We start from the raw sequence: 115,343 nt of genomic DNA on the forward strand, positions 1-115,343 counted from the left end.
CGAGCTGTCGGAATACCGTGCTGCTGCATGAACTGCTTCGCGAACGCCTTGGAGGCTTCCAACTGGGCAGCAGCCTGTGATGGACCGAAGACTGGAATCTCTTGCTCTCGGATACGATCTGCAAGGCCCTCGCTCAGCGGCTGCTCCGGTCCGATGACGACCAAGCGAATGCGCTCTAGAGCGCAGTAACGAGCGATCTCCCGCTGCTCCGAAAGTGGGATTTCTACCGGATCAGCAAGCCCCCACATGCCGGGATTACCTGGTAGCACGAAGAGCTGAGGCCGATCCGGTGACTGTGCCAGTGCCCACGTCAGCACGTGCTCGCGTGCACCACTACCGACGACCAGTACCCGCATCCTTCCGCGCCTGCCCTAACCCCTCATGCGACGCTAAAAAGATGTGGCGGCTTGCCCAGGAGGACCAAGCCGCCACTCACCCCACAAGCCCACTCGCTCAGCGCGAGTAGAACTCTACCACCATCGGCACTTCGCAGATGACCGGAATCTCCTCCCGCGGTGGAACGTACAGTAGGCGTGCTGAGAAGTCTGCTTTGGAGACTTCCAAGTACGGTGGGGCTTGCGGTGCCAGTCGAACGGCTTCTTGGATGTCCGGAATCCTGCGGCTCTTCTCTCGGATCCGGACTGTATCGCCGACATTGACCTGGTAGGACGGAATCGTGACCCGCTGTCCGTTGACCTCTACATGCCCATGCCGGACATACTGGCGAGCAGCGTAGATGGTACGGGCAAGTCCAGCCCGCAGTACGATTGCATCTAGCCGTCGCTCCAAGAGCTGGATGAGATTATCAGCCGTATTGCCCGGCATTCGGGAGGCGAGCTGGAAGTAGCGTCGCAGTTGCCGCTCGTGGACATTGTACTGAAACCGCAACCGCTGCTTCTCCAGCAACTGCCTACCGTAGTCAGAGAGCTTCGCTCGGCGCTTCTCTGGACCATGTTGCCCTGGAGGATAGGGCTTCCGCTCCATGTACTTCTGCGCCTTCGGCGTCAGCGCAATCCCTAGCTTCCGCGACAGCTTCACCTTTGGGCCTGTGTACTTCATAGCGCTCGCACATTGAATTGCAAACTACGGCTCGCAAAAATAGGGAGCCCTGCAGAATCGCTATGGAGGCTGCTTCAACGCTCACTTCCGCAGCCTCGCTAAAGCGTCTCTGAGGAGCTCTTCCACCGCCTGCTGCCTGGCCGCGGGCTGATGCAGTACTTCCGGAACCACGCGCTCCACCTCACTTCGTGAGAATCCCAACGCTACAAGCGCGGCGGTGAGCTCTTGGCGGATTGCCGCAGGCACTACGTCGCCTACCTCATCGGCAATCTCTACGATGCGCTCCCGCAGCTCTACTACTAGGCGCTCTGCCATCTTCCGGCCCACCCCGGGGAGCCGCCGTAGCACAGCTACGTCCCCCTGAAGGATGCTCTGCCGAAGTTCCGCAACAGAAGCCGCAGAGAGAATGTTCAGTGCCGTCTTCGCCCCAACACCAGGGACAGCTCGCAGGGACTGGAACAACTGGCTCTCATCGCGAGTAGCGAAACCGTAGAGCTGGAACTCTCCACGGCCTCCTGGTTCTTGGTAGAACTCCAGCACCGTCCACAACCGCACGCGTTGCCCCACCTCCGGAAGCCGTTGTGCGGTGGTGCTCGGCACCGTTATCCGAAGGCCAATGCCACCACAGTTGACAATGACCGCATTTTGCTCTCGCTGGACCACTTCGCCCTCAACGAAAGCAAGCATTGCAGTAGATACGCTCCGGCTCTCGCAATCCGCGCTGGCAGTAGACGAAAGCCAACGCCTCAGCGTACACTACAACTGTTGCAACAGCTTGCGGGCCCGCGGGGCAAATTCACTCGCCGGAAAGCGCTGGACCAACGTCTGCAAGAGCTGCCGTGCCCTCTCGCGCTCTCCCTGCTTAAGGTAGCTCTCCGCCAGCAGGGCATGAGCTGCCGCAGCCTTCGGAGCCGAGGGGACTTGGAGAAGCTGCTGGAGCTCCGAGATCGCCATACTGTAGTTGCCCTGCCGAAAGGCGATATCCCCGCGCCAATATCGGGCATTGCTCACCATCGCAGGATCTTTTGCCTCTTTAAAGGACAGACTCCAACAGGTTCCGCACCTCCGTGTACTCGCGACGCGCAAGATGCTGGAGAGCCTTCGCGTAGCGCTGCACCACATCTCCGGAAATAGCCGTAGAGGCTGCTACCGCCGAAGCCGTGGCTGCACCTGCTGCCCGGTCCGGTAAGGAATGCTGGGCTGCTCTTCGGGAGCTCGTCCGCTGGCGACGTGCTCTCGGCCGGCGCGGGGAGTCTGGTTGGACTACTTCTGTCCTCTGCTCTCCAGCCAGCGCACGAGCCAGCTCCGTAAGCTCCGCCAGCAGGAGCCCCATACGCTGAATATCCTGCTGGACCTCCTCCAGCGTCTCCCGTAAGGACACCTGCTCCGCCGCCAGTCGCTCCATGGACTCCCGAATGGTCGGGAGCCGCCGCACCGATACCCCAGCAACTGCAGTATCGGGCTCATGGATGGAGGAAGAGCCCTCGCTGTTCGTACTGGGCCTGGGCTCAGGCTGCAGACGTCGCTCTAACACCAACAGCGGTGGCACTGTGCGCTGTACCGGCTGTACCTGGCAGCCAAGAAGCCCAATGCTCACTCCGAGAATATACCACCACATTGCCCCCATGGCTTCTACAATCCCTGTGCCACCTCTAAAGTTGAGTTGTGCCCCTCGCACCTTCCGAGTAGGCGAAATCCACCATAGCACATCTCACAGACCAAGGCTCCCCTGCAGTACCATCCCCCAACGTCTCTGAGCAAGCTCCCCAACGCCTCGGCAAATATCCAGCCGCAGCACCAGAATATCCGTAATTGGCACTGGGATGCGCCCAATGCCCAGCCCCAGCTCCCCGTACCACCGTTGCCCTGTTGCTTGATACGGCAACCCCTCAGCCTGCCATACCCTGGCCGCAGCCGCCGTGACGATCAGCTCTATGCCACGGCCCCGAAATGTCGGCAGCCCCAGGGCACGCCACCACAAGTCGGTAAAGTTATGCTCGGCGGCGACTGCAATAAGACGCCGTCCGCCGTAGACTCCTAGAGGCGCCGTCACTAAATGCCCTAACCGTCCCAAGAGAGCGGTGGTGCTACGCAGCCGAAAAGCATAGGGGACTGGGAGCCCTTCGCCTACTCCCAGTTCGGTCCGCAGGCGCAATTTCATCGGGACATAGCCACCCGTCGAGATGGTAGGGAGCTCCACTTCCACGTCTGCCAGCAGTGCCCACAGGCGCTGCCAGGAAGCGGCAGTTGTATCCAGCCGAAATCCCCCAAGCACCCCCTGTAGGTTTCCTCTCAGCTCGAATCCCTTGCTCAGCGCTCCAGCCAGCGGTCCTCCCACTGTCTCGCCCCATGATAGAGCTACCCCACCCACCCGATACTGAGCCGCCTCAGCCACCGGATTATTCCGGAAGGGCTTCGCCACAAACAGAGACCTCCGTACGCGGGCTGGCAACCCCACGGTACGGAACAGCTCCCAAGAAGCCACAAGCCGACCCCAGCGACCTAGTCCTACCCCGGTCTCTACCTCCACACCCTCGCGGTAGACCCAGTCGTAGTAGTCCTGGTGGAAGAGCGCAGCGTTCAGGGAGTTGAGCACCTCCGGGTATGTCCGATCCCAGCCTATTGGAGCTGTCCAAGCGAAGGCTTGCGCAGAGAGCCACACCGGAAGCCGTGGGAGCTTCACCTTCACCTGTCCCCACCCTTCCCACCGCGAGCGCGCCAGAGCATACGTCAACGCAGCCCCTGGCTCAACGATTCCCCACGTCCACCGATACTGCACCCCGAGCTGTACGCCGTTGACGCGGTTGAAGCGGAAGAACAGCGGGAAGTTGGCCAAAGAGAGCGCTAGTCCGCGTGGGTCTACTTCCCCACGGAGCTGCGCGAGACTGTCCATGCGCCGGTAGATCGCTAGCTCGCGTGGCGTTAGCTCCACAAGCGCGTGGCGCCGCCAGAACTCCGCTTGTGCGGAGTCAGCCAGCGGAGCAACGCGAATCCGCTGCCCCTCAGCAAACACGCTATCGGGCAGAGGGCCATTGAGCCGCACCTCCGTAGTAATACTCGTCAGCACGAACTCTCCGCCGAACTCCAACAGACCCCGCAGAGGAGCAACGGCAAAGGCACCCGAGAGCTCTGCGAAGGTCGGGAACCAGAGATCACCTGGGAAATGCTCGCAGCGCTCAACGAAACGGAGCCGCCGCAGGAAGGGAAGTGCGGTCGTTCCCGAGGGCCGAAGATCCGCCTGGACAAGAGCAAAGGTGCTGTCTACAATCACGATCTCGCCCTCAAACGCGGGGTAAAGGCGCGAGCGGGGCTCCACCTCCAGAACATACGCCAATCGATGCCCACCCCACGGCCGGCGCTCACGTACACGGAAACGGTACCGCTCCAGCGCCTCGGGTCCGATTGGGGAAGGGATGGAGACCGTGATGACCTCAACTTGCTCCTGGTAGAGGCTGCCTATGCTGCCGAAGACGAGCATATTGGCCTCTGGCGGGACATTTCGAGTCTGCCGTCGCTGGAGAATAATGGCACGCCGCCCTCGCTCGGCATCGTAGTAGAGGCGGGCAAAGGTCTCCAGAATCGCAAACGCCGTGTCGCCAGCGGAACCAACAGACATCGCTTGCCCTTGCTCAGATACGCTGATGCTAGCCTCCAAACCGCCCGTCTGTGCTGTCCCTAAGACCAGCTTCGAGTACACCAAAGCCTCCGCCGTACGAATACGGCGCCAGTTCTGTAGACGTCGCCGCTGCGCGTTCAGAACCACTTCCTCAGCCGTCAGCTCGGCCACAACGGGCACGGCAGCCATCTCTATAGGGACAGGGGGGAGGCTCAATCGCAGAGAGCCTTGCTCAGCGCGGACTGGGAAGTATCGCTCCTCATACCCTAGCGAGCGCACCCTCAGGGTGTCAGCCTCCTGCGGCAGGACGAGGCGAAAGAATCCTCGGACAGAGGTATAGGTCCCCCGCTGCGCCCGCACTGCGAAGACAGAGGCACCGGCTACTGGTCCACCTGTCTGTGCGTCCACAACGGTCCCCTCCACTACGAAGCCTGTTTGCGCTACTAGGACGGTCGCTCCACTCAGCAAGAGCGCAAGCCACTGCATCCCTGCTCTATCGCCAGTCTACCACCCCTCGGAGCTTAGGCCACATTCCTCTGCCTCGCTGGGAAATGCTTGCAGCGCCGAATAGAACGGAGCTGCTGCGGGCAGGGATTCCAGCATTACCCCTTCACTGGCTCCCGTACGGCTTCTCCATGTAGCGACGGGCTTCTGCGTGCGAGTTCTGGACATCGCGCCAGGAGAGGACCTTCCGGTACTGCATGAGGGCCAAATCCCGCTTGCCCTGCAGGTCGTAGATGTTGCCGATTTTCAGGTTGACCTTGACCATGAAGCCCGAAGGGTCTTCGTCCAGGACACGGCTCATCTCGTCGCACTTGTAGAAGTAGCGCAATGCTTCCTCGTACTGACCACGCTGCATGAGGGCAAGCCCAACGTAGTAGAGCGCTTCGCGGGCCGTCAGCTCTTCGTAGCCGTTCCACTTCTCGATGGAGCGGCGCAGAATCTCACGCCACACCTCCTCCATCTTATCCAAGTAGCCCATGCGGACGTAGCAGCGCCCCAAGTAACGGTGGAAGTAAGGGTTTCGCGGGTACTGCTGGAAGAGCTCCTCAGCAACAGTCAGCGCCTCTGGGATGTTGTGCTCGAAGTCGTAGAGAATTTGCAGGAGCACGACCTTCGCTTCTGTAGCAGCGTAGCGAGCATTGCGAGCCGAGGCACGCAATTGGGCAATCCCAAGCTCTTTGTCCCCCGGTGGCAGGAAGAGGAGGAGGGGCCGCAAAATGGGGTACATCTCCGGGAGCTTGACGGCGTAGTAGTTGTAGACCCCAGTCCCCAAGAGCACGTCGTAGTTGGTTGGCGCCAAGCGCTGGACGCGCGTGAGGATTTCGAAGCCCTCCCGCCCGTCGTTAGCAGCCCGGATCCAGCTCTCGCGCATGGCATAGAACCGCCCCCGATAGCCCAAGGCCCCACCCTTGAAGAAGAGACCAACGATGTCGTAGGGATTCCGCTCGAGGATCGGCTCGCAGACATCCAGTACCCGCTGGATCTTGGCGAGGAATTCCTCATCGTAAGCCCGGGATCGCCGGTTGGTGAGAATCTTCCACCAGGACACCATCGCGTCCATGAAGTATCCAGCAGGATGCTCCGGGTACCGGCGGATGAGCTCGCGGAAGTAGTGCTCGGCAGTGTCGAACTGCATGTTGTAGATGTAGAAGATGCCCTGCTGGACCAGACTATCGGCATCCTCTCGCATCAATACCCATTGCGCAGAAACAACCGCCGCCCCGGTTAGCCCCGCTACAACAGTGCTCCGCCACAGGCGCTGCATCATCCTCACACTACCATGCCCTACTATCGCGCCGGCTCCAAAGACGAACGACGCACGATGCTTTTGCACAGGCGTTGCCAACACGCTCGACACCCTCCAACGGCCCCAGCCGCCGAAACGCAGTCCTCATCCAACAGCTTAGACCCTATGGCCTCTCTGTGTGCTCTCTAGGGGGCTGTTCTCCTCTCCCCTGCTGTGCAATCCGCCATGCCACTCGGGCTACCAGCAGCGCCACACGAGAGAGCTTGTCCGGGTTGATCTTCTCAGCATGGTCGCTCGGCCGATGGTAGTCCTCGTGGAGGCCCGTGTGGAAGAAGGCCACCGGGATGCCTCGTGCAGCAAAGGAGGCGTGGTCACTGCGTCCAAACAGGTCCTCTGCTTCTCGCCCAATCAAGAACGGGGTGGGAAGACGACGGTTCTCCTGCTCTATGAGCCTCAGCAACCACTCTCCGCGTACCCCGACGGAGAGCGAATCCGGATGGTTGCGCCCAATCATGTCCATGTTGAGCATCGCAAGACAACCATCCAACGGCAGAGGTGGCTGACGTACGAAGGCCCGTGAGCCGAGCAAGCCCTTCTCCTCACCGCTGAAGGCAACGAAGACAATCGTCCGCTCCGGGCTCCGCTGCATGCGGCTCAAGGCCCGGGCAACGAGCATGAGTCCTGCTGTACCGGAAGCGTTGTCATCAGCACCGTTGTAGATGGAGTCTGCAGAACCTGGCGTCGCCATGACGCCGACGTGGTCGTAATGGGCCCCAATGAGCACGTACTCCTGTGGCCGCATCCGACCACGGAGCATTCCGACAACGTTTGGGACTCGAACGCGCTCCACTTCCCGAAAGGCCACCGCAATGTCCACCGAAACCCCCGGTAACGGCTCTATTAGAGCCTGACCAAGGCTATCTGCAGCACGAACACGCTGTCGGAAGACCTCCTCAGCACCGAAGAGAGCCTCTAGGACCTCGCTGCCGACACTGTAGATGACCGGCACCTCTGAATCCTCTGTCGGCAGTTGTAGCGGAGGCCCGTAGCGAGAGAAGGCTGGATTCAGCGCTGGCCAAGGATAGCGCTGCGGACGGAGCTTCCGTTGTCCCTCTGGGTAGTTGACCACCAGCATCCCAACGACCCCATATCGATGGAGCAATCGGCCGAAGGCCATGAGAGGGGGCTGGGAGGCAGTATGCTCTCGCTCGGCTGTATCGCGGCTGCCAGACACAGCACGCACGAAGAGGACCACCGAGCCACGAAGCTTCTGGGCTGCCTGCGCCACTACTACAGAGTCAGGAACCCCAGGACCGACGAGCACGAGTGGAGCCTGGGAGTAGCACCCTGCAGCCGTCGTGGGGTGCGGCACTGCGTGCTCTGGGATTTGAGCTTCCCAAACTGCGGAACCCCGCTGAATACGCAGCTGCAGACTGTCACGGTCGACATCGCGGCGCACCAACTCGTAGTAGTGCCAGTAGCTATCCCCGATAGGCTGGAGTCCCCAACGTTGGAAGGCCGCTGCCAGATACTCTGCTGCTCGCAGTAATCCAGGGCTCGGTGTATTCCGCCCCTCGAGCTCATCGGAGGCCAGGAACTCAACGTACTGCCGGGCACTGTCAGGGATGAACTCACGGGAAGCCCACCTCGGTAGCTCGCTACCCGGAACGCAGCCACATAGCCCAACTACCAACAGCGCCAAACTGCTGACACCGGGAGCGGTAACTCGACATCCACAAAGCCGCCCCACCCCCCTGCTTGCTCGAAACGCCTTCTTCATCGTGGGGCCTCAAGCGAAGCTCTATTGCTTGCGCGTGGAGATCCGCAGCGGGAGGTACATGGGGCAGACCCCAACGAGGCTCGTCAACAGGAGCACCACAGCAGCAATCCCCAGCACGATCGGCCAAGGGCTGGGCAAGTTCCCGACGAAAGCAGCGATCGCCAAGACCACAGCAACGATTGAGCGGATCAGCCGGTCGGCTGTTCCCATGTTCCTAGCGAGTGCCATGATCCCTCCTCCATCCGCACTCCTACGTGCCACAGAGCTACCGGTCAGCGCGGCACAGCGCGTGTGCCAGTCGCGGAGCAAAGATACTCTTTCCTCGGAACGCAGGGGACTACTCAATCCACAGCCCAATCCTCGCCTCCGGAACTGCTTGCGCCAGAACCCGGTAGCCTTCAGCGGAGAGCTCCACTCCAAGGTGAGGGATCACATACGCACGCACAGGCAACTGCTGGTGGCAGAGGTAGAGCAACACTGGACACCCCCCAGCTCCCTGCCGTTGGAGCTGGTGGAGGCGGTGAACGGTCTCTACAGTCTGCTCTGCGACGGGTAGCTCTATCCGGAATCCTCGGGCTATGCGGCGGAGGCCACGGTCTAGCGGCTCCGCAGTGTTGACGATCAGCCGCGGAACCGGTTGACGAGCCTCCACGCGTCCGCCAAGGAGCAGCAGTGCCCCATCACGCAGGTATGGCTCAATAGAGCTGAAGACCTCGCTCCAGAAGACGGCTTCGGCTTGGCCGCTCCAGTCCTCGATTGTTGCAAAGGCGATAGGACGCTGCTGCCGATCGCGACGGCGCTCCACTGCTACCACCACTCCTGCAACTCGGAGCACCTCGCCATTCCCCGATGTCTGGCGAGCAAGCTGAGACAGCGGTGTAACAACCCCCTGCAACAGCGGCTCGTACTCCTGAAGTGGGTGGGCACTCAAGTAAAGCCCTAAGACCTCTCGCTCACGACGTAGCTGCTCAGCCAAACTCCAGGGAGGGACTTCCGGCAGAGTAGGCTCGGAAAGTCCTATTTCGGGTGTCCCAAAGAGGCTCTCCATCGGCCCAGAGGTAGCAGCAGCACGAGCATACTCTAGCGCTGTGTCAAGCGCTGCTGTGAGCTGGGCACGATGCCCCTGGCGGAGGCTATCCAACGCTCCAGCAGCAATAAGAGCCTCCAACGCTCGGCGATTGAGCACTCTGGAATCCGTTCGCCGAACTAGGTCGAAGAGAGACCGGAAGGGTCCCTGCCGTCGAGCGCGGAGTAGCTCCTCTACAGCCGCCATCCCAACATTTTTAATGCCCGCCAGGCCGAAGACGATAGAATGCCCGTCCAGAGCTCGGAACGTCGCCTCAGAACGGTTCACATCCGGTGGGAGCACTGTGATGCCGAACGCCCGTGCCTCGCGGAGAAACTCTGCGAGCTTGTCGTGGTGGTTGATCTCGGCTGTCATGTTCGCAGCGAAGAACTCTGCTGGAAAGTGCGCCTTCAAGTACGCAGTCTGGTACGCCAGGTAGGCGTACGCGAGAGCGTGCGACTTGTTGAAGCCATAAGAGGCAAAGCGCTCAATGAGGGCGAAGATCTCCTCCGCCAGCTCCCGAGCTATCCCGTTCTGAACAGCTCCAGCGATGAAATCATCACGCTGCTGCTGCATCAGCTTCTGATCCTTCTTCCCCATAGCCCGGCGCATGAGATCGGCCTGCGCGAGCGAGAAGCCCGCAATCGCCTGAGCCAACTGCATGACCTGCTCTTGGTAGATGATGATGCCGTAGGTCATCCGCAGGATTGGCTCCATGCTGGGGTGGAGGTACTCTATCGGCTTGCGGCCATGCTTGCGGGCAATGAACTCTGGGATGTACTCCATGGGACCGGGACGATTGAGCGCATTGAGCGCCACCAAGTCCTCAAGCGAAGCAGGCTTCAGCTCCCGGAGTGCCTCCTGCATGGTATCGGCCTCAAACTGGAAGATGCCCAACGTGCGCCCTGAGCTGAGAAGCTCGTAGGTCTTCGTGTCGTGGAGGTCCACCGAGTCAATCCCAACGTCTATACCCCGCGTCTGACGTACCATCGCCACCGTGTTCTCGATGATGGAGAGGGTCCGCAGCCCCAGGAAGTCCATCTTCAGGAGCCCTGCATACTCCAGGTCTCGCATGGAGTACTGAGTAACCACTTCCCCGCTTGGGGCCCGGCAGAGTGGCACATAATCGCTCACTGGCCCCGGAGTGATCACTACTCCAGCAGCGTGGACGGAGATGTTGCGGCAAAAGCCCTCCAAGGTAAGCGCGAACTCCACCAACTGGCGTAGCTTCGGATCATCGCTCTCTCGTAGCCACCGCAGGTCCGGAAGCTGTAGCGCCTCCTCCAACGGTGTGACTTTCCCCAGCACCACTGGGATGCGCTCCGTGATGGAGTTCAACACCGATGCGGGAATTCCCAGCACCCGGCCCACATCCTTGATGACCGCACGGCTTGAGAGCGTCCCAAACGTGATGATCTGGGCAACGGAGTCCTGCCCGTACTTGTGGCGGACGTAGTCAATGACCAGGTCCCGCTTGTCGTCGCTAAAGTCCACGTCGATATCGGGCATGGAGACGCGCTCTGGATTGAGGAAGCGCTCGAAGAGGAGGCCGTACGGGAGCGGGTCTATGCTCGTAATCCCCAAGGCGTAGGCTACGAGGCTCCCGACGACAGACCCACGACCAGGCCCAACTCGCACGCCCATGCGACGGGCAGCAGCAATGAAGTCCTGCACTATCAGGAAGTAGCTCGCAAAGCCCATCCGATTGATGGTCTCCAGCTCGTAACGAGCTCGTCCCTGAACCTCGGCAGGGATAGGGTCACCGTAGCGCTCCCGCAGGCCCTGGTAGACCAATCTCTCCAAGTACTCCTCTGGGCTCTCCGTCCCAGCATCAGGGGGAATAGGGAAGCTCGGCATAGAGAGCGTCGACTGCAGCTCTAGTGTGCACTTCTCAGCAATCTCCAGCGTTCGCTCCAAGGCATCCAAGTGGTCGGGAAAGAGTTGCGCCATCTCGGCAGCTGTCTTTACGTACATCTCAGGCTGCCGATAACGGAGCTGGTAGATGTCTATCGGTTTCCGCTGAGTGGATGCCTCGTGGATGTGGAGTAGCACGTTGTGCGCTAGCGCATGTTCTTTGCGGATGTAGTGGCAGTCGTTCGTCACCACCAACGGAATGCCGAGTTCACGGGCAATCTTCGGGACATAGGTCAGCACAACCTCGTCCTCAGGCAGATTGTGCCGCTGGAGCTCCAGGTAGAAGTCTTCTCCAAAGAGCTCGCGGTACTGTGCCGCTGCACGGTAGGCGGCCTGGTAGTTGCCGTCCAGTAGGTGGGCATTGACTACGCCAATGAGACAGCCTGAGAGAGCAATGAGCCCTTCGTGGTACCGCTCCAAGAGCTCCCAGTCTATCCGAGGGCGATGGTAGAACCCCTCCAGATGGGCCAGCGTCACCAGCTTGATGAGGTTGCGGTATCCTCGCTCATTCTTCGCCAACAGCACCAGGTGATAGTACTTCCGCTGCTTCGGGGTCGGGCGCTCGAAGCGGCTGCCGACAGCCACATACACCTCACAGCCCAAAATCGGGCGTAGTCCGGCGGCCTTTGCCTCTCGGTAGAATTCCAAGCAGCCGAACATCACGCCGTGGTCAGTAATGGCCACGGCAGGCTGGTCATCGGCTGCGGCGGCCTGAACCAATTGCTGTGGCGTACAGGCGCCGTCCAGGATGGAGTAGTGCGTGTGGTTGTGGAGGTGGACGAAGGGGACACGGGTAGCCATAGTCAACGCGACACTGGGGAGAGTATACGACGCAATTCTGCATCAGGCTCTTGCTGTGCGCAGGCAACACGCAAGCGCTCTCTCCATGGGGTTGCTCGTTGCTGCGATATTGCAATGTAGGCTACCTGTCTAAGCTCTGCTGGCTGCTGCAGAAGGAGCTGAGCAACACGCCGGACTGGAGTGGTCGTATCCAGTCCAACCGCCAGCCACCCCAAGCTCCTACGCCACTTCGGAGGCAGAGGAAGGTTCCAGAGCTCCTTCAGGAGTGAGGTCGGCAGTGAGCCGTACTGCAGTGCCCCCAAAACGGCGCTGGACCGCACGACGTAGAAGGAATCTTGCAACACCTGGAGCCAAAGCTCACGCGGTTGTCTCGGCCACAGCCGCATGAGAGCAAAGGCGGCCCGAGCACGCACCATTGGATGGGCATCATTAAGAGACCGGCGCAGCAGCCGCTGTACCGATGTATCGCCGATCTCCCCTAGGCGGAGTGCAGCCATTGCTCGTATGTACCATCGGCTGTCTTCGAGCAGCTCCGCAAGCGCCGGCAGGGCTGCCTTGAGGCGTAGCTTCCCCGCCACCATTCCCATCAGCGCTAGGGTACGCTCGTTCTTCGAGCGGAGGGAGTCCACGATGAGCCGGCGTAGCGCAACGCTGTCCTGCTGGTCAATCCTCGGCAGGATATCCTCCAACGCAATTCGCTCCCGCACAGACTCCGTCGCAAACTTCGTGGCCAGATATGGCAGGGCGGCCGCACCGAGCTTGGCAATTTTCTCCCGTGCCGGCTGGATGATGTACTGAAAGCGGAGATGGGCTGCTGAGGCCTGTGCGAAGAGGCTGTCTATACTCTCCGCTAGCGGCATGCGGAGCGAGTCTGGCACATCGATGCCCGGCCGTGGTGGTGGAGGAAGAGATGGTAGCAACTCGGCGTCCAGCAACGCACCGTACGTTGAACCAATTCGGGAGCGCCTGTTGAGGACCGTATCAGCGTACCAGTCCGTCCCTTCTGCATCCGCGAAGACACCAATGCTACCGTACTGCCGGCGGAAGTCGCCGTAGCCCATCGTATTCTCGCGTCGAGCAACGTAGGTGTCGCGCCCGTGGAGGTCTAGTAGTAGCGCCAGCCCATTGGCATTCGCTGCACCCTGCGAGAGGCTCTCGCACGCATACGTGTCATCACCAGCAGCATCGTAGAGCGCGCCAAGGGCAATGTCATGCCCACACCCTTGCGAGACACCGAACGAGAGATACACGTCAGAGCCAGCCGCGTCCCACAGCAGCCCAAAGGCCAGATGGACTCCTGCCCCTTGCGCGTACTGATGCGCAACATAGCGGTCGTCGCCCTGCCAATCCAGCAGAGCCCCTATCGCATACCAGTAGGCCGTCCCTTGTCCATAGATGTCGCTGACGTAGGTATCGTTGCCAGCACTATCGAGCAGGATGCCGATTCCCCCAGAAGCCAATGGCCGGTAGCCGAGCGCAGCTCCCTGAGTGAAAGTGAGGAACCGCTGCTCGTAGCGGAGCGCGTCTACGTAGGGGCTTTGAGCGATGTAGGAGTCATTGCCTGAACGGTCCACGAGTGCCCCATAACCGCGAACGAACCCGAATCCCTGCCCCTGGGCAAAACACCGGTAGAGATCGTTACCCCCGCGGTCCATGAGAAGCCCAACGCCAAAGGCAGCGGCCCCCTGTCCATGGATGCCGCATACATAGAGATCAGCCCCGCCACCATCCCATAGGAATCCCAAGCCCGCTAGGGCCGCGCCTTGGGAGAAATGTCGGCTCCGATAGGTGTCGTTGCCCTGGAGGTCTATGAGGAACCCACACCCAAAGAACCCGGCACCGAGGGTGTAGTCCCCACCATCGTAAGAGTCATCCCCTGCCAAGTCCACCACAATCCGCACCGGGCGCTCCAACGCCGCCGACTTCGACAGCGCCGGAAACACGTATCGGTCGTTCCCGCCGACCTCCAGGATGAGGGTAAAATCCCCTACATAGGTGTCCTCGCCCGGACCCCCGACAGCAATGCGCCCATACGGAGTCTCCAGAATGGTCGTCCAGACGCTATCCCGGTAGCGGTCTAAAGGAGGGCTATTCCGTTCCACCGTGGCCCAAATTGCCCGCCAGAGCGACAGCATCGGAGCAAGCAATCGATGCCATGGGACTTCAGCCGCCACTTGGAAATATTCACGCACCCGCTGCAGCCCCCAAAGCTCTCGCTGGCGAAGCTCAAAGAGCGAGGCTCGGGGCTCATCCTCCGACAGCATCAGCAACGAATCCAAGAGCTCCGCTAGGAGCGGGAAGGAACGAAACGAGCTCCGCACCTGGCTGATCTCCCACCACGCTAGCACGAGCGGCACCAGATACTGTCGGAGCGACGTTGCCGCAATGAGGCCCAGGCGCCTTTCCAATTCCACTCCAAGGAGGCTGTCGACTTGGTGTGCCGACAGCTGTTGCTCATAGTACCGCGGCGTATACTCCCCAAACGCCAAGAGTTCGCTCCACTGTCGCGCTGTCGCATCCAGCGTAGCCGGACGCAATGTCAAGAGCTGCTCGGCTTGGCGTGTGGCGAATTCAAAGCTGCTGAAGGGCTCCCGAAAGAGCGCGCGGACAGCCGGGAGGCGGTGCTGATCTACTTCCCCGATATCACCCGGCAACCACCAGTCCCACCGAGATACGCCCAACAGAGCAAGGGCTGAGTCAACTGCACGCAAGGCTTCCGGTGATAGCTTCGGTACTTGCGCTTGCAGTAGTGCAGCACTGCCCAGCACAGCTACTACGACGGCACACGCTGCTCGCATTGGTCCGGCTCGCCCTGTTGCTCCCCGACCCCACTACTATGCACGATTGGTTCCTTGAGGGCAATGATGTGGAGGTCATTGCCACTCCGCATGACGGCCTGAATGTGAACAGGCCACACCTGTTCTAACGTCTCCACCGCCCACTGCTCGAACGGATGGCGACCGGCTCCAAAGACCTTCGGGGCAATGAAAACATGGAGCTCATCCAGGAGACGATGCCGGAGGCATGAAGAGAGCAGCACGGCTCCCCCTTCCACCAGCACCGAGGCGATGTTGAAATGCTCCGACAGCAGACGGAAGAGCGCTGGGAGCTGCAATCGGCCATCCTCTCCGATGGGAGCTGCCATCAGTTGGATGCCGCTTCTGCGGAACGTCTCCGCCTTACGAGTCTGTAGTGCTTGTGGAGAGCAGCAGACGATAGTGCGCTCACGGTACTCGTCGGTAAACACAAAGCTCATCAGCGGAAGTTGGAGCCCCGTATCCAGAACGACTCGCCAAGGTTGGCGTCCTGGAACATCTCTGACAGTCAGCCGCGGGTTGTCTCGGAAGACTGTGTTCTTGCCTACCATCACAGCATCCAGCTCTGCCCGAAGGGCATGGACGCGACGGCGGCTCTCCTCACCTGTAATCCAGCGCGACTCCCCTGTCGGCAGAGCAATGCATCCGTCTAGTGACTGTGCAATCTTGCCAACGACATACGGCATGCCGGTGGTGATGTGCTTGGCAAAGAAGCGATTGATCCAGCGGCACTCTGGCTCCAACACTCCCACTCGAACCTCAATGCCTGCCTGGCGCAGTTGCTCGTATCCCCTCCCCGCAACGAGCGGATTAGGGTCAAGCATCCCTATCACGACGCGGGCGATTCCGGCAGCAATGATCTGAGACACACACGGCGGAGTCTTGCCATAGTGGACGCACGGCTCAAGAGTCACCACCATCGTTGCCCCACGGACCTCCTCAGTCGCATTCTGCAGTGCCATAACCTCAGCATGCGGGGCCCCGTAAGCAGCATGCCATCCCTCTCCAATGATCCGTCCCTCCTTGAGGATGACGCAACCTACCCGCGGATTCGGACTCACTCGCCCCGTCCCACGGAGCGCAAGTTCTATAGCTCGCCGCATCGCCCGTTCGTCGGTCATCGCTGCGGTCCCCACTCCAGCGGAACCGTCACACTGTACTCATGGGGACGCGCTGGCAAAACGAGCCGTAGGCTGTATCGCCCCGGTGGAAGGCGCTCCCCCGTAGGTAGGTGGCCATCCCAGCGGTATTCGTAGACGCTCTCAGCCCCGACTGTCTCCGGCTCAACGACCCCGATGACCTGCAGGAAGGCCATTCCCTCAGCAGAGCTCCATATGCGCTTGATGCCGCGGTAAAGTTCCAGCCGTAAGCGTTCCGACGTAGGGAAGTACTCCCTATCAATGGCCTCCAACCGACGCACCCGTAGCCGCACCACAAGACCAGAATCTAACGCGGTAACCTCCGGCATCAGCAGTAGCGCCCCGTCCCGATGCAAGCGCTGAAGTCTTTGCCGTCCGCGTTCTATCCTTGCACCGCTTCGGAGCTCATACTCCAGCAGTACCTCTGAAGGGATTTCGTTAGGGCGGCTCCGTAGGGTCGACCGTCCCTCCAGTAGCAGTGACACTTGCTCACCCGCACCCGTTGTCATGCCACTGAGCATCGGCACGAGTTCGCTCCGTTCCAGTAGGCGCCCTTCTGGCCCATACAGCGACAGTTGGATGGCCTCAATTGAGCGCAGCCACTGTACCTCCTCCTGTCGCGATGCTCCAGCCCGTACAACCACAACTGCAGCAGTATCCGTCGTCTCCAACCGCCACTCTAGCGACACCTTCTTCATCCCTACGAGTCCCCCTCGGCAGGAGAGAATGCCAGCAGCCCAGATGAGTAGGATGACCACTGGAGTCCTCATCGCGCTACGAGCTGCAGGCTATCATCTGTTCAATCCGTTCGGCTATCCGAACCGCCTCCACTGCCTGCTCCAACCCCTGCTGCCAATCAGCCCGACCTTGAAGTGCTTGCAGAAAGGCACGCTGCTCTTCCCACAGTGGATCGCCCGCCGCAAGCTGGAGGCGGTGCCGGATGATGCAACGCCGTACCCCATCGTGAGGCACCCATTCAGCCAACAATTCCTCAGGCTCGGAGGGCATGTACTCGCCCACGTGGAGGATCACTTGCTCTACGGATTGCTCGGCAAAATCCAGTGCCACGTAGCTGTACGGCTGGAAGAGGCGCATTTTGCGGAGGAACTTAGCTGAAATCCGGGAGGCCGTCAGATTCGCGATGCAGCCATTGGAGAAGACCAGCCGAGCATTCGCGATGTCAGCCTTCTCCGTCACTACCGCTACCCCATGAGCCTCCAGCCGCTCTACCGGGGAGTGGAGCAGAGCCAGCAGGAGGTCGATGTCATGGATCATGATGTCGAAGACCACCGAGACATCCACGGCCCTGGGGCGGAAAGGATGGAGACGGTGCCCCTCCACGAAGCGCGGTTTGGCACCTTGACTCTGGAGCCAGACGAAGGCTGGATTGTAGCGTTCGATGTGTCCAGCCATGAGCACCAACCCCTTGCGGTATGCCGCTTCTAATAGCTGCTCGGCATCGGCAGCCCGGGTCGCTAGCGGTTTCTCCACCAAGCAATGGCAACCCGCTCTGAGAGCCTCCAGTGCTAACCCTCCATGCGTCCAGCTCGGGGTAGCGATCGTCACCGCATCAGCGACAGCCAAGGCCTCCCGCCAATCTTCGAAGGCTCGGACACCAAACGCAGCCGCACTCTCATGCAGCCGCTGTGGGTCGCTATCGTAGATGCCCACTACCTCCACCTCGGGATGCTGACGCCACTTCTGGAGGTGCAGGCTCCCCATGTGCCCAACGCCGAGAATGGTCAAGCGAATCACAGCTCCTCCCCTGCTCTGGGATGCGCCTGACGGTAGACACGCTTCAGATGCTCAACCGAGACATGCGTGTACTTCTGGGTCGTCGCCAGCGATGCATGTCCCAACAGCTCGCCGACGGCCCTCAGATCCGCCCCTCGCTCCAAGAGATGGGTAGCGCAGGTATGGCGAAGGACGTGGGGTCCACGCTGCTGACCAGAGGGCACTCCTTCCAGCATCGAGCGCACCCACCGGTAGACTACGCTCTGGCTCAGTTGCCCTCCTCGAAGGCCAACGAAGAGCCAATCCCCACGAGGAGAAAAGGCATGCCGTGTCTCGAGGTAAGCGCGGAGAGCTTCTGCTGCCTTCCCGCTGAACGGGACCAAGCGCTCGCGCCGCCCTTTCCCTCGAACGTGTAGAAGTCCGCGATCCCAGCTCACGTCCTGCAACCGGAGAGCTGTAAGCTCGCCGACTCGCAAACCACAGCCGTAGAGCAGCTCCAGCACGGCTGCCCGAAGCCGCTCTGCTGGCGTCCGCCGCGGTAAGCGATCCAGAATCTCCTGGAGTCGCTGCTGCGGTACGACACTAACCAAAGGCTTCTCAGCCCGTGGCATCGGGAGCCACCGGGCAGGATTCCGATAAACCCAGCCCTGGCGACGAGCAAAGCCGAAGAATGCTCTCACTGCCGCGACCTTGAGCTGGATAGAGCGCCGATGGAGCCCTCGGTTGTGGAGCCACCCAAGGAACTGCCGCAAGTGGCTCAGTCCTATCTCCTCCACTGGCAGCTCCCTACCCCAGACTTCCTGCAGGTACTCCCGGAACTGCTGTAGCGCAGTACGGTAAGCCCGCACAGTCTGCAGACTGTAGCCCTGATGCTGGAGCGATGCTATAAATCGCTCTACTTGCTCGCCAAGCCCCATCCCCATGGCCCTGAGGACAAGGGCAAAAATACGCCTCTCTCCCTACTGCTATCGGACGGCATCTGAGCTGACCCCCCTCTCAGTATAGCTGAGCCGATAGAGCGCCAAGCAGCCATAGAATCCTCGAGGCAATCGCTCTGGCGGCCACGTGTAGAGCCGAACAAACCGTATCCCAGCCCGTTCCACACTATCCGTCCCCAGAGCGAGGACCTCTGCCAAGAAGCTCCGCCGCAGAAACGGTCGCCGCCAGACAGCCTCGTTGGCAATCCAATACTGCGGACGGTACCGCCACAGAAAGGCAGCAAGGTCCCCACTATCAAGGTACGGGGCCACTTTCCCGTCTATCACACCGTCCAGGCTGAGAACGCGCAGCTCCGGTTTCAACCACCAGCGGATTTGCACTTCATATACCAGTACAGTTGCGCCAGGCTCCGCAATGGTATTGAGCACCTCAGCGCATTCGCGCTCCGTAACCCGCTCGAACTCATAACCCCGGCGCCGGTCATCCAGCGTACGAGCAGCGAGATTCAGTACCAATAGGAGCAGGAAACCGCTCATTACCCAAGACCTTATCGGGCCGAGCCTTTCCAGCCCCCACAGCGCCATACTGCCAGCACTGAAGGCCACCGGTGCTAGGTAGCGAACGGCGTTGACCGGCGCGACCAGGGTGAAAAACAGAGCATAGGCAATGAAACTCAGGATCATAAACTGCCATTGGGGAGCCTGCCACTGCGCCCGGCGAAACCACCCTCCTACGACCGCTCCAGCCGCAACGAACAGCAACCCGCTCCGGAGCAGCTCCATAAGTAGCCCAAGATGGAACGAAAAACCCCAGACGCGAAGCTCCGCCATTTCCCGCAGCGCAAACGACCGGCAATAACTGGAGGCAGAGAAGCTCCCAGTAGCAAGGTGCATCCACCCGTAGTATAGCAGCCCTATTATCCCCCCAACTAACAACCACGGTAATAGAGGGCACCGGCGCCGAAAGAGCATAACGAGTGCATATACCCCAACCAAAATCGCCATTTCTGGACGGACCAGTGGAGTTAGCGCTGCCATAAGGCCTACCCACGGCCTCTGCTTGGCAACGGTATCTTCCGGAGGGATCAGCCCCGCCCACGCAATACTCACCAGCGCCGCCAGCGGTGTTTCATACCCCAGAAATCCCGCAGGAGCAACGCAGTAAGCAACCACCGCAGCAGGCAACAACGCCTCCCACACGGACATTCCTATCCGGAGAGCCTGTCCGTATGCGGCGAGCACCGCTAAAAGTACCATAATGCCACCTGCGACCTTGAGTCCCATCACTCCGAACAACCCATACCATGGCAGAAGCCACAGTAGCCAGAGCGGACTCGTCGCCCCCGACGACATCTCCCCAAGGTTGAACTCCATCCAGCGTCCCCGTTCCCATAATGAGCGGACATATGGCAGGTAAATCGCCGCATCTCCATGCCATACAGGAAGATAGATTATCCCAACCCCCGTAAGCCCAATAAGCAAAAGAAAGGCAGCGCGGTGTGCAGTGTGTGTCCGTATGATCCTCCCCAGTCCCGCTCCCTTGCATAGTTACTGACTTGCTAAATTATTGTTTTGGGACGCGGCTTTCCCTACCTTTGCTGGTCGAGCACATATCGGCCTGCCTGTTGCGGCTTCGTCTCCTATATTTGTTCTACCTTGGTCTTACCGCGTGGGAAATCGCGTGTCCATGTGTGGTATTGTGGGGTACATCGGCCATCGCAGAGCTCTCCCCCTCCTCCTCAATGGCCTTAAGCGGCTGGAGTACCGGGGGTATGACTCCGCTGGTATCGCTGTGCCCCACAATGGTAGCCTCTTCATCGCGAAGCGAGCTGGAACGGTCGCTCAGTTAGAAGCCTTGCTGAACGGCGTAGACCTACCAGCCACTGTCGGCATCGGGCACACGCGCTGGGCAACTCACGGTGAGCCAGTAGACCGAAATGCGCACCCTCACACCGATGCTTCAGGACGGATCGCCATCGTCCACAACGGCATCATAGAGAACCACGCTACGCTAAAGGCCAAGCTGCAAGCAGACGGCTATACCTTTCGCTCCGAGACCGACACAGAAGTATTGGCGGTCTTCATCGGAGCCCTCTACGAACAGTCCGGCGACCTGGAGTTAGCGGTTCGGGCGGCCCTCTCCGAAGTCCAAGGGACCTTTGGCCTCGTTGTGCTCTCAGCCGACCACCCAGAGATGCTCATCGCCGCGCGCCGCGGCAGTCCAATCGTCATTGGAGTCGGTGACGGGGAGTACATCGTCGCTTCCGATGCTACCGCGATTGTCGAGTACACTCGATCCGTGCTCTACCTCACCGATGACGAGACGGCCATCCTCACCCGCTCCGGCTACCAGACGAAGACAATCGAGAACCTTCCCACCACCCCCGAGCTCTTAGAGCTGGAGTTTGACCTGGAGCGGATCGAAAAAGGCGGCTTCCCGCACTTCATGCTGAAGGAAATCCATGAGCAGCCGGAGACTTTCCGCGATGCCTTCCGCGGCCGCCTTCTGGTCAGTGAAGGCAACGTCAAGTTGGGCGGACTGCGCAGTGTAGAAACTCAGCTCCGCCAGGCACGGCGTATCATCTTCACCGCCTGCGGGACGTCATGGCACGCCGCTTTGGTCGGTGAATACTGGATTGAAGAACTCGCCCGCCTGCCCGTTGAGGTGGAGTATGCCTCCGAGTTTCGCTATCGCAATCCTGTCCTCTACCCCGACGACGTGGTCATTGCCATTTCCCAGAGCGGGGAGACAGCCGATACTCTAGCGGCTGTCCGTGAGGCAAAACTGCGCGGAGCGACGGTCTTAGGAATTGTGAACGTCGTTGGTAGTTCAATTGCCCGGGAAACCCACGCAGGGGTCTACATCCACGCCGGCCCAGAGATTGGGGTTGCCTCTACGAAGGCCTTTACCTCCCAGTTGGCAGTTCTCATGCTCCTGGCCCTCTACCTCGGAAGGATGCGCCATCTCTCAGCCACACGGGCCCAAGAGATTGCCCAAGAGATGCTCCACATCCCAGGCAAGATTCAGGCCATCCTCAACAATGCCTCCTCCATTCAGCAAATAGCCCAGCTCTACGCTGGTGCACAGAACTTCCTCTACTTGGGGCGCGGCGTCAACTTCCCTGTAGCGCTGGAAGGAGCTCTGAAGATGAAGGAGATCGCCTACATCCATGCCGAAGGGTATCCAGCTGCCGAGATGAAGCACGGTCCGATCGCCCTCATTGATGAGAACATGCCCGTCGTCGCTATCGCCCCGAAAGATGAGCTCTACGACAAGGTGCTCTCCAACATTGAAGAAATCCGAGCCCGCCGTGGAAAAGTCATCGCTATCACCGATGGGAGTGATCCTCGACTCGCAGAAGTGGCCAATCACCTTATACTCATCCCCGAAACATTGCCTATCCTGACCCCCATCCTCGCCGTCATCCCGCTACAACTGCTGGCGTACTACACTGCCGTAGAGCGGGGGTGCAACGTAGACATGCCCCGTAACTTGGCGAAGAGCGTCACTGTTGAGTAGGCCTACCGCCACCGGAGGGAAAGCACTACAGCCACTACTCCAGGCTGCGACAGCGGAGCGACACTTAGACGATCGCTGACATCAAAGCCCATGAGATTCGCGCCCACGTAGGCATCCACCGCCGCCAGCAAGTATGCTGCAACCCAGATAGCCAAGGCAATGTCACGGCGATCCGCGTAGAGCGTACGATACGCCCGCAGAGCTGCTAAGTCCTCCGCTGGCCTCCTTCCAGCAAGTACATCTTCCACCTGACGCTGGTAGCGCACATACAAGCGGTGATTGCTCAGCGTCGCATAGGTGCTGAGCACGTTCACCAGGAAGAAGACAGGAGCCTTCCAGTAGGCGCCGATGTACAACTGCCCCCACCCCGGGACCACCAGAGACCGCCACAGAGCGCCCATGGGAGTCTTTACTGTCGCAGAACTCTTCGCGGGGGAAAGACTATCGGCTTGAGCAGCTAATTCTGAGGCATGAGAGGAGTCACACGCACCCGCCGCACTACCTGTAGCTACCCCAAGGAGAGCAAACGTCAGCCACGGTACAATCCACATACCGCCCTGGGAACACCGGTCAGGAAACTCAGATGCCCTCGTGGTGCCCGGCGCAGGACTCGAACCTGCACGCCCTTGCGGGCACTACACCCTGAATGTAGCGCGTCTGCCAATTCCGCCAGCCGGGCAGTTGCGGAGAGGGTGGGATTCGAACCCACGGTGCCCCGTAAGGAGCACAACGGTTTTCGAGACCGCCCCGTTCAACCACTCCGGCACCTCTCCCCTCAGCACAAAATTACGGCTTCCCGTTGAGGCATAGACTTAGTGTTGGTGTTCATGGGGTAGCTCGCGCTGCTTTGCGGGTCGTGGAGGACGGCCTACCCGACAGTCTACCTGTTGCCATCCTGCTTGGGCAAAGCGCAGTCGCAGCCGTAATGTGTCCCCTGGCCGCAGCGCCTGCTGTAGGTCGTACAGCATGATATGCAGCCCGCCAGGGCGCAGTACCACGGAATCTCGCGCTGGGATGACGATGCGCTCAATCTTACGCATCTGCATCCGCCCCGTGGCATCTTGGACCGTCTCATGGAGTTCGGTTCGGCCTGCCTGTATAGTTGCAGCCTCCAACAACGTATCTGCCCTGGTACCCGTGTTGACGATCACCCCGTACGCTGCGCTGGGAATCGCTTTCCCCGCTGGACGAGCCCAGAAGTCCTTCGGTATGATCTGACCCGCTCGCAGCTGCACACTGACCAAAACAGCGCATAGAGACAATACCCAAGGGAACCAGAACCTCATAGCTCCTCCCGCAACTGTTGCACATCACGGACAACCTCCGCTATCGGAGCTTCTGTCCCGGAGTATTGCTTCCGAATCCGCCCAGCTCCATCCACCAGGAAGAGCACATCTGAATGGCTGAAGAAGTAAATCGGTGTGCCATCGGTGAACTCTGTAGGGGTCTTCTGCACCACTACCCCGAAGAGCTGCACTAATGCTTCTACTACTTCAGGCCTACCACTGGCTAAAACGAACCCGGGCTGCGGGAGCTGATGGGCTTCCGCAAACTCCCGTAGTCGTTCCGGAGTATCGCGCGCTGGATCGAAGGAGATCATTACGGCCCGCACCCCCGTTGTCTCCGGCAGTGCTTCCCAGATTTGCCGCATTCTCTCAGCGATCATGGGACAGATGTCAGGGCACTGGACGTAGAAGAAAGCCACCAACAGCACCTCTCCCCGGAAGTCCCTCGGAAAGTCCACTGTTCTTCCATCCTGCGTCCACAGTGGGTGCTGACCAAGGATGGGCTCTTCACGTCGGCATCCGCTGAGCGCTATCAGCAGTAGTGCTCCAACACCCACCAACGCCCATCTGGAATAGGTCATCGTTGGCAAGCATTCCCTGCTCGAGATTATTGCGATGGCTCTTCAAGCTGACCCTGCTGTTGCCGGAGTTCTCGTAACTGCTTTTCTGGCACGTTGTACTCCGGAAGATACGCCGGAGCGGGCTTGAAGCTGCTACGCATGACGTCGTAGAGCACCGGGGTATACGAGAGCACGATCAGCACGACTGCTGCCGCAACCCATGGCGCCAACCGGTTCAGTGCCCACACAGGCTCATCGTGGTAAGCCTCCGCCACAGGGAACGTCAGCGTCGCTTCCTGCTCTCGCCGGGCAAAGAGCGTCACGAAGAAGGCAATGAAGTAGAGCAGGATTGCCACAAACATGATGATGCCGCCTACCATTGCAATCTCTGCATACGGCGCCCAATCAGCCCGATACAACGGGGTTCCCTGTAGATCAGGGTTGAGTGAACCAGCTCCTAAGTACGTTCGCCGTGGCATTCCCAGGAGGCCGCCACGCATCATCCCCCAGGAAAAGATCAACACCCCCACGAGCCACAGGTAGGGGAAAGCCACGACCAAACTCTTCAGCCGCACCGCTTTCCCGCTGAGCTGCGCCACCATGTGGAGGCTCATCCCTAGGATCGCTAGCAGCACAGGACTTCCAACGGTTAGATGGAAGTGCCCGGGGATCCAGGATGTGTTGTGGACAGCCAGGTTCAGGTTGTACGAAGCATTGACAATGCCCGAAAGACCGCCGAAGATGAAGATGATAAGCCCCGCGATCCAGTAACTGAACAGCCAGCGCTCACGGTCAAAGTATGGCAGCCGGAACATCCACCCGAAGAGGCCACGTCCACCGTTCTGGCGTCCCGCATATTCTAACGAAGCAGCAATCGTAAAGGCCGTGATCAAGCTGGGGAGGGCCACTGCGTACGTCAGGAATGTATGCACCAACTTCCACTGCGTGCCAATCCCCGGATCTGAGAACTGGTGGTGCGCCCCGACCGGGATGGAGAAGAGGATGAACATGATGAAGACTAGTCGGCCCGCAGCATCACTGAAGAGTTTGCCACCAGCGACCTTTGGCAGCATCGTATAGTACATCACGTACGCTGGCAGTAGCCAAAAGTACACCAGCGGATGGCCGAAGAACCAGAAGAGTGCTCGAGCTAACGGTACATCCACGCTCTCCGTCCAGCCCAGGGACCAGGGCAGCAAGAGGAAGAGCACCTCTACAGCCACCGAAAGGGTCGCGATGAACCAGATGATAAACGTTGCAAACATCCCCATGACGGCCAGCGGAATCTTTTCCCCAGGATGCTCCTGCCGCCAGCGCCGGTACAGCGGTATCCAGTTCGCCCCACCTATCCACGAGCCCACAATGAGGAGAGCCGCACCTAAGTAGAAGGTCGGGTGGGCCTTGAGCGGCGGATAGAACGTGTACAGCACCGATGCCTGCCCTGTGAACATCGCGTATGCCGCCAGCCCTACCCCGATGAGCATCACGATCGCCGATAGCCAGCCAATCCGTGTGTTCAGGGGCTGCTTGAGGAAGTACGGCACTACTGCATTCCCAAAAGCCACCGCGAAGAAAGTCGTCAACACAATAGCGTTGATGACGCCATGGAGTGTCAGGCCCCAGTAGTACATGATGGAGCTCTGCCAGTCAATGTTCTTGAGGGCCTCGACCCCCAGCAGAGTTCCCACAGTGTCAATGAGCAGTCGGAGGAGGGGATCGTAGTGCAGCACTCCTGCTCGGAAGAGTACCTGCATTAGTCCCCCATACGTGCCAATAATCAGAAGCACCATCGGCACTATCAACTCCACGCGCAGCAGATTACGATATGAGCGTGTCAGCTCCATCGCTCCCTCCACAGTTATTGGACAATCCTGATCACACCAACCATCTGCTGATGGCCAATGCCGCAGTATTCATGGCAGATGATCGGGTAGTCCCCCGGTTCCTTGAAGCGTACCCGCGCATACGCAACTGTCCCTGGGATCGCCATCAGGTTCACGTTCGTCCGATCAATGTGGAAACCGTGAAGCACATCGCCTGAACTCAAGTAGAGATCCACTTCAGAGCCAGCGGGCAGCTCCACTGGAGGCATCTGATAGGCCCACATACGGGCAACCACGTGAAGCTCATAACGCCCATCGGCCCGCTGGAAGAGCGTGTCCCGCTCAAATGGCTTCATCTCTGTAATGCAGCCAGGGACGTCCACACCGAATCCCGCTGCCAACACCACCACCGCCACGAAGAAGACCGCCATCACCACCCCTCCAATCCACAGCATGACGCGTTCTGTACGTTCCATCGCTATCCTCGTCTCAAGACTTCAACATACACGGAAAACCATGCAATGCCGTAGAAGAGCAGCATGAGCAGGAAGAAAGCGATTGCTCCGCGAGGCTTGAAAGATTCGTGCTGCGCCATTGGTGACGCCCTCTTGTGGAACCACTAACGGCAAAAATACAACAACGCCTCTCTACGGTTCCGCTGTCAGTCCGCATGAAAAAGCATGACGTGCGTCATGCCCTCGTAACGTGCCGCCTTTCTTCCACTGCCACATACCACCGTTGGAAAGAAAGTAGTACTTGTTCGTCATCTGGAACAAACAAACTTGTAAGGTGCATCAGTAGAATGCTAATCCCTGGTGAGCTCCTCCGCAAGAAACGAGATGGTGGTGAGCTGTCGGATACCGAGATCCGATGGTTCGTCGAGCAAAGTCTCCTCGGGACAATCTCGGAAGCTCAGATTGCTGCCTTCCTCATGGCGGCATGCATTCGAGGGTTGAGCCGGCAGGAGACTGCGGCGCTTACGCTAGCAATGCGGGATTCTGGCGTCCGCTTCCATTGGCGTCAGCTTGGTCTTCCGTGCGTGGACAAGCACTCCACAGGTGGCGTTGGAGACAAGCTTTCCCTCCTCTTAGTCCCGATTGTAGCCGGGTGTGGCGTGCTCGTGCCGATGATCTCCGGACGTGCCCTGGGGCATACGGGCGGCACGGTAGACAAGTGGGAATCCATCCAAGGGCTTCGGACTGCCCTTCCAGAGTCTGAGCTGGAGCACCTCCTCCGCAGCGTCGGAGGATTTATCATTGGGCAATCGGAGGATGTAGCCCCAGCAGATCGGCTCTTCTACCGCCTGCGTGACGTGACAGGGACTGTGGAGTCTATCGGGCTCATCACGGCCTCCATCCTCAGCAAGAAGCTCGTGGAGGACCTGGATGGGCTCGTCATGGACGTCAAGGTTGGCCCTGGCGGCTTCCTGCCAACTCGCGAGTCGGCAGATGAGCTGGCGGAAATGTTGCGAGCTGTTGCTAGCCATGTAGGTTTACCCCTCCGCATTGTCTTCTCGCGCATGGACACCCCATTGGGGTATGCTGTTGGGAACTGGTGGGAGGTCGCAGAGGCAGAGCAAGCCCTCCGCGATTACAGCTCCGCTCCACCGGACGTGCGCGAGCTTACCGAACGTCTTGCAGCAGAGATGCTCCTCATCGTCGGCCACGCCACCTCTTTAGAGGATGCCCTCTCCAAGGTTCGCTCAGTCTGGCAGAGCGGAGCAGCATGGGAACGCTTCCATGCACTCGTGCGTGCGCAGGGCGGGCAGTGGGAAGAGTCTGTGAAAGCCTATGCCTGCATCTCACCCACACTAGTCTTGGCGCAGAAGGAAGGCTACATTACGGCCATAGAAGCCCGGACTGTAGGACTCTCCGCTCTCTTGCTGGGTGCGGGACGGCGCACTCAATACGACACCGTAGACCCTGCAGCAGGCATCCTCCTCCGCAAAAAGCCAGGTGATTATGTCCTTCCGGCGAACCTCTGGCTGAACTCTACACCAGCCATCCCTCTGCCATCCCAGAAGCCCAGGAACTCCTTCAGCAGGCTTACGAGTTCGGGGATGCGCCACCAGCGCCCACTCCTCTCATTCTGGAGGTGCGGTAGCTGCTGGCTCAGCCTTTGGGTGGAGAGGACTCCAGTTGGCGCCGCAGAATGTCCACCGTTTCTCCAGATAGTGCCTGCGAAGCTATCCTCTTCTTCTCGAGCGAAGTCCCCTCGTTGTTTGAACGCTTCACGGCCTTGAGCTCCACGATGCCTTGAGACCTACACGAAGGGCAATACCAGAGGCTCAGCTCACCGTATGCGGCTTGTGACCACACCGACTCTGAACGGAGAGCCATGTGGACTGTCACAGAGCTGAAGTCCCCTGCCTGGATCGCGTGAAGAAGCTCAGGAACCGCTTCCCGCAGATATTGGCGAGTGAGCTCCTCCATGTACGTCTCGCACATCTCGCAAAACGGCTCCTTGTGAGCAGATAGTGCAATAGATGTTGCAAACGCTGCGACTCCTCCAAGGCCCAGCCGTACAGCATCAGCCAAGGAGTCCAAAACTTCCGCCCCCACGGTTCCGTGAGTAAGCCACACGTACGTCCCAAGCATGGCCATACAGCCCAGCATTCCGGCCAGCCGCAGTCGGCTAAGGTTTCGATGCCGTAGCGCAACCGCTCCAACCCGGACTCCTATCCCTACCACCAACCCGCCGAGGAACACGAGCACGACAAAGAGGCCCATCTCGCCAACGAACGCGCGCCCGCCCCGCGGCCGTGCTGGCGGCTTGTCAGCAACGGGATTCCCCAGAAACTCCCGTATCCATTCCCAGCTCCCAAAGTAGAGCCAGTGGAGGAGCAGGCCCAACCCCATACCTAAGCCGAGCGCAATTGCCAGCACCCCCAACTGGGCCCCAAGCGTAGCCCTCCCGCTGGGACGATAGGCCGACGGGACTTCCTGGAGGGCCTTCCACCATGCTTCAGTAGAAGCCGATGCTCCCTCTGCCTCTGCCAAGGGCCCATTCGTAGCCCGCAATTCCGTGATAGGTAGAGTTCCCTGCTCCGCGATACCCTCCGCAGAGAGCACCGCGCCACAGTGTGGACACTGCTTTGCCAGCTGTAACACGGAGCGATTACAGACAGGACAGACCCGCACTGCCATCTCTCTGCTGTATATCTGTGGCACATGACCCTACATGCGCTTATAGCGCGCAGGAAAGCCTGGCTAGATTGGAAGCCGCATCCACGGGGCTCCAGACGATTGTCGTGCGAGCAGTTCCCCTGAACTGCTCACCATAGCCCAGCAACTACGTGAGATCCTCGCGCGCCTCTTCACGGTACGTCTACTCCCTGCTGAACCCTGCTGTCGTCACAGAGGCTTACACGCTGGAAGCTGCCGCGAAGGATGGAACGCGCACCGATCACTGAGCGCTCTACCAGCACCGCTTCTAGGTAAGCTCCAGCGTTCACGATGGAATCTCGGATGATACAGTGGCGAACGACTGCCCCATCAGCGATCGCAGCATACGGGCCAATTACGGCGTATTCTATCCGTGCCGTCGGGGCAACGTAGACCGGAGGGATCACAGCACAGCGAGGTAACGCAGGATTGTTGGCTCGACGGTGCAGCAAGTGGCGGTTCGTCTCCAGCAGTGTCTCTACCTTGCCGCAATCGTACCAGGTCTGCACCCGCAGAGGGTGGAACTGAGAGCCGCTCTGCCGCATGAGCTCTAAGGCATCGGTCAACTGGTACTCCCCGCGGGTGCGAAGGTCGCGCCGTACGAGCTCTTCAAGCGCTTCGCGCAAGCGGAGCGTATCCCGGATCAGATAGAGCCCCACCAGGGCCAAATCCGAGGGCGGACTTTCGGGCTTCTCCACGAAACCAGTCACAACACCATCCTGTACCACAATGACGCCGAAGCGGCGTGGGTCCTCCACCTCCTTGACTCCAACAGCATTCTGGGGCAATCTCAGGAACTCCTCCCAGTCCAGCTCTACGAGCGTATCACCGAGCACAATCACCATTGGCCTTCCATCCAAGTAGTCACGAGCACACCAGACAGCATGCCCCAATCCCTGAGCCTCTGTCTGGACGACCCAATGCAGCTTCAGCGTGGGGTATGCATTGCGCACGTACTCCACCAGTTGGTCGCCCTTGTAGCCGACGATCAGCACGACCTCCTCGATCCCAGCACTCTGTAAGCTATCCAAGATGTGCCCCACGATCGGCTTGTCAGCAACGGTCAAGAGCGATTTCGGCACGGCGTATGTCAATGGGCGCAGTCGCGTTCCTGCCCCCGCAACGGGAATAAGAGCTCGCAGCGACATTTCACAGACTCCACGGATTCACATCTGACCAGACCCCCAAAACCACCAACAGGAAGGCCGTGACGGGCGAACGCAGGTCAGCCTTCCGGAACATCGCCGGATGGAAGATCTGCTCGCGCCAAAAGCGTGACTCCTGTAGGCGATGCTGCCAATTGACCCGCTGAAGCCACTCCCTCAAAGGAAGACTGAAGCCCTTCTTTGGCCGATAGACCAACTCCGCTGGCAGCTCTCGAGCCAAGAGGCGTTTGGCAAGCCACTTCCCGCCGTGGAGCGGGTGCCACAGCAAATCAACCGGCAGCCGGCATGCCCACTCCACCAGCCGGTGGTCGACCAACGGAACCCGCACTTCCAGCCCATACGCCATGGAGGCCCGATCTACCTTCGTCAGCATCTTCTCTGGTAACCACGTCTGCAACTCCAGTAGGAGGCGCTGTCGTACGGCCGGAACCCCCTGTCGCCGGAACTGGCGCAAGAACCAGAGCTCATCGTAGTCCGACGGCAAGAGGGTTGCAACAGCGGGGGCAAATATCCGCCGTTTCTGGCCAAACTCCATCCACACGGAGCTCCTCAGGATATACTCCGCCGGGGGCAAGAGCCGCCGCAGCCACTGTTCTCCTCGATGACTCGGTAACCACCGGAGCAACCCCGTCACCCATCGTGATGGCAGTACTGGGTAATTCGTTTCCCCAACATCCGCTCGACTCCGGATGTAGCCCCCGAAGAGCTCATCTCCACCGTCGCCAGAGAGGACAGCCTTGAGCTCTGCGCGCGCTGCCCGAGAGATCGCCATCACAGCAATGCCGGAGGCATCACCGAAGGGCTCGCCGTAGACCTGCACGAACTGCTCCACTGAGGGGAAGAAATCCTCCGCCGATAGCCGAATGAGCCGATGCGCGAGCCCCCAGTGGCGGGCTACTGCTTCGGCGTACTGTCGCTCGCTCTTGGCCGCAACGTCAAAGTCTACGGTAAAGGCCCGCAGTGGCTGATGTCGGCGAGCATAGGCCAAAACGAGCGAAGAATCTACCCCACCGCTCAGGAACGCCCCCACTGGTACATCGGCAACCAAGTGCTCAGCAACGACGGAATCCAACAAGGCATCCAGCTCTGCCATCGCCTGCTCCGCCGTGCAGGGCTCCTCAGCCACCTCTGGCAGCGTCCAATATCGTTGTCGTGAGACTACCCCGCGCTGCACATCCACGCAGAGCCAAGTTCCCGCCTCCAGCTTTTGAACGTGCTGGTAGATAGTCTTCGGCGGCGGGATGTAGTGGTAGGTCAGGAAGTCCCAGAGGGCTGTAACGTCCAACCGGTCGGGAAAAGTCCGAAGGCATTGCAGTGCCCTCAGCTCTGAAGCGAAAGCACAGCAGGTACCGTCCCAGGCATAGTAGAGCGGCTTAATCCCCAAGCGATCCCGCACTAACCACAACCGCTGCTCCTCTTCATCCCACAAGGCAAAAGCGAACATGCCTCGGAGGCGATGAACGCACGAGATTCCCTGTTGCTCGTAGAGCGCCAAGATCACTTCGGTATCGCTCTCGGAGCGGAAACGCCAACCACTTCGGCAAGCCTGTTGACGGAGCTCGCGATAGTTGTAGATCTCGCCATTGAAGACGATACAACTCCGCCCCGTTGGGCTCTGCATCGGCTGTGCCCCAGCTGCTGAGAGGTCTATGATCGCCAAGCGTCGGTGTGCAAACCCGAGACGCCGTGAAGGATGGAGCCAGACACTGCCACCGTCAGGCCCGCGGTGGTGTAGAGCAGCGCAGAGGGAATGTAGCTCCGCAAGGTCCACCGGCCCCTCGCGCCGCCATAGTCCAGCTATCCCACACATGTGCTGTGGCTATCCATCGTGATCCGTACGTTCCATACCCTCCTTAGCCGGCGCAAGTGGAGAGGTAGTGCTAGCTCTCCCTGCAAACGCCACAACGCCTAGTATCGCCGGTCGCCGTGCTCCAGTCACTGAAGGCAGGTTTGCCGGCTCGCCTCCCAACGTCCGGTACGCCAAGTAAGCAAAGCAGAGTGCTTCTTTCGCCTGGGCTGGAATACCATAGACCTCGCTGCGCTCAACCCGCACCGAAGGGAGCTCCTCCTGGAGGAGCTCCAGCAGGAAATCGTTGTGAGCACCACCGCCAGAAACGATGATGCGCGTGCTGTTGCCAGCAAATAGCCGGAGATTCTCCGCAATGCTCCATGCCGTAAACCGTGTCAACGTGTGGACGACATCCTCCGCTGGGACATGTGGTGGGACAACCTCCTGCAGAAGCTGACGCAGCCGTTGCCGTGAAAAGAGCTCCCGTCCTGTGGTCTTCGGAGGTGGCTGCCGGACGAAGGCTATCTGCTGGAGTGCCTCCCAGAGCGGGAGCACCAGTCGTCCAGCACGGGCAATCTGTCCCGCCGTATCATACCGCTTGCCGAAGAAGAGCTCAACAGCAGCATCAATCCAGAGGTTGCCCGGCCCTGTGTCCCACGCCCGTACATGCTCCGGCGGACACTTCGGCGGCAAGACCGTCACGTTAGCAATCCCACCGATGTTGAGAGCAACCACCGCGTCGTCGGGTGAACGTAAGAAAGCCCAGTCGAAGATAGCCACCAGCGGTGCTCCTTGACCACCAAGGGCCATGTCCGCACTCCGGAAATCCCCAACGACTGTTGTCCCTAGCCACTGCGCAACAGCAGCGATATTCCCTACCTGAAGTCCTACCCCATACCCTCCGTACCGCATCGACTCAGGATCATGGAAGACCGTCTGCCCGTGCATTCCAACGGCATCCAACTCTTCCGGAGCAATCCCAAGTCCAGCACACGCTCGCCGAACGCTCTCGGCGGTGATAGATGCCATTTCCCAGTGGAACGCTGCCACCTCCCGGATGGAGACAGACTCTTCGCAGAGGTGCTGGAGTCGCGATCGGAACACAGGCGGAAGCTCCATGTGGTGCCAGTGCAGTAGCTGGAAGCGGTCGCTGGAAGGTGTATGCTGGAACTCTGCAATAACGGCATCAATGCCGTCCCCAGAAGTACCAGACATAACGCCCGCTACGCGGCGAGGCCTCGCGTGCCACTCCAGCGTTCGCTGCAGAGCCATTCCTCACTCGTTGCCCTGTGCCGAAGACGCTACTATGTCTGGCTTTCGTCTATGTTCATGTGCTTGTGCTGCGTTGTGAGAGGTGCCGTATTTTTGCGCCTGCAAGGCCTGGAGAGGTGGCCGAGTGGCTGAAGGCGGCGGTTTGCTAAACCGCTGTAGCGCTGAAAGGCGCTACCGTGGGTTCGAATCCCACCCTCTCCGCCCCCACAAGTGTGCTGGTCTCTGCGATGCAGCGCGTTAACAACGTAGTGGTGGAGCGGCTCAAGCAAACCGAAGACTCCTTCCGGCGTGATCTGGCCAGCGCTCGCCGCCAGCAGGTCCTGGAAGGCGAATGGGTGTTAGGTGACGGAGCTCCGCAGTTCCGTGCCTTCATCACCTACGAAGGCGGGAAGACGACCTTCGAGATGGACAACCCTACCTTCATGGGCGGCGACGGTGCCCTTCCTGGGCCAATGCACTACTGTTTCTCCGGCTTGGCTGCCTGTTACACCTCCACCTTTGCTATTGTCGCGGCTGAGAAGGGCATCCCGCTCCGACGGCTCCGAGTGCGGGTGGAGGCAACAGTGAACTTCTCCCGCGTCTTCGGGCTTGCCGATGCTCCCGTGATGGAGGAAGTCCACGTGCAGCTCGAAATCGATAGCCCTGCCACCGACGCCGAACTCCAAGAAGTGGAGGAGCTGGCGCTGCAGCGTTGCCCTGTAGTGTGGACCCTAACGCACTCGGTGCCACTCCGCAGCAGTTGGCGGCGGTATGCTGCAGCCGAAGCCGCCTAAGAGGGCATGGCCAATATCCCCCAGCGCCGAAAGCAGCGACCAATCGCTACTAACCGCAAAGCCCGCCACGAGTACGAAATCCTGGAGACTCTGGAAGCGGGGATTGTGCTGACCGGTACCGAGGTCAAGGCCCTGCGGGAAGGGCGCTGCAACATAGAGGATAGCTACGCTGTCTTCTTGGACCCGCACAGCCACGAGCTGTGGCTCCTCAACCTCCACATTGGCCCCTATAGCCACGCTGCCCCGCATGCCAACCATCAGCCGAAACGCCCGCGCAAGCTCTTACTCCATAAACGGCAGGCCATCCGACTCCGGAGCAAGGTTCAGGAGAAGGGGCTGACACTGATCCCCCTCTCCCTCTACTTTTCCGGGCCGTACGTGAAGGTAGAGCTGGCGCTGGTTCGTGGCAAGAAGCTCCATGACCGGCGTGAAGACATCCGCCGCCGTGACATGGAGCGGGAAATGCAGCGCAGTCTGAAGCAGCTTCCGTAGAGCTACCAATGCTCCCGGCTGCTGAGCAGTTCCGCATCCTAGCCGACAGCACAGCAGAGATTGTGCCTGAGGGAGAGCTGATAGTGAAGCTGGAGAATTCCGTCCGCTCTGGACGGCCGCTGACAGTAAAACTAGGCTGCGATCCCAGCCGCCCTGACCTCCATTTAGGACACGCCGTCGTGCTGTACAAGCTCCGCCAATTCCAGGAGCTGGGACACAACGCCGTGTTGATCATTGGGGACTTCACGGCAACGATTGGCGACCCCTCTGGACGCACGAAGGCCCGTCCTCACCTGAGCTTAGAGGAGACGCGCCAGAATGCGCAGACATACGTCGAGCAGGCCATGAAGGTCCTGCTCCCCGAGCGACTCTCTATCCGCTTCAACTCTGAGTGGCTGGAACAACTCACCTTCCGTGAGCTCATCACTGTGGCAGCCCAGTGCACTGTCGCCCAAATGCTGGAGCGGGAAGACTTCACACGCCGCTACGAGCGCGGCGATCCGATTGGGCTACACGAGTTCCTCTACCCATTAGCACAAGCACTCGATTCCGTGGCAATCAGAGCCGACGTAGAGCTGGGCGGGACTGACCAGCGCTTCAATTTGCTGATGGGGCGACACATCCAGCGGTTCTACGGACAGGAAGCCCAGTGCCTGGTACTGATGCCCTTGCTGGAAGGCACCGACGGGGTGGAGAAGATGAGCAAGAGCCTGGGCAACTACATTGCCCTCACCGATCCTCCGACGGAGATGTTCGGCAAACTCATGTCTATCCCGGACTCGCTCATCGTTCGGTACTATCGCTTAGCCGCGTTCGCCTCGGCCGAGGAGGCACGGAAGTTGGAAGAAGGGCTCCGCTCAGGGAGCTGGCATCCTCGCGATGCCAAGGCCTTCGTTGCCCGCCGCATTGTGGCCTTCTACTACGGTGAAGAGGCCGCGCAACATGCCGCTGAGGAGTTCGACCGGGTCTTCAAGTACCACGAGTTCCCGAAGGATATGCCCGAGGTCGTGCTACCGGTCCCCGCACTGCCAGTTGTAGACCTCCTCGTCCGTGCGGGTCTGGTGCCCTCTCGTAGCGAAGCCCGGCGGCAGATTCAGCAGGGAGCCGTGCGCATTGATGGAGAGCGAGTCACAGACTGGGGGAGCGTGGTGGAACTCTCGCGCGAGCGGATCGTTGCTGTCGGGAAACGCCGATTCGTCCGTGTGCGCCATGGCACTGCAGAAGCTCCTGGCTACACCTGAACTGCTGGCCCTCTTCGGCGAGCCCGTAGAGTGCCGTTCCGACGGAGCCTGCCCACCACGAGACAACATGCAGCAAGACTGGGAGCGCCTCTTAGCATGCGCCTCCTCCTGTGATACTCCCCCTCTCCTACGGTTCTACGCATGGCAGCCGTGGGCTATCTCGTTGGGTCTCCACCAGCCAGACCAGATCGCAGACAAAGAGCGCTGCCGAGAACGAGGGATTGAGATTGTCCGTCGCCCCACGGGTGGGCGAGCTATCCTCCACGCGGAAGAAGTGACTTATGCCGTTGTCGTCCGGCTCTCATCCCAGCGGACACCGCAGTACATCTACCGCATCGTCCACGAACGGATTGCTACAGCACTACAGCAACTTACGGGAAAGCCCATCCAGCTTGCTCCAGCGAGCGCTGACTTCCGCCGGCTCTGGAGCCGACCTTCTGGAGTAGCCTGCTTCAACAGCTCCGCCCGCTGGGAGCTCAGCTACGCTGGACGCAAGCTCGTTGGCAGCGCTCAGCGAATTGTCAACGGTGTCCTACTCCAGCATGGCTCCATTCTGCTTGGGCCAGCGCATCTCTCGATAGCGGAGCTCCTACGCTTCAACTCCGAAGCTGACCGTGAAGCATTCCGGCAAGCACTGGCAGCCCACAGCATCTCGCTCCAGCAACTCTGCGGACACCACTTGCCGTACGATAGCGTAGTAGCAGTCCTGTGGGAAAGCTTCTGTGGGGCTCCCTACGAAGAGCCCTAAGGCCAGCACTACTCGGCAGCCGCCTCCACTACAGGTTCGGGCTCCAACTCCAACTCGGGGTAGATTGGGAAACGGCGGCAGAGCTCGCTGACCTCCCGGCGAACGGCGGCAATGACGTCCTCGTTCCCGATGTTGCTGAGGACACGGTCTATGAGCTCAGCGATGAGCTCCATCTCTGCCACCCCCATACCGCGAGTGGTCACCGCCGGTGTTCCCAGCCGAATTCCTGAGGTGATCAGCGGCGGCTGCGGGTCGTCTGGCACTGCATTCTTATTGCACGTAATCCCCGCCGCATCTAGTGCCTGTTCCGCCTGCTTGCCGGTAATGCCACGATTGCGGAGGTCCACGAGCATCAGGTGGTTGTCCGTTCCGCCACTGACAATCTCGTAGCCTCGAGCCATTAGAGCTTGAGCAAGGGCCTGAGCGTTCCGAATGACGGCTTTAGCATACTCGCGAAACTCTTCGGTGAGTGCCTCCCCGAAGGCAACTGCCTTCGCAGCAATGACGTGCATGAGTGGCCCACCCTGGAGACCAGGCATGACAGCACTGTCAATGACTTCGCCAATCGTCTTCCGACGCCCTGTCTTCGGAGCCACGATGCCAAAGGGGTTCTCGTAGTTCTCCCCAACGAGAATCAAGCCACCCCGAGGTCCGCGAAGAGTCTTGTGCGTTGTACTGGTCACAACGTGGCAGTACGGCAGAGGATTCGTCAGCAGCCCAGCAGCAATGAGCCCAGCCGGGTGGGCAATGTCAGCCATCAAGAACGCTCCGACAGCGTCAGCGATGGTGCGGAAGGCCGCGTAGTCTATGTCACGCGAGTATGCCGATGCTCCAACGACGAGGAGCCGGGGACGATGCTGGCGGGCTAGATGTTCTACCTGGTCGTAGTCTATCCGTCCCGTCCGCGGGTCTACCCCATACGAGACGACGCGGTAGAGTTGGCCAGAGAAGTTCACAGGGGCCCCGTGGGTCAGATGCCCACCATGGGCTAAACTCATGCCCATGAGGGTATCGCCCGGCCTCAAGAAGGTAAGGTACACCGCCATGTTGGCATTGCTGCCGCTATGCGGCTGCACGTTTGCATATGCCGCACCAAACAGGCGCCGTGCACGGTCAATTGCCAACTCTTCAGCTACGTCCACCCACTCACACCCGCCGTAGTAGCGGCGTCCTGGATAGCCTTCAGCATACTTGTTCGTCAGCACGGAGCCCAACGCTTCCAAGACCGCAAGGGAGGCGAAGTTCTCGCTGGCAATGAGCTCCAACTTCTGCTGCTGGCGCCGAAGCTCTCCTCGCAGTGCCCGGTAGACCTCTGGATCTTGGCGTGCGACACGCTCGTATACCATCAGCGCTCTCACGGCGCTACGACAACAACCGGTACCCGCAGCCAGCGGACCCCATCACTGAGACGGAGGTAGTAAAGCCCAGGAGGAAGCGGAAGCAGGAGGCACTTACGGCAATCCCCTGGAACCCACTCCCATTCCTGAACTCGCCGTCCCAGCAAATCTTCCAACCATCCCCAGCGAACAACCCCACACCACGGCTGTGGCAGCTCCACTTCTACCCAACCGCGTGCTGGCTGCGGGAATAGACGAACTCCTGTAGCAGCAGGCTCCCGTACGTCCACCGTTCGGATGCACTCTGTCTGCGGCTGTCCCCCTGCCTTCCAAGCTGTGCAGGTCATGTTGGTGCTGGGGTCCTGAGGAGAGCCTAAGAAGATCATTGTCCAGACGGGCAATGCCATCGGGAGCCAAGGCATCACGTTTACCGTCAGGATCACTGCATCTGGCAAGCTGTCTGGATAACGCTGCCGAAAGTCGGCATATGTCTGGTTTCCACTGAGCACCAGTACCAGTGAGTCGCTGTCCATCCACGACACAGGTAGCGGCTGCTGGACCGGCAGCGGGATCGGTGGTAGGGGAAAAACTTGAAACCCTGCGACGGGAACCCTAATGACGGCATACCACACTGTCGTGTCCCTCTGTGCTGAGCGTATGCCGTACGTCCAGAGGTTTGCTCTACCGGTCTGTAGGTCAAAACGTGGGACCACAGGGGCACTCACTGGTAGATCTCCGGCATAGACTGCTGCAGCAAGACTAGCATCGGTGAAGCCATCCCGGCGTGCCCGGTCCAAGGCCGCCGTTGCACCTTGTCGTGCCGTGAAGGGCTCAAGCTGCTGCGCTTGACTATAGGAAACAGCAAGCAAGAGAACCGCGACGATCCACCTGTACATCACCGCTGCTCCCTTCTGTGGTACTGCCACAAAATTAGTACCTACGCTCGCTCAGCCCGTACACGCTCAAGTGCCCACTCGAAGAGTTGGAGGTACTGCTCAGCAGAACGCCGCGTTGAGAAGTCGCACGCCATGGCATTCCGCCGCATCCGTTCCCAGTGAGGCTCAACCCTGTAGAAGCCTAGGGCATACTCCACCGCACCCCAGAGAGCTTCGGGCGTGTAGTCTCCGAAGAGGAAACCCCAGCCTTCGCCAGTCGCCGGATCGTATTGGCGGACCGTATCACGCAGACCACCGACTGCTCGCACGATTGGGATCGTCCCATACCGCAGTGCGTACATCTGCGTCAGGCCACAGGGCTCATAGCGCGAGGGCATCAGGAGATAGTCCGCTGCCGCGATGATCTTATGGGCCAGAGCTTCGTTGTAGCCAAACTGCACGAAGACCTGCCGGCTGTATCGGCTGGCCAGATACCGGAAGAAGTCCTCGTACCGGTTGGCACCACTCCCGAGGAGCGCAAACCGGACCCCGAAATGCGCCAAGATCCCCTCCAGAGAGTGGCAGAGCAAGTCGATACCCTTCTGGTCTGTCAGCCGAGATACCATCCCGAGTAGCGGGACTTCCCGGTGCAGCTCTGGTTCACTCATCCCAGCCCACTCATTCAGTAGGCGCCGCTTGTTGAGCTGCTTCCCAGCTAAGAACTCCGCCGAGTACGGCACGTAGATGTGGCGGTCATGCCCAGGGTCCCACTCCGCGTAGTCTACCCCATTGAGAATGCCCACAAGGTCGGCACCACGGAAGTTCAATACTCCCTGCAATCCCTCACCCAAAGGTGTCGTGCGAATCTCCCAGGCATAGCTTGGGCTGACGGTAGAAATCTTGTCGGCGTAGAGGATGCCGACCTTGAGCATGTTCACGCTCCCGAAGTACTCCCACGGCGAGCCAGGATAGAATTCCTCCCACGGTATGCCGAGCAGCGGCAACACCCGAGATGGCTCGCTGAGTCCTTGGAATGCAATGTTGTGGATGGTCAGTACCCCGGCTGTCTTGTAGAACCGCGGCTGCCAGCGGTAGACAAGCTTCAGCAGCGGCATCGCCAGGGCTGTATGGTAGTCGTGCGCATGGATGACGTCGGGAGAGAAACCCAGCGCAGAGGCTACCTCAAAGAGTGCGCGGCTCAGGAAGATGAAGCGGCGGTCGTTATCGGCGTAGCCTTCAGGGTTTCCGTAGATGCCTTCGCGGTCGTAGTAATCAGCGTTCTCCAAGAAGCAGACCCGCGCTGTACTCTGTGGCAGCACCCCCAGCCAGAGCCGAGCGTATTCCGTCCACCATCCAAGTGGGACCCCCACAATGTGCTCCGTCGGTCGCAAACCATGTGCGGCAACATCAATAGCCCGGTACTTTGGAAGCACCACCAGCACTCGATGTCCCAGCAAACTCCACTGCCGCGCTAACGCTGCTACTGCATCCGCCAATCCCCCCACCTTCGCGAACGGAGCAAGCTCCGCTGTCCCAACGAGGATGTTCATGGCACGCACGAGTACATCCGACACACGTAGGCCCTTACGACAGCACTGTCCTCGTACTGCCTCGCCGCTGCCTGTGCAGTAGTCTCGGTCTCGAAGATACCAAAGACCGCCGAGCCACTTCCAGTGACGCCTGCGTAGAAAGCCCCCGACTGCAAGAGATAGTAGCGCAGTTCTCGGAGCTTCGGGTAGTGGGCGAAGAGGAGTGGCTCGAAGTCGTTGGCAAAATACCGCTGGAACAGACCCGGTTCTCGAGACAATGCCGAAAGGACATAGTCCCACGGAACCTCTGGCTCCGACTGCCACCGTTCAGACCTCTGCAGTTGAGCATAGGCCCATGCTGTAGAGATGCTGAAACCGGGATACAGTACCACGAATGTGTACGGTAGCGATAGCAACACCGGTTGCACTCGCTCCCCCCGACCTCGTACAAGCGCTGGCTGCTGGTACAAGAAGAAAGGAACGTCACTCCCTAGCCGCTGCGCAAGGTGAAGGAGCTGTTCTCGCGATAGCCCTATCTTCCACAAGCGGGTCAGTAGACGGAGCGCAGCTGCTGCATCGGAGCTTCCGCCTCCTAGCCCAGCACCAACGGGAATCCGCTTGCGGACGAGTATTTTTGCGCCGCTCGGAAGCCCCCACTCTTTCCGTAATAGCTCCGCAGCCATTCGCACCAAATCGGGTGCGAACTCTTGTGGTGGCTCATACTCTACGCAGATCTCGGGGGCTTCCTCAGCTACCAGATGGTCGCCAAAATCGAGAGGCAGCATGAGGCTCAGCAGCTCGTGATACCCATCGGGGCGCCGTCCAAGGACCCATAGTCCCAAGTTCAACTTCGCCGGAGCAAACTCCGTCAGTGTCATGTGGCAGAGGGGAACACGATGCACCACGCAGACGACATCCCATTCCAGAGCGAGCTGGTACGGAAGGCAATCCACCTCCTCTCGCTCTCTATCCCGGTTGGGTACATCTTCGTCTCGCAGCGGACCGCATTGACGATTCTGCTACCCCTTATGGTGGCGTTCGTCGTGGTAGACATCCTTATGCACACTATCCCGGCAATTCGACAGCTCTTCCTTCAGCTCTTTGGCTTCCTGCTCCGACCGCATGAGCTAGAGACCCAGCGCCTTCTCTTGAATGGGGCCTCGTACGTGATGATCTCCGCCTGCATCTGTATTGCTCTCTTCCCCAAAGTGATCGCCGTTACGGCTTTCGCCATCCTCATCCTCTCAGACATTGCCTCGGCACTAGTAGGGAAGGCATGGGGACGTCGTCGGTTCTTGGACAAGACGGCCGAGGGTTCTGCAGCCTTCCTCGTGATGGGATGGGTGGTCGTCACCGTTCTTGGCATCACCTTCGGGGCTCCGTGGACCTACTATGTAGCCGGCTTCCTCGGAGCTGCGGTCGGAACCCTCGCAGAGGCAGCCTCCATCCGACTCCGAATGGATGACAACCTTGCAATCCCCTTGAGCATTGGCGCCACTATGTGGCTCCTGGGCTGGCTAGCAGGGCTGTGGGGCTGGAACTCGTTCCTACAGCTCCTACTGTGAAACCGTCAAGGCTTCTTCTGGCAGCAATCCCTCTACAAACGCAGCCGGGACGAACGGAACCAAGTCCTGCAAGCCTTCACCGACCCCCAAGTACCGAATAGGTAAGTTGCAGGTGGATGAAACTGCCAACGCCATCCCACCACGGGCGCTTCCATCCACCTTCGTCAGCACGACACCCGTCAAGGGCAAGTGGCGAAGGAACTCTTGGGCTTGGAGGACAGCGTTGTGTCCGATGGAAGCATCCAGCACCAAGAAGGTTTCGTGAGGTGCCGTAGGGTCGACCTTGCGCAGCACTCGGACTAGCTTCTCAAGCTCTGCCATCAGTGGCTCTTTGGTGTGGAGCCGCCCGGCGGTGTCAACGATGACGACATCGGCGCCTCGAGCTCGAGCTGCCTGGAGGGCATCATATGCTACGGCCGCTGGATCAGCTCCGTAGCGATGGCGGATACATGCAACCCCTATGCGCTCAGCCCATTGCTGGAGTTGCTCAATTGCAGCACTACGGTACGTGTCCGCTGCTGCAAGCACAATGCTGTGACCCTGCTGCTGCCAGCGGTAGGCCAACTTCGCGACCGTTGTTGTCTTCCCGAAGCCATTGACACCAACCACAAGCACGACCGTTGGTGACCCGGGGAAACGCTCGGGAAGCGGCTCCACAAGCAGGGCATGCATCTCTTCCCGGAGGATCTGGCGGATGTGTTCTACCGCCCCCTGCTGTCGCAAGCGCTCTCGAACACGGCGGACTATTCGCTCTGTTACCTCCACGCCAACATCTGCCTGCAGGAGCGCCTCCTCTATCGCTGCCAGAACAGCCGACTCCTCGCGGCCTTGAAACCACGCTCTGTGAAGCGCATCAGCGATCCGTTGGCGTGTTCGCGCCAAGGCCTCCGAAATGGCAGTCAAAAAGCTCATGCGTCAGTCAAGCTCGATCAGGAAGAGCGGCTGGTTGTACTCCACGGGCTGCCCGTTCTCTACCAGGATTTTCGCCACTACTCCGGATACGTCGCTCTGAATCTCGTTCATCAGCTTCATCGCCTCGATGATGCACAGCGTCGTCCCCGGAGTGACTCGGCTACCAACCTGTACAAACGGCTCAGCGTCAGGAGCTGGAGCCCTGTAGAAGGTCCCGACAATCGGGGAGCGGATCTCGTGAAGCCGCTTTTCAGTCTCCTTCTGCTCCTCCACCGGCGCTGCAGGGGCTTGCGGAGCCGCTTCCACCGTAGTTGTAGGCGCCACCGGCTGAGAGCCAACTGCCGCCTGGCCCCCACCCATCGGAGCGTATCCCGGCATCGCCACAGGCAAGACAATAGGCGACGTTCCCGCCGCCTCTGGATGAGCATTCGGACGCTGCTTGACGATGTGTACTTTCGTGCCCTCTTCCTCTATGACCAGCTCCGTTGCAGAGCTCTCGTCGAAGATTTGCAGCAGCCTGCGTAGGTACTTTAAGTCCATGCCCTCCCCGTAGCTGTGGCTCAGGCTTCCTTGACCCGCTCGATGTATTCGCCTGTGCGGGTGTCTACCCGCACAATATCCCCTTCGTCAACGAAGAGCGGGACTTGTATTGTAGCTCCCGTTTCCAAAACCGCTGGCTTCAGGGCTGTCGTCACCGTATTCCCTCGCACAGCTGGCTCCGTCTTCGCTACACGGAGGTTGACATGGGACGGGAGCTCCACCGTGACAACCCGATCTTCGTGGAAGACTAGGTTCACCGTCTGACCCTCTGCCAGGAAGCGAGCGCTGTCGCCAACGACGTGCTCATCAACGGGGATTTGCTCGTAGGTCTCCATGTCCATGAACATGAAGACCGAGCCATCTCGGTAGAGATACTGGTGAGGACGGTAGTCCAGACGGGCAAACTCAATCGGCGTTCCGGAGAGGAACTTGTTCTCCAACAAGCGACCCGTCTGGAGATTGCGCATCTTGACTTGGTAGAAGCCGGGCTTGTTACCCGGCGTTCGGTGCTCCACTTCCAGCACAACGTAGAGCTCGCCTTCATATCGGACGATAGCTCCAACGCGCAGATCGGATGTCGTCCCAACCATGTGCCCGTGCTTGGAATATCCTTTCCCCCTGAGGTCCCGGGCGGATTCGAACCGCCGTACGAGGTTTTGCAGACCTCTGCCTGACCACTAGGCTACGGGACCTTCTCACAGCTGGGCAAAATTACGGGGAGGCCTGCGGATACTGGACAGCCTCCGAGGACTTCGATTGTCCAGACTCGCTTGGACGAAAGAGCCAGAAGAGTGTAGACCAGAGCGAAACATGCTCCTGCCGCCACTCGGCGGCCGCTTTCCAATCCTGTGGAGCGAGTCCCATCCACAGCGTCCAGAAGCGCCGCTCTGCAGCCTCAAAGCGATGCCGATCCCCGGCGTCATACGCTGCTAGGACGGCCTCAGCGGCCTGTCCCAATTCCCGGAGTGCAGGGCTCGACTGAGTCTGAGCCCACCGGATGAAGCGATTCGCCAGCCGCCGCTGTTGTGCGTCTATGCTTGGAAGTTCCCGAGGCATAGCACTCTCCGAGGAGCACGTACAGTAGCAGCTTAGGAAACCACCTACAGCGTACGGAGCCTGCCTGTCATCGCACTCTGCCGCACACCATCCACCAAGGAAGCTCTGTGCGCGCCCGACCGACCCTTCAGTGCGCCAGTATACCTGGTTATCTCGCTGACTCCATCCCTCTACCACAAGCGGCAAGGCCTCCGACGACGCTACCGCGAAGAGTGCAGCGCCGAGCCCAACCGCAGATGCTACCGCCGCGAGCACTATTGCCCCTATGACTACTACCCCCACCACCGCCAAGACCAGCAGCACAACCGGTAGCGCCAGGAGCAATACCGCGGCCCCAACTATTACGCCCACTGCGTCTGCGAGGAATTCTACCATCGTCAACACCCCTCTGTTTGTGGCACAGTGTGCCGCAAACTTGGCGAACTCAGTACACCCTCCGGCTACCGCAACCTACCGCCGCTCGATGAATGGCGGAGAGACCAAGGGTGGCTTGGGAACGCTGCCTTCACGCGGGCGTATCTCAACCTCTTCCAGAACGATGTCAGGCGTGATGATACTCACCGGCAGATACGGTACCTCGCTGCCGGCAGCCGCAGCCGGGGCAAGGTAGTTGTAAGGCGTCTGCTCTCGCGATACTGCCAGAATATCCCGCAGCGACCGCACAGTGAGCCCTACGGCGTCACAGGGCTGCAAGAGCTCCTCTCGCCCATCGGGGTAGACCCGGAACGCTGCTACTATCGGTAGGCTCCCCTCTCGCGCAAAGCTTGGATACTTCCCCAAACTCGCCCGGGCCAGCACCGTCTGCGCGATGTTGAGGTTCATCACAGAGCGGACTAGGATGCCGTATGGGAGTTCCCTCTGGCGCAGTAGCTGAAGGAAGTACTGCCGTAGCTGCTGACGCTCCAGAACCGAGCCACCCCCCTCGCCTGGTACAAGCTCCAGCACACCTACCATAGGAGCCCCGGCACGGTTATGCCCGTTGGAGCGAGCCAACCACCGCGTTGGCACTCGGGTACTGAGAAGCTGTCGCAGTACGCCCTTCTCTACGACCTGTACCGTATCCGCCCTCACCCCCTCATCGTCCACGCAGTAGGACCCTACGAGGGGAGTCTGCCGAAACCATCGCTGGCAGGGGGCTGCTCGCAGCGAGAGGAACTCCGGAAGGATGCGACTACCGATACGACGGGCCAACCCTTGAGCCCTCGTCGTAAAGACTGGTGCGTCCGACAGGGGCTCCCGATGGAGGAGGAGTTGCGGAACGAGTACCTGAGCAACGAGCTCGCCTGCAGCCCGCCCCTCGAAGAGTACGGGACCAACGTACGTCTCTTCCAATGCTGATGCCGCTCGCTGAGCCCGAAGGCGCTGTGCCACCTCAGTTACAGCCCGCCGTAGGGAGTCCAACGAAGGCAGCTCCGCTGGTGTTCGAGCATAGGCGGAGTAGTACTGCGCTAGGAGTGTCCCATCGTTCGCTTGGGCGTAGGCAACGACTTCCAGGCCTGTGAAGAGCTCGGTCTTCACTGCCCTCCGCCCCTCGGTGTTGGCGTACCAGGTCTGGGTAGGCAGGTACTCGAAACTGACAGCCGACGCTGTAAACTCCGGGTACTGCCGGAAGATTGCCGAGAGCTCACGACAGAGGCGCTCCGCCAGCGCTCTGGAGAAGGTGGGGACAGCGAGTGTATCGAACAACTCCTCCCCGGGTAGCAAGCGGAAATCGGGGGTAGTATCCCGCCGCAGTTGACTGCGCAAGATGTTCAGCTTCCGCCCATACTGCTCGACGGCATCCTTGTAGGCTGCATCCGTAGCCAGCCATAGTTCGCGCCGCAGCAGAGTATCGCTCAGCTCTATCGGGACGGCCCGCTGCCGATAGGTCTCGCGAGGCGAAGCGCCACCGAAGAGCAGGAAGCTTGGGGCTGCCAGATTCGTGTTGTCAAGCTCCGGAGTTCCTACCCGCACGGCAACCGTCAATGTCGCTCGCTGACTCTCGTTCGACTCCACAAGCTCACCCAGCACCGCTCGTGCTACCAAAGCCGCCCGGTATTGGAGCCGATACTCAATGTAGTACGGGGCGGGAGCACCCTCAGAGCGCAAGTTCTGCTGTGCTCGCCGGAGTTCTTGTTCCATCGCCCGAAAGACCACCTCCGTCCGCGGCGGCTGCCACACTTGCGCCGCGCAGACCGAGAGCACACCACACAGCAAGAGCAAGTATCTCATAGCGCCACTACGGAGACTGAACCGACGGTGGAGGCAGAATGGGCAGGCGTTCGTCGGACTTCGCCTTCTTCTGGACCTCGATGCGGCTGACCAGTAAGCTAGGCGAGCTCGCCGAGACGGGGATGTTCCCTGACTCCGCCCCGCAGAGCCCATTGAAGACTCCAATGTCCGAGCCAGCTGCAATAATGTTGGCGAAGGTTGTCAGCGGGGTCCCGATGAGGTCAACTCCACGCACTAGCTCATCCGGTCGCCCATCGACGTAGACTCGGTAGACTACCAGCGGCATGACGTTGAATGCATTTGGGATGGTGCGCGTCGTGAACGTGAAACCGCCTTCCACGACCTTGAAGAGAAGGCCAAACTCCTTGCCTTGGCGTCGGCATTCCTCGCGCAAACGCTCGCGCAACTCCTGCGGCGAAAGGCTCTGATGGGCTACCACCAGCAAATTGGACTGTCGCGCCACGACCTGAGTTCCGGGCTGCCGCCGCCCATGCCCATTCGAACGCCGAAACTCTGCAATCGGGGTCCGATTCATCAGGAAGTTACGCAGTATCCCACGCTCTACGACTACGACCCGTTGCGCCGGTACCCCCTCGTCGTCGAACTCGTAACTGCCAGCTAGCGGTATTCCATCGCGATACCGACGGGTCGGGTCGAAGACGACGTCCAGAAACGGCGGTAAGATCTGCTTGCCCAACAGATCGCGGAGCATCTGAGCCGACTGCGGGTCTTTCTGCCGATGTCCCTCCACCCGATGCCCGAGAATCTCGTGGAAGAAGACTCCAGCAGCTTCCCCACTGAGGATTGCTGGTCCAGAGTAGGTTTCGAGCACCGGAGCCTTGCGGAGGCGATGCAGGAGCTCGATCATGCTCTCTATGTCAGCACGGATGCTGTCAGGACTTGGTAGCTCCTCAGGCCGAAATGCAAAGTAGGTGCGATACAGAGGCAACTCCATGCCATCGTCTGCCCGAGTCTGGGCAGCAATCGTCAAGAAGATGCTGTTCTCCCCCCAGGCCAATTCCGTGCCCTCCGAGTTCACCAAGAACTTCTGCACCGAAGTTGCCTGAAGAGTGAGCCGATGGGAGTAGATCCAGGGATGGGGGACAAAGGCTGCCGAGAGCTCACGTAGACGCTGGGCCCAGAGTGATGTATCCAGCCGCAGCGGCGGAACGAGTCGCTGACGCCGCTGAGGTGGTTCTCGAGAGAAATCAGGGATGCTGTCTCCTTCTTGAACCCGAACGCTGCGGCTTGCAATGACTTTTGCATACCGCTCGGCCGCCCGCTCGTATGCGTCAGCCGTGGCTTGCCAGAGGAGGTGCCGCAGGGCTTGGGCGTCATCTCCCAAAGGAAGCTGGACTGCTCCGGACCGGTCTACGAAGCTCCAGGCCTCCTGCAGCGGACGGGTATTATCCAGCTCGTAGCTCCCGACCCGCACGTCTACATCCAGCCAGCGAGAGTGCTGCTGCGCGGAGCGCCGCAACTTTCCTGCCTGCGCCTCAAGGACCGTCGTCTGGAGCTGCGCCACCTGGTAGCCGATGTAGTACGCTGGCTGTGGCTGCTGGCGTAGGACTGCAAAGTTCCGCTCCAACTCCTGCCGAAGGAGGCTCAGTAAGGCCGTCTGCGCCGTCGTTCCTTGGGCAGCGACTGCACAGCCTATCCCCACCCACACGCACCAACGGCTCCTCATTCTACCCCTGTTAGCTGTGGCTGCAGCACTGTTCGGCACCGCACTGCCAATGTTTCCTCTTCCAGCTCGTACACATACGGCACACCCGTAGGAACCTCCACCGCTGGAATCTGCTCCGGGGGGATGCCCTCCAGCTCCATCAAGAGGGCCCGCAACGAGTTCCCGTGGGCAACGATGAGCACGTTCTTTCCCTCACGGAGGGCCGGAAGGATGCGCTCGTAGTAGTACGGTAGTACTCGGCGCTGCGTATCAGCGAGCGACTCCCCTCCAGGCGGAGCCACATCATAGCTGCGCCGCCAGAGTCGGAACTGTTCCTCGCCGTAGCGCTGCCGGACCTCGTCCTTGTTCATCCCCTGGAGCTGACCGTAGTGGCGCTCGTTGAGCGCTTCCGAGCGCTCTATAGGGAGCTCTGGACGCCCGAGGACACTCCGCACAATCTCTGCCGTCCGCCACGCTCGGCGCAGCGCTGAAGTGAAGATGAGGTCAATCGGGTAGGGCCGCAGAAGCTCACCCGCCTGACGTGCTTCGGCCTCCCCGCGAGGTGAGAGATCCACATCAATCCAGCCTGTGAAGCGATTCTGCCGGTTCCACTCCGACTCTCCGTGACGTAGCAGAATCAGCAACGGCATCCGACGGACCGTTCGCGGTGGGACACCAACTCAACATCAAGCAGCTGGCTGCTCCTGGTAGTGACTTTCCAGCAGCTCTTCCGCATACGCCAGCTCCGCAAGAGTATTGACGCCTTGGAATTCCTGCCACCGCGGAGCACACCATGCCCCAACAGGCTGCTTCTCGTCACGACACAGAGCCACGATGTCCGTGAGGTAGTACTCCTGCTGGGCATTCTGCCGGCTCAGCCGAGGCAGCAGCCTGAAAAGCACAGGAGCCCGTGCGGCAATGATGCCAGTGTTGACTTCACAAATCTCCCGCTCCTGCGGCGTTGCATCACGCTCCTCCACAATTCGCACAATCTTCCCCGTGACATCCCGAAGGATACGGCCGTAGCCTGTAGGCTGCGGGACCTGGGTTGTCAGAACCGTCACAGCATTCCCCGCGCGCAGGTGGAAGTCCACAAACACGCGGAGTGTCTCGTACTGCACCAGCGGCACGTCACCGGGGAGGATCAAGACGGTGCCAGTAAACCCCCCCAGAACGCTTCTCGTCTGGAGAACGGCATGGCCTGTCCCGAGCTGCTCAGACTGCCAGACAACCTCAGCTTGCGGACAGTGCTGCTGGAGAAACGCTGCTACCTCTTCCCCTCGAAAACCGACAACGACGATGAGCCGCCGCGGCCGCAAGGGAAGCACTGCTGCGAGCACGTACGATAGCAGCGGCCGTCCTTTCAGCGGCAAGAGTACTTTCGGCAGACCCGCATCCCCAATCCGCTTCCCCTTTCCAGCTGCTAGAACCACTGCAGCGATTCCGCTCATCCCCGTGGGTCCGCTGCATGAGCAACTTCTAGGAGCGAGCGGCGGAGCATACGGTTATGTTCGTCCACAGTCACCACTACAGGGGCGTGTCCTGGCAGCTCAGCTTCCGTCAGCAAGGCATACGAGAGCACCACGAGTTCATCCCCCACGACCCCCTTCCGCGCTGCCGGCCCGTTGAGGCACACCATCCCACTCCCTCGCGGCTCCGGGATCACGTACGTCTCCAGCCGTTCGCCGTTGTTGACGTTGAGCACGGTCACCTGCTCGTACGGTACCAGAAGGGCTGCCTCCATGAGGTCGGCATCTAACCCGAGGCTACCTTCGTAGAGCAGATTTGCCGCCGTCACCTTCAGCCGTTGGAGCTTCGACTTCAAGATGACCCGCACCATATCTCTCACCACCAAGGGCCGCACTGTGTGCGTTGTGACGAAGGACAGAGGGCTTTTGTCTCTGCTGCGCTGTTAGCCTACAGCTCGCTATTCCCATCCAGCTCAGCCTTTAGGGCTGCTTCTAGCGTCGGGAAGCGGAAAGTAAACCCCTCCGCTAGGGCTCTCTCGGGTACTACACGCTGGCTGAAGTTGAGAGCATCGGCCAACTCTCCATACTGCAGTCGAAGTGCCCAAGTTGGGACTCTAAGCCAGCAGGGGCGCCGGAGCAAACGCCCCAAAGTCTGGCAGAACTCTTGGAAGCGCACCGGAGAAGGTGCCACGGCATTGTACACCCCTTGAACGGTTGGAGTCTGAAGTGCCCACAGTACGAACGATACGACGTCGCTCCAATGGATCCAGGACACCCACTGCTGCCCACTACCTATAGTGCCTCCCAGGAACGCCCGGAATGTCGGCAAGAGCCTAGGCAAGAACCCAGCCTGCCGGTCCAAGACGATTCCTAGTCGTGGGATGATGACTCGGACTCGATCTGCTGCCCTCAGCGCAGCTTCTTCCCATTCTCGGCAGACCTGCGCCAGGAAATCTGTCCCTGGAGGTGCAGTTTCTCGGCACAGCTCGTCGCCCCGGTTGCCGTAGTAGCCCACAGCCGAGACCGAAAGGAACACCTGTACCGCGTGTGGCGCCTCGTGTAGTGCTTGCACCAGCTGCCGTGTCGTCCCAACCCGACTCTGTTGGATGATCTGGCGATACGCTCGAGTCCAGCGACGGACGATGGGAGCACCAGCCAAGTTGAGAACTCCCCAAACCCCCTCGAGGGCTGACGCAGGCAGTTCCTGCTGCGGATTCCACACGTAGTACTCCACGCCTCCCGGAAACAGCTCCTTAGCTCTCGACAGTGACCGCACGAGGAGTCGGACTTGGTAGCCCTGCTGCGTCAAGGTAGGAACGATCCGGCGTCCCAACCCTCCTGTTCCGCCAACGAGGAGGAGGCGGAGCCCCGGTGTTGCCCCAGTCTGCACCTTATTCTTCGGCGCTCGTCACCCACACCTGAACGACCCCTACTACCTCTGGATGGAGCCGGACCTTGACCTCAAAGGTGCCAAGAGATCGGATGGGCTCTTCGATGATGATCGCGCGCCGGTCGATTGTGAAGCCGTGGAGCTGGAGCCCTTCGGCAATCATCTGCGGAGTCACTGAACCGAACAGGCGTCCTTCCTCCCCGACCCGCATGGGGATAGTCACGACGATTTCCTTCAGGCGTTCGGCCAACCGCTGCGCGCTGAGGCGTTCGCGTTCGAGGCGCCTCAGGTACTGCTGCTTCTCCTGCTCCAATCGGCGCAGAGCTGCTTCTGATGCAAAGTAGGCAAGCCCTCGAGGGATGAGGTAGTTCCGGGCAAAGCCGTCGCTGACCTCCACAGTCTCGCCCATCTTCCCTAGCTTCTCAACGTCCTGTCGCAGAATGACGCGCATTGGACTCCCTCCCTATCGTGCTACACCTCCTCGGCTTCTTCGCCTTCCACTTCCTCGCCTTCTACCTCCGCAAATTCCTCTTTCTCAGCCGCCTCTACACGTGGTGTCTCTGGCACAAGCTGGCCACTCTGCGGCGGATGCTGGCGCCGGTACTGGAGGACCTCAGGGTCAATCTGAAGGGTGAGATGCCGCAGGAAGTTCTCCTCCAGCAGGAACAAGCGCTCCAGCAACGGCAGCGCTGTCGGATGGGCCTCGTATGCGGCATAGACGTAGTAGCCGGTGTTGCGCTTCTTGATCGGGTACGCAAGGCGCCGCTTCCCGAGCTCGTAGAAGAGTTGGATCTCACCACCGTGAGACTCGATGTACTCCTTGAAGCGGTCAATCGTAGCACGGATGTCAGCGTCTTCCAGGGCCGCGTTGATGATGGCCGTCGTCTCGTACAGTCGCCGGTGAGGTACTATAGTCATGCTCTTCTATGGCTGTGGGACAACCGCGCCACCCTTAGGCAGCACTAGAGACCTAACAAAATTACACCATTCCAGCCAGGTCAGCTGCCTACCGCCTCAGGACTGCCGCCGCCTTCGTGGAGGCTCCTGTGAAGGGACTCTGATCTCCACTCCGCCCGCCTCCTCTGGCCCAATGTTGAGCCGGGGGCCGTGGAGTGGCTACTGAAGTCCGTATTTTTGCGCCCTCCTCGTTGCTCGCGAGAACTGCTACAAGGTACCGCGTTCATGGAACAGACTCCAGTCCCCACTGCTATGCCTGAAGACCCAACCAGTGCCCCAGAGGGTAGAGAAGAGCCTTCAACTACTGGCGTCCAACCTTCTGGTTTCACCGCTAAATCGGTCACCTCCGTGGTCCCTCTGCTCCCGAGCGAGAAGATAGCCGAAGTTGAACGGCTCGTCGTGGATCGCTCGATCCTCGAGGTCACAGTTACAGAGCGGATCCGCGGGGGATTTCGGGTGCAGTACGACGACCTCACCGCTTTCCTTCCGACGGCACTAGCAACCTCACAGCGCCATCCTACGGAGAGCGAGCTTCGGGAGCTCGTAGGTCAGCGAGTGCACGTCGTGGCTCATGAACTTCGCCGACACGACAATGGCACCGCGACCTTCGTAGTAAGCCGGCGGCACTTTCTAGAGGACCTGGCGCTGGCCCGGCTGAAAGTCGGTAGTATCGTCGAGGGTAAGGTCACACGCTTAGTCACCACAGGGGTCTTCGTAGAGGTGGGGGGCATAGAAGGCTTCATCCCTCTGGCAGAGTTAGAGCACGTCCCAGTCTCCACGCCGAGTAAGGTACTCTCTCTGGGCGAGCTGGTCCGGGCGCAGGTGATCGAGGTGGACGTGAACAAACGCCGAGTTCGGCTCAGCCGAAAGGCCCTCCTCCCCTCTCCATGGGAAGGGGTGGAGACACGATACCCTGTAGGAAGCCGAGTGCGTGGCATCGTGCGACGCGTGCTGCCAAGAGCAGCAGTGGTGCAAATAGAACCCGGCATTGACGGAATTGTGCCTGTGGAAGAGCTCTCGTGGACACACCGGGTTGCTCATCCTGCCCATGCCCTCAGCGCCGGACAGGAGGTGGAACTCGTAGTTGTGGAGAGCTCTGCTGCCCAGAAGCGGCTTGTGCTCAGCCTTCGCCGAACTCAGCCGGATCCATGGGAAGGAGCAGTACAACGGTACTCGGTTGGCAGTCGGGTCCGCGCAACGGTACGCCGCTTATCGGCGACAGCAGCTTTCGTAGAGCTGGAAGATGGCCTGCCGGGGCTCATCCCTGCAGCCGAGCTCTCATGGAGCCGTCCTCATCCGTCTCCATCTAGCCTTTTCCACGTAGGCCAAGAAGTCGAGGCTGTGGTACTGCAAGTAGAACCGCAGCGGCGCTTGATTGTCCTCAGTTACCGCCAGGCCCAGCCCAGCCCGTGGGAGTCTGCAGAAGAGCGCTTTCCTGCTGGTAGCCGCATCTACGGAATTGTTCGCCGCGTTCTGCCGAAAGGTGCCATCATCGAGGTTGGTGAAGGCCTCGAGGGCTTCATCCCCTTGAGTGAGCTCTCCTGGCTACGGCGTCCGAACCATGCTGCCGAAGTGCTGCAGGCCGGGCAAGAGGTAGAGGGCTTGGTGCTCGAGGTCTCAGCAGCAGAGCAGCGGCTCGTCCTCAGCCTCCGCCAAGCTCAGCCAAATCCTTGGCCTGAGCTTGCCCAACGGTATGCCATCGGCACCGAATGTGAAGCAACCTTCGTACGGCAGGAACGGGCAGGGGCGCTAGTACGGCTCCCTGAAGGCGCGGACGCCTTCATGCCACGAAGTACCTTTGCCCACCTGTTGCGCAAGACGCGGGAGCCGTGGAAACCTGGGGATACGCTCCGGGTACGAATCGTAGAGTTGAACCCGGAGGAGCTCTCGCTCATCGTAGAGCCAATCCTTGCCAAGCCTGCCCCACTACCGGCCGCGCGCCAGCCGAGCGCTACAAGCCTCGGCCGACCAGTCCCTCCACGCCCCGCTGTGCAGCGACCCCCGAAACCGAAACCTACGGAAGCGCCTCCGCCACTTACCACTCGCGAAGAACGGCGCACTGGGGTGACCTTAGCCGAACTCCTCTCCGAGGAAATCCGCCAGAAGCTGCTCCGAGGAGCCCAATCGGAGCAACAGCGGTCATAGTCGGCTGGAAAGCCACATGGTCACTGCCGAGTTCCCAACTCTCGCCCCATGAGGTAAACGCCCGCTGATGGCCACTCGCACAGTAGAGGACCTACGACGCATACTGCAGCGCATCGACGGCCGCGGTTACAAAGCATACGACGAGCTAGAAGGCGAGTACCGCTTCCCGCAGTGGACGCTCTGGATTGACCACGTCCAGCCTGATCCTTTTGCTCCTCCATCGCGGATGCGACTACGCCTGCCGCAGTCTGTGGCGCGCTTTCCAGAAGAGCTCTTCGCCGACCGAGTCCGCCGCATTGCGTTGGAAGATTACTTAGCCCGCCGTGTCCGTAGCGCGATCGACAGCGTTGCCCAGAAGCACCGCGGCTCGGGCAAGAGTGGACTCATTAGCGTCGACGCTGGCAATCAGGAGGTCTTGGAGCGGACAGCAGTCCGAGTTACCGCAGAGTGGGTAGAGCTCCGCTTCCAGTTGGGACTACCCGCTGCCGGGCGGACAGTGCTGGGACGCCAAGCTGAGGCCATGCTCCGCCAGGAGTTGCCCGAAATCGTACGTCGTAGCCTCCTCTGGGAGATGACTCCACAGGAGGAGTGCCGACGCTTCGTGGAGTGCATAGAGAACCAAGAGTTCATCCGCCGGCAGCTACAGCACCGAGGCCTCGTCGCTTTTGTTGCTGACGGAGCAATTCTGCCACGCCGCAGTGGCATCAGCCAACTGCCTTTGCCCAACGCCATCCCTTTTCGCTCTCCAGCGAGCCTGCGTGTGAGCTTCACCCCACCCAATCCCGTCTGGCACAATGGACAGCTCAGCGAGAGCATTACCGGTATGGGCATTCCAGAGGGCGTCACCCTCATCGTCGGCGGTGGATACCACGGGAAGTCCACACTCCTACGAGCGCTGGAACGTGGGGTCTACCCACACATTCCGGGTGACGGACGGGAGTACGTCGTCACTCGGGCCGATGCCGTCAAGATCAGAGCTGAGGACGGCCGTCGGATCGAACAGGTCGACCTCAGCCCTTTCATCGGTACACTCCCCTACGGACAAAGTACCCACGCCTTCTGCACCGACAATGCCAGCGGTAGCACCAGTCAAGCTGCCAACATCGTAGAAGCACTGGAGGCCGGCTCCCGACTACTGCTGATCGACGAGGACACCTCCGCCACGAACTTCATGGTTCGCGACGCCCGGATGCAGGCGCTGGTAGCAAAAGACTATGAGCCAATCACGCCTTTTGTGGACCGCGTGCGCGAGCTCTTCGAGCGCTTCCGCATCAGCACTGTCTTAGTCATGGGCGGCAGTGGAGATTACCTGGACGTTGCCGACACCGTCATCATGATGCGCGAGTACTGCGCAGAAGACGTTACCGAGCAGGCACGGGCAGTCGCTGCCGCGTACCCGACGGGACGCCGACGCGAGACTCCAGCCCCATTTGAGCGGCTCCGCGAACGGGCTCTCGTCCCCGAGAGCATAGACACTTCTCGAGGACGTCGTGAAGTTAGCATTGATGCCAAGTCTACCGATCTCCTCGTCATCGGCACTACCCCTGTGGAGCTGTGGGCAGTCGAGCAACTCGTGGACATCAGCCAGACACGGGCTATTGGATACGCCATCCACACAATCGCCGAGCGCTATGCCGATGGGCGTAAGCGACTCGCAGAGCTGCTGGACGCAGCGGAGCAGCTCATGGATACTGAAGCCCTCGAGGCACTCTCTCCCTTCGCCCGGGGTGGGCGCCACCCCGGAAACTTAGCTCGGCCTCGACGGTACGAGATTGCCGCTGCGCTCAACCGCCTCCGCACTGTCCGCATGCGGCAGGTGTAGCGGAAAAGGCAAGGACTCTGCGTCTGTAGCCCTCCGTACACCATCCGTCAGACCCCGGAATGGCGCGCATCGGCTCTGAGATTCCCCACGATGCCACCTACGAGCGGAACTACGACTACAACCGCGAGCAGCTCCGCATCCTGCAGGCCCGTGCAGAACGCATCCGACAAGGGGGTGGGCCCGCAGCCCAGGAACGACTCCGAGCCCGCGGCAAGCTACCAGCACGCGAGCGAATTGCCCGACTGATCGATCCTGGTACGAGCTTTCTGGAACTGGGGTTGTTTGCTGCCTACGGGATGTACAGCGAATACGGCGGCTGTCCTGCTGCCGGCGTCATCGTCGGCATTGGAATCATTGCCGGGCGTGAGTGTGTCATCGTTGCCAACGACGCCAGCGTGAAGGCTGGCGCATGGTTCCCGATGACAGCAAAGAAGAATCTTCGCGCGCAGGAGATCGCGCTGGACAACCGCGTGCCCATCATCTACTTGGTGGACTCCGCTGGGGTCTTCCTACCGCTGCAGGACGAGGTCTTCCCGGACAAGGAGCACTTCGGTCGGCAGTTCCGCAACAATGCCATCCTCTCTTCGCTCGGCGTGCCGCAGATTGCCGCAATCATGGGCCCTTGCGTGGCCGGTGGAGCCTACTTGCCGATCATGAGCGACGAGGCTATCATGGTGGAGGGCACTGGCAGCCTCTTCCTGGCTGGGCCAGCGCTAGTAGAGGCGGCCATTGGGGAGAAAGCAGACATCGAAGAGCTTGGCGGGGCTCGCATGCATGCCAGCATCAGCGGCGTTGTCGATCATCGTGTCCGCAATGACGAGGAGGCCATCACGCTGATTCGGTCCCTCGTGGCGAAGATCTCCCCAGCGAAAGGGCGCAAGCCTATCTTTGACCGTACTGACCCCCGGCCGCCAGCATTCGACCCAGAGGAGATTTTGGGCATCCTCCCTGCTGACCGCACGAAGCCATACGATACTTACCAGCTCCTGGCCCGCATCCTGGACGACTCGGAGCTGGACGAGTACAAGGCCGAGTACGGCAAGACCATCATCTGCGGCTATGGGCGCATCGATGGCTGGGCCGTCGGGATTGTCGCCAACCAGCGGGCAATCGTCCGCTCCGGTCGAGGCGAGCTCCAAATTGGCGGTGTTATCTACTCCGATAGTGCCGACAAGGCCGCACGCTTCATCATGAACTGCAACCAGCGCGGCATCCCGCTGGTCTTCTTCCAAGACGTCACGGGCTTCATGGTAGGAACACGCGCTGAGCAAGGGGGCATCATCAAGGACGGGGCAAAGATGGTCAACGCCGTAGCAAACAGCGTCGTTCCCAAGATCACCGTCATCGTCGGCAACAGCTTCGGTGCAGGAAACTACGCCATGTGTGGTCGCGCCTACGACCCACGACTCATCGTAGCCTACCCCACTGCTCGCATCGGCGTCATGGGAGGGGCACAAGCTTCCCGGACTCTCCTAACCATCCGGCTAGAGAACCTCAAGCGCGAGGGCAAGACGCTTTCCGAAGAAGAGCAACAGGCCCTCCTGCGCGAGATTGAGCAGCGTTACGAGGAACAGCTCTCCCCCTACTACGCCGCTGCCCGCCTGTGGGTAGACGAGCTCATCTCGCCGCTTCAGACCCGGGAATACATCTCCCGCATGCTGGCCTGCGCTGCCCACAACGACACCCTGCGTCCCTGGAGCGTAGGGGTGCTACAGACTTAGCGGCGGCGTAGCAGCGCGATGCACTCTACATGCGGTGTCTGCGGGAAGAGGTCTACTGGCTGCAGACACTCCAGCCGGTAGACCTTCAGCAGTTGCCGCAAGTCGCGGGCTTGTGTAGCAGGATTGCAGCTCACGTAGACGAGTCGCTCTGCCGGGCGCTCGCAGAGGAACTGCAGCAGACGCCAGTGGATTCCAGCCCGCGGAGGATCTACCAGAATGAGGCTCGGTTGCGGGAGCGTCTCCAGGAGAGCCCACGCCGGTGCTCGGTGGAGGTCAGCCACCAGCCACGAGACATTCTCTATCCCGTTCAATGCCGCATTCGCCCGGGCATCTTCAATAGCAGCTTCCATGAGCTCCACGCCGTAGACGTGTCGAGCGTGCCGAGCAACGAACAGCGCGATGCTCCCCGTCCCACAGTAAAGGTCCCACGCAATGTCTTCAGAGGCTGGCTCCGCCAGCTCCACAATACGCCCGAAGAAGCGCTCCAACTGTGCCCAGTTCACCTGGAAGAAGGCGAACGGGGAGATGCGGAATCGGAGGTCACCGATGGGCTGCTCCAAAACACCATCGCCAGTAAGGATGCGGAGCTGGCCGTACGAGACGGGCGACCACGTGTCGTTGATCACATGGCCAACCGTGCGGACTGTCGGGAACGTCCTCGGTAGTTCCGTGGCGAGCTCCTCCAGAAAGGTGCACTCCTCCGGGCGGCTCGGGGTCGTTGTCACCAGCAGCACCATCCACTGCTCGGGTGGGGCAGCGTAGCGGATCACGATGTTGCGGAGGAAGCCTGTGTGACTCTGGTAGTCGTACGCCTGGAGCCGATAGGAACGTGCCCGCTCGCGCACGAACCCCAGGAGATGGTTCGCCAGCGGCTGCGGAAGCCAGCACTCTGTGATGTTCACTACTTCGTCGAAGCGGCCACGACGATGGAGCCCAGTACGGAGCCCACCCCCCGGGTCCGGGACGGCCGTGAACTCCATCTTGTTACGGTAGCCGAAAGGGACGGGCGAGCCGAGGATGGGCAGGATGAGCCCAGCCTCTACCCCCACTTCAGCAAAGAGGACGCGAAGTGCTTCCTCCTTCCGGCGGAGCTGCTCCGCATAAGGGATGTCTTGCCATCGGCAGCCCCCGCAATCACCGAAGTGGGGGCAGGTGCTCCCGTTGTACGTTAGCATCCGGCGTCCCTTTCCCTCAGCCGTGCTCTGTACGGGAATAGGGACGTGAGAGGCTGGGCCTTCAGTCCGGCAGGATGTGGACAGGGAAGGTCACATCCACGTCCGTCTCCCCGCTTGGCTGCGCCGTCTTTTGCCCTTCGTAGTGGAAGAGCCGAATCCGTAGGCTACCTCGGGCTTCGTGATGGCTGTGCAGCCGCACCCGAGCTTCCAATCCCAGCGGTAGCCCATTGGCATCCCTGTCTAACCGCTCAACCGTGAACAAGTCCTGCGGCTGGACGTCGTAGAAAACCTGATGCGCCGTAGCCTCACGGCGAATCTCCTCCGTGATCGTATCCGGCGGGCTGACCGCCTCGTTGAGGAACTCCAGCCGCAAGCGCCACAGGGTGTCGTGCCCCCGGAAGTGGATGGTATCCACCTGCGGCGAATTCCCACCAGGGCCATCTACATCGCGGAAGGCGAACGTGTGGACGTTGGTTGAATCCGGCTCATTCCATACATGCACCAGCACCGTCGTGATGAGCTCCTGGGGATGGTCTTCATGAGGGTGTGCTGGGTCCTTCTCGCATCCGACCAGCAGGAGCACGGCAAAGGTTAGGACGAGACCACGCAGATACATCCGGCAACGCATTGGACTACACCCGAGCTTGTGGAACATGGCTACCATTCCCACCGCAACCGCGCAATGAGATCACGTCCCGGCTCATCGGCAAAGTACCGAAGCCGGCTGTTGTAGTCGCGGTAAGCCCGATTGAAGAGGTTCCGCACCTCCACAGCAATCCCGATGGAACCGTAGCCGAGCGGGAGCTCTGCCCCAAGGGCAGCATCCCATACAGTGTACCCGGCCGGCGGCGGAGCATAATCCAGAGGTGCCTGTGACCTCTTGCCGACTGCCGTCATGGTAAGCTCTACATAGGGGAGCTGGAAGGGCCCAAAAGAGGGCAGGTGAGCATGCATCCGCAGCCGAAGTCGCGGCGGCGGGATGCCGTAAAGTGGCTGACGTTGACCGAGCTCACGCCCCCAGAGCATGGTAGCAGTGAGTTCCGCTCGGAGCCATTCAAGGAGCTCGCCCTCACTGCGGAGCTCCATCCCTGTAAGGAGAGCGGGTACCCCTTGGTACCGAAACACAGGGAATGCTCCCCGAATAGTCAGCACCGGCTGTCCCGTGGGTAGATGGGCAAGGAAGCGGGGGAAGTAGTGGGCAAAGGCGCTGGCCTCCAGGTGCCATGGCGCCGTGTGGTAGCTTGCCGAGAGCTCTGCTGTCCATACTCGCTCTGCGGCGAGGGTGGAGTCGCCCACTTCGAAGATGGCAGCACCGTGGTGGACACCGTTGGCGAAGAGCTCCACTGCTGTTGGTGCGCGCCAGCCAGAAGCGACGCTAGCTCGAAGCTCCCACGGCCGCTCCACGTACCCCACCAGGGCAGCCACAGCAGCGCTCACCCAACGCCTCTGACTGCGCGTCCATACCCCCGCTACTGAGCGCCAGACAGCCAACCCCAGCCAATCCCCTCGGAGTCCAACCGAGGCTTGCCACCGTTGCCAGAACCACTGCTGCCACAGTCCGCTCCCGAAGGCGTAGCTGCGGAAGTTCGGCACGAAGCGCTCCAACCCCTCGGAGACACTCCCCTGACGACGGGCGTCAGCAACGGCATGGAAGCGCCCGCCGAAGATGGGCTGTTCTACCTCTGCCCGAAGGCTCCAGCTCGTCAACGTCACATCGTACGCAGCCCGCCCACCGAGCACTGCCCGGAGGGAATCGCTCCAGAATCGGTGTGCGTCGTACTCTCGACGTCGATTCTGCTGCCAGCCTAAGATGAGGCTTGCTTGCCCCTCACCCAAGGCTCTCTGCAACTCCAACTCCGAGACGACGTGCCAGACATCCTGATACGGCGGCCGAATCTCATAGCCTACGGGACGCTGGACCAGCGGACGTGGCGACCGAAGGGCACGTTCCAGATCGGTCAGATTGCCTAAGTGCATCCCAGCAAAGACCCCCAGCCGCCCGCGGTAGAGCTGAAGCCGGCCCCGCAGCATCGTGTGACCGAAGAGGGACTGCAGGAGTGCCGTCCCCATGTACTGCTCGTAGGCCGTGTTGGCTAGCCCATACTGCGGAGTCATCACGTCTGCGGCCCGTCGAGCGCTCAGCAGCACCTGCCCTGCCCACGGGCCCTGTACTGCGTCCACACGCGCTGAGACTGCACCTTGGCGGTTGGCGGAGAAGCCCTCTAACCGTACCTGCCCGTGGATTCCAGGACGCGAACCCGGCAGCGCTGGTACCAATCGCACTACTCCCGCCAACGCTTCTGTCCCATACCGCACAGCTGCTGTACCCCGCACGACTTCCACGGACTCCACCATCAGCGGATCCAGCTCTGGAGCATGTTCCATCCCCCATGCCTGGCTGTAGAGTGGGAGCTTGTCATTGAGCACTAACAAGCGCTCCCCGGTCAGTCCCCGAAGGCTGGGCTTGGCAATCCCGGGCCCTGTCGTAATCACACCCATACCCGGAAGCTCTCGAAGTACCTCCCCCAGACTCTGGCCACGGTGGCGGTCTAGCTCGCGTGGCGTCAGCACCAGCAGCGGACTGGCACCCGCCTCCGGCAGCTCAGGACGTTGGGCCTCAACGGCAACACCCAGCAAAGGAACGACCCTCTGCGCCAGAACAACAGTCAGAACGGTATCTCGATGCAGCGTGAATGGTATCTCCGCAGGCACGAAGCCCACCGCGTGGACACGGAGCCAGTACCTTCCCGCAGGCAGATTCGACACAACAGCTCGCCCTTGGGCATCCGCCACCGCAGCGTGGTGTAGGGGCTCTACGACCATCCTTGCCCCAGGTACGGGCACACCAGCACTGTCGCGGACGAGGACTTCAACGCGCTGGAGGGAGAGCGCGATGGCACTGCATGCCAGCCATAGAATCGGGATTCGCATAGCTCTGCAACTAGACAGGCTCTGCACGACCGAATACGCTGTTGGCCACTGCTCACTTCAGTAGCGGCCAAGGCCACCCAGCACAATGAGGCAGTGGGGAGAGAGGGCGCAAGCAGTAGAGTTAGGACACGTAGAGGAAAGGCTGCCTAACGAGCTTGGAGTGCGCTTCAGCTCCGTGGTGGTGCTCGGCAGCAGAGGGGTGCGGTAGAGACGCAGTAAGGGGCCTGCCTCTGCTCCCAGACTTGCTCGACAGCCACTACATCTTGGGGGAATAGCCGCCCGGCCTCCGGCAGATCGGGTAGTACCAGTGGCGGTAGCCAGCAGAGCCAGCAGCTCTGCTGTACCTCCGGAGACTGCCCGTCCGCTGGAGAGTGGACGTGAGGACCCTGCAGGGCTACAGTCCCCAGCAGACATACCCCCACCGCCACTACTAAGGGTCCCCGAAACCGCATCCATCCGCTTCGACAAGTCGTAGTGTGGGGACGAATCGCACTACTATTCCAGTGCACGGCGTTCCACGGGCAGCTCGTCCATACGCATGCACAGCTCAGCATCAGCGGTCCCCATGGCGTCGGCTGCTATTGTAGGAATCGGCAACGAACTCCTGCTAGGGCAGGTAACGAACACGAACGCTGCATGGCTCGCTCAGCGGTGCTCAGAGCTTGGATTCCGAGTCCTCTACCAGAGCGTCGTCGGTGACTCTGTCCCGGAGATCGTCCAAGAGCTCCGAAGACTGTGGGAGCGTGTAGAACTCATCGTCACTACTGGCGGCTTGGGTCCCACCCACGATGACGTCACCGTCGAAGCGATCGCCCAATTCCTCGGCGAAGAGCTCCAGGAACACCCCACCGTTCGGGAGTGGCTAGCAGAGAAGGCCCACCAACGTGAGCAGCTGCTGCCGGAGCGAGTACTCCGGCAGGCGCTGTTGCCACCTTCGGCACTCCCTCTCCCAAACCCTGTCGGACAGGCTCCCGGGATCTGGAGTGAGCGAAACGGTAAAGCCCTGCTAGCTCTCCCAGGCGTGCCAGCAGAGATGCAGGCCATCGTGCAGACAGCAGCTATAGATCACCTACGTCGCCTACGCCAGCAGCTTGGCGGACCGACTTTCCGCTCCATTACCCTTGTCACTGCTGGAATTGCCGAAGCACGCTTAGCCGACTTCATCGGTCCGCCAGAGGAGCTTTTGCCCGAAGGAGTCACGCTGGCCTTCCTTCCCTCCTTCTGGGGCGTGCGTCTGCGGTTGGATGTGTATGCTGATTCGCCTGAGATAGCTGAGCAGCGCTTGGAGCAAGCCCGCCGGTGCCTCCAAGAGCGCATTCAGCCTTATCTGCTCGGAGAGGGGGATGTCCACTTGAGCCGTGTCGTCGGCGAAGAGCTTCGCCGACGGGGCGAGACATTGGCTGTTGCAGAATCATGCACTGGCGGACTCTTAGGAGCCGCCATCACAGACATCCCTGGCAGTTCCGACTACTTCCTCGGCGGGCACATCGTCTACAGCAATGCAGCGAAGACCTCCTTCCTGCAAGTGCCACCGGAGCTACTGCAGAGTGTAGGGGCTGTTAGCCAAGAGGTAGCCGAGCTCTTAGCCGAGAACGTCCGCCGAGCCTTCGGGGCTACGTACGGCGTTGGTATCACCGGCATCGCAGGCCCTGGCGGCGGAACCCCTCAGAAACCGGTCGGCACCGTCTGGATTGGCCTGGCAACCCCAGAGCGCGTCTCTGCGCGCCGCTTCGTCTTCGGTACTGATCGAGCAGCCAACCGTCAGCGCTCCGTAGCTGCAGCTCTGACTTGGCTCTACTGCCATCTGAAGGGCCTTCCGGAGGAGTGATGGAACGGCTGCTAACTGTGCTGGCAATTGAAACGTCATGCGACGAGACCGCTGCAGCGCTCGTCCGTGGGCGAGCTGTGCTCAGCAACGTCCTCCACTCTCAAAGCGTCCACCGTCCATACGGAGGCGTGGTACCCGAGCTGGCCTCACGAGCCCATCTCCAGCTCATCGTTCCGGTTGTCCGCCAAGCATTGGCCGAGGCCGGCTGCAGCATGGATGACGTAGACGCAATCGCTGTAACGGCACAACCCGGACTCATCGGTTCACTCCTCGTTGGAGTGAACTTCGCCAAGGGACTCGCCTTGCGCTACCGGCTTCCGGTGATACCGGTTAACCACCTTGAGGGACACATCTTCTCCGGCCTGCTGGAGGAGCCAGAGCTGGGCTTTCCGTTCTTAGCATTAGTCGTCAGCGGTGGACACACGGCCCTCTTCTGGGTAGAGTCCTTCGAGCAGGTGCGCCTCTTGGGCTCAACACGGGACGATGCCGCTGGCGAAGCCTTTGACAAAATCGCTTCCCTCTTAGGGCTTGGGTACCCCGGAGGACCCGCAATCGACCGATTGGCTGCTAAAGGCAATCCCACCGCTTTCGCCTTTCCCCGCGCACTCCTTCAGGACTCTACATTCGACTTCAGCTTCAGCGGCCTCAAAACTGCCGTCCGTGGCCTACTCCAGAGGCACTTCCCACACGGGCCTCCAGAAGAGGTCCTACCGGACATCTGCGCCTCTGTCCAAGCAGCGATTGTAGAGGTACTGGTCCACAAGACTATTCGGGCGGCGCGGCTCTACCGTGCACCGACTATCGTAGTTGCCGGCGGAGTCTCGGCCAACTCAGCCCTTCGGCGCCACATGCAGGAAGCCGCGGCACGTTTCGGGATCCGTGTCGTGCTGCCACGGATCAGCTACTGCTTGGACAATGCTGCGATGATTGGAGTGGTCGCTCACGAGAAGCTACGAACGATTGGGGCTACGGCCTTTCACCGACTGACGTGGACAGCCTCTCCAACACCGCTACGATCTGCAGTGGGTAGAGGCTCTCCCTCACGCCCTTCTGAGCTGCCGACAGTATCGGCTCTGCCGCATTAGTACCGCAGGAGCGCTGCCATAGGAGCGCCTTCTGGCAGCTCTTCAGGAGTTGCGGCAAAGACTTGGCCCTGTGTGGCAACGGTATGAATCACGGCTTCGTTGAGCACGTGAACAGCCCCTGATGTCCTCAGTTCCGTCAGATGCAAAGCCTGTGCACTATGGTCCACGATCCCCCACAGCTCTACATCAGGTCGGAGGAAAAGCACCTCAACACGTCCATGGAGTGCTGCGAAGAAGACCGTCGTTAGCTCCTCAGCTGCTTTTGGGCTATTCCCCCGTAGATTCCAGAACCGCTCCAGCCATTGTCGTCGCCTCGCATCGCTCCAGCGCTGGACAATCTCGCGTGCTCGCGTGTGGAGCTCGCTCAAGCTGTAGTGCTCGGGATTCCCGTAGATTGCTTCCGGCAGTAGCACGGGGTAGTGGCTAATCTCCCTATACAGGACCACCTCGTACTCAACCCCCACAAGGATTAGCGGGAGACGGTGCTCATTCCCAAGCGGCGTCAGAGCACGATCCACCATGCGGTAGTACTCCGTGGTCAGCCGCTTGATGTCCTCCTTGCCGTATCCATGCCCATGCGTAACCATCACTGCTTGGCCACCTCCCAAGCGTAGCCCAGTACGATACTGCACCACAGGCTCAGGCGTATCCACCTGCAGTGCCTTCCAGAGGTCCAGTGGCAGCCGCTCGCGCTCCGCTTCTGACAAGCCTGCCGGCCCACCAGCATACAGGCGGACACGGTACTTCTCCAGTGCTAGCACCAGGAATTGCCCATCCCCTACGAAAAGGGGTATCAGTGGCGACACAACGAAGTGAGAGCCAACGAAGACCTCCTCTCGAAAACGCAGCGGCAGCCTATAGGTCCGTACGAAATCCGCAGCGGCGAAGACCGCCAACCCATCGCTCTGGTAGAGCCAGTACACCTCCCGCTCCGCTAGCTCTTCCAGCGGACTCAAGATGTGGTGTACCTGCGACGGCGCAGCACCCCAGGCCATCAACTCCTCACGGGCGCGTCGCAAAGCATTCCGGAACCGCACCGGGTTCTGATGCGCCTCCGAGGTCACCCGCTCCGTTGGGATGTACAGTGACAGACACGGTGGCTGCGGTTCCCCGGGGAGGACAAGCTCCGTCAGCTCGCGCGGTCCAAACAGGTCCATGGCAAACACCACCTCAGCGGTACACACCTCGTTGTGATGATCGGATGAAGTCAATGCACTCCTGCACTTCTGGCAGGACTGTGGGATGTTCGCTCAAGTAACGCGCAATCCCCTCGCTCATGTTGAGCCCGGAGAAGAAGACGATGCGGTAGAACTCCTCAAGCGCTCGGATCGTCTCTGCTGGAAATCCACGGCGCTGCAGTCCCACGCGGTTAACCCCCTCCACCCTAGGAGGCTCCCGCCCGATGAGGGCATACGGCGGGACGTCCTTGACAATCTTCGCATCAGCCCCGACCATCGCGTGCTTGCCGATGGAGCAGAACTGGTGAACCTTGACCACCCCACCCAGCACGGCCCACTCCCCGATGGTGACATGTCCGGCCAGTTGGGTGACGTTAGAGAGGATTGCGTGGTCTCCGATGACACAGTCGTGGGCGATGTGGGAGTAGGCCATGATAAGACAATTGCTGCCGATGACTACTTTCCCCGTAGCACGGGTCCCACGATTGATCGTGACGAACTCGCGAATGGTCGTCCGATCACCGATGACCACAATGGTCTCCTCCCCCTGGTACTTGAGGTCCTGCGGAGGATTACCGATGACAGCCCCCGCAAAGATTCGGCATTCGCGCCCAATGCGGCTACCATTGGCGATCACGACGTGAGAGCCGATCTCGCAGCCGGGGCCGATCTCTACGTCGTCTTCAATCACGGTGTAGGGACCGATAGAGACTCCATCAGCGATGCGGGCCCGGGGAGAGACAATGGCTGTGGGGTGGACCTTCACCATGGTCCCTCAACGCTCCACGATCGCCGCTTGGAGCTCCGCCTGTGCCGCCAACTGCCCATTGACAAACGCCTTTCCCTCCAGCAGCACGGTTTTGAAGCGGCGATGGAGGAGGCGGACCTCCATGAAGAGCTGGTCCCCAGGAACTACCGGACGGCGGAAGCGTGCTTTGTCGATTCCCGTGAAGAAGACCAAGACCCGTTCAGGGTCCAATGCCAAATCCTTCAGCAACAACAGGCATCCTGTTTGCGCCATCGCCTCAACGATGAGCACGCCGGGCATCACCGGCCGCCCTGGGAAGTGTCCCTGGAAGAAGGGTTCGTTGAAGGTTACGTTCTTGTAGCCGAGGATGCGGTTGTTCTCTAGGTCGTACTCTACGATGCGGTCAACCAGCAAGAACGGATACCGATGTGGCATGATGCGCAGGATTGCCTCTATGTCGAAGACAGCCCCCTCAGAAGGTCGCACCTGGTAGCGGCGCACCAACTGCTTCTGCTCATACAGCCGCCGGATACGGCGAGCGAACTCTACATTCGTGGTATGCCCTGGCCGGGCTGCTAAGATGTGGGCCCGCAGAGGCACTCCAACCAACGCCAAGTCGCCCAAGAGATCCAGCAGCTTGTGGCGGGCTGGCTCATTCTTGTACCGCAACGGCGTATCGTTGAGGATACCGTTACTGCCGAGCCGCAGCTCGCCCTCTATCCCCAACCGCTGAGCCAATGCTCGGAGCTCCTCTGGACTTATGGCTCGATCTACAATGACGATAGCGTTGTCCAGACTACCTCCTCGGATGAGCCCCTGCTCTAGCAGGGACTCTACTTCCGACAGGAGGCAAAAAGTACGGGCAGGAGCAAACTCTGTGACGAACTCTTTCTCCAGGCTGAAGAGCCCTGTATGCTGGCTCCCTAGCGCTGGAGTGGGATAGTCTATCATCACCGTGATGCGGAAATCATCGTTTGGCAGCGCAACCATGTCTGTCCCGCGGGCCTCGTCTGTGTAGCGGATAGGGTGATCGACGATGAGGTAGTCACGCGGGACCCGCTGCTCCATAATTCCCGCCTTGAGGAGTGCTTCGACGAAGGGGAGCGAGCTCCCATCACCTACTGGAGGTTCGCTAGCGTCCAGCTCTATTCGGCAATTGTCAATCCGAAGGCCAGCCAGTGCTGCCAACACATGCTCAACCGTATGCACACGGACATCCCCACTCCCCAGCGTTGTCCAGCGCGTAGCATCCACGACGTAGTCCACTAGCGCCGGGATCTCTGGAGCATTTGGGACATCGGCGCGCACGAAGCGGTAGCCGTAGTTCTCCTGTGCCGGATGGAAGGTAATCGTGCAGGGAGCTCCCGTATGCAGACCCACGCCAGAGACAGAAACAGGCTCGCGTACGGTCCTCTGGTACTCTACCATGCCTACTTGCGCTGCTGGTTCAACGACTCGCAGAGCGCCATCAGCTCCTCCAAGCGCTGCCGTAAGTACTGCAGCTCCCGCAAGACCTCTGGCAGTTGCCGAAGGGCTGCTTGCTGTCGTAGGGCTGCGTAATGTTCCTGTGCCGGGCTACCGAAGTAACGCCCCGGCCTCGGCAAGGACTTAGAGACTCCCGACTGCGCTTCAACGATAACATCGTCCCCAAGCTGCACATGCCCCACGATGCCTACCTGCCCACCAATTCGGTTACGCTTGCCCAGCCGAGTACTCCCAGAGATGCCGGCTTGCGCCGCGATTGCAGTATTCTCCCCAATCCTAACGTTGTGGGCAACATGCACGAGATTGTCAATCTTCGTGCCCCTCTCAATCCGCGTGCTACCAGCGAGGGAACGGTCAACGGCGGTATTCGCCCCGAGTTCAACGTCGTCCCCAAGGACCACGTTGCCGACGTGGGGAATCTTCTCCAAGCGTCCATCCTGGTTCTCCCAGAACCCGAAGCCATCGGCTCCTAAGACGACTCCGGCGTGGATGAGACAACGCTTGCCAATCCTCGTCCGCGGATAGCACACAACCCCCGCATGGAGCACAGACTCTGCACCTACTACGACGTCGCCGTAGAGGACAACGAAAGGATGGAGAATGACCCGCTCCTCCACAACACAGCCTGGTCCAACGACGCAGTAGGCCCCCAGAACAGCCGTCGGGGCAACCGTAGCCGTTGCATCTACCAAGGCTGTTGGATGCCGGAACCCCCAAGGCGGCTCCGGCTCTGGGTGTAGGAGTGTCATGAGGGTGACGAAGGCCCTATAGGGATTCTCCACCCGAATGAAAGCCTGCCCCGGGCGAGGCGTAGCTTTCAGTGCAGAAGGTACCAACACACAACTGGCCTGTGTTTCGGGGAGTAGCCGAGCGTAACGTGCATTCTGGACGAAGCTCAGTTCACCCGCACGGGCCTCCTCAATCCGATTGAGGCCGTAGACCTGAACTTCTGCGTCACCTTCGACTGTCCCACCGAGATAGCGAGCAATCTCAGCCGCTGTATAGCCGCGCTGTGCCATTACGCTTAGCGGGGTATCGGACGGTCCTGGTCAGGGGGTTCGGGGAGCTGGTCCCCAGGTTGCGGAGGGGCTTGCTCACTCGGCGCTGGGCGTCGTCTGGGAGCACGTCGTCGCTCCTCCTTGGACGCACTCCCCTCACGCTGTCGCTCCAACTGCTCAACATGCTGTTGTTGCTGCGCCTCCAAGTCCTTGGTATCGACCCCTAAGCGCTTGAGCACCTTCACGGTGAGATCAAACTTCGGGTGAGCGAAGACCAGCGGCTGCCGGCTCTTGTCCCATACGAAGTCGTACCCCTCCGCCACCGCAACCTCTTGGACTGCAGCAAAGATTTTCGCCTCCACTGGCTGATAGATTGCAGCGGCAGCCGAGTCGTACCGGCCTCCAGGGGCAAAGCAACGGCGGAAGAACTCCTCCCGCTGTCGGCGGAGCCGCTCCAGTTCTGCCTCCTTCTGCCGGCGCTCCTCTTCCGTCCAAAGCAGACGATGCTTCCGAATCTCTTCCTCCAACTGGCCAATCTGGCGGGCCATCTCCTCTAACGTCCGCTGCCAGTCATCCGCCACAGACCGCAGTCGCTGCTCAGCCTGCTGTGCCTCGGGATAGCGCTTGCGAATTTCCTCCGAGTTAATGAAGCCAACTCGGGCTGTCCCTGGACCGGTCAGGAGTTGCTCAATCTGCTTCAACTGTGCCCAGAGCGGTGAACCGGCGCACAACAGCACCCACAACCACGCCTTCCACATCACTGCTGTCCCCGCTTCAGGCGGTCTAACACGCGATACGTCAGGTCTATGCGGTCTTCGGCGAAGAGGACCGTCGGGCTAGACCGGTCAATGATGAGCTGGAAGCCTTCCTCTCGTGCAACCTGGCGAATGGCTTCCTGGACACGCGTCCGCAGTGGCTGGAGGAGTTGTTCGCGCAACTGAGCCAGCTCCCCGGTGACACCGAACTTCTCCTCCTGGTACTGCAGATAGCGCTCTTGGAGCTGCCGGAGCTGTTCCTCTTCCTTCGACTTCGCCTCCGCTGTCAGAATGGCCTCACGCTTACGATACTCCTCCAGCCGACGCTCCAGCTCTGTACGTAGCTGCGTGAGTGTATCGCGGAAGCGCTGGCCAGTCTCCATCAGCTGGCGATCGATCTGCGCAGCCTCGGGTAGTTGGCGCACGATCGTCTCCAAATCCACAACCGCTACCCGTGGGCTCGCAGCCGACGATGACTGCGACGTCCGAGACTGCTGTGCAATAGCTGCCATCGTCACAAGACAACATCCCCCAATCACCCAGAACCACATGCGCTCCTCCTGTCGTGTTACCGACCCAACTGGAAGTGGAAGTTCCAACCAGCTCGCTGCTGCCCCGGACGTGCCGGGTCGAACCCATAGCCGTAGTCAAACCCGAGCAGCCCCAGCGGTAGGAGTAGAATCCGGACCCCAACACCTGCGGAACGCTTCAAGGCAAACGGGTCCGCCCTACGGAGGCTATCCCAGACATTACCGGCTTCAGCGAAGACCAGGAAGTAGATAGGCATTGGGTTGAGTGTCGCCGCAAAGCGTAACTCTGCCGTGTGACGGGCCATGACGGTACCACCGCCTACTGGCCCAATGCTCTGGTCTGGATACCCACGTAGCGGGGTAACGTTGAACCCCCCAAGTCCGCTCCCTCCCATGCGATAGAACTCCACAGCCGGGATGGTGGTATCCGACCACAGCCCCTTGAGGTAGCCCATCTCAGTAGCCAGGTACAGCACCAGGCGCTCCGCAAGCATCGGTCCCCAGAGAGGCGCCACGAACTCCGCAGAGAAGCCAAGCTTCAAGTAATCCGTCGTCCCGATGCCGACAGCTCCCATCGCCCATTTCGTGGTCAGGCTGACACGCGAGCCGCTGGAGGGGAAGATAAGGCTATTGAAGCTGAGCCGCGTCAAGGTCTGACGAAGGGCAATCTCCGTCGTTGTGCCTGGGCGATACAATCCCTGACTCCCCGACTGGCGATTCCGTTGGACGACGAGCTGCCAATCCCCACGGAAGTAGTCGTCGGGAAACCGGAAGCGGCGCCCGACATTGAGCGCTATACCGGTCTGCCGCAGGTTGTAGTCCAGCCGGTACCAGGTGTCGTAGCCGTTGAAGCCGACCGTCGTCGGTTCGTCGAAGAGCCAGGGCTCTGTAAAGCCGAGCGTGAACTGCTGCTGATACCCCACGGCAGCCGCTTCCCAATTGAAGGTCAGGACCTGTCCCGCCCCACCTCGCAGCGGCTCTGTGACGGAGAAGTTGTTGAACGCCACTCCGATCGAGCCCGTTACCCCAATGCCCTGGGCGATACCGAGAGAAGCATTGAGCACATCCGTAGAGCGCTCCTCTACGCGGTACAGCAGGTCCACCTCAGAGTCGCTCACCAATCGAACATCCGGACGCAGCGCTTCCGGGTTGAAGTAGTTCAGCACTCCCAATGCCCGGATACTCCGGATAATCGCAGAGCGGCTGAAGTAGTCTCCGGGGAAGGTGTAGAGCTCGCGTCGGATGACCTTGTCCTTCGTCTTCGTGTTGCCAACGATATCTACCCTGCGGATTCGGTAACGCTGTCGCTCGTAGATACGCACAACAAGGTCCACAGAATCCGGAGCTACGCGCCGTTCTTCTTTCTGCACCTCCACGCTCAGGTACCCGTTGTCCAGGTACAGAGAAGCCACATCGGTCTGGTCCTCGTTCCCTCGCAAGTTCTTCTCCACCCGCTCAGCATCGTAAAGCTCCCCCGGCCGGATACCCAAACGCTGCTGGAGCTGCTCAGTTGGGAAGACCGTATTGCCCACGATAACGACGTTCCGGAGATGGTAGCGGCGCCCTTCCGACACCCACACCGTGATAGTCGTAGCTCCTGTCGCGGTGTCAGTAGCAACGCTATCGCGGAGGAGCTCAGCGTCCAGAAAACCATGCCGACGGTATAGCTGCAACAGCCGCTGCTTGTCCTCCTGGTACTTCTTCGGGTCAAACCGATCGGAGCGCCAGAACTGCCACCACTTCTTCGGCCTCGTCTCCTCAAAGGCTCCCAAGAGCTCGTCCGCAGAGAGCGCTTGGTTCCCCCCAAACCGAACAGCAGCGACGTATGGGGTCGGCCCCTCTGTAATCCGGATACGGAGCCGAGCATAGCCAGCAGTATCGGTTGGCTCGCGGAGCAGCTCTACCACCCGCAGGGTGACGTTCTCCTTGGCGTAGAGCTGCTCTATGGCCGCCCGGATTTGGCGAAGCGCTTCCAGCGAGAGAATATCCCCTGGCGTACGGCCGAGGGCCTCTCGAATCCGTTGCTCGGAGACCCGCCGTTCGCCTTCGATCACGATCTGACTGAGTCGCGGAAACTCCTCCACCCGGATGAGGAGTGCAACGCCTGCAGGTGTCACCCGCTCCACCAGGACCTCAGCATGGGAAAACTGCCCCCGTTGCATTAGGTTGCGCAGTGCCCGCTGAATCTTCTCTCCACCAGGCTGGAGCTCGTCCCCAGGTTGCAGCCCTGAGAGAAGGACGACTGTCTGCGGGTCCGCAAAGCGGGTTCCCTCCACGCGAACGGAGAGGATCCGGACAGTCGAACCGGCTGTCTGAGCTATGCTCGGGGTTGGGTTCTCTACGAGGCTAAGCCCGCACAGCCACACGATCGCGCTCCAACGCATGCAGGAGCCTCTCCAGCTCAGCCCAGACATCTTCAGCAAGGCAATGCTGCGGTATTTGGCTTGACGTCATGCCGAAACGACGCTCCCTCCGGGTATAGTCCAGCAGAGCCCGATAGAAGTCGCAGCGCCGGAACTCGGGCCAGTAGAGGTTGCTGACGTAAATCTCCGCATACGCACTCTCCCACAGGAGGAAGTTGCTCAGGCGCATCTCGCCGCTCGTCCTGATGACCAGGTCAGGGTCCGGAAGGTCGCGTGTGAGCAAGTAGGACGCAAACAGCTCCTCCGTAATGTCCTCTGGAGAGAGCTTCCCCCGGCGGGCGTCGATGGCAATCATCTGGACCGCACGGACGATATCCCATCGACCACTGTAGCTGAGGGCTAAGGTGAGCGTCAGACCGGTGTTCTGCGCCGTTGCCTCCATAACGCGGAAGAGCACCTTTTGGACTCGGCGCGGGAGGGCGTTGAGCTTTCCGATAGCACGGAGCCGGATGTTCCAACGCTGCAGCTCCGAAGCTTCCCGTCCCAGGTAGTAGTGCAGGAGCTGCATCAGCGTTTGAATCTCCGACCGAGGCCGCCGCCAGTTCTCCATCGAGAAGGCGTAGAGCGTCAGATACGGGATCTGGAGCTGCACGGCAACCTGCACAACCTCGCGCACGCTCTGAATGCCCTGGCGATGCCCCTCTACGCGCGGCAGTCCACGCTCTTGGGCCCACCGTCCGTTGCCGTCCATGATGATGGCAACATGGTGTGGTAGCCGCCCAGAACTGCGTAGCAGCTCCTGAAGGCGTTGCTCCACTTCTGATTGTGGTTGCTCAGTCCCCCATCCTTCCATACGACAAGCCTACCGCTAAAGCTACTCCAGCTTCCCACCAGAACACAAACTTACGGCAAAGCCCTTCGGCGCTCCACGCGTAGGGGGTGTAACTTTGCACTTAGCTGGACTGTCCTCGGGAATGGAGAAGGCTACGCCCTTCATCAGCGGCTTCTCGTTTGTGCGGAACGCCTTTCGGTACGGCTACCCAGTGCTGGAGTCCCTCCGCTCGTTACTGCCGATCTGCGACGAAGTTGTAGTCGCCGTTGGAGACTCAGACGACGGTACTCTGGAAGCCATCCGCGGCCTTGGTGATCCCAAGCTCCACATCATCGAGACGACGTGGTACCCTACGGAGCCAGGTTGGCGTATCCTGGCTGAGCAGACGCAGATTGCCCTCAATGCTTGCCGTGGCACGTGGTGCATCTACCTACAGGCCGACGAAGTGCTCCACGAGCAGGATTACCCGCTCATTTGGCAGAGCCTCGAACAGGCAGTCGCTGACGAACGCGTAGAGGCCTTTGTCTTGCGCTACTACCACTTCTACGGCAGCTACGACTACATCGGCACCGGTCGCCAGTGGTACCGACGGGAAATCCGGATCGTACGGAACAGCGGTAACGTCATCTCCTGGGGTGATGCCCAGGGCTTTCGGAAACGCCTCCCCGACGGCAGAACGCAGCTCCTGCGGGCCCGAGAGCTACCTGTGTACGTCTACCACTACGGTTGGGTACGGCCACCGAAGGTGATGCTCCAGAAGCTGCGCTCCTTCCATCAGCTCTGGCATGACGAGGAGTGGATCCAGCAGCATCTCCCTCACGGAGAGGCATTCGACTACCGCTCTGCTTACCGAGTCCAACGCTTTACAGGAACCCATCCGGCGGTGATGCACGAGCGGATCGAGCGAGACCGGGAGTGGACGCAATTCTTCGACCCTCGCCGGCTGGCAAAGGCTCCGCTTCGAGTCCGGCTCAGTGACTGGCTTGAGGCGCTGACGGGATGGCGGATTGGGGAGTACCGGAACTTCCGCCTCCTCCGTTAGCAGCAAACCGCCGCCGGATATAGGCAGCTACCGCCTGCATGTACCACTGCGGAGTACTTGTCGCACCCGTAATTCCTACCACATTCACCCCTTGGAACCACTCGGGTTGCAGCTCGTCGGTGGACTCAATGAAGTACGTCCGCGGATTGGCCGAGCGGCAGACTTCGTAGAGCACTCGTCCGTTGGAGGAGTTGCGTCCAGCGACGAAGATGACCACATCGCAGGAAGCAGCAAAGGCACGCAAGTGCTGTTCACGTCCAGAGACTTGCCCGCAGATGGTATGCTTGACGTGGAACTCCCCGCTGACCTCCTCTGGATCCTCGACGATAAGCTCTTGGATGCGCTGCCGAAGCGCATCGGCCAGCTCCCGAAAGGCCCTCTTGTCCATCGTGGTCTGGGAGAAGAGCACTGTCGGGCGGCGAAAGTCTACGCGCTCTAGGGCTTCTTCCACACTCCGCACGATGATGCAGTCATCCTCACATACCCCGCGAACACCCAACATCTCTGGGTGCTCGGCCTTACCGAAGATGACGATCTGGTAGCCCTGGAGATGGAATTTGCGGACTCGCTCCTGCAGTTTGGCCACAATCGGGCATGTTGCGTCAATCAGCTCCACCCCAAGCTCCCACGCCCGGCGGTATACGCTCGGCGGCTCCCCGTGGGCACGGATGAGCACGCGAGCACCCTCCTCTGCGGCATCGGGGAGGCGGTCATGGGTAATCGTTCGCAAGCCTAGTCGCTCCAGACGCTCCACCTCTCGGGGATTGTGGATGACCTCCCCCAAGACGTAGACAGGCTGGCCCTCTCGGAGCGCCTCCTCTGCAATCTGGATTGTTCGAACCACGCCCCAGCAGAAGCCGGCATGGGGATCTATGCGGACTTCCATCGCGAACCCTGACAAGTCAAGACGGAAGCAGGGACGCTTCCTCAGTCAGCCTTATTGCACAGCTTCTGGCGGACCAGCTCCAAGACCCGCTCGGTCTGCTCCTCAATCGTCAACTCGCTCGTGTCGATGACGACGGCATCGGCGGCCTGCATCAAGGGACTATCCTGCCGCTGGGAGTCCAGCGCATCGCGGCGAGCCAACTCTTCAGCAACCTCGCTCTCTGTTGCTGCAATCCCCTGTGCCTGAAGCTCTTGGAGACGGCGGCGCGCCCGGACGTCCAGAGAAGCCGTCAGGTATACCTTGACGTCCGCATTCGGGAAGACCACAGTCCCAATATCGCGCCCGTCCATGACCACCCCTCCGCCCTCCCCCAATCGGCGCTGGAGCCCTACGAGGAAGCGCCGAACGGATGGGAAAGAGCTCACAAGACTCACCCAGCGCGTGACTTCTGGCAAGCGGAGCTGCTCTGTGACATCCTCCCCGTTGAGCAAGGTACGCTGCCCTCGCTCCGATGGGCGAAGCTCAATCTGCACTCGAGGGAGCAGGCTTTGGAGCGATTCTTCCGTCAAGGGGATTCCAGACCGTAGAGCGGCGAGGGTGACCGCACGGTACATTGCGCCGGTATCGATGTAACTGTACCCCAGGAGCTCCGCCACTCGGCGGGCAGTGGTGCTCTTGCCTGCCCCCGCAGGTCCGTCAATTGCGATGATCAACTTGCGCGCACAACTCATGGAGGGCACTCCAAAAGGCTTCTACGGAAAGCTCCGGCAGGACGACCCGTGCACCCGCTGCCTGGAGGCATGCCGCGCTAGTCGAACCCGTTGCAACGGCGATACAGGGGATCCCCCAAGCCCGGGCACACGCAACATCCCGCACAGAGTCGCCCACGACAATAGTCCTGGAAGGCTCGATCGGTAACCCCATCATCCGAGCCCGCTGCCAAGCAATCGGTACCAACAGAGTCCGCTCCCAGTGATCCGACCCAAAGGCTCCGACGAGAAAGTATCGGCTCAGCCCAACGGTACGAAGCTTCCAGAGAGCAACCGAGCGGAGATTGCCTGTAAGAAGCCCCGAAGCTATCCCAGGAAGGGCTTCCAAGCTTGCTAGCACTTCCTCCGCGCCAGGTAAGGGCCGGATATCCCGTGGATGTACATAGCGCCGATAGGCTTGCTCATAGACCCGCACGAATGCTGTCATTGAGCGTTGCACTGCATGCTCTTCCGCCCCAAATTGACGGGCAACTTCGGCAAAGATGAGCGTATCGGTTTTGCCGGCAAGGTCGCCCAAGAGCTCTATCGGCACCGCATGCTTCAGTGTCACCTGTAAGGCCTCCTGCAGTGCCCTACGGACAGGCTCTCCTCGCGCCCGCAGTAAAGTCCCGTCAATGTCGAAGAGCACAAGCCACATCGGGCACTCCTACAAAGCCGACCGGAAGCACAAGATATCGCCATCGTTGACCTGATAGCTCCGCCCCTCACGCCGGTAGCGCCCTGTTCGGCGCACGGCTTCCTCGGAACCATAGCAGCGGAGGTCATCCACCGTCATCACCTCCACCGCTATGAACCCACGTTCGAAGTCCGTATGGACGTGCCCAGCCGCTTCCGGTGCCGTCGTACCGGCAGGAACCAACCACGCACGCACCTCCCTTCCCCCAACGACGGTAAAGAAGGTGACCAACCCCAACAGCCGCATGCTCTCGCGCAGCAGCTGAACGACCCCTAACTCCTCCTGACCCAGAGCCTGCAGGAACTCTGCCCGCTCCTCCTCTGGCAGGCTCAGCAACTCTGCCTCCCAGGCAACGGCAACCGGCACTACTGGAGCGCGGCGACTTTGGGCTACTTGCCGCAGCTCCTCCACCCACTGTGGCGCTTGAGGGGAGTCATCCACGTTGGCAACGTACAGCATGGGCTTGTCTGTCAGCAACCGCCAGCTGCGGAACAAGGGATGACTGCCCTCAGGCTTCGGGAACTCCCTCACCGCACGTCCCGCAGCTACATGCTGTCGCAGTGCTTCCACAAGCTCCGCCTCCCGCCGCTCATGCTCGTCGGGGGTCCCCCGCAGCCTCTTCTGGAGCGCCTGCCAGCGCCGCTCCAGAGTTTCCGCATCTTTCAGGAGCAGCTCGACCTCCACGATCTCCACATCCCGCCGCGGATTGACCTCTCCGTAGATGTGCGCCACCTGGGGGCTGTCGAAGCACCGCACGACATGCCATAGCAGGTCCACGTCGCGGATATGTGCCAGGAACTGGTTCCCCAGCCCTTCGCCCTCAGCAGCGCCACGAACCAACCCAGCGATATCCACAACTTGCAGCGTCGCCGGCGTGACCACCTCCGGATGGTAGAGCGATGCCAGGAACTGCAACCGCTCATCAGGGATGGGAACGACACCGACATGGGGCTCAATCGTACAGAACGGGTAGTTAGCGACGGCAGCGCTGCCGCCTGTCACCAGGTTGAAGAGCAGCGACTTGCCAACGTTCGGGAGTCCGACAATTCCGCAGCTCCAGCTCACGGGACCTCCTCCTCGACTTCGCTCTCCAACTCCAACGGAGCCTCAACCTCTACGCCGTGGAGGGCACAGGCAAGCTCCTCCCAGATCAGCCGGGCCAGTCGGAACGTGTCTGCCTGGCCTGCCAATGGAAACTCCACCCACACCCGTTGCCGCTCTTGGACGAATTGTGCCCCACTCCACCGGTGGACAAGCTCGACGAAGACCGGGAAAGCATACCGGTAGAAGAGCTCGCGTCCTCGTGCTGGAAGTTCCAAGGAGAGCACGGCAGGACGGACTCGCACACGAGTACAGCCCGTGTGGAGCAAGTACACGCGCAACCGTACGGCATCGACGAGAGCCTGTGCTGGTGGCGGGAGCTCTCCGAAGCGGTCTCGAAGCTCGGCCACGACTTCGTCTACGGCAGCTTCGTGCTCCGCCTTGTAGAGCCGCTTGTAGAAGTAGAAACGCTCACCCTCGCTAGGCACGTAGTCATCAGGCAGCAGTGCCTCGCCAGGAATGTCCAAGACAAGCCCAGGGTTTCTCAGGGCCTTCAAGACGGGGATGCGCCGCTGTCCTAGCTCAGGGAACTCTTCTGCTTTGAGCTCCTCTATGGCCCGCTCCAGTACTTGCTGGTAGAGCTCAAAGCCCATCTGCGCCAAGAAGCCGCTCTGCTCAGGGCCGAAGAGGTTCCCGGCGCCACGGATCTCCAGGTCGCGCAGCGCTAGGCGAAATCCGCTGCCGAGCTCGGTAAACTCCTCCAGCGCCTGGAGCCGCCGCAGTGCTGCAGAGGTAAGCTGCTCCACTGGTGGCACGATGAGGTAGCAGTACGCCTGCACATTGCTACGCCCCACACGCCCACGGAGCTGGTAGAGCTCCGCTAGCCCAAAGTCCTCTGCGTGGTGGATGAAGATGGTGTTCGCACGTGGGAAATCGAGGCCAGCCTCCACGATCTTCGTGCACACGAGGACGTCCAAGCGCCCACGCAAGAAATCCTCCATGACTTCCTCCAGCTCCCGGGCCCGCATGCGGCCATGAGCAACCCCAAACCGAGCCCGTGGGACCAAGCGCTGGAGACGCTCCTTGAGCTGCTCAATCCCCTGGATGTGGTTGGTCACGAAGAAGACCTGGCCCTCGCGCTCCAATTCGGCTTCGATGGCATAACGGATGAGCTCGTCGTCCCACTGGACGACGTATGTGCGTACTGGTAGCCGGTTCTGTGGCGGGGTCTCGATGAGGCTGATGTCACGGACGCCAATCAGCGCCATATGGAGCGTCCGCGGAATTGGGGTTGCTGTCAGCACCAATGTGTCGACGTTGACCCGCAAACGCCGCAGACGCTCCTTTGCCATGACACCGAAGCGGTGCTCTTCATCCACGATGAGGAGCCCCAGGTCATGGAATCGGACGTCTGGGCTCAGGAGCCGATGTGTGCCGATGACGATGTCAATGCGTCCACTGGCTAGCTGGCGCAAGATCTCTCGCTGCTCTTGCCGCGTCCGGAAGCGCGAGAGGACTGCGATGACTACCGGATACGGACGCAGGCGTTCGGAGAAGGTCAGGAAATGCTGTTCCGCTAGGACCGTCGTAGGCACTAACACAGCTACTTGTTTCCCTGCCTGCACCGCTTTGAAGGCCGCTCTGATGGCGACCTCCGTCTTCCCGAAGCCGACATCACCGCAGATGAGCCGGTCCATCGGGATTGGAGCCTCCATGTCCGCCTTCACCTCAGCGGTAGCACGCGCCTGGTCAGGGGTGTCCTCGTAAGGGAAGGCGGCTTCCATCTCCTTCTGCCAGAGCGTATCGGCAGGGAAGGCGAAGCCGCTTGAAAGCTTCCGGCGGGCGTAGAGCCGAACCAGCTCGCGGGCAATCTCTTTGAGCCGGCGCTTGGCCCGCTGCTTGACAGTCTGCCACTCATGGCTACCTAAGCGATGGAGCTTCGGCTTGATCCCTTCACCGGCCTCGTAGCGCTGCAGCTTGTGGATGTACTCCAGCGGCACGTAGAGCACATCCCCCTCGGCGTAGAGCAGTCGAATGCACTCCTGCCGTCTGTCGCCAATCGTGAGCACTTGGAAGCCATCGAAGATGCCGATACCGTGGTCCACGTGCACTACGTAGTCCCCGACCTTAAGCTGCTGGAGCTCACGAAGGGTCATTGCACCAGCACTCCGCCGCCGATACGCCGTTCGCCTCGGCAGGCGCCCGAAGACCTCGTGTTCAGTCCACACGGCTACCCGCTCAGCATGCCAGAGGAAGCCATGTGCAGGTATTCCCTCCACCCACCGAACCTGCTGGGCAAGACCATAGCCATCCTCGACGGCATCCCCATCGCCGAGCCCTCCATCCCGAAGAGCCGCCGCCACAAGCTGCTGGAAGCGACGTAGCGAAGCACCCTCCGGAGCGCAGAGGAAGAGCTCGTAACCCTGTTCAGCCAGCTCTCGAAGCTCTTGAGCTAGTCGTTCTACTGAGCGCCCAACTGAGGGCTGTCCAACTGCCCCAAGCTGCACTTGTGCTTCCTCCAGCGGATTGAGCACGATCTGTCGCCAGGTCTCCGGTAGCTTGAGCTCTTCTCCGCAATGCCGGAAGAAGGACTGGCGAACTAGCTCAGGACGGTCCACCACTCCCAAAGCCTCCGACGGCAGGTAGTCCCAAAGCCGTGCAGGTGTGTGGTCCCAGAGGAGGGTGCCGAGCACCCCTACAGCCTCAAACCGACCTGTACTCCGCTGCGTTTCGGGATCGAAGCAGCGTATGGACTCCACCGTATCTCCCCAGAACTCCACTCGGATCGGCTCCTCGAAGCCGAGAGGGAAGAAGTCCACAATCCCCCCACGCCGAGCCACATCTCCCACGGTTGTTACCGCGTCCACCCGCTGGAACCCATGGTGGAGGAGGCGCTGGATGAGCCCTTCCGGACTCTGCTCCTGCCCAACATAGAGCTGAAAGCGCTGGGCTGCCAAATCCTCAGGTCGCGGCAACGGTACGCTCAGCAGCTCTGGGGTGCAGGCCACAATTAGATTGTGGCAGGCAAGGAGTTCGAGCGCTACCTCCACTGCTCGGAGCTGGCTGACATCCAGTTGGCGCACGCGCTCCCAGAGCCGCCTGGGCTGACGTGTCCACAGACTCACCGACGCTTTAGGACACCACTGCACTAAGTCTTGCGCCCACCGCTCTCCGTCCTCTTGGGTTGGGGTCAGGAGTAGCACTGGATGCTGGTAGTGCTGCCAGAGGAGCGCAACCAGCAAAGACGCAAGCGATCCCGCAGCTCCCCCAATGGTAAGGCTTCCCGCCTCCATGTGGGCCTCTATCCGCTTCCAGAGCCGCTCCGCAAGCCGCTCAGCGAGTTGCACCACCGTAACGGTGTTCATGGCAGAACAGCTTATACCGCAGGGCTGGGCCATAAGACGAAGATTCTGTCCCCCGTTGCACCGGTGAAGCTACACTGGATAGCCCGACGCGACGTCGAACGCCAAAAAGCAGGTCCAATGCCTTCAGGTGCTGTCTTCCTAGACCGCGACGGCATCATCAACTGGCGCATCGTCGGAGACTACGTCCGCTCGCCAGAAGAGTTTCACTTCCTGCCGGACATCTTCCCCTTCCTGCTCGGCATCCGGCACCTTGGACTGCTAGCAATCGTCGTCACAAACCAACAGGGTGTTGCCAAGGGCTTGATGAGCCTTGAGCAGCTCCAGCAGGTCCACGATCACATGCAACAGCAACTTATTCGCCGCATCGGCTCTGGCGTGGACGACATCCTCGTCTGCACTGACCCTGCAGAGAGCAACAGTTGGTACCGTAAGCCCCAGCCAGGGATGCTGGTGGAGGCGCTTCGGCGCTGGCAACTCCCTCCGGCAGCTTGCTGGATGGTCGGCGACTCAGCTACCGACATCTTAGCTGGCCGCAGAGCGGGGGTACGCACCATCTTCGTCGGACATTTCCCGCTGCCTGAAGCAGACTTCTGCGTGCTCAACCTCAAGGAAGCCCTGGAGATCATCGCTACACACCAAACGGCTGCCGACGTACGTCAACGATTACAGCATTAGCCTCCTAACCACCGACGTGTCCTCCCGCCGCGACTTCCTGCACCTCTTCCTCCGCTTAGGGCTGCTGGCGCTGCCTCTAACTACAGGATGTCGCACAAACTCACGGTGCTTAGCAATGGACGGCGACGATGACAATTTACTACGCCTACGGCTGTGGTACCAGCGGTGGCAACCAGCACACCAGCTCTTCTGGCGCAAGCAGTCTGTAGCTGCTCCCTCTCGTACCTATCGCTGCGACGTACTCGTCGTCGGGGCCGGTCCTGCAGGACTGACCGCTGCTTGGCTGCTCCAGCGCTTGGGCTACGATGTCCGCGTCGTAGAACACGAACCTACTGTCGGAGGTGCTGCGCGGACGGAAGCCTGGAAAGATGCTCTCATCCCCTGTGGAGCACTCTACTTCGCCGAACTCTCCTCAGTCCTCCGCGAAGTACTCCAAGCGACGGACCTTCAACCCGTGCCAATTGCTGACGACGCCCTCTGGCTGGAGGGGAGGGCGTACCGAACATTCTGGCGGGACGACGTCCTCTCCGAGCTCCCCATACCTCGGGCAGAACGACACGCCTTCCGCCGCTTCCGAACCGAACTCCAGGAACTTCCGATTCCTCCTTATCCGCTGCCGAATCCACTCCCGCCCCGATGGCAGGCCACTGCAGCGCAGCCAGCAGAGCAGTTCGTCAGTGCCTACGGCTCCCCAACCCTCACGAAGCTCCTCAACGCGTATGCCCGCTCTGCCATGGGGGCGTCGCTGGTGGAGGTCAGCACGTACTGCCTTCGGGACTTCTACAGCGGAGAGCTCGGCCGAGAGTTCGGCTACCCGCGCTACTCCTTCTTGGGCGGGCTGGCAGCACTATGCCAGCGCATGGCCCAGCAGATTGGAGCAGAACGCATTTGGCGCCAGTGCACTGCCGTCCATTGCGAACACCTCTCTTCTGGACGAGTCCGTACACTCTGCGTAGCCGAGGATGGCCCTGCCTTCGCCGTTGAGGCTGCTGCCGTCGTCGCTGCTACGCCGAAGTTCGTTGCCAAACACTACTTGCCAGAGCTCCCGCCAGCCCAACAGCAGGCAATGCTCCGGCTCCGTTACGCCCCCTACCTAACCGTCCACCTCCAGACTCCATTCCGGCTAGTCCCAGAGCAGACCTTCAGCCTCTGGGTTCCAGAGGCTCAGCACTTCACCGATGTTGTGGACGTCACGCCGCTCCAGCCGCAACCTGTGGAGGGTTTCATCTCCTGCATCTACGCGCCGCTGCCGATGGGCCAACGCTCGGCGCTGCTGGACGAGCAGCAGCTGCGGCAGACCGTAGAGGGTATCGTCCGGGAAGCGCTCCAGCTGCTTGCTCCAGGGCATGCTTCGGCGGTGCGGGAGGCTGCATGCTTCGTCTGGGGCCATGCACTGGTAGTGCCGACCCCACCGGCCCTCCTCGGAGCTGCTCAGCAGGCATCGCAGCCCGTAGGGCGGATTGTCTTCGCCAATACTGACAACGATGCCTCCCCAGCCTTAGAGAACGCCATGGAGCACGCCCTCCGTGCCGCAGAAGCAGTGCACCAGCTCCTCCATCCGCACCCCTTCCGCTCGGTAATCCGCCAGCCTAACGCGTCGTATCTTTTCGCCAACGGTCACCATGCGCATCCGGTACAGCCAGTGGACTGAACAGTCGGAGACAGCTGAACAGCAGCTCCAGCGTCTCCTGCGAACCTTCAATCTCCTCCTCCTGCAGACCAGCGGCGACGTTGAGGAGGCCTTGGAGATCCTCCGGGAGCTCCAGCAGCACTACGGGGAGCTGCGGAGCATGACGATGGACGAGTTCATCCAGTTCCTGAGGTCCCAGGGCTACATCGAGGAGGCCAAGAGCGGCAAGCTCATCCCCACCGCCAAAGCACTCCAGCAGCTTCGCCGCGAAGCACTACAGGAGATCTTCCGGAACCTGCGGAAGTCGGACTTCGGTTTCCACGAGACCGTCCACAGCGGGGAGGGGATTGAACAACTGCCAGAGACCCGTCCTTACACCTTCGGCGACCAGCCGAGCAACATCGATGCAACCGAGACCCTGACAAATGCGCTGCTACGCAGCTCAGACTTGGCTAGCTTCCAACTCCAGCAGGAGGACATCCGTGTCCACGAGACTGAGCACCTCACTTCGTGCGCGACCGTTTTGCTCATCGACGTCTCGCACTCGATGATCCTCTACGGAGAGGACCGCATCACGCCCGCCAAGCAAGTCGCACTAGCGCTGGCCGAACTCATCCGCACGCGGTATCCCAAGGACACGTTAGAGGTCGTCATCTTCGGCGATGAAGCTCGCCGCATCAGCGTAGCCGACATCCCGTTCATCACCGTCGGCCCGTTCCACACGAACACCCGTGATGGTCTACGCCTAGCGCGCTCACTCCTATCCCGATGCCGTGATGCCAACAAGCAGATCTTCATGCTCACCGACGGCAAGCCTTCGGCAATCTTCGACGAGAACGGCCGCCTCTACAAGAACGCCTTCGGACTGGACCCACGGATCGTCAACAAGACGCTGGAAGAAGCCGTGGCCTGCCGCCGCCACGGGATTGTGATCTCCACCTTCATGCTGGCACGCGACCCGTACTTGGTCAACTTCGTCGAGGAGCTGACCCGCGCAAACCGAGGGCGTGCTTTCTACTGCGGTCTGCGCCGCCTCGGCGAAACGGTCCTCGTGGACTACATCCTCAACCGGCGAAAGACCTTCCGGATGTAAGCAGCTCCCGTCGCGCGAAAGCTACAGCAACCCGCAAGAGCGCATAATCCTGCACTCCCCCAAGGGCCGCAGCAATATCCCGAAGAGGGGCGGCCCCAAGACGCGCCACAGCATGCTGGACAGCCCTATAGAAGCGCTCATCTGGCACGAGCTGCTCGCGAGGTAGCTCTACACCCCGCTCTATCACCTCTTGGAGCAACCGAGCAACCCTCCCCGGGGCTAAGCCCATACGATGGCAAAGCGCAGGTATGTCCGCCCCTCCGCGCACTTCTGCAATGACTGCCTGATGCTGTGCTGATAGCTCTGAGGGCTGCTCGACACGCCGACACACTCCCGTCTTCACCCCACGGCGGAGCACGGCTATGAGCTTGGACCGCCCCGGGGGCCGCTGCTGACAACTACTGCAGCGACCACACGGTTCGGTGAGACTAGTATCGCGGAAGTAGTGCAGCAGGAAGAGGCGCTTGCACGCTGGCGTCGTTGCGTACTCCAGGACCTCGTAGAACTTCCTCCACGCTCGCTGCCGACGTTCCTTGAGGTACTCGGGCGATACCGGCGGTAGCTCGGGAAGGGGCTGTAGTAACTGCATCCCCGTCCCCATGGTTGCTGCTTCGTAGTGGATCAGACGGGCGTAGTGGAGGGCCCGCAGCCCCCGCTCCAACTCTTCCATCGTCATCCCGTTTCGATAGAGTAGCTCCGACACCGACAGCGTCACAGGGCGATGGTAGGCCTCTGCTCCCGCACTCCGCAGCAGCACCTCCAAGACACGCCGCCGCTCTGGTACTGTACTCCGCTCCCAGTACTCCCGAAGCTCTTCCGGCGACGCTTGAAAGCGAACCGTTAGCTCACCTTCTGGCACGGCGGAGGAGAGAACCCCACTACGCTCCAACAGCCGAACTACGGCCTCTACTGTGGATTCAGGCAGCCGAAGCATATTCGCCACTTCCACTGGGGTCATCGCCACTACTGTCCTCCCTGCCGCCAGCGATATCAGTGCTCGGTAGACCCGGACGACCGTCTCCCACTCAGGATGGGCCGCTGCCAATAGCTGATGCTGGACCGCGCAGTCGTGAGGATCGTAGAGGAGGAAGCACTCCGCAGGTTCACCATCCCGTCCCGCACGCCCAGCCTCCTGGTAGTAAGCCTCCAGGGTCAGTGGTGGGTCGTAGTGGATGACCGCTCGGATGTCCGGCTTGTCAATCCCCAACCCGAAAGCTGAGGTTGCCACAAGCAGCGGAAGGTTCCCAGCCAAGAACTCCCGCTGGATGCGCTGCCGTACGTCCGGGTCCAACCCCGCATGGTACGCCGCTGCCCGGAGCCCTTGAGCTTGCAAGTGGTGGCAGAGCTGCTCAACGCGCCGCCGCGAAGCAGCATAGATGAGCACGGACCGATCGCGGCGATCAGCACAGAACTGAACGAGTCGTTTCCGCTTGTCCTCGCATTCCTCCACCCACCACACAAGGTTCGGTCGGTCAAACCCGCCGATAAAGCGCCGAGGGGACCGCAATTGGAGCAGTTCCTCAATGTCCCGCAGCACTTCCGGAGTCGCAGTGGCCGTCAGCGCCAGCACGGGCGGCGACCCCAACTGGCGTAGCGCCGGAGCAATCTCGAGGTATGCCGGCCGGAAATCGTGCCCCCACTCCGAAATGCAATGCGCCTCGTCCACAGCAACGAACGACAGCTGGCAGTGCTGTAACCGAGATATGAAGCTCTTCTGCTGGAGCCGCTCTGGGGCAACATACAGTAGCCGATAGGCGCCACTTGCGGCCCCCTCAAGCCGGTGCCAGACGTACCCTTCCTGGAGTCCGCTGTGGAGGCACGTTGCCGGGATGTTGCGACGCTGGAGTGCCTGCACCTGATCCTCCATGAGTGCGATGAGAGGCGAAATCACCAGCACCATTCCCGGCAGAACGAGCGCCGGCAGCTGGTAGCAGAGTGACTTCCCGGCACCCGTCGGCATGACAACCAAGGTATCATGCCCTGCAAGAACCGAGCGGATGATCTCCAGCTGCCCCGGACGGAAGTCTGAAAACCCGAAGACCGTCTGCAGAACACGCTGCAGCTCTGCCTCCGAGTACGACTGCATCGGCTGCTCGCCTATGGTGTCCCGCTGCGGCTGCGGAGACGTGCCGTAGCCAGCAACGAGTGTGCTCCTGGCGGGGAGCGTATCTTTGCGCGTCCCACTCGCGGGCCCGCTGTAGGCAATGACGAAGGGAATCATCCTGGCTGGCGGCAGCGGAACACGACTCTACCCGATGACAGCCGTGTTCAGCAAGCATCTGCTGCCCATCTACGACAAGCCGATGATCTACTACCCGCTGTCAACGCTGATGCTCGTGGGGATTCGGCAGATTCTGCTCATCTCCACCCCACGCGACATCTCCTACTTCCAGCAGTTGCTCGGCGACGGCTCCCAGTGGGGGATTGAGCTCGTCTACGCTGTCCAACCCGAACCACGCGGGATCCCGGAAGCCTTCCTCTATGGCCGCCATTTCATCGGCTCCGACCAAGTCTGCCTCATCCTCGGCGACAATCTCTTCTACGGCAAGCTGGACTTCCTTCGCGAGGCCCTGCGGACGAACGCTGGAGGAACTATCTTCGGCTACCCCGTCCACGACCCCCAGCGGTACGGTGTCGTAGAGCTTGCGCCCGACGGGAGCATCCTGAGCATCGAAGAGAAGCCAGCCCGCCCGCGCTCGCCGTACGCTATCCCCGGCCTCTACATCTACACGGCTGATGTCGTTGACATCGCAGCTACCCTCCGGCCCAGTGCTCGTGGAGAGCTGGAGATTGTAGATGTCCACCGTGCTTACTGGGCACAGGGACGACTGCAGGTCCGCCTGCTCGGACGCGGCATTGCATGGTTGGATACCGGGACTCCGGAGGCCCTCGTGGAGGCCAGCATCTTCATCCATGCCATCGAGAAGCGGCAAGGCACGAAGATTGCCTGCCCAGAGGAAATCGCGCTCCACCAGGGGTACATCACGCTAGAGCAGTTCTACCGGGCAACGGCAGACCTTCCGCCTAGTCCGTACCGGGAGTACTGCCTACGAGTGGCTGCTGAGTATGAGCAGCAGGCCTCAGCCTGCTCCTGAAGGCTACCAGCGGCGCCCACTACGGGAGGCCATCCTACACCCGCTCTGCGGCGACTCAGAGCGCGGACGCGCTAGATTGACCACCAACGTGCGCCCTTCGAGTTCGCTCCCGTTGAGCGCCTCAATCGCTCGCCGAGCCTCTTGCTCATTTGGCATCTCTCCAAAGCCAAAACCTCGCGAGCGCCCCGTGAAGCGATCGATGACGACGGTCGCTCGCTCAACGGTGCCGTACTCCTCAAACCATGAGCGCAACTGCTCTTCCCTTACCGAGTACGGCTGGTTCCCGATGTAAATGTTCATCGCTGACCCTTCCTTGCAGAGCCTCGTTCCCTGCCCTCGCACACACCATTCTGGCGACGACAGACCTCTGCTGCCGGCTCTGCCGTTTTGCAGCAAGGCACCGCAAATATACGGCGTTGGCCAGAGACGAGTGCGCAGAGTACCCCGAACGGGATACAGCAGCCGCCTCGGATTCGTCTACTGTCGCTGCGGTGCTATTCTACCGGCAATGCCACGGTACGTCAACATCGCCCTCCCTTTGGCAGCGGACAAGCTCTTCAGCTACCACATCCCCACCGAGTTCTCTGGGGAAGTGGTCGGCGTGCGGGCACTGGTACCTTTCCGTCAGCGCGAGCTCACTGGGGTCATCGTAGAGGAGCTGAGCGCGCCACCACAGACTCCTACGAAGCCGGTCTTAGAGCTGCTGGATGATGCTCCTATCTTCTCTGCCTCCCTTCTACGTTTCACACGATGGGTAGCCGACTACTACCTCTGCTCCTGGGGCGAGGTCCTCAAGGCAGCGCTCCCACCAGGCATGACTCCACAGCGGGAGCTGCAAGTACGACTCCTCCGAACGCCAACAGAGGAGGAACTCTCCCAGTTGGAACGCCGTGCCCCAAAGCGAGCAGCTCTGCTACGCCTCCTCCAGCAGCACGCAACCCCAGTCCGCGTCGGTTACCTTGCCCGTCAGCTACGGCACCCTCACCTCTCCGAGCAACTCCATGCTCTAGAGCAGCACGGCTACATCGCCCTGGAAGGACAGCCTCTACAGACCCGCCGACCGCGTCGGACCCGCGCTGTAGCAGTGCTCCCAGAGCTCATCTCCGATCCAGAGCGCTTCCGCACAACCATGGAAGAGCTCACTCAGTCCTCCCCTGCACAGGCACGGCTGCTGAGCGTGCTCTACACCTATCAACTCCGAAACTCTACCCCCATGCCCCTGAAGGAAGCGCTGCGCCAGAGTCGAGCCTCCACGACGACCCTCCGCCACCTACTCCGTCGAGGGCTCGTCTCAGACACAACCCTGGAAGATCTGCTGCCAGCGCCGCCGGAAGCCGAGAGTCCCTTAGCAGAACGGAACGAGCTCCTCTTGCCCTTAACGCCAGAGCAGGAGTACGCCGTCCGCCGTGTCTGCGAGGCCTTAGAAGCTGGTGGGCCGAAGGTCTTCCTCTTGCGTGGTGTCACTGGCAGTGGCAAGACACTAGTCTACCTGCATGCGATCCGCAAGGCGCTGGAACTGGGGAAGGACGTGCTCTTCTTGGTGCCCGAGATTGCGCTCACCCCACAGCTTATCGACCGCATTCAGAGGGCTTTTCCCGAACGGGTGGCAGTGTTACACAGCCGCATGAATCCGACAGAACGCTTCCAGACGTGGCGTGCCATCCGGACGGGACACGCACGGGTCGTCCTCGGTGCCCGCTCAGCCATTTTCGCTCCACTGCCTCGGCTAGGACTCCTCATCGTTGACGAAGAGCACGAACCCTCTTACAAGCAGGAGGAACCCGCCCCGCGGTACCACGCACGTGACTGTGCGGTGATGCGGGCCCATATGGAAGGAGCAGTAGCAATCCTGGGTTCTGCAACCCCTTCGCTGGAGAGCTTCTACAACGCTCAAATCGGGAAATACCACCTGCTGGAGCTCCGGCACCGGGCTGACGGAGCCCAACTCCCCTACATCCGCATTATCGATCTCCGCCAGGCCCGCCGAGAACACCGCATGCGCGGAGTCTTCACAGAAGAACTCCTCGACGCCATTCACCACCGGCTAACTGAAGGGCAAGGGATCATCCTCTTCCACAACCGCCGCGGTTTCGCCCGCTGGCTACAGTGTCCAGAGTGCGGTCATATCCCAACGTGCGCCTATTGCAGCGTCTCGCTTACCTACCACAAAATCCCCAAGCTGCTGCGATGCCACTACTGTGGTTACTCCACCCCCGTGCCTGAGGAATGTCCCCGCTGTGGTCACGTAGAGCTAGAGGACATCGGCACCGGCACCCAGCGGGTGGAGGAAGAGCTGGAAGCTTCCCTGCGTGCTCTCTACCCCCAAGCCCTCATTGCACGCATGGACTCCGACACCACTACCCGCAAAGGAGCTCACCGACGCCTCCTACAGCGCTTCGCCCGCGGAGAGCTCCACATCCTCGTCGGGACACAAATGGTCGCTAAGGGGCTGGATTTCCCCCACGTGACATTGGTAGGCGTCATCAACGCTGACGTCCTTCTCTTCCTGCCCGACTTCCGCGCCACCGAACGTGCTTTCCAGCTCCTAGTCCAGGTTGCCGGACGTGCCGGACGCCGCAGTGACGCTCCCGGCGAGGTGCTCATCCAGACAGCTCATCCAGACCACCCCGTCGTCGTTGCGGTACAGACAGGCAACGAGGACCTCTTCTACCACGACGAACTCCAACACCGCAAGGCTGCTCTTTACCCACCCTTCACGCGCTTCGTTGTGGTGGAGCTTTCCGGCGTGGACGAAGAGAAGGTCCATCACCACGCCCATCTCTTCGCCAAGTGCATCCCCTCCCATCCAGGCGTCCTAAAGCTTGGCCCTGCGATTCCGACAATCGTGCGCGTCCGTCAGCGCTATCGCCGCCTAGTCATCCTCAAGGGCCTCAAGCAGGCAGATCCTGCGGCACAGCACCTGCGATCGGTGCTACGAACAGCCCTGGCACGCTACCAGCGCCAGTATGCTACCTCCAGCGTCCGCCTCACCGTTGACGTGGATGCCTATGGGATGCTGTAGGTGGCCACGGCACGGACTTAGAGAACAGCGTAAGTTTGCGCGGTCCCGCTGTGCTTGGTTCGATGGCACTTGAAGAGCTGCTGGAAGGCCTCAACCCGGCTCAGCGAGCTGCCGTCACCCACGGCGAAGGTCCACTCCTCATCGTAGCTGGCGCAGGTAGTGGCAAGACCCGTGTGCTGACCACGCGGATCGCTTACCTGCTCCACTGCGGGGTTACGCCGGAATCCATCCTGGCCTTGACCTTCACGAACAAGGCAGCCGACGAGATGCGCCAGCGGATCACCCAGTTGGTAAGCTCAGCTAGTGCCCGTCGGCTGTGGATGGGGACCTTCCACAGCATGTTCGCCCGCATCCTCCGTGCCGAGGCGTCACTGCTAGGGTATACGCCTGACTTCACCATCTACGACACCGAGGACACCACCGGGCTTCTCCGCCTCATCCTCCGGCAGATGGGCATTGGCAACCACGTGGTAGAGCCTGCAACTGTCCGCCATGCTATCTCTCGGCTGAAGAACCAAATGGTCTCATGGCAGGAGGCTGCAGCAGCCGCCACAACGCCACGCGACCGCCTGGTAGCGCAAGTCTACCAGGAGTACGAGCAGCAGCTACGCTCCAACAACGCAATGGACTTCGACGATCTTCTGCTCAACACCATCCGCCTCTTCCGAAACTTCCCCGAAGTCCTGTGGCGTTACCAGGAGCGCTTCCGGTACATCCTCGTGGACGAGTACCAGGACACCAACCGGGCACAGTACGTAGCCCTTCGGCTCCTGGCGGAGCGCTATCGCAACATCTGCGTCGTCGGCGACGATGCGCAGAGCATCTACCGTTGGCGAGGAGCCGACATTCGCAATATCCTGGATTTCCAGCGGGACTACCCCGACTCGACACTCATCCGCTTGGAGCAGAACTACCGCTCCACGAAACGCATCTTAGCCCTGGCTGAGTCCCTCATCCAGCACAACCGCCACCAGATCCCCAAGCGGCTCTGGACAGCCAATCCAGAAGGGGAGCCAGCAGTACTCCTCGTGTGCGCTGATGAGCGGGACGAAGCTCGACAGGTCGTCGAACACATCTTAGCAGAGCATCGTCGTGGCTACCGCTACGGCGATATCGCCGTACTCTACCGCACGAACGCTCAATCCCAGGCCCTAGAGGAGGCTTGTCGCCACTTCGGCGTCCCCTACGTCTTGGTTGGCAGCCTCTCCTTCTACCAGCGCAAAGAGATCAAGGATGCACTGGCCTATCTGCGCCTCCTGGTCAACCCCGCTGACACAGTCAGTTGGCTTCGGATCATCAACGTCCCACCCCGAGGGATTGGCGCAGCAACGTTGGAACACCTGCGAGCCACTGCCGACTCTTGGAACTGTAGCTTCTGGGAGGCCCTCCAGCGGAGTGCGGAAATCCCACAGCTTCGCCGCTCTGCCTGTGAGACGCTTCAGCATTTGATCTCCACCATAGAGCAGTTCCGCGCTGCGCTTGACCACCAGCCACTCGACACCGTTGTGCTAGAGTACTTGGAAGCCGTCGGCCTACTAGGGTACTATCGTAGCAGCGACGAGGAGGAGCGCTACGCCAACCTAGAACGCTTCATTGCTACAGTGGCGGAGTACGTAGAACAGGCCACATCCACACCGACCCTCCGGGAGTACCTACAACACATCGCGCTGCTGAGCGAGGTAGACCAGACCCAGCAGGATGCAGATGCTGTCACCCTCATGACCCTCCACGCAGCCAAAGGGCTGGAGTTTCCTATCGTGTTCATTGTGGGCTTGGAGGACGGTCTATTGCCGATCGCACGCTCTGCCTCCATTGCGGAAGAGCTGGAGGAAGAGCGCCGCCTCCTTTACGTTGGTATCACTCGGGCACAGGAGCGACTCTACCTCAGTTACGCTCAGTACCGGCGCCGCTGGGGCGAAGTCCTTCCCAGTCGTCCCTCACCCTTCCTGTCCGAACTCCACCACGACCACATTGTCACCACTGCCAGCCCCCAGCTGACTACCGTAAGCCCCCGCACGACGCTCAGCTACCATTCCTTCTGTGAAACGCACGAGAACGGCCTCGTAGGGCTTCGCCCTGGAGCACGCGTCCATCACCCTACTTTTGGTATCGGCACTGTAGAGTCCCTCGAAGGCGATGGGGACGATAGGCGTGCATTGGTCCGATTCGCTACAAATGGACGGAAACTGCTACTACTGCGCTATGCACGTCTACGAGTGCTGGACTGAACGGCGCCCTGCCGTGTACCTCGAGTACTCCCACAGCAAAACGAGCCGGCAGATGCGCCATGCACAGCGGATGCTAGCCAACCCTGAAGTAGCTCGTAGGCTCCTGCCCTGGAAGCTAGTGGTGGTTGTCTTCGGAATCCTTGCGCTGCTGCTAACTGGCTGCCGACCCCCACTGCCGAGCGCCCGGGTTGCGTGCCCGGAACCAGAGCCCCCACGCTGTAGTGCTCGCCCATGGGACGGACATCCGAAGGATACGACGCTACGCACCGACCGTCCATACTGGAGCATCTCCGCAGTGCAAGGTCTCTCCGAACCTCAGCGCGACGAGCTCGCTCTCCGAAGCTTCCCAGATGGCACTGCATGGGTAACGCTGTCAACAAAGCGACGCCAATGGGTTATGACTGCGCGGCTGCCCCAGCTTGCCCGAGCCCAGCTCGAAGCAGAATGGCAGGCCGAATTCACGGCTTATGGTATGCCTACCGGCACTCCGAAATACCTCATTGTTGCCGCCCGACCGAATCCCCCCGACTCCGCCGACATTCGACTCTTTGCGGGCTCACTCCGAGGCTCCAGGCTCGTCGTAGATTCTGCTCTCCGCTGGCCTCCTTCCGGCATCACTTGGGAGTCACAGCCAGCACTCTCTCCCAACGGGAAGGTCCTCTTCTTCGCTGCCGACTATCCTGAGGGCTACGGCGGAACGGACCTCTACTTCGCCATCAAGGCTCCTGACGGCTCCTGGCAGGGGCCGTACAGCTGCGGTCCCTACGTCAACTCTGCCTGCAATGAGCTTACTCCTTCCGTGAGTGCGGATGGGCGTTGGCTACTCTTCGCCTCCAACGGACACTCCAGCGTTGGGGGCTATGACATCTTCGCTGCCTCAATTTCCCCGGAATTCTGGAGATGGGTAGAGCGCGGCATGCCGACGCTTCCCTCCGATACTCGGCTGCTCCAACCGTGGTTTAGCGAGGCGCTCAACCTTGGGACACCCGTGAACTCCCCCGCAGACGAGCTCTCCCCAGTAGCTCCTGGCACCCCGGATTCGCTCCTCTACTGGAGCTCAAACCGAGCGGGCAGCTTCGACGTGTACGTCCTGCAGCGCCACGAACCGCTCGCAACGCCGCTCTCCCCAGCCGAAGTACGGAAAGTAGAGTTGCGAGGGCAAGTGCGGGAGCGGGAGACCCAGCGTCCTATCGCTAGAGCAGAGGTCCGGGCTTATCGGGTCGGCGAGTCCGAGCCCATCGCTCAGACAACCACCGACACCACAGGCCTCTACCGGCTGCAGGTTCCAGCCCAAACAGAGATAGAGCTCGTAGCCCAAGCAGGAGAAGTCTTCTTCGAAGCCCGCCGTATCGCAACCGGTACTCGTGACACAGTGTTGCCCCCGCTGGAACCACCGGTTCGCCTCTTCCTGCGCCTCAACTTCCCCTTCGACCGCTACGATGCCCCATACCCGTTCGTGTTGGATAGCCTGGGCAACGAGACCAGCATGACATGGCAGCGTGCCATAGACCTACTGGCCGAGCACCTGCTACAGTACCGCCACCAGATCCGCTACATCCTGCTGGTAGGGCACACCGACGACATCGGCTCAGCCGAATACAACCGATGGCTGGGACAGCGGCGCGTGGAATTCGTCGTCCGTGAGCTCTTGCGCCGCGGAGTCCCCAAGGAGCTCCTCCAATGGGAATCAGCTGGACAGAGCCAACTGCTCCCCCGCCTTCCCAATGAAGCAGTAGAGCTATGGCGGAAGCGCTGCCGGCGTGTTGAGCTGACCAAAGTCCTGCAGAACCCCAGATGATAACCGCACGACGTCGGCGGTACTTCTGGCTCCTTCTGCTTAGTTTGGGGCTGTGGGTAGCAGGCTGCGCTTACGTTACCATCCGTGTCGTCAGTGAGCTGCCATCACTCGAGCAGCTAGAGAACCCACCACAAGAGCTAGCCAGCCGCGTACTGAGCGCTGACGGCGAGGTCATTGGGCAATTCTTCGTTAAGCAGCGCGCCTACCTCCCCTTCGACAGCATCCCACCAGCATTCCTGCAGGGACTTATCGCCACCGAAGACCGAGCCTTCTATCGCCACTGGGGAATCCATCTGGCCCGCATCGTCAAGGCGTTCATCAAAAACCTCCTCGCTGGGGACTTGACACGTGAGGGAGCTTCCACGCTGACGCAGCAACTTGCACGCAACCTCTACTTTGGGCACGAAGTGAGCCTCTGGCGTAAGCTGCGGGAGACAATCACCGCCATCCAGCTTGAGCACACCTACAGCAAGCAGGAAATCCTGGAGATGTACACGAACACGGTCTACTTCGGGCGCGGCGCCTACGGCTTGACAGTTGCTTCACAAGTCTACTTCGACAAGCCCCCTTCCAAGCTGAGCCTGCCGGAGATTGCTTACCTAGTCGCCGTCTTGAAAGCCCCAGAGCTCTACGACGCTCACGAGTACCCGGAGCGGGCCCTCCAGCGCCGCAACCTCGTACTGCGCCTGATGTGGGAGAACGGATTCATCAGCGAATCGCAAGCCCGACAAGCGATGAGTGAACCACTGCGCGTTGTGGCAACACCGAGTCACCGAACGCAGCACGGGATCGCTCCTCACTTCCTGGAGCTGCTGCGGCAGACCATCAGCCAAGACGTTCGGCTGCAGGGATACGACCTCTACCGCGATGGACTCACGATCTACACTACCCTGAACGCCCGCATCCAGCGCTATGCCCTGGCTGCTGTACGCGAACACCTAGCCGAGTACCAGCCCCTCTTCGACCGGCTATGGAAATGGCCCCCTGGGCTGCTAGCGAAGCTCGTCGACCAGGCCATCCGGCACGACCCGCGATACCTCTCGGCTCGCCCCGAAGAGCGCGATGCTGTTGCTCGTCGCCTACGTAGCGACCGTCGGTTGATCGACTCCGTCCGCTACGCTGCTACGCGGATCCAAGTCGGAGTTGTGGTGCTCGACATAGCAACGGGTGATATCCTGGCCCTCATTGGTGCTGCCCCAGAGGTTCCAGGTGCCCCATATGCAGCCCGCTCCTTCCTGAACCATGTTGCTCAAATCCGACGGCAACCTGGTTCGGCTTTCAAGCCTTTTGTCTACGCGGCTGCGCTCCAGCGCGGGCTTTCGCCTAACTTCCAAATCCCCAGCGGACCATTTCGACTCGTACTGGCCGACGGCACCGTTTGGGCGCCGCAAGGCTCAGGTGAACACTTAGGTCCGACGGTCACATTGCACACAGCGCTGAAGTACTCCATCAACACTGTCGCTGCACGGCTCATCACAGAGCACACAACTCCCAGTGAAGTCGCAGCCCTAGCCCGCCGCCTGGGGATAGAGACTCCTCTACGCCCCGTGCCAGCGCTGGCCCTCGGCGCTTCGGAGGTCACCCCTCTAGAGCTTACGAATGCATACGCCACAATCGCTCGACAAGGCATTCGGATTCAGCCCCGCTTCCTGCTCCGCGTTGAAGACCGCTACGGCAACGTCCTACTGGACGAGACCACACACCGCTCCGTCTCTGACGCCCTCCCTGCGGCTATTGCCCAGCAGCTCATCACGATGCTCACCGAAGTTGTCAACGGTGGGACTGGCAGCAGCATCCGGCGGTGGTACACTGGAGCTGCGGCTGGCAAGACGGGAACCACAAACGACTTCGCCGACGCCTGGTTCGTCGGCTTCACTCCTGACGTCGCTGCAGGTGTCTGGGTTGGATTCGACGACCGGCGGATTACATTCACTGGCTGGTACGGTCAGGGCGGGCGTGCTGCCGCCCCAATCTGGGGGCGCCTGATGCAGAAGCTCTACGCTGACACCTCACTGCCTTACCGCCCCCGCAACTTCGAGCTTCCCAACGTCACCCCACCATCTTACGACACACTGACCCCCGACCTCCTCCTCAATCCCCCACCTGACTTTCTTCCGCCTCCACAGTAGACTAGCACTCAATCTGGGTGTGTAGCCCAATCTCCTCCAGCACGGAACTGACGCGCAGGCACTGTGGCAGCTCTCCCTCGTAAACTGCAGCCTTGCCCCGCGTATGTACCTCCCACGTCAAGGCTTCAGCCCGCTGTCGGCTGCAACCAGTAGCCTTGATGAGCTGGAGGATAACCTCCTCGAACGTGTGCCAGTCATCGTTGAACAGTATGACCTTCGCTGGCAGGTCAGTCCCCGTTGCTCCATACTCCAGAACCTCTTCTCCTGGGCGAGTCTTCACTTCCATCGCCTCCCAATGCTGCCTGAGGAACGCACCGCCGTCGTGCAAATTTAGGCAAAGCCGTATTTTCGCGGCGCCAAAAGCCGACTTAGCTAGTCTCCTTTCGGAGTCTCCAGATGCAGTCGATGCAGATGTCTGGATTCCTAGAGCGCCTGGATGCTGTGATTGCTGAACGGCATATGCTCCATCATCCTTTCTACCAGCTCTGGAACGAAGGGGCACTGACACTCCCAATGCTGCAGCAGTACGCCAAAGAGTACTACCTCCACGTCCACACATTCCCAACCTACGTCAGTGCAACGCACGCCCGCTGCCACGAACTCTCCATCCGGCAGATGCTGCTGGAGAACCTCATAGAGGAAGAGCACGGCCCAGACAACCACCCCGAGCTCTGGCTCCGGTTTGCGGAGGCCCTGGGGGTATCACGTGAGGAGATCTTCCGCCATACCTACTTACCACAGACCCGCCTAGCAGTTGAGCTGCTCCGGGAGTTAGCCTTTCGTCCACACCCCGCTGAAGGACTGGCCGCTCTCTACGCCTACGAATCCCAGGTCCCAGAGGTCGCAGCCGTCAAGCTGGAGGGTCTGCGCCGGTACTACGGCATCACTAGCGAACGAGGTCTAGCCTTCTTCACCGTACACCTCCATGCTGACGAGGTTCACCGGACCGTCGTACGGGAAGCGCTGGCCTATCTATGCACTACCACCGAGGCCCAGGAACGAGCGATAGATGCAGCTCGTGAAGCTGCTGACGCTCTGAACTTACTGTTGGACGGAGTGTACCAGACCTACTGCCTCCACCCGCCGGTTACCTCGTAGGTAATGTCCTCTCTTGCGCCGGAAGCAGAACGCGCGCTCCGTTCTTGCGTCGCCCCCAGCTCCGTCCGCACAGACCTGCTCACACGAACAGCATTCGCACCGGACGCCAGCCTGTACTGGTACTTACCGCAGGCCGTCGTCTTTCCGCGGACGATAGCCGAAATCCAGCAGCTCTTCGCCTGGAGTCGGACGTACAGAGTACCGTTGACCTTCCGAGCTGCTGGCACCAGCCTTTCGGGACAGGCAGTCACAGATGGGGTCCTCGTAGAGGTCCGCCGCCACTGGCAACGGTGGCAGATTCTGGATGGCGGACAGCGAATCTGGTCTCAGCCCGGTGTCTGCGCTGGGCTCATCAACGAGCACCTACGCCCATACTGGCGGCGCTTAGGACCAGATCCTGCTTCCATCGCTATCTGCACTGTGGGAGGCATCGTTGCCAACAACGCTAGCGGGATGTGCTGTGGAACCCGCGACACGGCATATCGCACTCTCGACTCCCTCGTTGTCGTCCTCCCGAACGGACTGGTGCTCGATACAGCCCTCCCAGACGCCGACAATCTCCTGCGAGACAGAGCCCCCGAAATTGCTGAGGGACTCCTCCAACTACGCCAGCATGTCCTCTCCACACCGGGGCTGCGCCGGCGGATTGAGCAGAAGTACCAGCTCAAGAACACAGTCGGCTACAGCCTCAACGCCTTCGTAGACTTCGACTCGCCAGCCGCAATCCTAGCCCACCTCCTCGTAGGCTCGGAGGGGACACTGGGATTCATTGCAGAAGTGGTCTTGCGAACTGTGCCCGACCCACCACTACGCTTGACGGGCTTTGCCGTCTTCGATTCGCCGGAGGCAGCCTGTAGCACAGTGCCAGCACTGCGCGACCTCGGGGCTGACGCTGTTGAGCTCTTGGACAGTGCATCGTTACGCTCTATCAACGGCCGGCCGGCTATCCCAGAAGGGCTCGCCACATTCCCGCCAACGGCTGCCGCACTCCTCTTCGAGTACCAACGCTTCGCCTGGAGCGAACTCCAAGAATGCCAATACGAGACTGAACGCCTCTTCACCGCCACGCCGCTGGTACACCCACTGGTCTTGACAACCGACGAACAGCAGCGGGCTCACCTCTGGGAAGCCCGCCGGAGTCTCTATCCCTTAGTTGCAGCCCGACGTCCAGCCGGGACGACCCCGATTAGCGAGGACATTGCCGTGCCGCTGGAAGCCCTTCCGGAGACCGTCCGGCACCTCCAGCAGCTCTTTGTGCGCTACGGCTACCCCGACGCTGTCATCTTCGGACACGCCAAGGACGGCAACCTTCACTTTGTCTTGCCCCAACCACTCCAAACCCCTGCCGACGTAGAACGCTATGCCCAGTTGATGGACGACGTCATAGCGCTCGTCCTCCGGTTCGGCGGTTCGCTGAAAGCCGAGCATGGAACTGGCCGTAACATGGCCCCGTTCGTCCGCGCCGAGTGGGGCGACGAGGCCTACGAACTCATGTGGCATATCAAGCGCCTCTTCGATCCCGACGGACTCCTCAACCCAGACGTCATCCTGAGCCGGCGCGAGCAGCTCCACGTGAAGAACCTGAAGCAGTTGCCGCGGCTGGACTCCGATGCCGACCGCTGCATGGAGTGTGGTTTCTGCGAAAGCGTCTGCCCCTCCCGCACGACGACCCTCACCCCACGACAGCGCATTGCCCTGCTCCGCTACCTCCCCCGACCGCACGAACCCACATGGTGGTACGAGGTTGTGGAGACCTGCGCTACCGATGGGCTCTGCCAACTCCGCTGCCCTGTCGGGATCGACGCTGGAGCGCTCGTCCGCAAGCTCCGCGAGCAGTCTCGCCTGGCCCTTGTACGTTCCAGTGTCCAGCTTGCGGCCCAAAACTTCTCGGCAGTAGAAGCAACGATGCGCCTTGCCCTGCAGGCTGGACACACGACAGCGCGCCTCATAGGAGTCCGCCGCTTACAGAAGTTGACGGAGCGCTTCAATCGCTGGAGTCATGGAGCCCTTCCCCGATGGGACCTTAGTCTCCGCTCCCCACTTCCCCGATGGAAAGCTACCCCACCTCCACCAGGCTCAACATTGTTCTTCTTGAGCTGTTCTGCGCGCTGGACTGGTACCCCAGACCTCCTTGCCTTTCCAGAGCTTGCTCAACGCTGTGGGGAGCCACTGATGCTCTTCCCCGACAACCACCGCTTCTGCTGTGGGCTACTATTCGCCTCAAAGGGATTCCCCGAAGCTGCGGCGGCTGCCCTCGAAGGTCTCGGCAACGCCCTCTACCGTTACCGCGCTCGCCTGTTGGTCGTTGAAGGCAGCTCTTGTGCCCATTGGCTCCGCAGCCACGCTGACCGCCTTCCAACCCCCGTCGTGGACAGTGCCGAGTTCAGCTCTACGCTTCTCCCACGGCTCCCCCTTAGGCGCCGTAAGCAGGCCATCTTCCTCCACATCCCGTGCTCTGCCCGTCGGATGGGGATAGAGCCGGCCCTCCTTCAACTGGCCCAATCGTGTGCGGAGACCGTCCTCACGAACCCAACGCCCGAGTGTTGTGCAGCCGCTGGTGACCTATGGTTGCGTCATCCCGAAGTGGCCCGAGATGCCGGGCAGCGAATCCTCTCTATCCTGGAGGGCTTTCCCGTCCAGCCAGAATCGGGGCACAGCACCAACCCACCCTGCGAAATGCTCCTCCAGGCTCTCAGCGGCTTCCCCTGGTCTTCACTCACGAGCCTGCTGATATGGGCTGCATCTCCTGTGGCAGCACAAACCCTCGTGGAATGACCTCCTGCAGTAGCAGTTCCACCGCCTCCACCACTGCACCAGGCGGAGCGAATGTGATGCCCTCCATTGTTGCGCTCACCACCGCTACGAAGGGGGCCTTAAACGGATGCCATCCAACAATCTTGAAGAGCTCCCCGTACAGTCCAACTATAGGCTTTCCGAGAGCTGAGGCTATGTGGACAGGTCCCGTGTCTGGCGACAGCACCCAAGCAGCCCCGGCAGTTAGAGCGATGAATTCCGAGAGACTGCCGGTGAACATTCGGCAGCGAGGATGCTGGACCTGGCGTACTAGCTCTCCTGCCATCGCTCGGTCGCGCGGTGCCGCCGTGACGAACAGCACTACATCTGGGAAGCGCTGAAGGAGTTCACGACACACTATCAACGCATGGTGCACTAACCACATGCGCTCCTTGCTGTGGGCGGAGAGATTCAACACCACATACGGGTTTCCTGGCAATGCCTGCCACTCCAGGGGACGTGAACCTCGCGCCCAGACGACTGGAGCCGCAGGCGGAGTGATACCAATCCCCTGCCGTTGAAGGACCTCCCATACGCGCTGGCAGGCATCCGCAGAGACGGGGACATACAAGCCCGTGAAGGGCTTAACAGCCACGCATGGCGAGATAGAACGCTGCCCCATCAGCAGCAATGCCTGGGCCCAGTGCTGCTTCCATGGATGATACTCAATCTGGCGGTGGAACACAAGTCCGTAAAGCCTAGCTCGCTCCCAGTGGAGCGGGACTACGTACTCTGCTGTTGGAGCGATTGCCCGTGCAAGGAACGCTGCCCTGCTCATGTGGGTAAAGACTAACCCAAACACCACGTCGTGGTCGCGACGCAGGCGCCATATCGCCTTAATCCATGATGGATGCACCGTGTGTGTCGGATGGATCGGCAGATGCTCATCTACATGCGGGTCTTGAGCGATGAGTGCATCGTTGCGAGTAGAACTGAGCACTGTCAACCGTGCTTGTGGCAAGCCCTGACGCAACCAGCGGAGGAGCGGCGTCGTTACCACGTAATCCCCGATAGCATCGTAGCGGAACACAACCACCGAGCGAATCTGATCACCCGGTATTGGCTTCTCCGGATCCCACCGCGGGCTGCTCCGCAAGAGGCGAAAGAAGAGGCTTTTGTGCAGAGGATGCCGCTGGCCGGGAGTTTGCTGCCAATCAAATGGAGGCTGAAAGTCGGACAACAGTAGAGGATGTGCCCACGGTAAGAGCACTACAGGGCGCCCTCTTCGGAGCGCTTCGCTCAGTTGACGACTCGCCGACTCAACCTCTCCAACGACCTCCCACGCCTTCATGCCGTCTGCTCCACACGCCGACGCTCTATCGCTATGCCAACGAACAGCACTGCCGCCGCTACCCCTACTACCGGCATAACCGGCAGGAAGCCACCGAACCACTCCGGCTGTACCAGCCCTGTGTAGAATCCCGCTAAAAGCCCCTCGCCAGCGAGCACTGCAGCGATGCAGCTCCGCGGGTACGGCCGCCGCGCGTACAGCGAGCAGACCACTACTGGAAAGAGCGCCGCAAAGCCTGAGAATGCATGCGTCGCAATTGCAAAGAGAGTAGCCGGTGGAGCCCATGCAATCGCCAATCCAGCAACGGCGAGGACGACCACCAAGATGCGCCCCACCCAGGCCTGTTCTCTCAAGCTCGCCTGAGGACGCAGCACCGCGTAGATGTCACGCGTCAACAGCGAGCTTAGGACCAGTAGTTGCGAATCCATCGTAGACATGAAGGCTGCCAGTGCACCAACCCCCACCAACGCAGCGAACCACTCTGGTGCAATCTTCCCGAGCAGCATTGGCAGCACCTGGTCGCTCTCCCGCTCCCCCAGCGGAGGCAGCTCCAGATGCCCCCACAGCCCAATGAGTACCGGTGCCAGGAAGAGGAACGCCGTCACAACGGGATATAGCACCGCCGTCAGCCGCAATCCTTCCAAGTTCCGAGCAGCCAGGAAGCGCACGAACATCTGCGGGAACATCGGTACGCTAAGGAGCCACAAGAGCGAGTAGCTGATCCACACCGGCAGCGTGAAGAATCCTCCAGCCCCTTGGGCGCCAAAGAAGGACGGATTCCTGCTCAGCAGCAACGCGTTCGCCTGCTCAATCCCTCCCCAGCGAGCGGCTACGAACCAAAGCGCCGCAAAACTGACCCCTATCATGAGCAGCCCTTGTAGCACGTCAGTCCAAGCGACGCTCCGCATCCCCCCGAGGAACACGTACCCCACAACGAGGGCGCTCAGCAACACCGCTCCTGCGTAGTACGGCACCGCGTTATCCGTCAACTGCGACAGCAAGTATCCCGCCCCGATGGGCTGGATAGCAATGTACGGCACGGTGAAGAGGAGCCAGACAACAGCACACAGCACACGCAGCGCCGTGCTCTGCATGCGAATCCCCACGAGCTCAGCCGGCGTCACTGCCCCCAGCTCCCGCCCCAGACGCCAGGCAGGGTACCCCACGAAGAGAAAGGTGCTCCCCACCAGGGCTGTCCCCAAAGCCATCATTGCGTAGTAGGACAGCCCGATCCGATACCCTGCCCCGGCGAAGCCAAGGAAGAAGAAGGCGCTGAAATTCGTTGCCACCATTGTGAAGAAGAGCACCAACGGCGACAGGCGTCGCCCCGCCAAGAAGTACTCCTCCACTCCACTCCGCTGACGAGCCGCTGCCCAGAGCCCAATGACGAGGTTCAGCACCAGGTACCCGAGGACGACGAGGACAGCTTCAAGCGCCATGCGACTCCCGTACCGCCTCCACTATCCTCCGCCCAATCCAACTCAGCAGCGCGGAGAGTATCAACTGCCAAACGATTGCCCCCCAAATCCAGGGCGGCAGTCCAAGCAACAGCGGTGTCTGCATACCCCAGAGCCACAGGGCAATGCTCCCAATCCACCACACTCCCACCAAGGCCACAGCAAGCCCCATCGCCAAGCGCGAAGTGTCGGGGTGCGAAAATAGATAAGGCCTACCGCTTACCGCCCTCCAGAGATACCAAGCCGGATGTCAACTCCCATCTGGAACGTGCTGTAGCCAGGCTGCGCTGCCCCTTCGTTGAAGACACCGTCATAGCGCATGAAGAGCGTTGCCGTCAGGCGCTGGCTGATCGTGTAGCGAGCTCGCGGCTCCACGGAAATCTGCGTGCTTCCATCCACTCGCAGACCTTGATCTCCGCCGGAGCGGAAGACGTCGTGGGAGGAGGTGAGGTTGCGGCGAATCGAGGCCAAGAGGCTGAACTCCACATCGTTCTTGAGCTCCGTTCCGATCAGAGGCAATACCAAGCCCCGCCGTGTGTGGTTGACTTGGAGCGAGAACTCGTGTGAGACCTGGCGCTGGAGCGATCGAGCTGCCGCACCTAACTGGTAGCCATAGCGCAGGTTGTAGCGCAGAATTGCCGTCGCCGGCCCGCCGAAGGCTTTCTCGTTGAAGTTGACGTTCACCCCCAAGAAGGGCTGGAAGTTCGCCTCTATGGACTGTGCGTCTATCGTTCGGCCTCGGTCCGTCAGACGAGTGTTCTCCCGATAGGTTGCCGCATACGAATGGTCCAGCGACACACGCTGCGCCCCAATGCTGCGGAATATGCCCCACTTCTCCAGTCCGTCCCAGCGGAGGATCCAATTGACCCGTGGCATGATGAGTGCCAGCGCTCCAGGATACCATCTGAAGCTCTCTAGCCCTTCCCGGAAGGACTCTGCCAGGGCTTGCTGGAGGCGAGTGTTCCGTTCTACCGTGTCCGCCACAGCGGCCACAATTGCCTGTCGGCGCTGCTCGTAGAGCTGTAGCACCCGCTCGTGGGAGTTGCGGAAGAGCGCTAGGACCAAGAACGGGGGCAGGAAGAGTGCCGTCCGGCTGTACGAATTCGTCACCACGACGGCCGTTGGGGTCGGTACGCCGTTGGCGTCGGTCTGGAGCGTCCAATTCCGGTTGTACGCGAATTCGCTCTTCCACGAGAGCGTCAGCGTTGCCCCTTCCCAGAGCGGACGCGAAGTCCGAATGTCGAGTACGCTGCGCTGTGCGAAGTTCTCTTGGAGTACGGCCTGAGGCGGACGGGGACCGAGCGTCGTTGCAAAGCCAAAGAATGGGAAGCGTTCGCTCCGGACAATCCGAATGCTGCCGTGCGGACTAGCCAGCAACCCCAACTGGTACCCCATCGACGGCCCATAGAGCGGGCGCTCCGGACGGAAGAGGAGCGTCCGCAGCCAGAAGTTCGTCAGTCCTGTGCCGCCGAGTACGCCCGGGTTGAGCGAAGAGTTGTCCTGCTGGAAGTTGATCTGCACGTTGTCGTAGTCTAGGAGGGCGCTGCGCAGGATGCGGAGCGCTCGTTGCACAACTGTCGGTGTATCGCCAGTGGGGACTTTACCGAACCACGACTCAGCCATCTGCTTGACTCGGAGGGCCGTATTCCAGCGGAAGGAGCTCTGCCATTGTGCCTGCTTGACAATATCGCGGATTGCAGGGTCAGGCTGCCGTGGATCGGTCCAGGAGTACGTTACAGTGTAGGACCCGCTCATATCGAGGAAGCGCTGCAGTCGTAGGAGCTCCGCCAGCCGCGGTCGGAAGTTGACCGTAACATTCTGCCGGAGGGAAGTCTCCTCGCCGAGATACAACGGCCTTCCGTTCCGGAAGAGCATCTGCCGGAAGATTTCCCGACCTGTACGCTGCCGCCCAGTGACGGGGTCCACTTCCAACGGGACGAGAGTGCTGTTGGTCGTCAACGAGTAGTCCACCGTTGGGTTGAGGAGACCTCCCTCGCTGAGACGCCAAGAAGACTGGAACTGCTGCTGCGCTGTAAACTCCCGCACAACGGGGCTTGGGAAGGGAACATCCCGGAGCTGTTCGGTCTGGCGCCCTCGCGTCATTGTCAGCCCAAACCCGATATTGGTTGGCCAAGGACTCAGACGCCAGCCTGCGAACTCGCTCACCAACGGAATCTTCGTGCCCCAGCCAAGGGGCTGTAGCGTCAGCAGCGGCTGCATCTGCAGAGCATACTGCACAGTCAAGTTCCAGCGCCAGCGGAAGCGCTCCGCCACCTGCGGGGAACGCTCGAACTCCTGGGCGTAGGAGTAGCCAACAGTGAAGCGATTGAAGATGTCCCGGATCCACCACAGCGAGCTAGGAATACCCAGACGGAGTCCAGTGATGGCCCAGCTATCCTGAACGCGCAGCGTCTGACTCCTCCGACGCAGCTCTTCGGCCGCTGCAGCAGCCGCTTGTGGCGTTGCTCCTTGCCGCAGGCGCTGCTGCCGAACAATCTCGGCCGCCTCCTCGACCGGGACATCGTTCTGCGGGAAGAGGGCCGGCTTCTCCAACTGCTCCGAGTGGGTGTACGTGAACGGAATCCGCAACTCTCGCCACTCCTTTGGGAACAGCTTCTCCAAGGCCAGTGTTACACTGCCGTTCCAGGAGCTGCGGAGGATACGGTCTCCGAAGCGCTCCTCCAGCCGATGGAAGCCCGGTTGCATCCGCAATGCGTTGAAGTTGAGCGTGCCCAGATCGGCAAGCTGGAGGTCAACGGCTGTTACCCCTGCCCAGTCCGGACGAGCGTCGGGTTCCGTGAGGCGCAGCTCATCGATCCAAACCGTCGTCGTGAGGAGGTTTGGAAAGCGCTCGGCCGGGTTTGCAATCCCAACCCCCATGAAGGCCACCTGCGTAAGACTCGGATTCCCGCGGATGCGGACTCGCCCAAGCTCATCTCCAGGGAGTCGTGCCTCCACAATCCCCACCTGGAAGAGCGAATCCCGCAACGACTTCAAAGCTGCCAACTGCCGGAGGTCTATCTGCACATCCTGCCACCCTTGGAGCAGCGGACGTCGGTACTCGTAGTAGTTCGAGGAGTCCACTCCGAAGCGCACGAACACTTCTCCTACTGGCACCTCCCCTTGCGCAATCCGGAAGGGCATGCCGCCATCGCCGTGGACGAAGAACTTCAGCTTGCGGTAGTAGAGCATGTCCAAGCGTTGCGGGAAGAGGCGAACCGCCATGCGCTCGTCGCCGTACCGCAGGTTACGCACCCGCAAGACCAACGACTGCTCATTGAGCCGGATATCCCTCGTCGGATCGGGATTGCTCAACTGCCGTGGAGGCACGACACCAGGCGGCATCGTGTAGTAGTCCGGCGGACCACTGTTCTCCTCCCGATTGACGAAAGCTACCTCCAGCACAGAATCAGCATCCGTTGCCGCAGCCTGGAATGGATGCCGGCGCTGCCACAGTGCCCCCACGAGCCGCCAATCCGCAATCCGTATCTTCAGCGCTCCGCCCTTTACCCAGAGCCGGACGTACTGGATGTTGGAGTAGAGCGGATTGCCTACCACCCGATCCGGACGCCGCAACGGGATGCGGTAGAGATACCACCCGTTACTTCCGCCACCGACAATCTGCGGGTTGGTCGCCGGGTTGGGGTCCAAGCGGATTTCGTAGCTGAAGTAGCTGTTCTCAAGCGTCAGTGTCTGCCCGTTGTTGGGGTTCAGGACCTCGGTATCGGGAAACTGCCCCAGCTCCGACCGGGAGTTGCCCTCGAAGTTGTTGTAGCGCTCAAAGTCAGCCTCCGTCAGCAAGCCAGGGTCCTTGGTGTAGTCGAAAACAAAGTTGTCGCGTGCTGGGTCCTCCTCCAGCGACAACGGCTCGGGCAGAGAAGAGCGCTCTGCCTGGTCAGAAAGTCCGTCAACACCAACGTCTTCGCCAGCGTCCAGAATACCATTTGGCAGTGGGGCGGCCGACGTAATGCCGTCTTCGGTGTCCAACTTCCCATTGGGAATAACGTCCTCGCTGATCTGCCCCAGGTCAATGAAGAGCCGAGCTCCCGGCTCGGCGTACTCGATCCGCATCATAAGCTCCAGGTACTCGAAGTTCTCTGCATCGAAGTTGAGCGGGTACGAAGACAGCAATCGCGTCATCCCTGCCCAGATGCGGCGCCGGTTCTCTGGGCGTTGAGCAAATGCATTAGCAGGATCAAACCGTGGGTTGCGGCTATCCAAGAACTCCGGATTTGGGTTGTAGATGCCTCGCTCATCGGGCCGGAAGACGATGTAGAGTGAGCGGAGGTTGCTCTGGCCTGGGATGACATCCCGATTCGGGTAGACCTCTCGGATTGGGGTCTCCGGGAGGAAGAACTGGTACCAGAAGAGCTTCCCGCGGAAGAGAGCAGCCGTCTTTGGATCGGGGGCAATGTCAGGGTCTACCGGTGGAGCAGAATGACGCCAGTATCCAGGCAGCATTCCCAGCGGAAAGCGGCGATCGGCACCTTCGAAGTCATCGATGTAGACCACAGGGGCATTATGGTCAGAAGCCACCTCTGAGCGACGGGTGTTGGGCGTTGGAAACATCTGCGCTACCTCAGCGCGAACATTGAGGCGGGACTTCTCCTTCGTGTCCACGAGCGGTAGGGCATTGAGGAGGTCCGTCACCCAGGGGGTCTCCCATTGGAGTGCTACATCGGTCCCGAGCATCCAGTTTGCCACTGGCTCATCCCCAAGCCGGACACGGTCAATGAGTGCCGCCTGGTGGTAGAACATCGTCGTAAAGCCCCAATTCACCGTTAGGTTCCGCCGCTTCGCTACCAGAAGGTCTCCGCGCAGTCCCAGAAGGGTCCGCGCCCCTAGGATTGCGAATTCTCGCGGCTCATACTCCACCTCAACGTTAGCGTTCGGCAGCAGTGCTCGGGGATTCCGCAGAATGACCTCCCCGGTGTAGTACTGCACGGTGTAGTCATCCCCTTCCTTGAGAGGGACACCGTCCAGGTAGACCCGAACGCTCCCTGGTTCCAAGTTGAAGACATTCAGCGAAATGCGGGCGCCTGCCGAACCGGTCACCTCACCGGCGATGATGAAGCGATCGCGTTCCGTCTGCAGTCGCGCTGCCTCAATCGTCGTGTCGTAGACAGCCCCATAGACATAGCGCTCCGCTAGCGAAGCCACTCCCCGAGCCGCGAAGTAGGCCCGTAACCCTTCGCGAAAAGGCTCCAGTGACGGGAAGATCAGCTCCCCTGTCTGCGGGTTGAAGAACGGCGACTGCGGTCCAGTATCGAACACCCCATCAGGAGTGGGATCTCCCGTCGCATTGTTGATGCGGTCCACGCCGAGAATTGTCACCAGCTTGTCTGGGACCCCTTCGATAACCTCGGTGGAGTCGTTGCTCTGGCGCACATACCAGATGCGGACGCTGATGTCCTGAACGTTCCGCGTGCCGATGGAGTAGATGTTGCGGAGCTGCCGCGCCCACAGGCTCCGAAAGCCGGGTTGGAGGTTGGGCCGGGTGATGAGCTTCAGCACGAGGGTGTCGCGCTCCCCAGCCGTGTTAGCAAACGTACCGTAGACGAGGTCATCGTTAGCCCCCTCTGTAGGCCCTTCAATCCGATACGCCACCGCATACGTCCGGTCCTGCCGTAGATTGAGGATTGTCAGGACCCCAAGGTGCGGGTTGAAGCGGTACTGCGATGTATCCAGGCGTACGAATCGCCCGCGCTCGACCTCGCCAGCCACAATCTGGGCGGTTTTGAGATTCTCAGGATACCGCTGCCCAACCCCAACGGGCGGGAGATCGGCGAAAGCGATGGCCTCCGCTGCCTGTGTGACGCGCAGATCCGTCGTGCTCTCCCACACTTCAATCTCCTTCACCCGCAGCGGCGCTGCTGAGGCAGGGACAACTGGGGTTGCATAGCGGAAGTACTCCTGGTAGAGGCTACGGTATGCCGTATCCAGCAGGAAATGGTTACGGGCATAGTCGTAGGCCCGGAGAGCAAACCGCTGGCGGAGTGCTCCGCCCTGGATGCGCGTCGTGCGGCGCTCGGCCCGCTTCTGCGACGCAACAGTCTTCAGGAACAGTGGACCAAACTGGAAATCCGCGCGAATCCCAAAAAGGGCCTGTGCCCCGCTGATGAGCGTCGATGGCGTTGGGAAGCTAACGTTCCCAACCTCTAGCTTGCGGACGACATCGTCGTCGTAGCCTTCGTAGCCGATGCGGAACTTGTTGTCAAACTCAAACATCCGCTGAGAACCCCAGTCTACCCCCAGGCGCACCTTATCGCCGATACGGCCAGAGACGTTGACATTGATGGACTGGGAGAAGATTGGGCTGGATTGTACCTGTCCCACAGCAGACGCGGTCCCTAAGCGCTGCCAGTCCCAGCGCCATCCCGCCCGCACATTGACTTCTCCTGCAGCGGAGATGCTGATCTCCGGCCGGCCGAATATCGTCAGCAATGGGCTGGGGGGCAGCGGGATGGTGATAGTGGCAATCTGTCCCAAGAGCTGGTTCCGCTCCTGCGGAGAGTAGGCGAGGCGGATATCGTACTGTTGCCACAACGAATCCCACAGCCGGTCACGCCAGAGCCGTTGGCGCCACTGCAAGTACTCCTCAAAGTCCCACCGTACTGGGGGCAGGAGTTCTATGCCATCGTACACCAACCGCCGCCGCCAGTTCCAAAGAGAAGTGTCTAGCTCGTAGCGCTCCTGCCAGAGTGGCCGTGCCCCTGGCCCGATTCCCTCTACTCCTGGGCGGTACTCCCACACTGACTGCCGTGGCAAGAAAGGATAAGAATCCTCCTGGGCCTGAAGCGACGTGCTTCCTACTATGACTGCAAGGAATCCCAGCGCGCCGAAGTAGAGGTGGCGCCCCAGCCAACCGTTGTCAGGCCGCATGAGTTCCCACCACTCCACGTCCTATCGCCGCACAACCAGCTCAATACCATACCCTACGCCGGTAGCTCTGGGGCAGCTTGCTCCCTCCACAGTGGCTGAGACCCTCTCACGAACGCTGCAAAAATACGCTGCCAGCGGCAGCATCGGCTATCCATCACCTCTGCCGCAAAGTAGGCTCTATAGGCTCGTCGTGCACCGGCGGATGGTCCTCTCCCTCCAAGTGCGAAACGATGTCGGCTCGGACAGGCAAGGCCTGGGCAATCCGCCGTTCCGCAGCAGTCGCCAAGGCATGGGCCTGCTCTATCGGGGTGCCGTTAGCAAACTGCAAGTGGAAGTCGATGTGCACCTGTGGGCCTGCTTGCCGAAGACGGAAGCGGTGGTAGCTTAGGCCATGCTCAGAACAGAATGCCTCCAGCGCCTGTAATGCTTGCTGCTCCAGCTCTGGGTTTGTTCGATCCATAAGGCCATGGATAGCCTGCCGTACCTGCAACACTCCTTCGCGAATGATGTTAGCCCCAATGAGGAGGGCTATGATCGGATCCAGCACCTGCAACCCCGTCACGTGAACCACCAATAGCCCCGCAACTGCGCCTCCACTGGTCCAGGCGTCGGTCAAGACATGCTTGCCGTTTGCCGTCAAAATTGGGGAATGCGAGTGCTTCCCCTCACGTACAAGCACCGTTCCCAGAATGCCGTTGACGAGGACCGTGAACAACGTCAGCCCCAAGCCGTACTCCAGACGCTCCAGCGAGACACCCGTAAGGAGCTTCTCCACCGCAGAGCCAACGATGAAGAGTGCCGCAAGGATGATCAGTCCCCCCTCCATACCAGCGGAGAAGTACGACACCTTGAAGTGTCCGTAGGGATGCTCCCGGTCTGGTGGCCGGAAACTGACCCTTAGGGTGTGCCACGCCAGAGCTACAGCAACTATGTGGACGATAGACTCCAGAGCGTCAGAGAAGATCGCTACGGAGCCCGTCAACACGTATGCGGTCCACTTCACAAGGAGCAGCAGGATACCGACCCCCAAGGAGGCGTTCATCAAGGCTCGGTGTCGGCGTGCAAGGGGAGAAACCGAGCCTGAGGCCTGCATCGTCCCTCGGGAGCGTTATTGCGTCGTCAGCGTGTTGAGCGTCGCCAGGAATTCGCGGTTGTTGCGCGTCCGCCGCATGTGTTCCAGCAGCAACTCCATCGCCTCCACAGGGGGAAGCTCGCTCAGGACTTTGCGGAGGACCCAGACTCTGTTAAGCTCCTCCGGGGTCAGCAGCAGCTCCTCCCGGCGGGTCCCCGAGCGATTGATGTCAATTGCTGGGAAGATACGCCGCTCCGCTAGCTTGCGGTCTAACACTAGCTCCATGTTCCCCGTCCCCTTGAACTCCTCGAAAATGACCTCGTCCATCCGGCTCCCCGTCTCGATCAGTGCTGTAGCAATCACGGTCAGCGAGCCTCCCTCCTCAACCTTGCGAGCAGCACCAAAGAAGCGCTTCGGACGATGCAGAGCATTCGCATCCACTCCCCCAGAGAGGATCTTGCCCGAATGGGGGATAACAGTGTTATTCGCCCGCGCTAGCCTGGTGATGGAGTCTAAGAGGATGACGACATCATGCTTACACTCCACCAGGCGCTTCGCCTTCTCCAGCACGATATCCGCCACCTGTACATGCCGCTCTGGAGGCTCGTCAAACGTGGAAGAGATGACCTCTGCACCCCGGACCGAACGCTGCATATCGGTGACCTCTTCCGGACGCTCGTCAATCAGGAGGATGATGAGTTTTACCTCGGGGTGATTGCGGCTGATGGCGTTAGCTATCTGCTGTAGCAGAATTGTCTTCCCGGACTTCGGCGGCGCTACAATCAATCCACGTTGTCCCTTCCCTATCGGACACAGCAAGTCTATGATGCGAGTTGAGTACTCGTTCGGAACTGTCTCAAGCCGAAAGCGTTCGGTCGGATACACTGGTGTAAGGTTCTCAAAGAGGGGTCGATCCTTAACGGCCTCGGGGGGAAGGTAGTTCACTGACTCTATCTTCAGTAGGGCGAAGTAGCGCTCCCCTTCCCTTGGTGGACGCACATATCCGCGAATTGTATCCCCAGTACGCAGCCCAAAACGCTTGATCTGAGACGGCGAAACGTAGACATCGTCAGGGGATGGCAAATAACTGGAGTCCGAAGAGCGCAGGAAGCCGTGGTTTCCTTCAGGGACGATCTCCAGAACGCCTTCAACTGGTGTACCCCCAACCTCCGCCTCTGGCGCTCGCGCTTGCTGCTCTCGCAGCATCTGCCCTTGTGCTTCCATGATTCGAAAGATGAGCTCCTGCTTTCGCATGTCAGCATAGTTCGGGATACCAAGCGCCCGGGCGATTTCAAAGAGCTCCGCGATCTTCCGGCTCTGCAGGGTCTCTACATCGAAGAGGGAGGGGATACCTGCAGCGGGTCCGTTCATGCGGTCCTGCTGTTCCATGGATTGCGTCCCAACTAAATCAACTTACGCGAGTACTGGCCTAGGCTTAGCCTACCTCACACGTACCCAGCCCACCTACGCCAAAACCTCGAGGGAGAATGAGTCCGAAAGGAGTAGAGCGCGCTGGCACTGCAGACTTCTCTGTCCACCGCCCTGCTCCAAGGCTGCTATCATAGACGTACCATTGCTGCCAACATTGCCTTTAGCTCCGCCAAGCCGAATATCTCTTGAGCAACCGTACCAACAACGCTCCGCAGACAGCAATACCGAGGATACTTCCCCAAAGTTCCGGCAGCTCTACATTTCCCTTTCGGTGCCACAAGAGCATTCCTTCTAGCAAGGTATAGCTGGTCAACACTGCCAACCACGTAGAGTACTCCTGGAACACAAGCTTCCTCCATTGGAATGCCTGTGCAGAGGGACGATACATCCTGGTGTGCAAAAGGACGGCTGGAGTTTGGGCAGCCCACTGCTGGAAGGACTCCCCAAATCGCCGTACCAGGAATGCCTCCTCTGCCAACATGATGCGCTCGTAGACCACCACAAACCACCCCATGCCTACCAGCCACAGCCACCAGATGCCAGGACGGAGTAGTATCCCCGACCAGAGAAGGGCATTGGCAACATACAGTGGATGGCGCACAACCGAATACGGCCCTGTTGTGTTGAGCTGCTCAGCGATCTGTTCCCGAGTGTTGCGGCCAGAAGTTCCCTCGGGAACCTGCCCGACTACCCATCCCCGCAAAACCAGCCCTGCAGCAATCCACGCCCAGCAGACCAACTGCCACCAGAGGGAATCCACAAAGTCCGGCACTGGCCCCTGAAAGACCGCTACAATAACCACTGGCAGCAGTAACAGGGGCATCCAGCCACGGTTGCGGAACAGCCACTCTCCCTGTCGCCGCAGAGTCTCCGCAAGCGGTGCCACCATACCCCAAGTACGCCCCCAGCTATGGCCGTAGAAACGCACAACGAGGCGGCCCTCGTGTATAAGCTACCGCAATGGGAAGTATCCAGGGCCAAATGGCTAATTTTGTGTGCTATTCATGTAACACGCTAGCCTCCTCGTCGGTGAGCGCTTCCGCACAACCACGCGTAGCCCCTCGCAGTTCTGCATGGAAAGAGCTGGCAGTATATGCCAACCTCGGCATGACTATCGCCGTAGCCTTTGGAGTCTGCGGGCTGCTAGGCTGGTGGATTGACCAGCACCTCCACAGCTCACCTATCGGACTACTGAGCGGGTTGACTGTTGGGTGTGCAGTCGCTCTCCGAGAGATATGGAAAGTGGTTCGCAAACTCAACGCCTCGTCGGAGGGACATCACCTATGAGCTCTGAAGCCCTAACTGGCGTCGTGTGGGGAGTAGGCTTATGCAGTGCTAACTTCCTGCTCTCCTACCTCACTGCCCGCTGGGCCTTTCGGAAATCACTGCAGCTCTTCCTCCGTTCGGTGCTCGGTGGGATGGTAGTTCGGCTCTTAGCGACTAGCGCTACAGCAGGCTACCTCTTAGCCGTTGAGAAGGTCTACCCGCTCGGGTTTGCCCTGTCGTTCTCTGTGGGGGTAGCCGTGCTACTGACCGCAGAAATCGTAGACTTCCACCGACGGTACGAGACCTTTCGTCTCCGCCCGCTCACAATACCGTAAGCCTAATGAGCGCTACGCCTACCGGAGACGGCAATGTCTTCACCCAGCTCTTAGGGAAGCTGGGTGATCACCACGGGTTCTACATCGGCCCCTACAAGGTACTCAGCCTCCCAATCATCCTGTGGGACGACGGCCAACTCCATGTTTACCGATCGCCCTCAGAGATGGAGGCGAGCGGCAAATACCGCATGGTTATGGGGCATCCCGTGCGGACGCTCGACGGAACAAAGCCAGCCTTAGACCTCTCCATCACGAACTTGGTCGTATACCAGTGGTTGGGGATGCTGCTCCTCGGGTGGCTCTTATGGCGCACCGTGAGTCGTTACCGCAAGGCACCGCTGCAGCCCCCACGCGGGCTGCAGAATGCCATAGAGGCTATCGTGCTCTTCATTCGGGACGAAGTCGTCCGACCGAACATCCCCTCTCACCATCTTTCCCAGCGCCTACTGCCGTATTTCCTAACGCTCTTCTTCTTCATCCTCGTTCTCAACCTACTAGGGCTATTGCCCGGCGGGCACACGGCCACGGGCTCCTTGGCAGTTACGGGAGCTCTCGCGCTGACGGCCTTCCTCGTCATCAACGGTGGGGCCATCGCCACAATTGGCCTCAAGCGCTGGCTTCGCCACCTCCTCGGCGGCGGTCCCCTGTGGCTGAGCCCAATCCTGGTGCCGATTGAGGTCATCGGGATGTTCGCTAAGGCCTTCGCCCTCTGCGTCCG

General features: G+C 60.5%; 92 protein-coding genes, 4 tRNA genes and 1 pseudogene (2 of these 97 running past the window's edge). 27 read left to right on the forward strand and 70 right to left on the reverse strand.

The window, feature by feature from the left end:
• The 16 genes from purD to NZ960_03695 all read right to left on the reverse strand — a co-directional run.
• On the reverse strand, nt 1–356 hold the start of the coding sequence (gene purD, locus NZ960_03620; GenBank protein MCS7176703.1) for a phosphoribosylamine--glycine ligase. It extends 916 nt beyond the left edge of the window; only the first 356 of its 1,272 coding nucleotides appear in the window; the start codon lies at nt 354–356; the stop codon falls past the left edge of the window.
• 97 nt (nt 357–453) lie between these two features.
• Nucleotides 454–1,059, reverse strand: coding sequence for a 30S ribosomal protein S4 (rpsD, locus tag NZ960_03625; GenBank protein ID MCS7176704.1), 606 nt, complete (start codon nt 1,057–1,059; stop codon nt 454–456).
• An 81-nt stretch (nt 1,060–1,140) separates the two neighbouring features.
• Nucleotides 1,141–1,746, reverse strand: a complete 606-nt coding sequence (gene ruvA, locus NZ960_03630; protein ID MCS7176705.1) for a Holliday junction branch migration protein RuvA — start codon at nt 1,744–1,746, stop codon at nt 1,141–1,143.
• 69 nt (nt 1,747–1,815) lie between these two features.
• Nucleotides 1,816–2,073, reverse strand: coding sequence for a tetratricopeptide repeat protein (locus NZ960_03635; GenBank protein ID MCS7176706.1), 258 nt, complete (start codon nt 2,071–2,073; stop codon nt 1,816–1,818).
• 19 nt (nt 2,074–2,092) lie between these two features.
• The gene (locus tag NZ960_03640) at nt 2,093–2,677 is read right to left on the reverse strand and encodes a hypothetical protein (protein MCS7176707.1); all 585 of its coding nucleotides are present in this window, start codon (nt 2,675–2,677) and stop codon (nt 2,093–2,095) included.
• Between the two features lie 93 nt (nt 2,678–2,770).
• Nucleotides 2,771–5,161, reverse strand: a complete 2,391-nt coding sequence (locus tag NZ960_03645) for a DUF5686 and carboxypeptidase regulatory-like domain-containing protein (GenBank protein MCS7176708.1) — start codon at nt 5,159–5,161, stop codon at nt 2,771–2,773.
• Nucleotides 5,162–5,285: 124 nt separating this feature from the next.
• The gene (locus tag NZ960_03650) at nt 5,286–6,446 is read right to left on the reverse strand and encodes a tetratricopeptide repeat protein (GenBank protein MCS7176709.1); all 1,161 of its coding nucleotides are present in this window, start codon (nt 6,444–6,446) and stop codon (nt 5,286–5,288) included.
• A gap of 142 nt (nt 6,447–6,588) precedes the next feature.
• Nucleotides 6,589–8,205 (reverse strand): M20/M25/M40 family metallo-hydrolase, encoded by a 1,617-nt coding sequence (locus NZ960_03655; protein MCS7176710.1) that lies wholly within the window; start codon nt 8,203–8,205, stop codon nt 6,589–6,591.
• A 21-nt stretch (nt 8,206–8,226) separates the two neighbouring features.
• Nucleotides 8,227–8,433: a DUF2892 domain-containing protein gene (locus NZ960_03660; GenBank protein ID MCS7176711.1), complete on the reverse strand. Its 207-nt coding sequence runs from the start codon at nt 8,431–8,433 to the stop codon at nt 8,227–8,229.
• Nucleotides 8,434–8,542: 109 nt separating this feature from the next.
• Nucleotides 8,543–11,986, reverse strand: coding sequence for a DNA polymerase III subunit alpha (gene dnaE / locus NZ960_03665; GenBank protein MCS7176712.1), 3,444 nt, complete (start codon nt 11,984–11,986; stop codon nt 8,543–8,545).
• 2 nt (nt 11,987–11,988) lie between these two features.
• On the reverse strand, nt 11,989–14,784 hold the full coding sequence (locus NZ960_03670; protein MCS7176713.1) for a HEAT repeat domain-containing protein: 2,796 nt from the start codon (nt 14,782–14,784) through the stop codon (nt 11,989–11,991).
• Complete coding sequence (ribD, locus tag NZ960_03675; protein ID MCS7176714.1) at nt 14,760–15,923, reverse strand: bifunctional diaminohydroxyphosphoribosylaminopyrimidine deaminase/5-amino-6-(5-phosphoribosylamino)uracil reductase RibD; 1,164 nt, start codon at nt 15,921–15,923, stop codon at nt 14,760–14,762. Before ribD ends, NZ960_03670 begins: the two co-directional genes overlap by 25 nt.
• Nucleotides 15,920–16,711: a BsuPI-related putative proteinase inhibitor gene (locus NZ960_03680; GenBank protein MCS7176715.1), complete on the reverse strand. Its 792-nt coding sequence runs from the start codon at nt 16,709–16,711 to the stop codon at nt 15,920–15,922. Before NZ960_03680 ends, ribD begins: the two co-directional genes overlap by 4 nt.
• A gap of 4 nt (nt 16,712–16,715) precedes the next feature.
• Nucleotides 16,716–17,696 (reverse strand): Gfo/Idh/MocA family oxidoreductase, encoded by a 981-nt coding sequence (locus NZ960_03685; GenBank protein MCS7176716.1) that lies wholly within the window; start codon nt 17,694–17,696, stop codon nt 16,716–16,718.
• A complete protein-coding gene (locus NZ960_03690; protein MCS7176717.1) occupies nt 17,693–18,592 on the reverse strand; it encodes a tyrosine-type recombinase/integrase in 900 nt (299 codons plus the stop codon). Before NZ960_03690 ends, NZ960_03685 begins: the two co-directional genes overlap by 4 nt.
• 48 nt (nt 18,593–18,640) lie before the next feature.
• Nucleotides 18,641–20,095, reverse strand: a complete 1,455-nt coding sequence (locus tag NZ960_03695) for a hypothetical protein (GenBank protein MCS7176718.1) — start codon at nt 20,093–20,095, stop codon at nt 18,641–18,643.
• 205 nt (nt 20,096–20,300) lie between these two features.
• Between NZ960_03695 and glmS the strand changes: the two genes are divergently transcribed.
• Nucleotides 20,301–22,133, forward strand: coding sequence for a glutamine--fructose-6-phosphate transaminase (isomerizing) (gene glmS / locus NZ960_03700; protein MCS7176719.1), 1,833 nt, complete (start codon nt 20,301–20,303; stop codon nt 22,131–22,133).
• 2 nt (nt 22,134–22,135) lie between these two features.
• Here glmS and NZ960_03705 read toward each other — a convergent pair whose 3' ends face one another.
• The 7 genes from NZ960_03705 to NZ960_03735 all read right to left on the reverse strand — a co-directional run bounded on the left by NZ960_03705 (nt 22,136) and on the right by NZ960_03735 (nt 26,278).
• Complete coding sequence (locus tag NZ960_03705; protein ID MCS7176720.1) at nt 22,136–22,684, reverse strand: DUF5683 domain-containing protein; 549 nt, start codon at nt 22,682–22,684, stop codon at nt 22,136–22,138.
• A 41-nt stretch (nt 22,685–22,725) separates the two neighbouring features.
• Nucleotides 22,726–22,812: transfer RNA gene (locus NZ960_03710), tRNA-Leu, on the reverse strand.
• A 5-nt stretch (nt 22,813–22,817) separates the two neighbouring features.
• Nucleotides 22,818–22,906 (reverse strand) — tRNA-Ser (locus NZ960_03715).
• 39 nt (nt 22,907–22,945) lie between these two features.
• Nucleotides 22,946–23,419 carry a copper chaperone PCu(A)C gene (locus tag NZ960_03720; GenBank protein MCS7176721.1) on the reverse strand — a complete coding sequence of 158 codons (474 nt, stop codon included), beginning with the start codon at nt 23,417–23,419 and terminating at the stop codon, nt 22,946–22,948.
• Nucleotides 23,416–24,000, reverse strand: coding sequence for an SCO family protein (locus tag NZ960_03725; GenBank protein ID MCS7176722.1), 585 nt, complete (start codon nt 23,998–24,000; stop codon nt 23,416–23,418). The genes NZ960_03720 and NZ960_03725 overlap by 4 nt, the downstream gene beginning before the upstream one ends.
• A gap of 26 nt (nt 24,001–24,026) precedes the next feature.
• The gene (locus NZ960_03730) at nt 24,027–25,823 is read right to left on the reverse strand and encodes a cbb3-type cytochrome c oxidase subunit I (GenBank protein ID MCS7176723.1); all 1,797 of its coding nucleotides are present in this window, start codon (nt 25,821–25,823) and stop codon (nt 24,027–24,029) included.
• A gap of 14 nt (nt 25,824–25,837) precedes the next feature.
• A complete protein-coding gene (locus tag NZ960_03735) occupies nt 25,838–26,278 on the reverse strand; it encodes a cytochrome C oxidase subunit II (GenBank protein MCS7176724.1) in 441 nt (146 codons plus the stop codon).
• Nucleotides 26,279–26,604: 326 nt separating this feature from the next.
• On the opposite strand from NZ960_03735, the gene NZ960_03740 reads away from it, so the two are divergent.
• Complete coding sequence (locus tag NZ960_03740) at nt 26,605–28,044, forward strand: thymidine phosphorylase (GenBank protein ID MCS7176725.1); 1,440 nt, start codon at nt 26,605–26,607, stop codon at nt 28,042–28,044.
• A gap of 1,074 nt (nt 28,045–29,118) precedes the next feature.
• Here NZ960_03740 and NZ960_03745 read toward each other — a convergent pair.
• The 3 genes from NZ960_03745 to NZ960_03755 are packed head-to-tail and all read right to left on the reverse strand — an operon-like array spanning nt 29,119 to nt 33,193.
• The gene (locus NZ960_03745) at nt 29,119–30,114 is read right to left on the reverse strand and encodes a sugar phosphate nucleotidyltransferase (GenBank protein MCS7176726.1); all 996 of its coding nucleotides are present in this window, start codon (nt 30,112–30,114) and stop codon (nt 29,119–29,121) included.
• A 1-nt stretch (nt 30,115) separates the two neighbouring features.
• Complete coding sequence (asnB, locus tag NZ960_03750) at nt 30,116–31,942, reverse strand: asparagine synthase (glutamine-hydrolyzing) (protein ID MCS7176727.1); 1,827 nt, start codon at nt 31,940–31,942, stop codon at nt 30,116–30,118.
• 9 nt (nt 31,943–31,951) lie between these two features.
• Nucleotides 31,952–33,193, reverse strand: a complete 1,242-nt coding sequence (locus NZ960_03755) for an anhydro-N-acetylmuramic acid kinase (GenBank protein ID MCS7176728.1) — start codon at nt 33,191–33,193, stop codon at nt 31,952–31,954.
• A gap of 110 nt (nt 33,194–33,303) precedes the next feature.
• Here NZ960_03755 and NZ960_03760 point away from each other — a divergent pair.
• From NZ960_03760 to NZ960_03780, 5 genes are all read left to right on the forward strand, one after another.
• Nucleotides 33,304–33,394, forward strand: a tRNA-Ser gene (locus NZ960_03760).
• A 26-nt stretch (nt 33,395–33,420) separates the two neighbouring features.
• On the forward strand, nt 33,421–33,966 hold the full coding sequence (locus NZ960_03765; protein ID MCS7176729.1) for an OsmC family protein: 546 nt from the start codon (nt 33,421–33,423) through the stop codon (nt 33,964–33,966).
• A gap of 6 nt (nt 33,967–33,972) precedes the next feature.
• Nucleotides 33,973–34,458, forward strand: coding sequence for an SsrA-binding protein SmpB (gene smpB / locus NZ960_03770; protein ID MCS7176730.1), 486 nt, complete (start codon nt 33,973–33,975; stop codon nt 34,456–34,458).
• A gap of 8 nt (nt 34,459–34,466) precedes the next feature.
• Nucleotides 34,467–35,699 (forward strand): tyrosine--tRNA ligase, encoded by a 1,233-nt coding sequence (tyrS, locus tag NZ960_03775; GenBank protein ID MCS7176731.1) that lies wholly within the window; start codon nt 34,467–34,469, stop codon nt 35,697–35,699.
• On the forward strand, nt 35,668–36,447 hold the full coding sequence (locus NZ960_03780; protein MCS7176732.1) for a lipoate--protein ligase family protein: 780 nt from the start codon (nt 35,668–35,670) through the stop codon (nt 36,445–36,447). The genes tyrS and NZ960_03780 overlap by 32 nt, the downstream gene beginning before the upstream one ends.
• A gap of 8 nt (nt 36,448–36,455) precedes the next feature.
• Here NZ960_03780 and NZ960_03785 read toward each other — a convergent pair whose 3' ends face one another.
• The 4 genes from NZ960_03785 to ispE are packed head-to-tail and all read right to left on the reverse strand — an operon-like array spanning nt 36,456 to nt 41,066.
• Nucleotides 36,456–37,793, reverse strand: coding sequence for a serine hydroxymethyltransferase (locus tag NZ960_03785; GenBank protein ID MCS7176733.1), 1,338 nt, complete (start codon nt 37,791–37,793; stop codon nt 36,456–36,458).
• A gap of 8 nt (nt 37,794–37,801) precedes the next feature.
• Nucleotides 37,802–38,680, reverse strand: coding sequence for a hypothetical protein (locus NZ960_03790; protein MCS7176734.1), 879 nt, complete (start codon nt 38,678–38,680; stop codon nt 37,802–37,804).
• A 41-nt stretch (nt 38,681–38,721) separates the two neighbouring features.
• The gene (locus NZ960_03795) at nt 38,722–40,209 is read right to left on the reverse strand and encodes a glycogen synthase (protein MCS7176735.1); all 1,488 of its coding nucleotides are present in this window, start codon (nt 40,207–40,209) and stop codon (nt 38,722–38,724) included.
• Nucleotides 40,206–41,066: a 4-(cytidine 5'-diphospho)-2-C-methyl-D-erythritol kinase gene (gene ispE / locus NZ960_03800; GenBank protein MCS7176736.1), complete on the reverse strand. Its 861-nt coding sequence runs from the start codon at nt 41,064–41,066 to the stop codon at nt 40,206–40,208. The genes NZ960_03795 and ispE overlap by 4 nt, the downstream gene beginning before the upstream one ends.
• Nucleotides 41,067–41,084: 18 nt before the next feature.
• On the opposite strand from ispE, the gene NZ960_03805 reads away from it, so the two are divergent.
• Nucleotides 41,085–41,753, forward strand: a complete 669-nt coding sequence (locus tag NZ960_03805) for a dolichol kinase (GenBank protein MCS7176737.1) — start codon at nt 41,085–41,087, stop codon at nt 41,751–41,753.
• Here NZ960_03805 and ftsY read toward each other — a convergent pair.
• The 13 genes from ftsY to rpsF all read right to left on the reverse strand — a co-directional run bounded on the left by ftsY (nt 41,745) and on the right by rpsF (nt 51,915).
• The gene (gene ftsY, locus NZ960_03810) at nt 41,745–42,665 is read right to left on the reverse strand and encodes a signal recognition particle-docking protein FtsY (protein MCS7176738.1); all 921 of its coding nucleotides are present in this window, start codon (nt 42,663–42,665) and stop codon (nt 41,745–41,747) included. The two genes, NZ960_03805 and ftsY, sit on opposite strands and share 9 nt — an antisense overlap.
• A gap of 3 nt (nt 42,666–42,668) precedes the next feature.
• Nucleotides 42,669–43,205: an acetyl-CoA carboxylase biotin carboxyl carrier protein gene (accB, locus tag NZ960_03815; GenBank protein ID MCS7176739.1), complete on the reverse strand. Its 537-nt coding sequence runs from the start codon at nt 43,203–43,205 to the stop codon at nt 42,669–42,671.
• Between the two features lie 20 nt (nt 43,206–43,225).
• Nucleotides 43,226–43,795 carry an elongation factor P gene (efp, locus tag NZ960_03820; GenBank protein ID MCS7176740.1) on the reverse strand — a complete coding sequence of 190 codons (570 nt, stop codon included), beginning with the start codon at nt 43,793–43,795 and terminating at the stop codon, nt 43,226–43,228.
• 31 nt (nt 43,796–43,826) lie between these two features.
• Nucleotides 43,827–43,897 (reverse strand) — tRNA-Cys (locus NZ960_03825).
• A 19-nt stretch (nt 43,898–43,916) separates the two neighbouring features.
• Nucleotides 43,917–44,636, reverse strand: a complete 720-nt coding sequence (locus tag NZ960_03830; protein MCS7176741.1) for a hypothetical protein — start codon at nt 44,634–44,636, stop codon at nt 43,917–43,919.
• A 75-nt stretch (nt 44,637–44,711) separates the two neighbouring features.
• The gene (locus tag NZ960_03835) at nt 44,712–46,472 is read right to left on the reverse strand and encodes a metallopeptidase TldD-related protein (protein ID MCS7176742.1); all 1,761 of its coding nucleotides are present in this window, start codon (nt 46,470–46,472) and stop codon (nt 44,712–44,714) included.
• Between the two features lie 7 nt (nt 46,473–46,479).
• On the reverse strand, nt 46,480–48,159 hold the full coding sequence (locus tag NZ960_03840; GenBank protein MCS7176743.1) for a TldD/PmbA family protein: 1,680 nt from the start codon (nt 48,157–48,159) through the stop codon (nt 46,480–46,482).
• Complete coding sequence (locus tag NZ960_03845; GenBank protein MCS7176744.1) at nt 48,156–48,788, reverse strand: 2,3-diphosphoglycerate-dependent phosphoglycerate mutase; 633 nt, start codon at nt 48,786–48,788, stop codon at nt 48,156–48,158. Before NZ960_03845 ends, NZ960_03840 begins: the two co-directional genes overlap by 4 nt.
• A 36-nt stretch (nt 48,789–48,824) precedes the next feature.
• The gene (locus NZ960_03850; GenBank protein ID MCS7176745.1) at nt 48,825–49,589 is read right to left on the reverse strand and encodes an NTP transferase domain-containing protein; all 765 of its coding nucleotides are present in this window, start codon (nt 49,587–49,589) and stop codon (nt 48,825–48,827) included.
• Entirely contained in the window at nt 49,586–49,978 is a 393-nt protein-coding gene (locus NZ960_03855; GenBank protein ID MCS7176746.1) for an aspartate 1-decarboxylase, read from the reverse strand. The genes NZ960_03850 and NZ960_03855 overlap by 4 nt, the downstream gene beginning before the upstream one ends.
• A 77-nt stretch (nt 49,979–50,055) precedes the next feature.
• Nucleotides 50,056–50,997, reverse strand: coding sequence for a TIGR01777 family oxidoreductase (locus NZ960_03860; GenBank protein ID MCS7176747.1), 942 nt, complete (start codon nt 50,995–50,997; stop codon nt 50,056–50,058).
• A gap of 1 nt (nt 50,998) precedes the next feature.
• A complete protein-coding gene (gene rplI / locus NZ960_03865; protein MCS7176748.1) occupies nt 50,999–51,448 on the reverse strand; it encodes a 50S ribosomal protein L9 in 450 nt (149 codons plus the stop codon).
• Between the two features lie 20 nt (nt 51,449–51,468).
• Entirely contained in the window at nt 51,469–51,915 is a 447-nt protein-coding gene (gene rpsF, locus NZ960_03870; protein ID MCS7176749.1) for a 30S ribosomal protein S6, read from the reverse strand.
• Nucleotides 51,916–52,179: 264 nt separating this feature from the next.
• On the opposite strand from rpsF, the gene NZ960_03875 reads away from it, so the two are divergent.
• The 3 genes from NZ960_03875 to NZ960_03885 all read left to right on the forward strand — a co-directional run bounded on the left by NZ960_03875 (nt 52,180) and on the right by NZ960_03885 (nt 57,642).
• Nucleotides 52,180–54,099, forward strand: coding sequence for a S1 RNA-binding domain-containing protein (locus tag NZ960_03875; GenBank protein ID MCS7176750.1), 1,920 nt, complete (start codon nt 52,180–52,182; stop codon nt 54,097–54,099).
• Between the two features lie 67 nt (nt 54,100–54,166).
• The gene (locus NZ960_03880; protein ID MCS7176751.1) at nt 54,167–55,921 is read left to right on the forward strand and encodes an ABC-ATPase domain-containing protein; all 1,755 of its coding nucleotides are present in this window, start codon (nt 54,167–54,169) and stop codon (nt 55,919–55,921) included.
• A gap of 59 nt (nt 55,922–55,980) precedes the next feature.
• Nucleotides 55,981–57,642: an acyl-CoA carboxylase subunit beta gene (locus NZ960_03885; GenBank protein MCS7176752.1), complete on the forward strand. Its 1,662-nt coding sequence runs from the start codon at nt 55,981–55,983 to the stop codon at nt 57,640–57,642.
• On the opposite strand, the gene rlmD is transcribed toward NZ960_03885, so the two are convergent.
• The 4 genes from rlmD to NZ960_03905 all read right to left on the reverse strand — a co-directional run bounded on the left by rlmD (nt 57,639) and on the right by NZ960_03905 (nt 62,200).
• On the reverse strand, nt 57,639–58,817 hold the full coding sequence (rlmD, locus tag NZ960_03890; protein MCS7176753.1) for a 23S rRNA (uracil(1939)-C(5))-methyltransferase RlmD: 1,179 nt from the start codon (nt 58,815–58,817) through the stop codon (nt 57,639–57,641). The genes NZ960_03885 and rlmD overlap by 4 nt on opposite strands.
• Nucleotides 58,818–58,878: 61 nt before the next feature.
• The gene (locus tag NZ960_03895) at nt 58,879–59,433 is read right to left on the reverse strand and encodes a hypothetical protein (protein MCS7176754.1); all 555 of its coding nucleotides are present in this window, start codon (nt 59,431–59,433) and stop codon (nt 58,879–58,881) included.
• A 41-nt stretch (nt 59,434–59,474) separates the two neighbouring features.
• A complete protein-coding gene (locus NZ960_03900) occupies nt 59,475–61,748 on the reverse strand; it encodes a TonB-dependent receptor (protein MCS7176755.1) in 2,274 nt (757 codons plus the stop codon).
• 167 nt (nt 61,749–61,915) lie between these two features.
• Nucleotides 61,916–62,200, reverse strand: coding sequence for a hypothetical protein (locus NZ960_03905; GenBank protein MCS7176756.1), 285 nt, complete (start codon nt 62,198–62,200; stop codon nt 61,916–61,918).
• 113 nt (nt 62,201–62,313) lie between these two features.
• Between NZ960_03905 and NZ960_03910 the strand changes: the two genes are divergently transcribed.
• Nucleotides 62,314–63,576 (forward strand): competence/damage-inducible protein A, encoded by a 1,263-nt coding sequence (locus NZ960_03910; protein MCS7176757.1) that lies wholly within the window; start codon nt 62,314–62,316, stop codon nt 63,574–63,576.
• Nucleotides 63,576–64,661, forward strand: a complete 1,086-nt coding sequence (tsaD, locus tag NZ960_03915) for a tRNA (adenosine(37)-N6)-threonylcarbamoyltransferase complex transferase subunit TsaD (protein ID MCS7176758.1) — start codon at nt 63,576–63,578, stop codon at nt 64,659–64,661. The genes NZ960_03910 and tsaD overlap by 1 nt, the downstream gene beginning before the upstream one ends.
• Here the strand turns inward: tsaD and NZ960_03920 are convergent.
• The 8 genes from NZ960_03920 to NZ960_03955 are packed head-to-tail and all read right to left on the reverse strand — an operon-like array spanning nt 64,658 to nt 73,571.
• Nucleotides 64,658–65,818: a hypothetical protein gene (locus NZ960_03920; GenBank protein MCS7176759.1), complete on the reverse strand. Its 1,161-nt coding sequence runs from the start codon at nt 65,816–65,818 to the stop codon at nt 64,658–64,660. The genes tsaD and NZ960_03920 overlap by 4 nt on opposite strands.
• A 13-nt stretch (nt 65,819–65,831) precedes the next feature.
• On the reverse strand, nt 65,832–66,608 hold the full coding sequence (gene lpxA, locus NZ960_03925; GenBank protein MCS7176760.1) for an acyl-ACP--UDP-N-acetylglucosamine O-acyltransferase: 777 nt from the start codon (nt 66,606–66,608) through the stop codon (nt 65,832–65,834).
• Between the two features lie 6 nt (nt 66,609–66,614).
• Complete coding sequence (locus NZ960_03930) at nt 66,615–68,015, reverse strand: bifunctional UDP-3-O-[3-hydroxymyristoyl] N-acetylglucosamine deacetylase/3-hydroxyacyl-ACP dehydratase (protein MCS7176761.1); 1,401 nt, start codon at nt 68,013–68,015, stop codon at nt 66,615–66,617.
• A gap of 2 nt (nt 68,016–68,017) precedes the next feature.
• Entirely contained in the window at nt 68,018–69,091 is a 1,074-nt protein-coding gene (gene lpxD / locus NZ960_03935; GenBank protein ID MCS7176762.1) for a UDP-3-O-(3-hydroxymyristoyl)glucosamine N-acyltransferase, read from the reverse strand.
• Nucleotides 69,092–69,096: 5 nt separating this feature from the next.
• A complete protein-coding gene (locus tag NZ960_03940) occupies nt 69,097–69,828 on the reverse strand; it encodes an OmpH family outer membrane protein (protein MCS7176763.1) in 732 nt (243 codons plus the stop codon).
• Nucleotides 69,828–70,376: an OmpH family outer membrane protein gene (locus NZ960_03945; protein MCS7176764.1), complete on the reverse strand. Its 549-nt coding sequence runs from the start codon at nt 70,374–70,376 to the stop codon at nt 69,828–69,830. Before NZ960_03945 ends, NZ960_03940 begins: the two co-directional genes overlap by 1 nt.
• Before the next feature lie 17 nt (nt 70,377–70,393).
• Entirely contained in the window at nt 70,394–72,739 is a 2,346-nt protein-coding gene (gene bamA / locus NZ960_03950) for an outer membrane protein assembly factor BamA (protein ID MCS7176765.1), read from the reverse strand.
• Nucleotides 72,702–73,571: an isoprenyl transferase gene (locus tag NZ960_03955; protein MCS7176766.1), complete on the reverse strand. Its 870-nt coding sequence runs from the start codon at nt 73,569–73,571 to the stop codon at nt 72,702–72,704. Before NZ960_03955 ends, bamA begins: the two co-directional genes overlap by 38 nt.
• A gap of 121 nt (nt 73,572–73,692) precedes the next feature.
• Between NZ960_03955 and NZ960_03960 the strand changes: the two genes are divergently transcribed.
• Complete coding sequence (locus NZ960_03960) at nt 73,693–74,592, forward strand: glycosyltransferase family 2 protein (protein ID MCS7176767.1); 900 nt, start codon at nt 73,693–73,695, stop codon at nt 74,590–74,592.
• Here the strand turns inward: NZ960_03960 and NZ960_03965 are convergent.
• From NZ960_03965 to mfd, 5 genes are read right to left on the reverse strand one after another with little or no spacing between them, the layout of a single operon-like run.
• Complete coding sequence (locus NZ960_03965; protein MCS7176768.1) at nt 74,522–75,478, reverse strand: 4-hydroxy-3-methylbut-2-enyl diphosphate reductase; 957 nt, start codon at nt 75,476–75,478, stop codon at nt 74,522–74,524. The genes NZ960_03960 and NZ960_03965 overlap by 71 nt on opposite strands.
• Nucleotides 75,479–75,519: 41 nt before the next feature.
• Nucleotides 75,520–76,209 (reverse strand): (d)CMP kinase, encoded by a 690-nt coding sequence (gene cmk, locus NZ960_03970; GenBank protein MCS7176769.1) that lies wholly within the window; start codon nt 76,207–76,209, stop codon nt 75,520–75,522.
• Nucleotides 76,175–76,885 carry an HAD hydrolase-like protein gene (locus NZ960_03975; protein ID MCS7176770.1) on the reverse strand — a complete coding sequence of 237 codons (711 nt, stop codon included), beginning with the start codon at nt 76,883–76,885 and terminating at the stop codon, nt 76,175–76,177. Before NZ960_03975 ends, cmk begins: the two co-directional genes overlap by 35 nt.
• A gap of 9 nt (nt 76,886–76,894) precedes the next feature.
• Nucleotides 76,895–77,989, reverse strand: a complete 1,095-nt coding sequence (gene ychF / locus NZ960_03980; protein ID MCS7176771.1) for a redox-regulated ATPase YchF — start codon at nt 77,987–77,989, stop codon at nt 76,895–76,897.
• Nucleotides 77,986–81,330, reverse strand: a complete 3,345-nt coding sequence (gene mfd, locus NZ960_03985; protein ID MCS7176772.1) for a transcription-repair coupling factor — start codon at nt 81,328–81,330, stop codon at nt 77,986–77,988. Before mfd ends, ychF begins: the two co-directional genes overlap by 4 nt.
• Before the next feature lie 63 nt (nt 81,331–81,393).
• Here mfd and NZ960_03990 point away from each other — a divergent pair, with 63 nt between their 5' ends.
• Genes NZ960_03990 through NZ960_04000 form a run of 3 tightly spaced genes read left to right on the forward strand, consistent with a single transcriptional unit; the run spans nt 81,394 to nt 84,728 of the window.
• Entirely contained in the window at nt 81,394–82,005 is a 612-nt protein-coding gene (locus NZ960_03990; GenBank protein ID MCS7176773.1) for an HAD family hydrolase, read from the forward strand.
• A 16-nt stretch (nt 82,006–82,021) separates the two neighbouring features.
• Nucleotides 82,022–83,656, forward strand: a complete 1,635-nt coding sequence (locus tag NZ960_03995) for an FAD-dependent oxidoreductase (protein MCS7176774.1) — start codon at nt 82,022–82,024, stop codon at nt 83,654–83,656.
• Complete coding sequence (locus NZ960_04000; GenBank protein ID MCS7176775.1) at nt 83,628–84,728, forward strand: hypothetical protein; 1,101 nt, start codon at nt 83,628–83,630, stop codon at nt 84,726–84,728. The genes NZ960_03995 and NZ960_04000 overlap by 29 nt, the downstream gene beginning before the upstream one ends.
• On the opposite strand, the gene NZ960_04005 is transcribed toward NZ960_04000, so the two are convergent.
• On the reverse strand, nt 84,700–86,949 hold the full coding sequence (locus tag NZ960_04005; protein MCS7176776.1) for a RecQ family ATP-dependent DNA helicase: 2,250 nt from the start codon (nt 86,947–86,949) through the stop codon (nt 84,700–84,702). The two genes, NZ960_04000 and NZ960_04005, sit on opposite strands and share 29 nt — an antisense overlap.
• Here NZ960_04005 and rfbA point away from each other — a divergent pair.
• Nucleotides 86,933–87,823, forward strand: a complete 891-nt coding sequence (rfbA, locus tag NZ960_04010; protein MCS7176777.1) for a glucose-1-phosphate thymidylyltransferase RfbA — start codon at nt 86,933–86,935, stop codon at nt 87,821–87,823. The two genes, NZ960_04005 and rfbA, sit on opposite strands and share 17 nt — an antisense overlap.
• A 3-nt stretch (nt 87,824–87,826) precedes the next feature.
• On the opposite strand, the gene NZ960_04015 is transcribed toward rfbA, so the two are convergent.
• Complete coding sequence (locus NZ960_04015) at nt 87,827–88,123, reverse strand: RNA-binding protein (GenBank protein ID MCS7176778.1); 297 nt, start codon at nt 88,121–88,123, stop codon at nt 87,827–87,829.
• A gap of 208 nt (nt 88,124–88,331) precedes the next feature.
• Between NZ960_04015 and priA the strand changes: the two genes are divergently transcribed.
• The 5 genes and pseudogenes from priA to NZ960_04040 all read left to right on the forward strand — a co-directional run bounded on the left by priA (nt 88,332) and on the right by NZ960_04040 (nt 97,000).
• The gene (priA, locus tag NZ960_04020; protein MCS7176779.1) at nt 88,332–90,845 is read left to right on the forward strand and encodes a primosomal protein N'; all 2,514 of its coding nucleotides are present in this window, start codon (nt 88,332–88,334) and stop codon (nt 90,843–90,845) included.
• 62 nt (nt 90,846–90,907) lie between these two features.
• A pseudogene (locus NZ960_04025) lies at nt 90,908–91,711 on the forward strand (UvrD-helicase domain-containing protein).
• 33 nt (nt 91,712–91,744) lie between these two features.
• Nucleotides 91,745–93,073 (forward strand): exodeoxyribonuclease V subunit gamma, encoded by a 1,329-nt coding sequence (locus NZ960_04030; GenBank protein ID MCS7176780.1) that lies wholly within the window; start codon nt 91,745–91,747, stop codon nt 93,071–93,073.
• Between the two features lie 52 nt (nt 93,074–93,125).
• Nucleotides 93,126–94,871, forward strand: a complete 1,746-nt coding sequence (locus tag NZ960_04035; GenBank protein ID MCS7176781.1) for an OmpA family protein — start codon at nt 93,126–93,128, stop codon at nt 94,869–94,871.
• On the forward strand, nt 94,868–97,000 hold the full coding sequence (locus NZ960_04040) for a PBP1A family penicillin-binding protein (GenBank protein ID MCS7176782.1): 2,133 nt from the start codon (nt 94,868–94,870) through the stop codon (nt 96,998–97,000). The genes NZ960_04035 and NZ960_04040 overlap by 4 nt, the downstream gene beginning before the upstream one ends.
• Before the next feature lies 1 nt (nt 97,001).
• On the opposite strand, the gene NZ960_04045 is transcribed toward NZ960_04040, so the two are convergent.
• Nucleotides 97,002–97,286 (reverse strand): ATP-dependent Clp protease adaptor ClpS, encoded by a 285-nt coding sequence (locus NZ960_04045; GenBank protein MCS7176783.1) that lies wholly within the window; start codon nt 97,284–97,286, stop codon nt 97,002–97,004.
• Nucleotides 97,287–97,396: 110 nt separating this feature from the next.
• Between NZ960_04045 and NZ960_04050 the strand changes: the two genes are divergently transcribed.
• Nucleotides 97,397–98,098, forward strand: a complete 702-nt coding sequence (locus NZ960_04050) for a CADD family putative folate metabolism protein (GenBank protein ID MCS7176784.1) — start codon at nt 97,397–97,399, stop codon at nt 98,096–98,098.
• Nucleotides 98,099–98,101: 3 nt separating this feature from the next.
• Nucleotides 98,102–100,873, forward strand: a complete 2,772-nt coding sequence (locus tag NZ960_04055) for an FAD-binding oxidoreductase (protein MCS7176785.1) — start codon at nt 98,102–98,104, stop codon at nt 100,871–100,873.
• Here NZ960_04055 and NZ960_04060 read toward each other — a convergent pair.
• From NZ960_04060 to NZ960_04090, 7 genes are all read right to left on the reverse strand, one after another.
• Nucleotides 100,815–102,182, reverse strand: a complete 1,368-nt coding sequence (locus NZ960_04060; protein MCS7176786.1) for a glycosyltransferase family 9 protein — start codon at nt 102,180–102,182, stop codon at nt 100,815–100,817. The genes NZ960_04055 and NZ960_04060 overlap by 59 nt on opposite strands.
• Complete coding sequence (locus NZ960_04065; protein MCS7176787.1) at nt 102,179–103,621, reverse strand: sodium:solute symporter family protein; 1,443 nt, start codon at nt 103,619–103,621, stop codon at nt 102,179–102,181. The genes NZ960_04060 and NZ960_04065 overlap by 4 nt, the downstream gene beginning before the upstream one ends.
• Entirely contained in the window at nt 103,611–103,811 is a 201-nt protein-coding gene (locus NZ960_04070; protein ID MCS7176788.1) for a hypothetical protein, read from the reverse strand. The genes NZ960_04065 and NZ960_04070 overlap by 11 nt, the downstream gene beginning before the upstream one ends.
• A 47-nt stretch (nt 103,812–103,858) precedes the next feature.
• Nucleotides 103,859–110,539 carry a cell surface protein SprA gene (gene sprA, locus NZ960_04075; protein ID MCS7176789.1) on the reverse strand — a complete coding sequence of 2,227 codons (6,681 nt, stop codon included), beginning with the start codon at nt 110,537–110,539 and terminating at the stop codon, nt 103,859–103,861.
• 136 nt (nt 110,540–110,675) lie between these two features.
• Nucleotides 110,676–111,563: a cation diffusion facilitator family transporter gene (locus tag NZ960_04080; protein MCS7176790.1), complete on the reverse strand. Its 888-nt coding sequence runs from the start codon at nt 111,561–111,563 to the stop codon at nt 110,676–110,678.
• A gap of 66 nt (nt 111,564–111,629) precedes the next feature.
• On the reverse strand, nt 111,630–112,982 hold the full coding sequence (gene rho / locus NZ960_04085; protein MCS7176791.1) for a transcription termination factor Rho: 1,353 nt from the start codon (nt 112,980–112,982) through the stop codon (nt 111,630–111,632).
• 202 nt (nt 112,983–113,184) lie between these two features.
• Entirely contained in the window at nt 113,185–113,913 is a 729-nt protein-coding gene (locus tag NZ960_04090; protein MCS7176792.1) for an isoprenylcysteine carboxylmethyltransferase family protein, read from the reverse strand.
• Between the two features lie 394 nt (nt 113,914–114,307).
• Between NZ960_04090 and NZ960_04095 the strand changes: the two genes are divergently transcribed.
• Together NZ960_04095 and atpB are read left to right on the forward strand one after the other, a co-directional pair.
• Nucleotides 114,308–114,625, forward strand: a complete 318-nt coding sequence (locus tag NZ960_04095) for a hypothetical protein (protein MCS7176793.1) — start codon at nt 114,308–114,310, stop codon at nt 114,623–114,625.
• Nucleotides 114,626–114,630: 5 nt separating this feature from the next.
• Nucleotides 114,631–115,343: the 5' portion of a F0F1 ATP synthase subunit A gene (gene atpB / locus NZ960_04100; protein MCS7176794.1), read on the forward strand. Its footprint extends 211 nt past the window's final position; only the first 713 of its 924 coding nucleotides appear in the window; the start codon lies at nt 114,631–114,633; its stop codon lies off the right edge, out of view.

The organism is Candidatus Kapaibacterium sp. (assembly GCA_025059875.1).
GTDB lineage: Bacteria > Bacteroidota > Ignavibacteria > Kapaibacteriales > HRBIN21 > HRBIN21.

Excerpts from the sequence above, each read along its gene's own strand:
- NZ960_03830 (MCS7176741.1), bottom strand. The coding sequence starts at position 44,636 with ATGGTAGAATTCCTCGCAGACGCAGTGGGCGTAATAGTTGGGGCCGCG.
- NZ960_03965 (MCS7176768.1), bottom strand. The coding sequence starts at position 75,478 with ATGGAAGTCCGCATAGATCCCCATGCCGGCTTCTGCTGGGGCGTGGTT.
- ftsY (MCS7176738.1), bottom strand. The coding sequence starts at position 42,665 with ATGAGCTTTTTGACTGCCATTTCGGAGGCCTTGGCGCGAACACGCCAA.
- ruvA (MCS7176705.1), bottom strand. The coding sequence starts at position 1,746 with ATGCTTGCTTTCGTTGAGGGCGAAGTGGTCCAGCGAGAGCAAAATGCG.
- NZ960_03945 (MCS7176764.1), bottom strand. The coding sequence starts at position 70,376 with ATGTGGTTCTGGGTGATTGGGGGATGTTGTCTTGTGACGATGGCAGCT.
- NZ960_03790 (MCS7176734.1), bottom strand. The coding sequence starts at position 38,680 with ATGTACAGGTGGATCGTCGCGGTTCTCTTGCTTGCTGTTTCCTATAGT.
- NZ960_03875 (MCS7176750.1), top strand. The coding sequence starts at position 52,180 with ATGGAACAGACTCCAGTCCCCACTGCTATGCCTGAAGACCCAACCAGT.
- NZ960_03635 (MCS7176706.1), bottom strand. The coding sequence starts at position 2,073 with ATGGTGAGCAATGCCCGATATTGGCGCGGGGATATCGCCTTTCGGCAG.
- glmS (MCS7176719.1), top strand. The coding sequence starts at position 20,301 with ATGTGTGGTATTGTGGGGTACATCGGCCATCGCAGAGCTCTCCCCCTC.
- NZ960_04035 (MCS7176781.1), top strand. The coding sequence starts at position 93,126 with ATGCGCCATGCACAGCGGATGCTAGCCAACCCTGAAGTAGCTCGTAGG.
- NZ960_04000 (MCS7176775.1), top strand. The coding sequence starts at position 83,628 with ATGCGCATCCGGTACAGCCAGTGGACTGAACAGTCGGAGACAGCTGAA.
- tsaD (MCS7176758.1), top strand. The coding sequence starts at position 63,576 with ATGGAACGGCTGCTAACTGTGCTGGCAATTGAAACGTCATGCGACGAG.
- NZ960_03955 (MCS7176766.1), bottom strand. The coding sequence starts at position 73,571 with ATGGAAGGATGGGGGACTGAGCAACCACAATCAGAAGTGGAGCAACGC.
- NZ960_03735 (MCS7176724.1), bottom strand. The coding sequence starts at position 26,278 with ATGGAACGTACAGAACGCGTCATGCTGTGGATTGGAGGGGTGGTGATG.
- ribD (MCS7176714.1), bottom strand. The coding sequence starts at position 15,923 with ATGACCGACGAACGGGCGATGCGGCGAGCTATAGAACTTGCGCTCCGT.
- NZ960_04040 (MCS7176782.1), top strand. The coding sequence starts at position 94,868 with ATGATAACCGCACGACGTCGGCGGTACTTCTGGCTCCTTCTGCTTAGT.
- NZ960_03640 (MCS7176707.1), bottom strand. The coding sequence starts at position 2,677 with ATGTGGTGGTATATTCTCGGAGTGAGCATTGGGCTTCTTGGCTGCCAG.
- NZ960_03780 (MCS7176732.1), top strand. The coding sequence starts at position 35,668 with ATGGCACTGCAGAAGCTCCTGGCTACACCTGAACTGCTGGCCCTCTTC.
- NZ960_03895 (MCS7176754.1), bottom strand. The coding sequence starts at position 59,433 with ATGTATCTGCGTGGTCTCGTCCTAACCTTTGCCGTGCTCCTGCTGGTC.
- NZ960_03835 (MCS7176742.1), bottom strand. The coding sequence starts at position 46,472 with ATGAGATACTTGCTCTTGCTGTGTGGTGTGCTCTCGGTCTGCGCGGCG.
- NZ960_04070 (MCS7176788.1), bottom strand. The coding sequence starts at position 103,811 with ATGGGGCTTGCTGTGGCCTTGGTGGGAGTGTGGTGGATTGGGAGCATT.
- NZ960_03765 (MCS7176729.1), top strand. The coding sequence starts at position 33,421 with ATGCAGCGCGTTAACAACGTAGTGGTGGAGCGGCTCAAGCAAACCGAA.
- NZ960_04050 (MCS7176784.1), top strand. The coding sequence starts at position 97,397 with ATGCAGTCGATGCAGATGTCTGGATTCCTAGAGCGCCTGGATGCTGTG.
- NZ960_03670 (MCS7176713.1), bottom strand. The coding sequence starts at position 14,784 with ATGCGAGCAGCGTGTGCCGTCGTAGTAGCTGTGCTGGGCAGTGCTGCA.
- NZ960_03730 (MCS7176723.1), bottom strand. The coding sequence starts at position 25,823 with ATGGAGCTGACACGCTCATATCGTAATCTGCTGCGCGTGGAGTTGATA.
- NZ960_03975 (MCS7176770.1), bottom strand. The coding sequence starts at position 76,885 with ATGTGGCTTGTGCTCTTCGACATTGACGGGACTTTACTGCGGGCGCGA.
- NZ960_03805 (MCS7176737.1), top strand. The coding sequence starts at position 41,085 with ATGCACCACGCAGACGACATCCCATTCCAGAGCGAGCTGGTACGGAAG.
- NZ960_03650 (MCS7176709.1), bottom strand. The coding sequence starts at position 6,446 with ATGATGCAGCGCCTGTGGCGGAGCACTGTTGTAGCGGGGCTAACCGGG.
- NZ960_03655 (MCS7176710.1), bottom strand. The coding sequence starts at position 8,205 with ATGAAGAAGGCGTTTCGAGCAAGCAGGGGGGTGGGGCGGCTTTGTGGA.
- NZ960_04080 (MCS7176790.1), bottom strand. The coding sequence starts at position 111,563 with ATGAACGCCTCCTTGGGGGTCGGTATCCTGCTGCTCCTTGTGAAGTGG.
- dnaE (MCS7176712.1), bottom strand. The coding sequence starts at position 11,986 with ATGGCTACCCGTGTCCCCTTCGTCCACCTCCACAACCACACGCACTAC.
- NZ960_03720 (MCS7176721.1), bottom strand. The coding sequence starts at position 23,419 with ATGAGGTTCTGGTTCCCTTGGGTATTGTCTCTATGCGCTGTTTTGGTC.
- NZ960_04055 (MCS7176785.1), top strand. The coding sequence starts at position 98,102 with ATGTCCTCTCTTGCGCCGGAAGCAGAACGCGCGCTCCGTTCTTGCGTC.
- NZ960_03645 (MCS7176708.1), bottom strand. The coding sequence starts at position 5,161 with ATGCAGTGGCTTGCGCTCTTGCTGAGTGGAGCGACCGTCCTAGTAGCG.
- NZ960_03960 (MCS7176767.1), top strand. The coding sequence starts at position 73,693 with ATGGAGAAGGCTACGCCCTTCATCAGCGGCTTCTCGTTTGTGCGGAAC.
- lpxD (MCS7176762.1), bottom strand. The coding sequence starts at position 69,091 with ATGGCACAGCGCGGCTATACAGCGGCTGAGATTGCTCGCTATCTCGGT.
- smpB (MCS7176730.1), top strand. The coding sequence starts at position 33,973 with ATGGCCAATATCCCCCAGCGCCGAAAGCAGCGACCAATCGCTACTAAC.
- rlmD (MCS7176753.1), bottom strand. The coding sequence starts at position 58,817 with ATGCTAACGTACAACGGGAGCACCTGCCCCCACTTCGGTGATTGCGGG.
- NZ960_04065 (MCS7176787.1), bottom strand. The coding sequence starts at position 103,621 with ATGGCGCTTGAAGCTGTCCTCGTCGTCCTCGGGTACCTGGTGCTGAAC.
- accB (MCS7176739.1), bottom strand. The coding sequence starts at position 43,205 with ATGGACTTAAAGTACCTACGCAGGCTGCTGCAAATCTTCGACGAGAGC.
- bamA (MCS7176765.1), bottom strand. The coding sequence starts at position 72,739 with ATGCGTTGGAGCGCGATCGTGTGGCTGTGCGGGCTTAGCCTCGTAGAG.
- NZ960_04090 (MCS7176792.1), bottom strand. The coding sequence starts at position 113,913 with ATGGTGGCACCGCTTGCGGAGACTCTGCGGCGACAGGGAGAGTGGCTG.
- NZ960_04060 (MCS7176786.1), bottom strand. The coding sequence starts at position 102,182 with ATGAAGGCGTGGGAGGTCGTTGGAGAGGTTGAGTCGGCGAGTCGTCAA.
- NZ960_03755 (MCS7176728.1), bottom strand. The coding sequence starts at position 33,193 with ATGGCTCTGCAGCGAACGCTGGAGTGGCACGCGAGGCCTCGCCGCGTA.
- NZ960_03920 (MCS7176759.1), bottom strand. The coding sequence starts at position 65,818 with ATGGACCTGTTTGGACCGCGCGAGCTGACGGAGCTTGTCCTCCCCGGG.
- NZ960_03850 (MCS7176745.1), bottom strand. The coding sequence starts at position 49,589 with ATGAGCGGAATCGCTGCAGTGGTTCTAGCAGCTGGAAAGGGGAAGCGG.
- NZ960_03840 (MCS7176743.1), bottom strand. The coding sequence starts at position 48,159 with ATGAGGAGCCGTTGGTGCGTGTGGGTGGGGATAGGCTGTGCAGTCGCT.
- NZ960_03705 (MCS7176720.1), bottom strand. The coding sequence starts at position 22,684 with ATGTGGATTGTACCGTGGCTGACGTTTGCTCTCCTTGGGGTAGCTACA.
- NZ960_03880 (MCS7176751.1), top strand. The coding sequence starts at position 54,167 with ATGGCCACTCGCACAGTAGAGGACCTACGACGCATACTGCAGCGCATC.
- NZ960_04045 (MCS7176783.1), bottom strand. The coding sequence starts at position 97,286 with ATGGAAGTGAAGACTCGCCCAGGAGAAGAGGTTCTGGAGTATGGAGCA.
- NZ960_03660 (MCS7176711.1), bottom strand. The coding sequence starts at position 8,433 with ATGGCACTCGCTAGGAACATGGGAACAGCCGACCGGCTGATCCGCTCA.
- cmk (MCS7176769.1), bottom strand. The coding sequence starts at position 76,209 with ATGAGTTGTGCGCGCAAGTTGATCATCGCAATTGACGGACCTGCGGGG.
- rho (MCS7176791.1), bottom strand. The coding sequence starts at position 112,982 with ATGGAACAGCAGGACCGCATGAACGGACCCGCTGCAGGTATCCCCTCC.
- tyrS (MCS7176731.1), top strand. The coding sequence starts at position 34,467 with ATGCTCCCGGCTGCTGAGCAGTTCCGCATCCTAGCCGACAGCACAGCA.
- NZ960_03940 (MCS7176763.1), bottom strand. The coding sequence starts at position 69,828 with ATGTGGAAGGCGTGGTTGTGGGTGCTGTTGTGCGCCGGTTCACCGCTC.
- mfd (MCS7176772.1), bottom strand. The coding sequence starts at position 81,330 with ATGAACACCGTTACGGTGGTGCAACTCGCTGAGCGGCTTGCGGAGCGG.
- NZ960_03745 (MCS7176726.1), bottom strand. The coding sequence starts at position 30,114 with ATGTCGCTGCGAGCTCTTATTCCCGTTGCGGGGGCAGGAACGCGACTG.
- NZ960_04095 (MCS7176793.1), top strand. The coding sequence starts at position 114,308 with ATGAGCTCTGAAGCCCTAACTGGCGTCGTGTGGGGAGTAGGCTTATGC.
- NZ960_03900 (MCS7176755.1), bottom strand. The coding sequence starts at position 61,748 with ATGCGAATCCCGATTCTATGGCTGGCATGCAGTGCCATCGCGCTCTCC.
- rpsF (MCS7176749.1), bottom strand. The coding sequence starts at position 51,915 with ATGACTATAGTACCTCACCGGCGACTGTACGAGACGACGGCCATCATC.
- NZ960_03910 (MCS7176757.1), top strand. The coding sequence starts at position 62,314 with ATGGCGTCGGCTGCTATTGTAGGAATCGGCAACGAACTCCTGCTAGGG.
- NZ960_03905 (MCS7176756.1), bottom strand. The coding sequence starts at position 62,200 with ATGCGGTTTCGGGGACCCTTAGTAGTGGCGGTGGGGGTATGTCTGCTG.
- ispE (MCS7176736.1), bottom strand. The coding sequence starts at position 41,066 with ATGACACTGACGGAGTTTGCTCCGGCGAAGTTGAACTTGGGACTATGG.
- NZ960_03725 (MCS7176722.1), bottom strand. The coding sequence starts at position 24,000 with ATGACCTATTCCAGATGGGCGTTGGTGGGTGTTGGAGCACTACTGCTG.
- NZ960_03690 (MCS7176717.1), bottom strand. The coding sequence starts at position 18,592 with ATGGGGCTTGGCGAGCAAGTAGAGCGATTTATAGCATCGCTCCAGCAT.
- NZ960_03785 (MCS7176733.1), bottom strand. The coding sequence starts at position 37,793 with ATGGTATACGAGCGTGTCGCACGCCAAGATCCAGAGGTCTACCGGGCA.
- NZ960_03740 (MCS7176725.1), top strand. The coding sequence starts at position 26,605 with ATGCTAATCCCTGGTGAGCTCCTCCGCAAGAAACGAGATGGTGGTGAG.
- asnB (MCS7176727.1), bottom strand. The coding sequence starts at position 31,942 with ATGTGTGGGATAGCTGGACTATGGCGGCGCGAGGGGCCGGTGGACCTT.
- NZ960_03845 (MCS7176744.1), bottom strand. The coding sequence starts at position 48,788 with ATGCCGTTGCTGATTCTGCTACGTCACGGAGAGTCGGAGTGGAACCGG.
- rpsD (MCS7176704.1), bottom strand. The coding sequence starts at position 1,059 with ATGAAGTACACAGGCCCAAAGGTGAAGCTGTCGCGGAAGCTAGGGATT.
- NZ960_03885 (MCS7176752.1), top strand. The coding sequence starts at position 55,981 with ATGGCGCGCATCGGCTCTGAGATTCCCCACGATGCCACCTACGAGCGG.
- lpxA (MCS7176760.1), bottom strand. The coding sequence starts at position 66,608 with ATGGTGAAGGTCCACCCCACAGCCATTGTCTCTCCCCGGGCCCGCATC.
- rplI (MCS7176748.1), bottom strand. The coding sequence starts at position 51,448 with ATGCGCGTCATTCTGCGACAGGACGTTGAGAAGCTAGGGAAGATGGGC.
- rfbA (MCS7176777.1), top strand. The coding sequence starts at position 86,933 with ATGACGAAGGGAATCATCCTGGCTGGCGGCAGCGGAACACGACTCTAC.
- NZ960_04015 (MCS7176778.1), bottom strand. The coding sequence starts at position 88,123 with ATGAACATTTACATCGGGAACCAGCCGTACTCGGTAAGGGAAGAGCAG.
- NZ960_03855 (MCS7176746.1), bottom strand. The coding sequence starts at position 49,978 with ATGGTGCGGGTCATCTTGAAGTCGAAGCTCCAACGGCTGAAGGTGACG.
- NZ960_04005 (MCS7176776.1), bottom strand. The coding sequence starts at position 86,949 with ATGATTCCCTTCGTCATTGCCTACAGCGGGCCCGCGAGTGGGACGCGC.
- priA (MCS7176779.1), top strand. The coding sequence starts at position 88,332 with ATGCCACGGTACGTCAACATCGCCCTCCCTTTGGCAGCGGACAAGCTC.
- efp (MCS7176740.1), bottom strand. The coding sequence starts at position 43,795 with ATGGTTGGGACGACATCCGATCTGCGCGTTGGAGCTATCGTCCGATAT.
- NZ960_03930 (MCS7176761.1), bottom strand. The coding sequence starts at position 68,015 with ATGGTAGAGTACCAGAGGACCGTACGCGAGCCTGTTTCTGTCTCTGGC.
- NZ960_03680 (MCS7176715.1), bottom strand. The coding sequence starts at position 16,711 with ATGAGGACTCCAGTGGTCATCCTACTCATCTGGGCTGCTGGCATTCTC.
- NZ960_03795 (MCS7176735.1), bottom strand. The coding sequence starts at position 40,209 with ATGAACATCCTCGTTGGGACAGCGGAGCTTGCTCCGTTCGCGAAGGTG.